This is a genomic window from Salmonella sp. 32082101201600294FB01SM01 (assembly GCF_017572865.1).
GTDB classification, from domain to species: domain Bacteria; phylum Pseudomonadota; class Gammaproteobacteria; order Enterobacterales; family Enterobacteriaceae; genus Salmonella; species Salmonella enterica.
Genome location: NZ_JAGESB010000001.1, coordinates 1,536,032 through 1,649,019, shown reverse-complemented (window position 1 = coordinate 1,649,019; position 112,988 = coordinate 1,536,032). Strand labels below are relative to the sequence as shown.

At 51.3% G+C, this 112,988-nt stretch carries 111 protein-coding genes, 15 pseudogenes and 1 riboswitch (1 of these 127 cut by a window edge); of the genes and pseudogenes, 74 read left to right on the top strand and 52 right to left on the bottom strand.

The features are described from left to right. From motA to J4645_RS08035, 13 genes and pseudogenes are all read left to right on the top strand, one after another. On the top strand, nucleotides 1-423 hold the 3' portion of the coding sequence (gene motA / locus J4645_RS08095) for a flagellar motor stator protein MotA (protein ID WP_000906312.1). The gene continues 465 nt to the left of window position 1, outside the view; 423 of the gene's 888 nt are visible here — the last part of the coding sequence; the start codon falls outside the window, past its left edge; it ends in the stop codon at nucleotides 421-423. Beyond that, nucleotides 420-1,349, top strand: coding sequence for a flagellar motor protein MotB (gene motB, locus J4645_RS08090; protein WP_000795653.1), 930 nt, complete (start codon nucleotides 420-422; stop codon nucleotides 1,347-1,349). Before motA ends, motB begins: the two co-directional genes overlap by 4 nt. A gap of 4 nt (nucleotides 1,350-1,353) precedes the next feature. Then, nucleotides 1,354-3,369, top strand: coding sequence for a chemotaxis protein CheA (gene cheA, locus J4645_RS08085; RefSeq protein WP_023137485.1), 2,016 nt, complete (start codon nucleotides 1,354-1,356; stop codon nucleotides 3,367-3,369). A gap of 20 nt (nucleotides 3,370-3,389) precedes the next feature. Then, the gene (cheW, locus tag J4645_RS08080) at nucleotides 3,390-3,893 is read left to right on the top strand and encodes a chemotaxis protein CheW (protein ID WP_000147295.1); all 504 of its coding nucleotides are present in this window, start codon (nucleotides 3,390-3,392) and stop codon (nucleotides 3,891-3,893) included. A 236-nt stretch (nucleotides 3,894-4,129) separates the two neighbouring features. Continuing rightward, nucleotides 4,130-5,791, top strand: coding sequence for a methyl-accepting chemotaxis protein II (gene tar / locus J4645_RS08075; protein ID WP_023214476.1), 1,662 nt, complete (start codon nucleotides 4,130-4,132; stop codon nucleotides 5,789-5,791). Nucleotides 5,792-5,951: 160 nt separating this feature from the next. Further along, the gene (gene cheR / locus J4645_RS08070; protein WP_000204362.1) at nucleotides 5,952-6,818 is read left to right on the top strand and encodes a protein-glutamate O-methyltransferase CheR; all 867 of its coding nucleotides are present in this window, start codon (nucleotides 5,952-5,954) and stop codon (nucleotides 6,816-6,818) included. Then, nucleotides 6,815-7,864: a protein-glutamate methylesterase/protein glutamine deamidase gene (cheB, locus tag J4645_RS08065; RefSeq protein WP_000036389.1), complete on the top strand. Its 1,050-nt coding sequence runs from the start codon at nucleotides 6,815-6,817 to the stop codon at nucleotides 7,862-7,864. The genes cheR and cheB overlap by 4 nt, the downstream gene beginning before the upstream one ends. A 17-nt stretch (nucleotides 7,865-7,881) precedes the next feature. Next, on the top strand, nucleotides 7,882-8,271 hold the full coding sequence (gene cheY, locus J4645_RS08060) for a chemotaxis response regulator CheY (RefSeq protein WP_000763861.1): 390 nt from the start codon (nucleotides 7,882-7,884) through the stop codon (nucleotides 8,269-8,271). A gap of 10 nt (nucleotides 8,272-8,281) precedes the next feature. Beyond that, complete coding sequence (gene cheZ / locus J4645_RS08055; RefSeq protein ID WP_000983586.1) at nucleotides 8,282-8,926, top strand: protein phosphatase CheZ; 645 nt, start codon at nucleotides 8,282-8,284, stop codon at nucleotides 8,924-8,926. 193 nt (nucleotides 8,927-9,119) lie between these two features. Beyond that, the gene (gene flhB, locus J4645_RS08050) at nucleotides 9,120-10,271 is read left to right on the top strand and encodes a flagellar biosynthesis protein FlhB (protein ID WP_000797084.1); all 1,152 of its coding nucleotides are present in this window, start codon (nucleotides 9,120-9,122) and stop codon (nucleotides 10,269-10,271) included. After that, entirely contained in the window at nucleotides 10,264-12,342 is a 2,079-nt protein-coding gene (flhA, locus tag J4645_RS08045) for a flagellar biosynthesis protein FlhA (protein WP_000002386.1), read from the top strand. The genes flhB and flhA overlap by 8 nt, the downstream gene beginning before the upstream one ends. Continuing rightward, on the top strand, nucleotides 12,342-12,734 hold the full coding sequence (gene flhe, locus J4645_RS08040; protein ID WP_001233619.1) for a flagellar protein FlhE: 393 nt from the start codon (nucleotides 12,342-12,344) through the stop codon (nucleotides 12,732-12,734). Before flhA ends, flhe begins: the two co-directional genes overlap by 1 nt. 236 nt (nucleotides 12,735-12,970) lie before the next feature. Beyond that, nucleotides 12,971-14,110 (top strand): annotated as a pseudogene (locus tag J4645_RS08035) (glycoside hydrolase family 105 protein). A 53-nt stretch (nucleotides 14,111-14,163) separates the two neighbouring features. Here J4645_RS08035 and mrdA read toward each other — a convergent pair. Together mrdA and argS are read right to left on the bottom strand one after the other, a co-directional pair. Further along, nucleotides 14,164-16,035: a penicillin-binding protein 2 gene (gene mrdA, locus J4645_RS08030; protein ID WP_023214473.1), complete on the bottom strand. Its 1,872-nt coding sequence runs from the start codon at nucleotides 16,033-16,035 to the stop codon at nucleotides 14,164-14,166. Between the two features lie 188 nt (nucleotides 16,036-16,223). Continuing rightward, nucleotides 16,224-17,957: an arginine--tRNA ligase gene (gene argS, locus J4645_RS08025; RefSeq protein ID WP_023137960.1), complete on the bottom strand. Its 1,734-nt coding sequence runs from the start codon at nucleotides 17,955-17,957 to the stop codon at nucleotides 16,224-16,226. Between the two features lie 236 nt (nucleotides 17,958-18,193). Here argS and J4645_RS08020 point away from each other — a divergent pair, with 236 nt between their 5' ends. After that, the gene (locus J4645_RS08020; RefSeq protein ID WP_000024794.1) at nucleotides 18,194-18,763 is read left to right on the top strand and encodes a VOC family protein; all 570 of its coding nucleotides are present in this window, start codon (nucleotides 18,194-18,196) and stop codon (nucleotides 18,761-18,763) included. Between the two features lie 19 nt (nucleotides 18,764-18,782). Beyond that, nucleotides 18,783-19,529, top strand: a complete 747-nt coding sequence (gene cutC / locus J4645_RS08015; protein ID WP_001185781.1) for a copper homeostasis protein CutC — start codon at nucleotides 18,783-18,785, stop codon at nucleotides 19,527-19,529. A 235-nt stretch (nucleotides 19,530-19,764) separates the two neighbouring features. On the opposite strand, the gene cmoB is transcribed toward cutC, so the two are convergent. From cmoB to J4645_RS07990, 5 genes are read right to left on the bottom strand one after another with little or no spacing between them, the layout of a single operon-like run. Then, the gene (gene cmoB, locus J4645_RS08010; RefSeq protein ID WP_000569026.1) at nucleotides 19,765-20,736 is read right to left on the bottom strand and encodes a tRNA 5-methoxyuridine(34)/uridine 5-oxyacetic acid(34) synthase CmoB; all 972 of its coding nucleotides are present in this window, start codon (nucleotides 20,734-20,736) and stop codon (nucleotides 19,765-19,767) included. Beyond that, entirely contained in the window at nucleotides 20,733-21,476 is a 744-nt protein-coding gene (gene cmoA, locus J4645_RS08005; RefSeq protein WP_000019609.1) for a carboxy-S-adenosyl-L-methionine synthase CmoA, read from the bottom strand. Before cmoA ends, cmoB begins: the two co-directional genes overlap by 4 nt. A 40-nt stretch (nucleotides 21,477-21,516) precedes the next feature. Then, entirely contained in the window at nucleotides 21,517-21,912 is a 396-nt protein-coding gene (locus J4645_RS08000) for an MAPEG family protein (RefSeq protein WP_000252975.1), read from the bottom strand. A 52-nt stretch (nucleotides 21,913-21,964) separates the two neighbouring features. Then, nucleotides 21,965-22,783 (bottom strand): DUF72 domain-containing protein, encoded by an 819-nt coding sequence (locus J4645_RS07995; RefSeq protein WP_000639235.1) that lies wholly within the window; start codon nucleotides 22,781-22,783, stop codon nucleotides 21,965-21,967. Then, on the bottom strand, nucleotides 22,780-23,346 hold the full coding sequence (locus tag J4645_RS07990) for a hydrolase (protein ID WP_000916145.1): 567 nt from the start codon (nucleotides 23,344-23,346) through the stop codon (nucleotides 22,780-22,782). Before J4645_RS07990 ends, J4645_RS07995 begins: the two co-directional genes overlap by 4 nt. Before the next feature lie 324 nt (nucleotides 23,347-23,670). Between J4645_RS07990 and aspS the strand changes: the two genes are divergently transcribed. From aspS to ruvC, 4 genes are all read left to right on the top strand, one after another. After that, nucleotides 23,671-25,443 (top strand): aspartate--tRNA ligase, encoded by a 1,773-nt coding sequence (gene aspS, locus J4645_RS07985; RefSeq protein WP_001258629.1) that lies wholly within the window; start codon nucleotides 23,671-23,673, stop codon nucleotides 25,441-25,443. A 102-nt stretch (nucleotides 25,444-25,545) separates the two neighbouring features. Continuing rightward, nucleotides 25,546-25,998 carry a dihydroneopterin triphosphate diphosphatase gene (gene nudB / locus J4645_RS07980; protein WP_000653693.1) on the top strand — a complete coding sequence of 151 codons (453 nt, stop codon included), beginning with the start codon at nucleotides 25,546-25,548 and terminating at the stop codon, nucleotides 25,996-25,998. Nucleotides 25,999-26,027: 29 nt separating this feature from the next. Further along, on the top strand, nucleotides 26,028-26,768 hold the full coding sequence (locus J4645_RS07975; RefSeq protein ID WP_000907242.1) for a YebC/PmpR family DNA-binding transcriptional regulator: 741 nt from the start codon (nucleotides 26,028-26,030) through the stop codon (nucleotides 26,766-26,768). Nucleotides 26,769-26,804: 36 nt separating this feature from the next. Continuing rightward, on the top strand, nucleotides 26,805-27,326 hold the full coding sequence (gene ruvC, locus J4645_RS07970) for a crossover junction endodeoxyribonuclease RuvC (protein WP_000022509.1): 522 nt from the start codon (nucleotides 26,805-26,807) through the stop codon (nucleotides 27,324-27,326). A gap of 1 nt (nucleotide 27,327) precedes the next feature. Here the strand turns inward: ruvC and J4645_RS07965 are convergent, their stop codons facing one another. Next, the gene (locus J4645_RS07965) at nucleotides 27,328-27,927 is read right to left on the bottom strand and encodes a YebB family permuted papain-like enzyme (protein WP_023214471.1); all 600 of its coding nucleotides are present in this window, start codon (nucleotides 27,925-27,927) and stop codon (nucleotides 27,328-27,330) included. Between the two features lie 208 nt (nucleotides 27,928-28,135). On the opposite strand from J4645_RS07965, the gene J4645_RS07960 reads away from it, so the two are divergent. From J4645_RS07960 to ruvB, 3 genes are all read left to right on the top strand, one after another. Beyond that, nucleotides 28,136-28,828 (top strand): hypothetical protein, encoded by a 693-nt coding sequence (locus J4645_RS07960; protein WP_023214470.1) that lies wholly within the window; start codon nucleotides 28,136-28,138, stop codon nucleotides 28,826-28,828. 359 nt (nucleotides 28,829-29,187) lie between these two features. Continuing rightward, the gene (gene ruvA, locus J4645_RS07955; protein ID WP_000580335.1) at nucleotides 29,188-29,799 is read left to right on the top strand and encodes a Holliday junction branch migration protein RuvA; all 612 of its coding nucleotides are present in this window, start codon (nucleotides 29,188-29,190) and stop codon (nucleotides 29,797-29,799) included. 8 nt (nucleotides 29,800-29,807) lie between these two features. After that, nucleotides 29,808-30,818, top strand: a complete 1,011-nt coding sequence (gene ruvB, locus J4645_RS07950) for a Holliday junction branch migration DNA helicase RuvB (RefSeq protein ID WP_000568508.1) — start codon at nucleotides 29,808-29,810, stop codon at nucleotides 30,816-30,818. A gap of 78 nt (nucleotides 30,819-30,896) precedes the next feature. Here the strand turns inward: ruvB and znuB are convergent, their stop codons facing one another. After that, nucleotides 30,897-31,682, bottom strand: coding sequence for a zinc ABC transporter permease subunit ZnuB (znuB, locus tag J4645_RS07945; protein ID WP_000571508.1), 786 nt, complete (start codon nucleotides 31,680-31,682; stop codon nucleotides 30,897-30,899). After that, nucleotides 31,679-32,434 carry a zinc ABC transporter ATP-binding protein ZnuC gene (gene znuC / locus J4645_RS07940; RefSeq protein WP_000203023.1) on the bottom strand — a complete coding sequence of 252 codons (756 nt, stop codon included), beginning with the start codon at nucleotides 32,432-32,434 and terminating at the stop codon, nucleotides 31,679-31,681. Before znuC ends, znuB begins: the two co-directional genes overlap by 4 nt. Before the next feature lie 78 nt (nucleotides 32,435-32,512). Here znuC and znuA point away from each other — a divergent pair, with 78 nt between their 5' ends. The 3 genes from znuA to lpxM all read left to right on the top strand — a co-directional run bounded on the left by znuA (nucleotide 32,513) and on the right by lpxM (nucleotide 35,880). Next, entirely contained in the window at nucleotides 32,513-33,457 is a 945-nt protein-coding gene (znuA, locus tag J4645_RS07935; protein ID WP_000939597.1) for a zinc ABC transporter substrate-binding protein ZnuA, read from the top strand. A 15-nt stretch (nucleotides 33,458-33,472) separates the two neighbouring features. Further along, a complete protein-coding gene (gene mepM, locus J4645_RS07930; protein WP_001184028.1) occupies nucleotides 33,473-34,792 on the top strand; it encodes a murein DD-endopeptidase MepM in 1,320 nt (439 codons plus the stop codon). Between the two features lie 116 nt (nucleotides 34,793-34,908). Then, nucleotides 34,909-35,880 carry a lauroyl-Kdo(2)-lipid IV(A) myristoyltransferase gene (lpxM, locus tag J4645_RS07925; RefSeq protein WP_023214469.1) on the top strand — a complete coding sequence of 324 codons (972 nt, stop codon included), beginning with the start codon at nucleotides 34,909-34,911 and terminating at the stop codon, nucleotides 35,878-35,880. 72 nt (nucleotides 35,881-35,952) lie between these two features. On the opposite strand, the gene pyk is transcribed toward lpxM, so the two are convergent. Together pyk and J4645_RS07915 are read right to left on the bottom strand one after the other, a co-directional pair. Next, the gene (pyk, locus tag J4645_RS07920; protein WP_000091156.1) at nucleotides 35,953-37,395 is read right to left on the bottom strand and encodes a pyruvate kinase; all 1,443 of its coding nucleotides are present in this window, start codon (nucleotides 37,393-37,395) and stop codon (nucleotides 35,953-35,955) included. Between the two features lie 123 nt (nucleotides 37,396-37,518). Next, nucleotides 37,519-38,388: a MurR/RpiR family transcriptional regulator gene (locus tag J4645_RS07915; RefSeq protein WP_001056719.1), complete on the bottom strand. Its 870-nt coding sequence runs from the start codon at nucleotides 38,386-38,388 to the stop codon at nucleotides 37,519-37,521. Nucleotides 38,389-38,729: 341 nt separating this feature from the next. Between J4645_RS07915 and zwf the strand changes: the two genes are divergently transcribed. From zwf to kdgA, 3 genes are all read left to right on the top strand, one after another. Continuing rightward, entirely contained in the window at nucleotides 38,730-40,205 is a 1,476-nt protein-coding gene (zwf, locus tag J4645_RS07910; protein ID WP_000301711.1) for a glucose-6-phosphate dehydrogenase, read from the top strand. A 234-nt stretch (nucleotides 40,206-40,439) separates the two neighbouring features. Further along, complete coding sequence (gene edd, locus J4645_RS07905) at nucleotides 40,440-42,251, top strand: phosphogluconate dehydratase (RefSeq protein ID WP_001069118.1); 1,812 nt, start codon at nucleotides 40,440-40,442, stop codon at nucleotides 42,249-42,251. A 37-nt stretch (nucleotides 42,252-42,288) separates the two neighbouring features. Beyond that, nucleotides 42,289-42,930: a bifunctional 4-hydroxy-2-oxoglutarate aldolase/2-dehydro-3-deoxy-phosphogluconate aldolase gene (kdgA, locus tag J4645_RS07900; protein ID WP_000800497.1), complete on the top strand. Its 642-nt coding sequence runs from the start codon at nucleotides 42,289-42,291 to the stop codon at nucleotides 42,928-42,930. 99 nt (nucleotides 42,931-43,029) lie between these two features. Here the strand turns inward: kdgA and purT are convergent, their stop codons facing one another. Then, complete coding sequence (purT, locus tag J4645_RS07895) at nucleotides 43,030-44,208, bottom strand: formate-dependent phosphoribosylglycinamide formyltransferase (RefSeq protein WP_000173430.1); 1,179 nt, start codon at nucleotides 44,206-44,208, stop codon at nucleotides 43,030-43,032. Between the two features lie 130 nt (nucleotides 44,209-44,338). On the opposite strand from purT, the gene yebG reads away from it, so the two are divergent. The 4 genes from yebG (at nucleotide 44,339) to ptrB (ending at nucleotide 48,067) form a co-directional block, all read left to right on the top strand. Then, nucleotides 44,339-44,629: a DNA damage-inducible protein YebG gene (yebG, locus tag J4645_RS07890; RefSeq protein ID WP_000257723.1), complete on the top strand. Its 291-nt coding sequence runs from the start codon at nucleotides 44,339-44,341 to the stop codon at nucleotides 44,627-44,629. 67 nt (nucleotides 44,630-44,696) lie between these two features. Then, a complete protein-coding gene (gene yebF, locus J4645_RS07885; RefSeq protein ID WP_001042123.1) occupies nucleotides 44,697-45,050 on the top strand; it encodes a protein YebF in 354 nt (117 codons plus the stop codon). Nucleotides 45,051-45,143: 93 nt separating this feature from the next. Next, nucleotides 45,144-45,803: a tellurite resistance TerB family protein gene (locus J4645_RS07880; protein WP_000024703.1), complete on the top strand. Its 660-nt coding sequence runs from the start codon at nucleotides 45,144-45,146 to the stop codon at nucleotides 45,801-45,803. Between the two features lie 212 nt (nucleotides 45,804-46,015). Then, nucleotides 46,016-48,067: an oligopeptidase B gene (gene ptrB, locus J4645_RS07875; protein ID WP_000936990.1), complete on the top strand. Its 2,052-nt coding sequence runs from the start codon at nucleotides 46,016-46,018 to the stop codon at nucleotides 48,065-48,067. A gap of 81 nt (nucleotides 48,068-48,148) precedes the next feature. Here the strand turns inward: ptrB and exoX are convergent, their stop codons facing one another. The 3 genes from exoX to J4645_RS07860 form a co-directional block, all read right to left on the bottom strand. Further along, entirely contained in the window at nucleotides 48,149-48,802 is a 654-nt protein-coding gene (gene exoX / locus J4645_RS07870) for an exodeoxyribonuclease X (RefSeq protein ID WP_023214468.1), read from the bottom strand. A gap of 23 nt (nucleotides 48,803-48,825) precedes the next feature. Beyond that, complete coding sequence (locus J4645_RS07865; protein ID WP_000100257.1) at nucleotides 48,826-49,482, bottom strand: carbon-nitrogen hydrolase family protein; 657 nt, start codon at nucleotides 49,480-49,482, stop codon at nucleotides 48,826-48,828. Nucleotides 49,483-49,588: 106 nt separating this feature from the next. After that, complete coding sequence (locus J4645_RS07860; RefSeq protein WP_000856225.1) at nucleotides 49,589-49,819, bottom strand: DNA polymerase III subunit theta; 231 nt, start codon at nucleotides 49,817-49,819, stop codon at nucleotides 49,589-49,591. Nucleotides 49,820-49,956: 137 nt separating this feature from the next. On the opposite strand from J4645_RS07860, the gene yobA reads away from it, so the two are divergent. The 3 genes from yobA to J4645_RS07845 are packed head-to-tail and all read left to right on the top strand — an operon-like array spanning nucleotide 49,957 to nucleotide 51,577. After that, nucleotides 49,957-50,331: a CopC domain-containing protein YobA gene (gene yobA, locus J4645_RS07855; protein WP_000168393.1), complete on the top strand. Its 375-nt coding sequence runs from the start codon at nucleotides 49,957-49,959 to the stop codon at nucleotides 50,329-50,331. Beyond that, nucleotides 50,332-51,207 (top strand): copper homeostasis membrane protein CopD, encoded by an 876-nt coding sequence (copD, locus tag J4645_RS07850; protein ID WP_023214467.1) that lies wholly within the window; start codon nucleotides 50,332-50,334, stop codon nucleotides 51,205-51,207. Between the two features lie 16 nt (nucleotides 51,208-51,223). Further along, nucleotides 51,224-51,577: a YebY family protein gene (locus J4645_RS07845; protein WP_000722368.1), complete on the top strand. Its 354-nt coding sequence runs from the start codon at nucleotides 51,224-51,226 to the stop codon at nucleotides 51,575-51,577. A gap of 373 nt (nucleotides 51,578-51,950) precedes the next feature. On the opposite strand, the pseudogene J4645_RS07840 reads toward J4645_RS07845, so the two are convergent. Then, nucleotides 51,951-52,792, bottom strand: a pseudogene (locus J4645_RS07840) (tyrosine-type recombinase/integrase); the annotation flags it as partial. A 78-nt stretch (nucleotides 52,793-52,870) separates the two neighbouring features. Here J4645_RS07840 and J4645_RS07835 point away from each other — a divergent pair. From J4645_RS07835 to J4645_RS07820, 4 genes and pseudogenes are all read left to right on the top strand, one after another. Continuing rightward, a pseudogene (locus J4645_RS07835) lies at nucleotides 52,871-53,206 on the top strand (hypothetical protein); the annotation flags it as partial. Further along, on the top strand, nucleotides 53,178-53,837 hold the full coding sequence (locus tag J4645_RS07830) for a DUF4376 domain-containing protein (RefSeq protein ID WP_223152472.1): 660 nt from the start codon (nucleotides 53,178-53,180) through the stop codon (nucleotides 53,835-53,837). The pseudogene J4645_RS07835 and the gene J4645_RS07830, both read left to right, overlap by 29 nt. 10 nt (nucleotides 53,838-53,847) lie before the next feature. Further along, on the top strand, nucleotides 53,848-54,225 hold the full coding sequence (locus tag J4645_RS07825; RefSeq protein WP_001277619.1) for a DUF1353 domain-containing protein: 378 nt from the start codon (nucleotides 53,848-53,850) through the stop codon (nucleotides 54,223-54,225). Nucleotides 54,226-54,228: 3 nt separating this feature from the next. After that, nucleotides 54,229-54,339, top strand: a pseudogene (locus J4645_RS07820) (tail fiber assembly protein); the annotation flags it as partial. 90 nt (nucleotides 54,340-54,429) lie between these two features. Here J4645_RS07820 and J4645_RS07815 read toward each other — a convergent pair. The 3 genes and pseudogenes from J4645_RS07815 to J4645_RS07805 all read right to left on the bottom strand — a co-directional run bounded on the left by J4645_RS07815 (nucleotide 54,430) and on the right by J4645_RS07805 (nucleotide 55,824). Next, on the bottom strand, nucleotides 54,430-54,615 hold the full coding sequence (locus J4645_RS07815; protein ID WP_071585801.1) for a PagK family vesicle-borne virulence factor: 186 nt from the start codon (nucleotides 54,613-54,615) through the stop codon (nucleotides 54,430-54,432). A 245-nt stretch (nucleotides 54,616-54,860) separates the two neighbouring features. Further along, nucleotides 54,861-55,034, bottom strand: a pseudogene (locus J4645_RS07810) (tail fiber assembly protein); the annotation flags it as partial. 19 nt (nucleotides 55,035-55,053) lie between these two features. After that, nucleotides 55,054-55,824: a transporter substrate-binding domain-containing protein gene (locus J4645_RS07805; protein WP_023214465.1), complete on the bottom strand. Its 771-nt coding sequence runs from the start codon at nucleotides 55,822-55,824 to the stop codon at nucleotides 55,054-55,056. A 63-nt stretch (nucleotides 55,825-55,887) separates the two neighbouring features. Between J4645_RS07805 and J4645_RS22405 the strand changes: the two are divergent. After that, nucleotides 55,888-55,992 (top strand): annotated as a pseudogene (locus J4645_RS22405) (DUF4113 domain-containing protein); the annotation flags it as partial. A 322-nt stretch (nucleotides 55,993-56,314) separates the two neighbouring features. Next, nucleotides 56,315-56,443, top strand: a pseudogene (locus J4645_RS07800) (helix-turn-helix domain-containing protein); the annotation flags it as partial. A gap of 28 nt (nucleotides 56,444-56,471) precedes the next feature. Here J4645_RS07800 and J4645_RS07795 read toward each other — a convergent pair. The 3 genes and pseudogenes from J4645_RS07795 to J4645_RS07785 all read right to left on the bottom strand — a co-directional run. After that, nucleotides 56,472-57,272: a hypothetical protein gene (locus J4645_RS07795; protein ID WP_001542520.1), complete on the bottom strand. Its 801-nt coding sequence runs from the start codon at nucleotides 57,270-57,272 to the stop codon at nucleotides 56,472-56,474. 952 nt (nucleotides 57,273-58,224) lie between these two features. Further along, nucleotides 58,225-58,532, bottom strand: a pseudogene (locus tag J4645_RS07790) (tyrosine-type recombinase/integrase); the annotation flags it as partial. Further along, nucleotides 58,531-58,895 (bottom strand): annotated as a pseudogene (locus J4645_RS07785) (recombinase RecT); the annotation flags it as partial. The pseudogenes J4645_RS07785 and J4645_RS07790, both read right to left, overlap by 2 nt. Here J4645_RS07785 and J4645_RS22200 point away from each other — a divergent pair. Both J4645_RS22200 and J4645_RS07780 read left to right on the top strand, forming a co-directional pair. Beyond that, nucleotides 58,892-59,002, top strand: a pseudogene (locus J4645_RS22200) (replication protein); the annotation flags it as partial. The pseudogenes J4645_RS07785 and J4645_RS22200 overlap by 4 nt on opposite strands. 12 nt (nucleotides 59,003-59,014) lie before the next feature. Next, nucleotides 59,015-59,410 (top strand): DUF977 family protein, encoded by a 396-nt coding sequence (locus tag J4645_RS07780; protein WP_000089423.1) that lies wholly within the window; start codon nucleotides 59,015-59,017, stop codon nucleotides 59,408-59,410. A gap of 286 nt (nucleotides 59,411-59,696) precedes the next feature. On the opposite strand, the gene J4645_RS07775 is transcribed toward J4645_RS07780, so the two are convergent. Beyond that, on the bottom strand, nucleotides 59,697-60,827 hold the full coding sequence (locus tag J4645_RS07775; RefSeq protein ID WP_000529514.1) for a GGDEF domain-containing protein: 1,131 nt from the start codon (nucleotides 60,825-60,827) through the stop codon (nucleotides 59,697-59,699). A 396-nt stretch (nucleotides 60,828-61,223) separates the two neighbouring features. On the opposite strand from J4645_RS07775, the pseudogene J4645_RS07770 reads away from it, so the two are divergent. The 3 pseudogenes from J4645_RS07770 to J4645_RS22400 all read left to right on the top strand — a co-directional run. Beyond that, a pseudogene (locus J4645_RS07770) lies at nucleotides 61,224-61,610 on the top strand (hydrolase); the annotation flags it as partial. A 68-nt stretch (nucleotides 61,611-61,678) separates the two neighbouring features. Further along, nucleotides 61,679-61,961, top strand: a pseudogene (locus J4645_RS07765) (transposase); the annotation flags it as partial. 127 nt (nucleotides 61,962-62,088) lie between these two features. Then, nucleotides 62,089-62,321 (top strand): annotated as a pseudogene (locus J4645_RS22400) (helix-turn-helix domain-containing protein); the annotation flags it as partial. Between the two features lie 326 nt (nucleotides 62,322-62,647). Here the strand turns inward: J4645_RS22400 and J4645_RS07750 are convergent. From J4645_RS07750 to J4645_RS07735, 4 genes and pseudogenes are all read right to left on the bottom strand, one after another. Continuing rightward, nucleotides 62,648-63,262: a disulfide bond formation protein B gene (locus tag J4645_RS07750; RefSeq protein WP_000848069.1), complete on the bottom strand. Its 615-nt coding sequence runs from the start codon at nucleotides 63,260-63,262 to the stop codon at nucleotides 62,648-62,650. Between the two features lie 9 nt (nucleotides 63,263-63,271). Next, nucleotides 63,272-63,430, bottom strand: a complete 159-nt coding sequence (locus J4645_RS07745; RefSeq protein WP_000480735.1) for a DUF5993 family protein — start codon at nucleotides 63,428-63,430, stop codon at nucleotides 63,272-63,274. Nucleotides 63,431-63,562: 132 nt separating this feature from the next. After that, a complete protein-coding gene (locus J4645_RS07740) occupies nucleotides 63,563-64,477 on the bottom strand; it encodes a DMT family transporter (protein WP_001233445.1) in 915 nt (304 codons plus the stop codon). Nucleotides 64,478-65,267: 790 nt separating this feature from the next. After that, nucleotides 65,268-65,831, bottom strand: a pseudogene (locus J4645_RS07735) (fimbrial protein); the annotation flags it as partial. A 151-nt stretch (nucleotides 65,832-65,982) separates the two neighbouring features. Here J4645_RS07735 and J4645_RS07730 point away from each other — a divergent pair. Then, nucleotides 65,983-66,335, top strand: a pseudogene (locus J4645_RS07730) (transposase); the annotation flags it as partial. Nucleotides 66,336-66,480: 145 nt separating this feature from the next. Here J4645_RS07730 and J4645_RS07725 read toward each other — a convergent pair. Together J4645_RS07725 and J4645_RS07720 are read right to left on the bottom strand one after the other, a co-directional pair. Then, nucleotides 66,481-66,621, bottom strand: coding sequence for a hypothetical protein (locus J4645_RS07725; RefSeq protein ID WP_001576018.1), 141 nt, complete (start codon nucleotides 66,619-66,621; stop codon nucleotides 66,481-66,483). A 165-nt stretch (nucleotides 66,622-66,786) separates the two neighbouring features. Beyond that, nucleotides 66,787-67,056: a hypothetical protein gene (locus J4645_RS07720; RefSeq protein WP_077909932.1), complete on the bottom strand. Its 270-nt coding sequence runs from the start codon at nucleotides 67,054-67,056 to the stop codon at nucleotides 66,787-66,789. A 368-nt stretch (nucleotides 67,057-67,424) separates the two neighbouring features. Between J4645_RS07720 and J4645_RS07715 the strand changes: the two genes are divergently transcribed. Next, nucleotides 67,425-67,844 (top strand): GNAT family N-acetyltransferase, encoded by a 420-nt coding sequence (locus J4645_RS07715; RefSeq protein WP_000354406.1) that lies wholly within the window; start codon nucleotides 67,425-67,427, stop codon nucleotides 67,842-67,844. Nucleotides 67,845-68,231: 387 nt separating this feature from the next. Here J4645_RS07715 and J4645_RS07710 read toward each other — a convergent pair whose 3' ends face one another. After that, nucleotides 68,232-68,708, bottom strand: a complete 477-nt coding sequence (locus tag J4645_RS07710; protein WP_023137470.1) for a hypothetical protein — start codon at nucleotides 68,706-68,708, stop codon at nucleotides 68,232-68,234. Nucleotides 68,709-69,036: 328 nt separating this feature from the next. Next, nucleotides 69,037-69,432: a DUF1398 domain-containing protein gene (locus J4645_RS07705; protein ID WP_000422881.1), complete on the bottom strand. Its 396-nt coding sequence runs from the start codon at nucleotides 69,430-69,432 to the stop codon at nucleotides 69,037-69,039. A 683-nt stretch (nucleotides 69,433-70,115) separates the two neighbouring features. Here J4645_RS07705 and sopE2 point away from each other — a divergent pair. The 4 genes from sopE2 to pphA all read left to right on the top strand — a co-directional run bounded on the left by sopE2 (nucleotide 70,116) and on the right by pphA (nucleotide 72,161). Continuing rightward, nucleotides 70,116-70,838: an SPI-1 type III secretion system guanine nucleotide exchange factor SopE2 gene (gene sopE2 / locus J4645_RS07700; protein WP_000182074.1), complete on the top strand. Its 723-nt coding sequence runs from the start codon at nucleotides 70,116-70,118 to the stop codon at nucleotides 70,836-70,838. 284 nt (nucleotides 70,839-71,122) lie between these two features. Next, nucleotides 71,123-71,287, top strand: a complete 165-nt coding sequence (locus J4645_RS07695; protein ID WP_001134857.1) for a hypothetical protein — start codon at nucleotides 71,123-71,125, stop codon at nucleotides 71,285-71,287. Further along, nucleotides 71,278-71,493 (top strand): hypothetical protein, encoded by a 216-nt coding sequence (locus J4645_RS22395; RefSeq protein ID WP_024143539.1) that lies wholly within the window; start codon nucleotides 71,278-71,280, stop codon nucleotides 71,491-71,493. Before J4645_RS07695 ends, J4645_RS22395 begins: the two co-directional genes overlap by 10 nt. 17 nt (nucleotides 71,494-71,510) lie before the next feature. Then, a complete protein-coding gene (gene pphA / locus J4645_RS07690) occupies nucleotides 71,511-72,161 on the top strand; it encodes a protein-serine/threonine phosphatase (protein WP_023214463.1) in 651 nt (216 codons plus the stop codon). Between the two features lie 18 nt (nucleotides 72,162-72,179). On the opposite strand, the gene J4645_RS07685 is transcribed toward pphA, so the two are convergent. The 5 genes from J4645_RS07685 to yebS form a co-directional block, all read right to left on the bottom strand. Continuing rightward, a complete protein-coding gene (locus tag J4645_RS07685) occupies nucleotides 72,180-72,371 on the bottom strand; it encodes a DUF1482 family protein (RefSeq protein WP_000457838.1) in 192 nt (63 codons plus the stop codon). A 110-nt stretch (nucleotides 72,372-72,481) separates the two neighbouring features. Beyond that, on the bottom strand, nucleotides 72,482-72,718 hold the full coding sequence (locus J4645_RS07680) for a YebV family protein (RefSeq protein WP_024131167.1): 237 nt from the start codon (nucleotides 72,716-72,718) through the stop codon (nucleotides 72,482-72,484). A gap of 116 nt (nucleotides 72,719-72,834) precedes the next feature. Next, complete coding sequence (rsmF, locus tag J4645_RS07675; protein WP_001530936.1) at nucleotides 72,835-74,274, bottom strand: 16S rRNA (cytosine(1407)-C(5))-methyltransferase RsmF; 1,440 nt, start codon at nucleotides 74,272-74,274, stop codon at nucleotides 72,835-72,837. A gap of 77 nt (nucleotides 74,275-74,351) precedes the next feature. Then, complete coding sequence (locus J4645_RS07670; protein WP_001529852.1) at nucleotides 74,352-76,985, bottom strand: PqiB family protein; 2,634 nt, start codon at nucleotides 76,983-76,985, stop codon at nucleotides 74,352-74,354. Further along, nucleotides 76,954-78,237, bottom strand: coding sequence for a membrane integrity lipid transport subunit YebS (gene yebS, locus J4645_RS07665; RefSeq protein ID WP_023214462.1), 1,284 nt, complete (start codon nucleotides 78,235-78,237; stop codon nucleotides 76,954-76,956). Before yebS ends, J4645_RS07670 begins: the two co-directional genes overlap by 32 nt. A gap of 128 nt (nucleotides 78,238-78,365) precedes the next feature. On the opposite strand from yebS, the gene J4645_RS07660 reads away from it, so the two are divergent. From J4645_RS07660 to htpX, 4 genes are all read left to right on the top strand, one after another. Then, nucleotides 78,366-78,863, top strand: coding sequence for a GAF domain-containing protein (locus tag J4645_RS07660; protein WP_001518229.1), 498 nt, complete (start codon nucleotides 78,366-78,368; stop codon nucleotides 78,861-78,863). Nucleotides 78,864-78,960: 97 nt separating this feature from the next. Further along, nucleotides 78,961-79,647 carry an RNA chaperone ProQ gene (gene proQ / locus J4645_RS07655; protein WP_000431401.1) on the top strand — a complete coding sequence of 229 codons (687 nt, stop codon included), beginning with the start codon at nucleotides 78,961-78,963 and terminating at the stop codon, nucleotides 79,645-79,647. A gap of 19 nt (nucleotides 79,648-79,666) precedes the next feature. Continuing rightward, entirely contained in the window at nucleotides 79,667-81,715 is a 2,049-nt protein-coding gene (prc, locus tag J4645_RS07650) for a carboxy terminal-processing peptidase (RefSeq protein ID WP_001091237.1), read from the top strand. A gap of 193 nt (nucleotides 81,716-81,908) precedes the next feature. After that, nucleotides 81,909-82,790 carry a protease HtpX gene (gene htpX, locus J4645_RS07645; protein ID WP_000984498.1) on the top strand — a complete coding sequence of 294 codons (882 nt, stop codon included), beginning with the start codon at nucleotides 81,909-81,911 and terminating at the stop codon, nucleotides 82,788-82,790. A 47-nt stretch (nucleotides 82,791-82,837) separates the two neighbouring features. Here the strand turns inward: htpX and J4645_RS07640 are convergent, their stop codons facing one another. Then, nucleotides 82,838-84,211, bottom strand: a complete 1,374-nt coding sequence (locus tag J4645_RS07640) for an MFS transporter (RefSeq protein WP_000416139.1) — start codon at nucleotides 84,209-84,211, stop codon at nucleotides 82,838-82,840. 175 nt (nucleotides 84,212-84,386) lie between these two features. Here J4645_RS07640 and kdgR point away from each other — a divergent pair, with 175 nt between their 5' ends. Beyond that, nucleotides 84,387-85,178, top strand: a complete 792-nt coding sequence (gene kdgR, locus J4645_RS07635) for a DNA-binding transcriptional regulator KdgR (protein ID WP_001262196.1) — start codon at nucleotides 84,387-84,389, stop codon at nucleotides 85,176-85,178. 211 nt (nucleotides 85,179-85,389) lie between these two features. Here the strand turns inward: kdgR and yobH are convergent, their stop codons facing one another. Next, on the bottom strand, nucleotides 85,390-85,629 hold the full coding sequence (yobH, locus tag J4645_RS07630) for an invasion protein YobH (protein ID WP_001236778.1): 240 nt from the start codon (nucleotides 85,627-85,629) through the stop codon (nucleotides 85,390-85,392). Between the two features lie 157 nt (nucleotides 85,630-85,786). Here yobH and mgrB point away from each other — a divergent pair, with 157 nt between their 5' ends. The 6 genes from mgrB to rlmA all read left to right on the top strand — a co-directional run bounded on the left by mgrB (nucleotide 85,787) and on the right by rlmA (nucleotide 90,142). Beyond that, nucleotides 85,787-85,930, top strand: coding sequence for a PhoP/PhoQ regulator MgrB (gene mgrB / locus J4645_RS07625; RefSeq protein WP_000714547.1), 144 nt, complete (start codon nucleotides 85,787-85,789; stop codon nucleotides 85,928-85,930). 70 nt (nucleotides 85,931-86,000) lie between these two features. Beyond that, on the top strand, nucleotides 86,001-86,288 hold the full coding sequence (locus tag J4645_RS07620; protein ID WP_001000660.1) for a YebO family protein: 288 nt from the start codon (nucleotides 86,001-86,003) through the stop codon (nucleotides 86,286-86,288). A gap of 648 nt (nucleotides 86,289-86,936) precedes the next feature. Beyond that, complete coding sequence (locus J4645_RS07615) at nucleotides 86,937-87,080, top strand: DUF2627 domain-containing protein (protein ID WP_001537930.1); 144 nt, start codon at nucleotides 86,937-86,939, stop codon at nucleotides 87,078-87,080. A gap of 12 nt (nucleotides 87,081-87,092) precedes the next feature. Continuing rightward, nucleotides 87,093-87,302, top strand: coding sequence for a transcription antiterminator/RNA stability regulator CspE (cspE, locus tag J4645_RS07610; protein WP_001062678.1), 210 nt, complete (start codon nucleotides 87,093-87,095; stop codon nucleotides 87,300-87,302). 219 nt (nucleotides 87,303-87,521) lie between these two features. After that, nucleotides 87,522-89,267: a peptidoglycan glycosyltransferase FtsI gene (gene ftsI / locus J4645_RS07605; RefSeq protein ID WP_000730318.1), complete on the top strand. Its 1,746-nt coding sequence runs from the start codon at nucleotides 87,522-87,524 to the stop codon at nucleotides 89,265-89,267. Nucleotides 89,268-89,332: 65 nt separating this feature from the next. After that, nucleotides 89,333-90,142 carry a 23S rRNA (guanine(745)-N(1))-methyltransferase gene (gene rlmA, locus J4645_RS07600; RefSeq protein ID WP_023214461.1) on the top strand — a complete coding sequence of 270 codons (810 nt, stop codon included), beginning with the start codon at nucleotides 89,333-89,335 and terminating at the stop codon, nucleotides 90,140-90,142. Here the strand turns inward: rlmA and mntP are convergent. The 5 genes from mntP to manX form a co-directional block, all read right to left on the bottom strand. Next, nucleotides 90,139-90,705, bottom strand: coding sequence for a manganese efflux pump MntP (mntP, locus tag J4645_RS07595; protein WP_001518359.1), 567 nt, complete (start codon nucleotides 90,703-90,705; stop codon nucleotides 90,139-90,141). The genes rlmA and mntP overlap by 4 nt on opposite strands. Nucleotides 90,706-90,816: 111 nt before the next feature. Next, nucleotides 90,817-90,918, bottom strand: a riboswitch (yybP-ykoY riboswitch). 196 nt (nucleotides 90,919-91,114) lie between these two features. After that, nucleotides 91,115-91,573: a DUF986 family protein gene (locus tag J4645_RS07590; protein WP_000156280.1), complete on the bottom strand. Its 459-nt coding sequence runs from the start codon at nucleotides 91,571-91,573 to the stop codon at nucleotides 91,115-91,117. A gap of 58 nt (nucleotides 91,574-91,631) precedes the next feature. After that, nucleotides 91,632-92,483, bottom strand: coding sequence for a PTS mannose transporter subunit IID (locus J4645_RS07585; RefSeq protein ID WP_001518647.1), 852 nt, complete (start codon nucleotides 92,481-92,483; stop codon nucleotides 91,632-91,634). 12 nt (nucleotides 92,484-92,495) lie between these two features. Beyond that, entirely contained in the window at nucleotides 92,496-93,296 is an 801-nt protein-coding gene (manY, locus tag J4645_RS07580) for a PTS mannose transporter subunit IIC (RefSeq protein WP_000406918.1), read from the bottom strand. 52 nt (nucleotides 93,297-93,348) lie between these two features. Further along, the gene (gene manX, locus J4645_RS07575) at nucleotides 93,349-94,317 is read right to left on the bottom strand and encodes a PTS mannose transporter subunit IIAB (RefSeq protein WP_000150523.1); all 969 of its coding nucleotides are present in this window, start codon (nucleotides 94,315-94,317) and stop codon (nucleotides 93,349-93,351) included. A 472-nt stretch (nucleotides 94,318-94,789) separates the two neighbouring features. On the opposite strand from manX, the gene yoaE reads away from it, so the two are divergent. Further along, on the top strand, nucleotides 94,790-96,349 hold the full coding sequence (gene yoaE, locus J4645_RS07570; RefSeq protein WP_000421815.1) for a CNNM family cation transport protein YoaE: 1,560 nt from the start codon (nucleotides 94,790-94,792) through the stop codon (nucleotides 96,347-96,349). A 21-nt stretch (nucleotides 96,350-96,370) separates the two neighbouring features. Here the strand turns inward: yoaE and J4645_RS07565 are convergent, their stop codons facing one another. The 4 genes from J4645_RS07565 to pabB form a co-directional block, all read right to left on the bottom strand. Beyond that, complete coding sequence (locus J4645_RS07565) at nucleotides 96,371-97,972, bottom strand: cyclic diguanylate phosphodiesterase (protein ID WP_001192516.1); 1,602 nt, start codon at nucleotides 97,970-97,972, stop codon at nucleotides 96,371-96,373. A 137-nt stretch (nucleotides 97,973-98,109) separates the two neighbouring features. Beyond that, entirely contained in the window at nucleotides 98,110-99,474 is a 1,365-nt protein-coding gene (gene sdaA, locus J4645_RS07560) for an L-serine ammonia-lyase (RefSeq protein WP_000624274.1), read from the bottom strand. 263 nt (nucleotides 99,475-99,737) lie between these two features. Further along, entirely contained in the window at nucleotides 99,738-100,316 is a 579-nt protein-coding gene (locus tag J4645_RS07555) for a CoA pyrophosphatase (protein WP_023196908.1), read from the bottom strand. Nucleotides 100,317-100,319: 3 nt separating this feature from the next. Continuing rightward, nucleotides 100,320-101,684, bottom strand: coding sequence for an aminodeoxychorismate synthase component 1 (pabB, locus tag J4645_RS07550; protein WP_072206315.1), 1,365 nt, complete (start codon nucleotides 101,682-101,684; stop codon nucleotides 100,320-100,322). 80 nt (nucleotides 101,685-101,764) lie between these two features. On the opposite strand from pabB, the gene J4645_RS07545 reads away from it, so the two are divergent. Then, nucleotides 101,765-101,944 carry a YoaH family protein gene (locus J4645_RS07545; protein WP_000457328.1) on the top strand — a complete coding sequence of 60 codons (180 nt, stop codon included), beginning with the start codon at nucleotides 101,765-101,767 and terminating at the stop codon, nucleotides 101,942-101,944. A 5-nt stretch (nucleotides 101,945-101,949) separates the two neighbouring features. On the opposite strand, the gene J4645_RS07540 is transcribed toward J4645_RS07545, so the two are convergent. Then, on the bottom strand, nucleotides 101,950-102,294 hold the full coding sequence (locus J4645_RS07540) for a RidA family protein (RefSeq protein WP_000029550.1): 345 nt from the start codon (nucleotides 102,292-102,294) through the stop codon (nucleotides 101,950-101,952). 131 nt (nucleotides 102,295-102,425) lie between these two features. Here J4645_RS07540 and J4645_RS07535 point away from each other — a divergent pair, with 131 nt between their 5' ends. The 5 genes from J4645_RS07535 (at nucleotide 102,426) to rnd (ending at nucleotide 108,832) form a co-directional block, all read left to right on the top strand. Next, complete coding sequence (locus tag J4645_RS07535; RefSeq protein ID WP_000128801.1) at nucleotides 102,426-104,336, top strand: ATP-dependent DNA helicase; 1,911 nt, start codon at nucleotides 102,426-102,428, stop codon at nucleotides 104,334-104,336. A gap of 57 nt (nucleotides 104,337-104,393) precedes the next feature. After that, nucleotides 104,394-105,089 carry a tRNA (adenosine(37)-N6)-threonylcarbamoyltransferase complex dimerization subunit type 1 TsaB gene (tsaB, locus tag J4645_RS07530; protein WP_001221017.1) on the top strand — a complete coding sequence of 232 codons (696 nt, stop codon included), beginning with the start codon at nucleotides 104,394-104,396 and terminating at the stop codon, nucleotides 105,087-105,089. A gap of 71 nt (nucleotides 105,090-105,160) precedes the next feature. Further along, on the top strand, nucleotides 105,161-105,742 hold the full coding sequence (locus tag J4645_RS07525) for a Slp family lipoprotein (RefSeq protein ID WP_000290594.1): 582 nt from the start codon (nucleotides 105,161-105,163) through the stop codon (nucleotides 105,740-105,742). Between the two features lie 204 nt (nucleotides 105,743-105,946). Then, nucleotides 105,947-107,632: a long-chain-fatty-acid--CoA ligase FadD gene (fadD, locus tag J4645_RS07520; protein WP_001532413.1), complete on the top strand. Its 1,686-nt coding sequence runs from the start codon at nucleotides 105,947-105,949 to the stop codon at nucleotides 107,630-107,632. A 72-nt stretch (nucleotides 107,633-107,704) separates the two neighbouring features. After that, entirely contained in the window at nucleotides 107,705-108,832 is a 1,128-nt protein-coding gene (gene rnd, locus J4645_RS07515; RefSeq protein WP_023214459.1) for a ribonuclease D, read from the top strand. 121 nt (nucleotides 108,833-108,953) lie between these two features. On the opposite strand, the gene minE is transcribed toward rnd, so the two are convergent. Genes minE through minC form a run of 3 tightly spaced genes read right to left on the bottom strand, consistent with a single transcriptional unit; the run spans nucleotide 108,954 to nucleotide 110,767 of the window. After that, on the bottom strand, nucleotides 108,954-109,220 hold the full coding sequence (gene minE / locus J4645_RS07510) for a cell division topological specificity factor MinE (RefSeq protein WP_001185666.1): 267 nt from the start codon (nucleotides 109,218-109,220) through the stop codon (nucleotides 108,954-108,956). A 3-nt stretch (nucleotides 109,221-109,223) separates the two neighbouring features. Continuing rightward, nucleotides 109,224-110,036, bottom strand: a complete 813-nt coding sequence (gene minD, locus J4645_RS07505; RefSeq protein ID WP_000101047.1) for a septum site-determining protein MinD — start codon at nucleotides 110,034-110,036, stop codon at nucleotides 109,224-109,226. A gap of 23 nt (nucleotides 110,037-110,059) precedes the next feature. After that, nucleotides 110,060-110,767, bottom strand: coding sequence for a septum site-determining protein MinC (minC, locus tag J4645_RS07500; protein ID WP_000072527.1), 708 nt, complete (start codon nucleotides 110,765-110,767; stop codon nucleotides 110,060-110,062). 125 nt (nucleotides 110,768-110,892) lie between these two features. On the opposite strand from minC, the gene J4645_RS07495 reads away from it, so the two are divergent. The 4 genes from J4645_RS07495 to J4645_RS07480 all read left to right on the top strand — a co-directional run bounded on the left by J4645_RS07495 (nucleotide 110,893) and on the right by J4645_RS07480 (nucleotide 112,923). Further along, nucleotides 110,893-111,186, top strand: a complete 294-nt coding sequence (locus J4645_RS07495; RefSeq protein WP_001537109.1) for a YcgL domain-containing protein — start codon at nucleotides 110,893-110,895, stop codon at nucleotides 111,184-111,186. A 49-nt stretch (nucleotides 111,187-111,235) separates the two neighbouring features. Beyond that, nucleotides 111,236-111,895 carry a fumarylacetoacetate hydrolase family protein gene (locus J4645_RS07490; RefSeq protein ID WP_023196939.1) on the top strand — a complete coding sequence of 220 codons (660 nt, stop codon included), beginning with the start codon at nucleotides 111,236-111,238 and terminating at the stop codon, nucleotides 111,893-111,895. A gap of 92 nt (nucleotides 111,896-111,987) precedes the next feature. Beyond that, on the top strand, nucleotides 111,988-112,434 hold the full coding sequence (locus tag J4645_RS07485) for a YcgN family cysteine cluster protein (protein ID WP_001285703.1): 447 nt from the start codon (nucleotides 111,988-111,990) through the stop codon (nucleotides 112,432-112,434). A gap of 351 nt (nucleotides 112,435-112,785) precedes the next feature. Continuing rightward, on the top strand, nucleotides 112,786-112,923 hold the full coding sequence (locus J4645_RS07480) for a hypothetical protein (protein ID WP_001519337.1): 138 nt from the start codon (nucleotides 112,786-112,788) through the stop codon (nucleotides 112,921-112,923). Nucleotides 112,924-112,988: the final 65 nt, after the last annotated feature.

Below are 112,988 nucleotides of genomic sequence, written 5' to 3'. Positions count from 1 at the left end.
AGCGAGGCGGAAGTCCCGGCCAACAGCCTGGCGATGGTGGGGGATTCGCTGCCTGCCTTTGGTATCGTCGCGGCGGTAATGGGGGTGGTTCACGCTCTGGCTTCAGCCGATCGTCCGGCAGCGGAGTTGGGGGCGCTGATTGCCCATGCCATGGTAGGTACGTTCCTCGGTATTTTACTGGCTTATGGATTCATTTCACCGTTAGCGACCGTTTTGCGCCAGAAGAGCGCCGAAACCACCAAGATGATGCAGTGCGTAAAAATTACACTGCTGTCTAATCTGAACGGCTATGCGCCGCCGATTGCCGTGGAATTTGGTCGTAAAACGCTTTATTCCAGTGAGCGTCCATCGTTTATTGAGTTGGAAGAACATGTTCGCGCAGTGAGAAACCCAAACCAGCAGCAGACGACTGAGGAAGCATGAAAAATCAGGCTCATCCCATTGTCGTCGTAAAACGCCGCAGGCACAAACCGCACGGCGGCGGGGCGCACGGTTCCTGGAAAATTGCCTACGCCGATTTTATGACGGCGATGATGGCTTTTTTTCTGGTGATGTGGCTGATTTCCATCTCCAGCCCTAAAGAATTAATTCAGATTGCCGAATATTTTCGTACGCCGTTGGCCACCGCGGTAACGGGGGGGAACCGGATTGCCAATAGCGAGAGCCCGATACCAGGCGGCGGCGATGATTACACCCAACAGCAGGGTGAAGTGGAAAAGCAGCCGAATATCGACGAGCTGAAAAAACGGATGGAGCAGAGTCGCTTAAACAAACTGCGCGGCGATCTGGATCAACTGATCGAATCCGATCCCAAACTGCGCGCGTTACGTCCGCATCTGAAAATTGATTTGGTTCAGGAGGGGTTGCGCATCCAGATTATCGACAGCCAGAACCGCCCGATGTTTAAAACCGGCAGCGCCGAAGTTGAGCCGTATATGCGCGATATCCTGCGTGCGATTGCGCCAGTGTTAAACGGTATACCTAATCGCATTAGCCTGGCCGGCCATACCGATGACTTTCCCTACGCGAACGGCGAAAAAGGCTATAGCAACTGGGAGTTATCCGCCGATCGCGCCAATGCCTCGCGTCGCGAACTGGTCGCTGGCGGGCTGGATAACGGAAAAGTATTACGGGTGGTTGGCATGGCCGCCACGATGCGGCTGAGCGATCGCGGTCCTGATGACGCCATCAACCGCCGTATAAGCCTGCTGGTGTTAAACAAACAGGCGGAACAGGCCATTTTGCATGAAAACGCTGAAAGCCAGAATGAGCCGGTAAGTGTATTACAACAGCCTGCGGCAGCCCCGCCGGCAAGCGTACCCACATCGCCAAAAGCGGAACCGAGGTGATAGCGTGAGCATGGATATTAGCGATTTTTATCAGACATTTTTTGATGAAGCTGACGAGCTGTTGGCTGATATGGAGCAGCATCTGCTGGATTTGGTGCCGGAATCCCCGGACGCTGAACAACTGAACGCCATTTTTCGCGCGGCGCACTCCATTAAAGGCGGCGCGGGCACATTCGGCTTCACTATTCTGCAGGAAACCACACATTTAATGGAAAACCTGCTGGATGAAGCCCGACGCGGTGAAATGCAGCTCAATACCGACATTATCAACCTGTTTTTGGAAACGAAAGATATTATGCAGGAACAGCTCGACGCCTATAAAAACTCCGAAGAGCCGGATGCCGCAAGCTTCGAATATATCTGCAATGCGCTACGCCAGTTGGCGCTGGAGGCGAAAGGCGAAACCACGCCGGCGGTCGTAGAAACCGCGGCACTAAGCGCGGCGATCCAGGAAGAGAGCGTAGCCGAAACCGAATCGCCTCGTGACGAGAGTAAACTGCGCATTGTACTTTCACGGTTGAAAGCCAATGAGGTCGATCTGCTTGAAGAAGAGTTGGGCAATCTGGCTACTCTGACGGATGTCGTTAAGGGAACGGATTCACTGTCGGCAACTCTGGATGGCAGCGTCGCGGAAGATGACATTGTCGCGGTGCTCTGTTTTGTCATCGAGGCCGATCAGATCGCTTTTGAAAAAGTGGTCGCCGCGCCCGTGGAAAAAGCGCAAGAGAAAACCGAGGTAGCACCGGTAGCGCCTCCGGCAGTCGTTGCGCCAGCCGCCAAAAGCGCGGCGCATGAACATCATGCAGGGCGTGAAAAACCTGCGCGTGAACGCGAGTCCACCAGTATTCGCGTGGCGGTAGAGAAAGTGGATCAGCTCATAAACCTGGTCGGCGAGTTAGTGATTACCCAGTCAATGTTGGCCCAGCGTTCTAACGAGCTGGACCCGGTAAACCACGGCGATCTCATTACCAGTATGGGGCAGTTACAACGTAACGCCCGCGACTTACAAGAGTCGGTGATGTCGATTCGCATGATGCCTATGGAGTATGTCTTCAGCCGTTTCCCGCGTCTGGTACGCGATTTAGCGGGCAAACTGGGCAAGCAGGTAGAGTTGACGCTGGTGGGGAGTTCCACTGAACTTGATAAAAGCCTGATCGAACGCATTATCGACCCGCTAACGCACCTGGTGCGCAACAGTCTCGACCACGGGATTGAAATGCCAGAAAAACGCCTTGAGGCGGGGAAAAATGTTGTCGGCAATCTGATCCTTTCCGCAGAACATCAGGGCGGGAATATTTGTATTGAAGTGACCGATGACGGCGCGGGGCTTAACCGTGAGCGTATCCTGGCGAAGGCCATGTCGCAGGGGATGGCGGTGAATGAAAACATGACCGACGATGAAGTAGGCATGTTGATCTTCGCGCCGGGATTCTCAACTGCGGAACAGGTCACGGATGTCTCCGGTCGCGGCGTTGGCATGGATGTGGTGAAACGTAACATTCAGGAGATGGGCGGTCACGTTGAGATCCAGTCAAAACAAGGCTCCGGCACCACGATTCGTATTCTGCTGCCGTTGACGCTGGCCATCCTCGATGGGATGTCGGTTCGCGTGGCGGGGGAAGTTTTTATCCTGCCGTTAAATGCGGTGATGGAGTCGCTGCAACCGCGTGAAGAGGATCTTCATCCGCTGGCGGGCGGCGAACGGGTTCTGGAAGTTCGCGGCGAGTATTTGCCGCTGGTCGAATTGTGGAAAGTGTTTGACGTGGACGGGGCGAAAACCGAAGCCACGCAGGGCATTGTTGTGATCCTGCAAAGCGCGGGACGCCGTTACGCGCTGCTGGTCGATCAGCTCATCGGTCAGCACCAGGTGGTGGTCAAAAATCTGGAAAGCAATTATCGCAAGGTACCGGGGATTTCCGCCGCGACGATCCTGGGCGACGGCAGCGTCGCGCTGATTGTTGATGTTTCCGCATTGCAGGGTTTAAACCGCGAACAACGTATGGCGATCACAGCCGCCTGATTGAGTGAGAAGGGAATAATATGACCGGTATGAGTAATGTAAGCAAACTGGCCGGCGAGCCGTCAGGTCAGGAATTCCTGGTGTTTACACTGGGAAATGAAGAGTACGGCATCGATATCCTGAAAGTGCAGGAGATCCGTGGCTATGACCAGGTGACGCGTATCGCCAATACACCGGCCTTTATAAAAGGGGTGACTAACCTGCGCGGTGTGATTGTACCCATTGTCGATCTGCGCGTGAAATTCTGTGAAGGCGACGTTGAGTATGATGACAATACGGTAGTGATCGTACTGAATCTGGGGCAACGCGTCGTCGGGATAGTGGTAGACGGCGTGTCTGACGTACTGTCGTTAACGGCGGAACAAATCCGTCCGGCGCCAGAATTTGCCGTGACCTTGTCAACAGAATATTTGACGGGATTGGGCGCGCTCGGCGAGCGTATGCTGATTCTGGTGAATATCGAAAAACTGCTTAACAGCGAAGAGATGGCGCTGCTGGATATCGCAGCATCACACGTCGCGTAATAACGTTGCCGGATGGCGTCGCGCCATCCGGCAATCCTAACCGTTATGCTTCCGCCAGCGGTGAGAGTTCCTCTTCATCGCCCGCGCCCAGCCCCTGCATTTTGCGCCGACATCGCCGCTGCGACGCTGTTATTGTCAATATCGTCTTCCGGAACAGCGTATTTCCTTTTTGCAAAAGTAAAGTTATCACCACAGGTGCCGATAACGTTGATAACTCGTTATCAGGAAGGTGCCTTATGTTTAACCGTATCCGCGTTGTCACAATGCTGATGATGGTGCTGGGGGTTTTCGCACTGCTACAGCTTGTTTCCGGTGGTTTGCTGTTTTCTTCATTACAGCATAACCAGCAAGGTTTTGTTATTTCTAACGAATTACGTCAGCAACAAAGCGAACTCACGTCGACATGGGACTTAATGCTGCAAACGCGCATTAACCTGAGCCGCTCCGCCGCACGCATGATGATGGACGCTTCTAACCAGCAGAGCAGCGGCAAAACGGATTTACTCCAGAATGCAAAAACGACCCTCGCACAGGCGGCGGCGCACTACGCCAATTTCAAAAACATGACGCCATTGCCAGCGATGGCGGAGGCCAGCGCGAACGTCGATGAAAAATATCAGCGCTATCAGGCCGCATTAACCGAACTTATTCAGTTTCTGGACAATGGCAATATGGATGCCTACTTCGCCCAGCCAACCCAGGGAATGCAAAACGCGTTGGGCGAGGCGCTGGGCAATTACGCCCGGGTGAGCGAAAACCTGTACCGCCAGACATTTGATCAAAGCGCTCATGACTACCGTTTTGCGCAATGGCAACTGGGGGTTCTTGCGGTCGTGCTGGTGCTGATTTTGATGGTGGTTTGGTTCGGCATTCGTCATGCCCTGCTTAACCCATTAGCGCGAGTGATTACTCATATCCGTGAAATTGCCAGCGGCGATCTGACGAAAACGCTCACCGTCTCAGGACGTAATGAAATTGGCGAACTGGCGGGAACGGTTGAACATATGCAACGCTCGCTGATTGACACCGTGACGCAGGTTCGTGAAGGTTCGGATGCGATTTATTCCGGCACCAGTGAAATTGCCGTCGGTAATACCGACCTCTCTTCCCGTACCGAACAGCAGGCCTCCGCTCTGGAGGAGACGGCGGCCAGCATGGAACAACTGACGGCCACCGTGAAGCAAAACGCCGATAACGCCCGTCAGGCTTCCCAACTGGCGCAAAGCGCCTCCGAGACCGCGCGTCATGGCGGCAAAGTGGTCGACGGCGTAGTAAACACTATGCACGAAATTGCCGACAGTTCGAAAAAAATCGCTGACATTATCAGCGTTATCGACGGTATTGCCTTCCAGACTAACATTCTGGCGCTGAACGCGGCGGTAGAAGCGGCGCGCGCGGGAGAGCAGGGGCGCGGTTTTGCGGTCGTGGCAGGCGAGGTGCGTAATCTGGCCAGCCGCAGCGCCCAGGCGGCGAAAGAAATAAAAGCGTTGATTGAAGATTCCGTCTCGCGTGTCGATACCGGTTCAGTGCTGGTGGAAAGCGCCGGGGAAACCATGACTGACATCGTCAATGCCGTTACGCGCGTCACGGATATCATGGGCGAAATCGCCTCCGCTTCGGATGAGCAAAGCCGGGGTATCGATCAGGTCGCTTTGGCCGTTTCCGAAATGGATCGCGTAACGCAACAGAACGCCTCGCTGGTTCAGGAGTCCGCAGCGGCCGCCGCCGCGCTGGAAGAGCAGGCCAGCCGTCTGACCCAGGCGGTATCGGCTTTCCGCCTGGCATCGCGACCGCTGGCGGTAAATAAACCTGAGATGCGTTTATCAGTGGACGCTCAGTCCGGCAATACGCCGCGGCCCTTAGCCGCCGGGGATGATGCGAACTGGGAAACCTTCTGATCGACGTGCGCTGTGTGCTGTCGGTTATCGATTAATTTGCGAACCCGCCGATCCCTTTCGTCTGGTTCGCATAGATAAAAGCAAAAAATGTGTAATACGGGAAGCATGGCGCTGCCGCAGGGCGCGCCCGTTGTACTTTGAATGTGATTAAGAAGGCGCTATGACATCATCTCTGCCCTCCGGGCAAACGTCAGTATTGTTACAGATGACACAGCGCCTCGCGCTGTCCGACGCGCATTTTCGTCGGATATGTCAATTAATCTACCAGCGCGCAGGGATCGTGCTGGCCGACCATAAGCGGGATATGGTTTATAACCGCCTGGTCCGTCGGCTGCGTGCCCTGGGACTGGATGATTTTGGCCGTTATCTCAGTATGCTGGAGGCTAATCAAAACAGCGCTGAGTGGCAGGCTTTTATCAACGCTCTGACTACCAACCTGACCGCTTTTTTTCGCGAGGCGCACCATTTTCCCATCCTTGCGGAACATGCGCGTCGCCGCCACGGCGAGTACCGCGTCTGGAGTGCGGCGGCATCGACAGGAGAAGAACCTTACAGTATCGCCATTACGCTGGCGGATGCGTTAGGGATGGCCCCCGGTCGCTGGAAAGTATTCGCCAGCGATATTGATACTGAAGTGCTGGAAAAAGCGAGAAGCGGTATTTATCGCCTCAGCGAACTGAAAACGTTATCGCCGCAGCAGCTACAACGTTACTTCATGCGCGGTACGGGGCCTCATGAAGGACTGGTGCGCGTGCGTCAGGAACTGGCCAATTATGTTGAATTTTCCTCCGTTAATTTGTTGGAAAAGCAGTACAACGTACCCGGTCCCTTTGACGCGATTTTTTGCCGTAACGTCATGATCTATTTTGATAAAACGACTCAGGAGGACATTCTGCGCCGTTTTGTTCCACTCCTTAAACCTGACGGACTGTTGTTTGCCGGTCACTCAGAAAACTTTAGCAACCTCGTGCGCGAGTTTAGCCTGCGCGGACAGACGGTGTATGCGCTAAGTAAGGATAAAGCATGAGTAAAATCAGGGTATTGTCAGTTGATGATTCCGCGTTAATGCGCCAAATCATGACTGAAATTATTAATAGCCATAGCGATATGGAGATGGTGGCGACTGCGCCGGACCCGTTGGTCGCCAGGGATCTCATCAAAAAATTTAATCCGGACGTATTGACCCTGGACGTTGAGATGCCGCGTATGGACGGCCTCGATTTTCTGGAAAAACTGATGCGCCTGCGACCGATGCCGGTGGTGATGGTCTCTTCGCTGACCGGGAAAGGTTCCGAAGTGACGCTACGGGCGCTGGAGTTGGGGGCCATCGATTTTGTCACCAAACCGCAGCTTGGCATTCGTGAAGGTATGCTGGCGTATAGCGAGATGATTGCCGAAAAAGTGCGTACCGCCGCGCGGGCCCGCATCGCCGCACATAAACCGATGGCGGCCCCGGCAACCTTAAAAGCCGGTCCGCTGCTCAGTTCGGAAAAACTGATTGCTATCGGCGCTTCAACGGGCGGTACTGAAGCTATCCGACATGTGCTGCAACCGCTGCCGCTTTCCAGTCCGGCAGTGATTATTACGCAGCATATGCCGCCTGGCTTTACCCGCTCGTTTGCCGAGCGCCTGAATAAACTCTGTCAAATCAGCGTGAAGGAGGCCGAGGACGGCGAACGCGTATTGCCAGGTCATGCCTACATTGCGCCCGGCGACAAGCATATGGAGCTGGCGCGTAGCGGGGCGAATTATCAAATCAAAATTCATGATGGCCCGCCGGTAAACCGGCATCGGCCTTCCGTGGATGTGCTGTTTCATTCGGTGGCGAAACACGCGGGGCGCAACGCCGTAGGCGTCATTCTTACGGGGATGGGCAACGATGGCGCCGCTGGAATGTTAGCGATGTACCAGGCTGGCGCCTGGACCATTGCGCAAAACGAAGCAAGTTGTGTGGTGTTCGGCATGCCGCGCGAGGCCATCAATATGGGTGGCGTAAGCGAAGTGGTCGATCTTAGCCAGGTAAGCCAGCAGATGTTGGCGAAAATCAGTGCCGGACAGGCGATACGTATTTGAACCAGGAGTAGTATTTTATGGCGGATAAAGAGCTTAAATTTTTGGTTGTGGATGACTTTTCGACCATGCGTCGTATCGTGCGCAACCTCTTAAAAGAGCTTGGATTTAACAATGTGGAAGAGGCCGAAGACGGCGTCGATGCGCTGAACAAGCTCCAGGCGGGCGGCTTTGGTTTTATTATCTCCGACTGGAACATGCCGAACATGGATGGCCTTGAGCTACTGAAAACCATTCGCGCCGATAGCGCCATGTCGGCGTTACCCGTGTTGATGGTCACGGCGGAAGCCAAGAAAGAGAATATTATCGCCGCCGCACAGGCTGGCGCCAGCGGTTATGTCGTAAAACCGTTCACCGCAGCGACTCTGGAAGAGAAGCTCAACAAAATCTTTGAGAAACTGGGCATGTGAGGATGCGATGATGATGCAACCATCTATCAAGCCTGCTGATGAAGGCTCAGCAGGAGACATCATTGCGCGCATCGGTAGTCTGACCCGAATGCTGCGCGACAGCCTGCGTGAACTGGGACTGGACCAGGCGATTGCCGAAGCGGCGGAGGCGATCCCTGATGCGCGCGACCGTCTGGATTACGTCGTCCAGATGACGGCGCAGGCGGCGGAACGCGCGCTAAACAGTGTCGAAGCCTCGCAGCCGCATCAGGATGCGATGGAAAAAGAGGCGAAAGCGCTAACCCAACGTTGGGACGAGTGGTTTGACAATCCGATCGAGCTTTCCGACGCCCGTGAACTGGTGACGGATACGCGCCAGTTTCTCAGGGATGTCCCGGGCCATACCAGCTTTACTAACGCGCAACTGCTGGACATCATGATGGCGCAGGATTTCCAGGATCTGACGGGTCAGGTGATCAAACGCATGATGGACGTGATTCAGGAGATTGAACGCCAGTTGTTAATGGTGCTGCTGGAAAACATCCCGGAACAGAGCGCGCGACCAAAACGCGAGAACGAAAGCTTACTCAACGGCCCGCAGGTGGATACCTCGAAAGCTGGCGTTGTCGCCAGTCAGGATCAGGTGGACGACCTGCTGGACAGTCTTGGCTTTTAAGCTTTTTTGACCTGATGGCGCTGCGCTTATCGGGTCCGAATCCGTCAACCAGGCCGGATACGAGACTTTCTTATCGTATCCGGCTATCTCTATTAACGCCATAAACCCCGCCTTTTTTACCGCTTACTCTGCCCATTGACGTAAAGCGGTTCTGGCATCATTCTCGCTTATCAATCTATCCAGGGTTTGCTGCGTGGCAGAAGAGAGCGACGACGACAAAACAGAAGCCCCCACACCCCACCGACTTGAAAAAGCGCGGGAAGAAGGGCAGATCCCCCGTTCCAGAGAACTGACCTCACTGCTGATATTGCTGGTGGGCGTTTGTATTATTTGGTTCGGCGGCGAGTCGTTAGCGCGGCAACTGGCGGGAATGCTCTCAGCAGGCCTGCACTTCGATCACCGTATGGTGAACGATCCTAACCTGATCCTGGGGCAGATAATTTTGCTGATTAAAGCGGCGATGATGGCACTGCTACCGCTCATCGCGGGCGTGGTGCTGGTGGCGCTTATCTCGCCGGTTATGCTTGGCGGCCTGATTTTTAGCGGTAAGTCGCTACAGCCAAAATTTTCTAAATTAAACCCGCTGCCGGGAATTAAGCGCATGTTTTCGGCGCAGACCGGCGCGGAACTGCTAAAAGCGGTGTTGAAATCCACGCTGGTCGGCTGCGTTACCGGCTTTTATCTCTGGCATAACTGGCCGCAAATGATGCGCCTGATGGCGGAGTCACCGATCGTCGCAATGGGGAATGCGCTGGATCTGGTTGGACTCTGCGCGTTACTGGTGGTACTGGGCGTGATTCCGATGGTGGGATTTGACGTGTTTTTCCAGATCTTTAGCCACCTGAAAAAATTACGCATGTCGCGGCAGGACATTCGTGACGAATTTAAAGAGAGCGAAGGCGATCCGCATGTTAAGGGCAAAATTCGCCAGATGCAACGCGCCGCCGCGCAGCGCCGCATGATGGAAGATGTGCCGAAAGCGGACGTCATTGTCACTAACCCGACACACTATTCCGTGGCGCTGCAGTATGACGAAAACAAAATGAGCGCGCCGAAAGTGGTCGCGAAGGGGGCTGGATTAATAGCGCTGCGCATTCGCGAGATCGGCGCTGAACATCGGGTTCCCACTTTAGAAGCGCCGCCGCTGGCGCGGGCATTATATCGCCACGCCGAAATCGGTCAGCAAATTCCCGGGCAGTTATATGCTGCCGTTGCGGAAGTGTTGGCCTGGGTCTGGCAGCTTAAACGCTGGCGGCTTGCGGGCGGGCAACGTCCTCCACAACCTGAGAACCTTCCGGTGCCAGAAGCGCTGGATTTTATGAACGAGAAGAATACTGATGGCTAATCTGGTCGCGATGCTGCGCCTGCCCAGCAACCTGAAATCGACGCAATGGCAAATTCTTGCCGGGCCGATCCTCATTCTGCTGATTTTGTCGATGATGGTGCTGCCGCTACCTGCTTTTATCCTCGACTTATTGTTTACCTTTAATATTGCGCTATCGATTATGGTGCTGCTGGTGGCGATGTTTACCCAGCGTACTCTGGATTTTGCCGCGTTTCCGACCATTCTGCTGTTTACCACGCTACTGCGTCTGGCGCTTAACGTAGCCTCAACGCGCATTATTTTGATGGAAGGGCATACCGGCGCGGCGGCGGCGGGAAAGGTGGTGGAGGCGTTTGGTCATTTCCTGGTCGGCGGTAACTTCGCGATCGGGATTGTGGTTTTTATCATCCTCGTCATTATCAACTTCATGGTCATCACCAAAGGCGCCGGACGTATTGCCGAAGTCGGCGCGCGCTTTGTGCTGGACGGTATGCCCGGCAAGCAAATGGCGATTGACGCCGATCTTAATGCCGGTCTGATTGGTGAAGACGAGGCCAAAAAACGGCGTTCGGAAGTCACTCAGGAAGCCGATTTCTACGGCTCGATGGACGGGGCAAGTAAATTTGTGCGCGGCGACGCCATCGCCGGTATTCTCATCATGGTCATTAACGTGGTAGGCGGGCTGCTGGTCGGCGTATTGCAGCACGGAATGAGCATAGGCAGCGCGGCGGAAAGCTACACCCTGCTGACCATTGGCGACGGCCTGGTCGCCCAGATCCCGGCGCTGGTTATCTCCACGGCGGCGGGCGTCATTGTGACCCGCGTCAGTACCGATCAGGATGTAGGCGAGCAGATGGTTGGCCAACTGTTCAGTAATCCAAGGGTGATGCTGCTGGCGGCGGCGGTGCTGGGGCTGCTTGGCATGGTGCCAGGAATGCCTAACCTGGTATTTTTACTCTTTACCGCCGCTTTGCTCGGCCTGGCATGGTGGCTGCGCGGGCGTGAAGAAAAAGCGCCGGAGGAGCCGCAGCCGGTAAAAATGCCGGAAAATAACTCGGTGGTCGAAGCCACCTGGAATGACGTACAGCTTGAGGATTCACTGGGCATGGAAGTGGGCTACCGCCTGATCCCGATGGTGGATTTTCAACAGGATGGCGAATTGCTCGGACGTATTCGCAGTATTCGTAAAAAATTCGCTCAGGATATGGGGTTCCTGCCGCCGGTTGTCCATATTCGCGACAATATGGATTTACAGCCTGCGCGCTACCGTATTTTGATGAAAGGGGTAGAGATTGGCAGCGGGGACGCCTATCCGGGACGCTGGCTGGCTATTAACCCTGGCACGGCGGCGGGAACGCTACCGGGCGAGAAAACCGTCGATCCAGCTTTTGGCCTTGATGCCATCTGGATTGAAAGCGCCCTGAAAGAGCAGGCGCAAATTCAGGGCTTTACCGTTGTTGAAGCCAGTACCGTTGTGGCGACGCACCTTAACCACTTGATTGGCCAATTCTCCGCCGAACTGTTTGGCCGCCAGGAAGCGCAGCAACTGTTGGATCGTGTCTCTCAGGAGATGCCTAAACTCACGGAAGATCTGGTCCCCGGCGTCGTGACCCTCACGACTTTACATAAAGTCCTGCAAAACTTACTGGCGGAAAAAGTCCCGATTCGCGATATGCGCACCATTCTGGAAACGCTGGCGGAACATGCGCCGTTACAAAGCGATCCGCATGAATTAACCGCCGTGGTACGCGTGGCATTAGGACGAGCGATTACGCAACAGTGGTTCCCCGGTAATGAAGAAGTGCAGGTGATTGGCCTGGATACCGCGCTGGAGCGTTTGCTGCTTCAGGCATTGCAGGGCGGCGGTGGACTTGAGCCGGGGTTGGCGGATCGCCTGCTGGCGCAGACGCAAGAGGCGCTTTCTCGCCAGGAAATGCTTGGCGCGCCGCCGGTATTGCTGGTTAACCATGCGCTACGTCCATTATTGTCCCGCTTTTTGCGGCGCAGTTTACCGCAGCTGGTGGTGTTGTCGAACCTTGAGCTTTCCGATAACCGTCATATCCGCATGACGGCGACCATTGGAGGAAAATAATGCGTAAATGGCTGGCGTTGTTGCTCTTTCCCCTGACGGTTCAGGCCGCAGGCGAAGGCGCGTGGCAGGATAGCGGTATGGGCGTAACCTTAAATTACCGGGGCGTTTCCGCATCGTCTTCGCCATTGTCGGCGCGTCAGCCGGTTTCCGGTGTGATGACGTTGGTCGCCTGGCGTTATGAACTGAATGGCCCGACCCCCGCGGGCTTACGGGTACGTTTATGTTCCCAGTCCCGTTGCGTAGAACTTGATGGTCAGAGTGGCACGACCCACGGTTTTGCTCATGTTCCCGCAGTCGAGCCGCTCCGCTTTGTCTGGGAAGTCCCCGGCGGCGGCCGACTTATCCCGGCGTTAAAAGTGCGGAGCAATCAGGTGATTGTGAACTACCGCTAACCGCCCCTTTCTTTGCCAGGTAGCAGACCTGACTCTCTTTTTGAATAAATAGAAACGCCGTTTTATAAAATGGTGAGGTAGATTGCCGGACTCTTTGCGTTTTTGCCATTTACGCTCTGGCAATGGCAGAAACAAAAAGGTTTCCGCCCAGCTTAGCTTTTACTGTAGCGAATCGACTGCGTCGGCGGTAAAACTGCACGCAGCACTGAATTCGACATTACACAGAGGTTAAGCAAATGATGGTTTATCCAGTCAAACACAGTCCGCTATTGCGTCAGCCTGAGCATTTTATCGCCAGAGATGAACTAAAAGCCCTGGTGCAAAAGGTGACGCATAACCTGGTCAATATTAAAGATGAGACAGGCGAATTTTTATTGCGACTGGACGACGGACGCGTGATCGATACTAAAGGCTGGGCCGGATGGGAGTGGACGCACGGCGTGGGCCTGTACGGAATGTATCACTATTACCAACAGACCGGCGACCAGACGATGCGTAAGATCATTGATGACTGGTTTGCCGATCGTTTTGCGGAAGGCGCGACGACGAAAAACGTTAATACGATGGCGCCATTTTTAACGCTGGCGTATCGCTATGAAGAGACGCGTAATCCAGCGTATTTACCGTGGCTGGAAACGTGGGCCGAATGGGCGATGAATTAAATGCCCCGTACCGATCACGGCGGAATGCAGCACATCACGCTGGCGGAGGAAAATCATCAGCAGATGTGGGACGACACGCTAATGATGACGGTGCTGCCGCTGGCGAAAATCGGTAAGCTGCTGAACCGGCCGGAATATGTGGAAGAGGCAACCTATCAGTTCCTGCTACACGTGCAGAATTTGATGGATAAAGAGACGGGGCTGTGGTTCCACGGCTGGAGCTATGACGGTCATCATAACTTCGCTAACGCTCGCTGGGCGCGCGGCAACAGTTGGCTGACCATTGTGATCCCGGATTTTCTTGAACTGCTGGACTTGCCGGAAAATAATGCCGTGCGCCGTTACCTGATCCAGGTACTGAATGCGCAGATCGCCGCGCTGGCGAAATGTCAGGATGAAAGCGGTTTGTGGCATACGCTGCTTGACGATCCGCACTCTTATCTTGAGGCGTCGGCGACGGCGGGTTTTGCCTACGGTATTCTTAAAGCGGTGCGCAAACGCTATGTCGAACGGCACTATGCGCAGGTGGCGGAACAAGCTATTCGGGGGATAGTGAAACATATCTCGCCGGAAGGCGAACTGCTGCAAACGTCATTTGGCACTGGCATGGGCCACGATCTCGATTTTTACCGTCACATTCCGTTGACCTCTATGCCTTACGGGCAGGCGATGGCAATGCTGTGTTTGACGGAATATCTGCGTAACTATTTCTGATGTATGCGGATATTCCGGGCGTATCCTTGTCTGATGGCGCTTTGCTTATTTGACTATGGCACCTGACCTGGCTGCGTGGTATCAGCCTGTGGATCAAACAGGTGGTCAAGGATTTTTCGCATGATGGGCGCGGCGGTAACGCCGTCGCTTCCGCCGTTTTCCAGAATCAAGGCAATAGCGACCTTAGGGTTTTTATACGGTGCAAAAGCGGTATAAAACACATGATCGCGCAGGCGAATGGGGATCATTTTCGCGTTGTAGGTCTGATTTTCTTTCAGGCTAAATACCTGCGACGTGCCGCTTTTGGCCGCAATGCCGTAGGGCGCTGTGTGAAAGAACTTATAGCCCGTTCCGTTGGGTGCATTCGCCATGCCATACATCGCCTGACGCACCAGTCCCCAGTATGGCGACGCCGGATCGGCTATCTGTGCCGGTGTTCCTGAAGGGCGATACGGAACCACCGTTTTGCCGCTCTCTTCATTGAGTAACAGGTGAGGGGCAATCACCTTACCGTTGTTGATGAGCGCCACCATCGCTTTTACCATCTGGATGGGGGTGGCAATCCAGTAACCCTGGCCGATGCCGACAGAGATGGTATCGCCCTGATACCAGGCTTTTTTATGGACCCGCTGTTTCCATGCGCGGCTGGGAAGCAGCCCGTCATACTCTTCATTTAGGTCGATGCCCGTCGGTTTGCCATAGCCGAACTGAGACAACATCGTGTCGATACGGTCAATACCCATCATATAAGCGACCTGATAGAAAAAGGTATCCGCAGATTCCTCAATCGCTTTAGTGACATCCAGCATACCGTGTCCGGTTTTTTTCCAGTCCCGGTAATGCCGCTGCGTGCCGGGAAGCGTCCAGGTTGGCGCGCCAAAGAAGGTGGTTTGCGGAGTAATAATCCCGCATAACAGCGCGGACATCGCCATATAGGGTTTAACCGTTGACGCCGGGGGATAAAGCCCTTGCGTCACGCGGTTGATCAGCGGCAGATTTTTATCGTGCAGCAGTTTGCCGTAATCCTGATAGCTAATGCCTTTTACAAAGGGGTTCGGGTCGTAGCTGGGCATAGATACCATCGCCAGCACTGAACCATCGTGCGGATCTTCAACCAGTACGGCAGCACGCTGCCCGGCCAGCAAACTTTCAATGTACTCTTGTAAATGGAGATCCAGCGTCAGGTGAATATTCTTACCCGCGATGGGAGGAACGTCTTTCAGCAGGCGGACAATACGCCCGTGATTATCCACCTCGACCTCCTGATAACCGGTTTTGCCATGAAGATCGTTTTCGTAGTAACGCTCAATCCCCTGTTTACCGATGTTATGGTCCGCCGCGTAATTCTCTGCCAGCCCTTTTTTATCCAGCGCTTTAAGGTCGTTATCGTTTATCTTTGACACGTAACCGAGAACATGCGCCAGCTCCGCGCCGTAAGGATACTGCCGATCCTGATAGCTATTGATCGTGACGCCGTTGAAATGAAACTGATTGACCGCAAAGCGTGCGATTTCAACATCCGTTAGCGCGTTTTTGAGCACCACCGGACGATAGCGGCTACTGGATTTTAGCGCATGGCGAAAGTCGGCGATATCATCGGGGGAGAGATCAACAATAGGGGTGAGCTGTTTTAGCAGCGCATCCATATCGGCAATTTTATAGGGCGTAACCGCGATATCATACCAGGTTACGTTACGCACCAGCGGAATGCCGTTGCGATCGTAAATAATGCCGCGCGTGGGCGCGACGGGTAGCATCTTGATATCGTTCTCATTCGAACGGGTGGTGTAGTAGTGGTGCTGACGGATTTGCAAGTTATAGAGGTTGAAGATCAGGATACCAAAGCAGACAACCACTACACCAAACGCCACAATCACACGTCTCAGGAAGAGTTTCTCTTCCGCATCAAAGTCTTTAAAAGTCATTACCTGTACCTGAACAATCCGCCGCCTAATGATACGGGGCGGTCAGCGCCAGCACAGGTAAAAGATGTTCCATCTCTCTATAGAAATGTGTCATTCCTTGTGATTTGTTACAGATATACCGCTGTGGCAATAAAAAGGCCTGAGTCCGTTACCCGGAGTCAGGCCTGATGATGTTAACGACGGCGCGTTTACATGCGTTCTACGGTTTCGATACCCAACGTATCCAGACCCAGTTTCAGCGTCTTCGCCGTCAGTTGCGCCAGTTTTAGGCGGCTATTGCGAACCGCGTCATTCTCGGCGCTGAGAATAGGGCAGTGCTCGTAGAAGCCGGAGAACAGCCCGGCGACGTCATACAGATACGCGCACATGACGTGCGGCGTACCTTCACGCGCGACCACCGTCAGGGTTTCTTCAAACTGCAGCAGACGGGCAGCGAGTTGCGCTTCGCGATCTTCGCTAATGATAACCGGCGCGCTCGCCAGCGCCTGCTCGTCGATGTCCGCTTTACGGAAAACAGACAGCACACGCGTATAGGCATACTGCATATAAGGAGCGGTATTGCCTTCGAAAGCCAACATATTATCCCAGTCGAAGATATAGTCAGTGGTGCGGTTTTTTGACAGATCGGCGTATTTCACCGCGCCAATACCGACGGCGTTAGCCAGTTTTTCCAGCTCGTCAGCCGGCATATTCGGGTTCTTCTCCGCCACCAGACGACGCGCGCGCTCCAGCGCCTCATCCAGCAGGTCCGCCAGTTTCACCGTACCGCCCGCGCGAGTTTTAAACGGTTTACCGTCTTTACCCAACATCATGCCGAACATGTGGTGTTCCAGCGGAACGGAATCCGGTACATAACCGGCTTTGCGCACAATAGTCCAGGCTTGCATCAGGTGCTGGTGCTGACGGGAGTCAATGTAGTAGAGCACGCGGTCGGCGTGCAGCGTTTCGTAACGGTATTTGGCGCAGGCGATATCGGTAGTGGTATACAAATAACCGCCATCTTTCTTCTGAATAATGACGCCCATCGGGTCGCCTTCCTTGTTTTTAAACTCATCAAGGAAAACCACCGTTGCGCCTTCGCTTTCAACCGCCAGGCCTTTGGCTTTCAGATCGGCGACGATGCCCGGCAGCATCGGATTATACAGACTTTCGCCCATCACATCGTCACGAGTCAAAGTGACGTTCAGACGATCATAAGTGATCTGGTTTTGCGTCATCGTGATATCAACCAGCTTACGCCACATCTCACGGAAATAGGCATCACCGCTCTGCAATTTGACGACGTAGTTACGCGCGCGCTCGGCAAACGCTTCATCTTCGTCATAATGCTTTTTCGCATCGCGGTAAAATCCTTCAAGATCCGCCAGCGCCATGTCGCCCGCGTTTTCCTGCTGCTGTTTTTCCAGCCAGGCGATCAGCATACCGAACTGGGTGCCCCAGTCGCCGACGTGGTTAGCGCGAATAACATGATGGCCCAGAAACTCCAGCGTGCGCACAGCCGCATCGCCGATAATCGTGGAGCGTAGATGACCAACGTGCATCTCTTTCGCGACGTTGGGCGCGGAGTAGTCAACGACAATCGTCTGGCGAGTCGGCTGAGAAACGCCCAGACGATCGGAGGCCAGCGCCTGCTGCACCTGTTCAGCGAGAAAAGCCGGTTCGAGGAAAATATTGATAAAGCCAGGGCCGGCGATTTCAACCTTGCTGGCGATGCCGCTGAGATCCAGATGAGTCAGCACCTGCTCTGCAAGTTGTCGGGGGGCCATACCCAGTTTTTTCGCAACTGCCATCATGCCGTTGGCCTGATAGTCGCCGAACTGAACTTTGGCTGACTGACGAACCTGGGGCTCGCAATCTGCAGGCGCGCCTGCAGCAATCATGGCCTGACTAACTTTTTCTGAGAGAAGAGCCTGAATATTCACCGGAATACCTTACGTTTATGAAGCGGACTGTATTGCCCGCGCCAGTTTAAGAATTAGGGCGGGAGTATACTGCAAATGCCCGTTGGCGTCAGCATTGCGCGCGCGGCGCGTCGCCTGAAATATACGCAACAATAATCTGCATAAGCATTCAATAAACGCCCAATCAAATCAAAGGTTGGTTGCCGGGGCGCAACAGCGTAAATTAGCGGTTTTCACAGCAAGAAGAGCGTCCTGATATGGCGAACTGGCAACACATTGATGAACTGCATGATATTTCCGCAGATTTACCGCGATTCACTCTGGCGTTCAGAGAACTTTCCACTCGCCTTGGTCTGCAGATTAGCGCCCTTGAGGCCGATCACATTTCATTGCGCTGTCACCAGAATACGACGGCGGAGCGTTGGCGTCGCGGTTTTGAACAATGCGGCGAGCTACTGTCGGAAAATATCATCAACGGCAGGCCGATTTGTCTGTTTAAACTGCATGAACCGGTATGTGTGGAACACTGGCGGTTTTCTGTTATTGAATTACCGTGGCCGGGAGAAAAACGCTATCCACACGAAGGGTGGGAGCATATTGAAATCGTGCTGCCCGGCGAGCCGGAGACCTTGAACGCGCGGGCGCTGGCGTTGTTGTCGGATGAGGGGCTTAGTCAGCCGGGGATCGTGGTTAAAACCAGTTCGCCACAGGGCGAGCATGAACGTTTGCCAAACCCTACGCTGGCCGTGACCGATGGCCGCATCACGGTAAAATTTCATCCATGGTCGATTGAAGCGATTGTCGCCAGCGAACAGGCGGCCCATTAACCTGCCGAGCGGAGTGAATATGGCGTTACTTGAGATCTGTTGTTACAGCATGGAATGCGCGCTCACCGCGCAGCGAAACGGCGCGGATCGTATCGAACTGTGCGCCGCGCCGAAAGAAGGCGGGCTTACGCCTTCGCTGGGCGTCTTACGCAGCGTGCGCGAGCATATTACGATTCCCGTACATCCGATTATTCGTCCTCGTGGCGGGGATTTTTACTACACTGACGGCGAATTTGCCGCCATGCTGGAAGATATCCGCCTCGTCAGAGAGTTGGGGTTTCCCGGGCTGGTTACTGGCGTGTTGACCGTTGATGGGGATGTCGATATGTCGCGAATGGAAAAAATAATGGCGGCGGCCGGACCGCTGGCAGTGACATTCCACCGCGCCTTCGATATGTGCGCTAATCCCTTCAATGCGCTAAAGAATCTGGCTGACGCAGGCGTATCAAGAGTACTGACTTCCGGGCAAAAAGCCGATGCGGCGCAAGGTTTATCAATAATTATGGAACTTATTGCCCAGGGGGATGCTCCAATCATTATGGCTGGTGCGGGGGTTCGTGCAAATAACCTGCAGAATTTCCTCGATGCCGGAGTACGGGAAGTACACAGTTCCGCCGGAGTCTTACTGCCTTCGCCGATGCGCTATCGCAACCAGGGGTTATCGATGTCTGCCGATATACAGGCGGACGAGTATTCTCGCTATAGGGTAGAGGGTGCGGCGGTCGCTGAAATGAAAGGAATCATTGTTCGCCATCAGGCCAAATGATTTTTACCGTTGCATCATGTCGCCCAATATGATGCTTGCTCGTACCAGGCCCCTGCCAATTCAACAGGGGCCTTTTTTTCTCCTTCATATTTCAAGCCGCAGCAGCGTTGGCCGCCTCGCGCACCCCGGTCACGTAGCTACCTACGTTCCCGGGGATTTGCTGCGTTGCCGCCTTGCTGCAACTTGAACTATTTTGGAGAAACGGTGCTATACGTAACGGTCATTCGGCAATCCATCACGGTTTACGCGCAATCAGCACCGCGCGCTGCGGGGCGGGATAGCCTTCCACCGTCTTGCTGCGATCGTTCGGGTCAAGGAAATCGGCCAGCGACTCGGTAACCATCCATTCGGTACGGCGTTGCTCTTCGGTGGTAGTGACGCAGACATCGGCGATACGCACGTCAATAAAGCCGCATTTTTCCAGCCATTTTTTTAATGCCGGCGCGGAAGGAATAAAATAGACGTTACGCATCTGCGCGTAGCGGTCACCCGGCACCAAAACGGTATTTTCGTCGCCGTCGACGACCAGCGTTTCCAGTACCAGTTCACCCTCGTTGACCAACTGATCTTTTAACTGCCACAGATGCTCCAGCGGCGAGCGACGGTGATAAAGCACCCCCATCGAGAAGACGGTATCAAATGCTTTCAGCGCCGGGAGTTGTTCAATGCCCAACGGCAGCAGATGCGCGCGCTGATCGTTACCTAACAGTTTACGCACCGCCTCAAACTGGCAGAGGAAAAGCTGCGTAGGATCGATGCCGACCGCCAGATGTGCGCCTGCGCCAATCATCCGCCACAGGTGATAGCCGCTGCCGCAGCCGACATCAAGGATCGTCCGGCCGGTTAAATCTGACAGATGCGGCAGTACGCGATCCCACTTCCAGTCGGAGCGCCATTCGGTATCAATATCTACGCCATAAAGCGAGAACGGGCCTTTACGCCACGGCATCAGATTACGCAGCAATGTATCAATACGCTTTAGCTGACCTTCGCTGAGCGGCGTTTCGCTTTCCGCCGTGACGCTGTGCAGTAAATCCAGCCGCCAGGGCGTAATTTCCGGTAAAAATTCTACCGCGTTCGACCACTGTTTAAACAAGCCATGCTGCTGCTCGCGTTGCCAGGCGGCAATCTGCGCGGGCAATGTTTCCAGCCAGTGGGAGAGGTGATTTTTAGCAATGAGCTGATAAAAGTTACCAAACTCGATCATGCGGCAACTCCGGCTTTTAACGCGACAAGCGACCCGAAATTAAAGCACTGGAACCACAGTTCGCTGTGTTCGAAACCCGCCTGACGCAGGCGCGCTTTATGTGTTTCCACCGAGTCGGTGAGCATCACGTTTTCCAGCATACTGCGCTTCTGGCTGATCTCCAGTTCGCTGTACCCATTAGCGCGTTTAAAATCGTGGTGCATGTTGAATAACAGCTCGCCCACTTTCGCGTCTTCAAAGCTAAATTTTTCCGACAGTACCAGCGCGCCGCCGGGATTCAACCCCAGGTAAATCTTATCCAGCAATGCCTGGCGTTCGGCAGGTTCAAGGAATTGCAGGGTAAAATTCAGCACCACCATCGAGGCGTTTTCAATAGTGATATCGCGGATATCGCCTTCAACAACTTCAACCGGCGTTGGCGCTTTATATGCATCAATATGGCGGCGGCAGCGTTCAATCATGGCCGGGGAGTTATCGACGGCGATAATGCGACAATGCTCATGGCGGATATTACGCCGAACAGACAGCGTCGCGGCGCCCAGCGAGCAGCCCAGATCGTAGACCTGCGTGTTCGGCTGCACAAAGCGTTCAGCCAACATGCCAATCATGGAGATGATGTTGGAGTAGCCTGGTACCGAACGCTGAATCATGTCGGGAAAAACTTCGGCTACTCGTTCATCAAAAGTCCAGTCGCCGAGACGGGCGATAGGCGCAGAAAAAAGCGTGTCGCGGTGAGACATAACGTATACATCCGGGAAAAATAAAGGCGCATATTGTGCGCTAATACAGGGAGAAAACCAACTCCCAGGGCATATACCACAGGTTTGCCAGCACCATCAGCAACAATGCGCACCAGGTCGCGCTCATCCCCGCCCGCCGCCAGCGGAACAGGCGGTGGTGAAAACCGTAATAATGCATCAGCCGACCGGCGATTAAAATGATGCCGCAGATATGCACCATCCACGTTTCGGCGCCGTTCATTTCCATAAACAGCAGTAGCACCAGCGCGACAGGAATATATTCCACCGCGTTGCCATGAATACGGATGGCGCTTTGCAATTCGCTAAAACCGCCGTCGCCATAGGCGACACGGTACTGCATTCGCAAGCGAACGACATTAAAAGAGAACTTCATTAATAATAACGCACCCAAAACGGCATACAGCGCGCTTACCATACAAACTCCCTTTTAAAATGGCTGATGGCACTGTCTATGATAGGGGGCATTTTCAGAAAAGAGAAGATTGCTGTGGAATGGACGGAGCAGTGCCGATTTCCGGTAAGACGCTGCGTAAATCATGCCAAAGCGTATTCACCAGTTCCGGCGCCTGCGCGATATCCGGAGTATGTAAAAACAGAAAAGGCGTGGTGGTCTGCCGCCACTGCGGGAGTTTCTGCAACCAGGCGGCGAAAAACTCACGGTTTTGCGCCATATTGTCGCTACCGATAAAACGTACCATCGGGTGGCTGGCCGTCACGACCGCATGTACCGGGACTTTGGGTTTTTTTCGCTGCGCGTCGCGGACGGCCTCGCTGTGGGGATGGGCGGCATGTACCGGACGACTATCCAGGATCACGCGGTTTACGCCGCGCGCGTGTAACCCGCGATTGAGCCGCTGTTCATCCTCACCTTTGTCAAAAAAACACGGATGACGAACTTCTACGCCATAGGTAAACGTGGCGGGGAGCGCATCAAGAAACTGCCATAAGGCGGGGAGATCGCGCGGTCCAAAGGCGGCGGGCAACTGCAGCCAGTATTGGCCAATACGCGTTTCTAGCGGCTCCAGCCGGGTAAAAAACGCCTGTACCAGATCGTCGCAATGGCGCAGCGCGGCCTGGTGAGAAATGGTGGCGGGAAATTTAAAGCAAAAACGGAAATCGTCCGTAGTTTGCGCATACCAGCGATCGACAATTTCCGCTTTCGGTAGCGCGTAAAGCGTGGTGTTGCCCTCCACGCAGTTAAAGTGGCGGGCATACTCTTCCAGACTGGTGATGCCGAGCCGCGCCCATTTCGGGTGCGACCATTGCGGCAAGCCAATGTAGATCATAAGGCGTTTAAAATATCCTCTACGCTGCTTACCCGGCTAATGCGCGGGAAAATATGCGTCATACTGCTCTGATGCTGCTCACTGCTGGCGGCGCTACAGGCATCTTCGGCAATAATAAGGTTAAATCCCAACTCCCAGGCGTTACGCGCTGTGGATTCGACGCCGATATTGGTTGAGATCCCGCACAATATGATGGTGTCGATACCCCGGCGGCGAAGCTGTAATTCCAGGTCGGTGCCGTAAAACGCGCCCCACTGGCGTTTAGTCACTTCCAGATCGCTGTCCTTTTTACCCAATGCCGTAGGCCAGGTCCACCAGTTTTCCGGCAATGCGTGCGCAGGCGTTGCGGCATCCACCGGCTGTTTTAACGCTTCGGCATAATCATCAGACCATCCGACGCGTACCATAACCACGGGTGAGCCGTTGGCGCGACACTTTTCCGCCAGCCGCGCGGCGCGGGCGACCACCTCATTTGCCGTATACGGGCCGCCGGCAAACGGAAGAATTCCTTCCTGTAAATCAATAACCACCAGGGCGGTTGTGGTCGCGTTGAGTTTCAGCATGATAATCACTCTCCTAAAAATAGCGGATTTCACTACACCTTAAGCGCGATTAAAGAGGAAAGCGGCGACAAATATTGTTAATTTTTGTGAGCATACGCAATACCCGCGTGAAAAACCCGGGTACAGTCAGTATGAACCAAGTGTCGATACCGCATGAAACGGGCAAGTTATCGCTCCCATGCTGGATTGACTCTTATCGTGCGGCAGAATTTCCAGTATAATAGCCGCCTTTTTTCATCCAGTTGTGACATACAGCTAAAGCTGCGACTTCGTCGCCTGCATGGCAGGCAACAATCCGCCTGCGGCTAAGTTAAGGGATATCTCATGCGTACAGAATATTGCGGACAGCTACGTCTGTCCCACGTGGGGCAGCAGGTGACTCTGTGTGGTTGGGTCAACCGTCGTCGTGATCTTGGCAGCCTGATCTTTATCGATATGCGCGACCGCGAAGGTATTGTGCAGGTGTTCTTCGATCCGGATCGTGCGGACGCGTTAAAGCTGGCCTCTGAACTGCGTAATGAGTTCTGCATTCAGGTTACGGGCACCGTGCGTGCGCGTGACGCGAAAAACGTCAATGCGGATATGGCGACCGGCGAAATTGAAGTGCTGGCGTCCTCTCTCACTATCATCAACCGCGCAGACTCACTGCCGCTTGACGCTAACCACGTTAATACCGAAGAGGCGCGTCTCAAGTACCGCTATCTGGATTTGCGTCGTCCGGAAATGGCGCAGCGCCTGAAAACCCGCGCCAAAATTACCAGCCTGGTGCGTCGTTTTATGGACGATCACGGTTTCCTTGATATTGAAACGCCGATGCTGACCAAAGCCACGCCGGAAGGCGCGCGCGACTATCTGGTGCCTTCGCGCGTGCACAAAGGTAAATTCTACGCGCTGCCGCAGTCGCCGCAGCTGTTCAAACAGCTCCTGATGATGTCCGGCTTCGACCGCTACTATCAGATCGTAAAATGCTTCCGTGATGAAGACTTACGTGCTGACCGTCAGCCGGAGTTTACTCAGATCGACGTCGAGACCTCCTTTATGACCGCGCCACAGGTGCGCGAAGTGATGGAAGCGCTGGTGCGCCATTTGTGGCTGGAAGTGAAAGGCGTGGATCTGGGGGATTTCCCGGTAATGACGTTTGCCGAAGCGGAACGTCGTTACGGTTCCGACAAACCAGACCTGCGTAACCCGATGGAACTGGTGGATGTCGCTGACCTGCTGAAATCGGTAGAGTTCGCGGTCTTCGCGGGCCCGGCTAACGATCCGAAAGGCCGCGTGGCAGCGCTGCGTGTGCCTGGCGGCGCACAGCTTAGCCGTAAGCAGATCGACGATTACGGTAACTTTGTTAAGATCTACGGCGCGAAAGGCCTGGCGTATATCAAAGTTAACGAGCGCGCGAAAGGTCTGGACGGGATTAACAGTCCGGTGGCCAAGTTCCTGACCGCCGACATCGTCGACGCTATCCTTGAACGTACCGGCGCGCAGGACGGCGACATGATCTTCTTCGGCGCAGATAACAAAAAAGTGGTTGCCGATGCGCTGGGCGCGCTGCGTCTGAAACTGGGCAAAGACCTGAGCCTGACCGACGAAGACAAATGGGCGCCGCTGTGGGTGATTGACTTCCCGATGTTCGAAGACGACGGCGAAGGCGGTCTGACCGCGATGCACCATCCGTTCACCGCCCCGCGTGACATGACGGCGTCTGAACTGAAAACTGCGCCGGAAGAAGCCGTCGCTAACGCTTACGATATGGTGATTAACGGCTATGAAGTGGGCGGCGGTTCGGTGCGTATTCACAACGGTGAAATGCAGCAAACCGTATTTGGTATTCTCGGTATCAATGAGCAGGAGCAGCGCGAAAAGTTCGGCTTCCTGTTGGATGCGTTGAAATACGGTACGCCGCCGCATGCGGGCCTGGCGTTTGGTCTGGACCGTCTGACCATGCTGTTGACCGGCACCGACAATATTCGTGATGTTATCGCCTTCCCGAAAACGACCGCCGCCGCGTGTCTGATGACCGAAGCGCCGAGTTTCGCCAACCAGGCAGCGTTGACGGAGTTAGGGATTCAGGTTGTGAAGAAAGCCGAGAATAACTGATATGAACAATGTACACGACATCATTCGCGTGATATCGCGGCGGCCCGCAAGGGGGAGTCTCATCAATGCGCGGCGTCACCCAACAGCCAACAACGAGGTCGCGTGAAGGATAAAGTGTACAAGCGCCCCGTTTCGGTCCTGGTGGTTATTTTCGCGCAGGATACGAAACGGGTGCTAATGTTGCAGCGACGCGATGACCCGGATTTTTGGCAGTCAGTGACTGGCAGCATAGAAGAAGGGGAGACCGCGTTGCAGGCCGCCGTACGTGAAGTCAAAGAAGAGGTCACGATTGATGTTGCGGCAGAGCAACTGACCTTAATCGACTGCCAACGTACGGTGGAGTTTGAAATTTTTTCACATTTACGTCATCGCTATGCGCCGGGCGTCATGCACAATACAGAATTCTGGTTCTGCCTTGCGTTACCGCATGAGCGGCAGGTGATATTCACTGAACATCTGACGTACCAGTGGCTTGATGCGCCTGACGCGGCGGCGCTTACCAAGTCCTGGAGTAACCGGCAAGCGATTGAAGAGTTTGTCATTAACGTCGCCTGAAAAGGCGCGCTTTTTTTGAGGAAATATTTATGGCAGGTCATAGTAAATGGGCCAACACCAGACATCGTAAAGCTGCGCAGGATGCCAAGCGCGGTAAAATCTTCACTAAAATTATTCGTGAACTGGTAACGGCAGCTAAATTGGGCGGCGGCGATCCGGATGCCAACCCGCGTCTGCGCGCGGCTGTAGATAAAGCGCTGGCCAACAACATGACCCGCGACACTCTGAACCGTGCCATCGCTCGCGGTGTGGGTGGTGATGAAGACTCGAACATGGAAACCATCATCTATGAAGGTTATGGTCCTGGCGGCACGGCCATTATGATTGAGTGTCTGAGTGACAACCGTAACCGTACCGTAGCGGAAGTGCGTCATGCTTTCAGCAAGTGCGGCGGTAATCTGGGTACCGATGGCTCAGTGGCGTACCTGTTCAGTAAGAAAGGGGTCATCTCCTTTGAGAAAGGCGATGAAGACACCATCATGGAAGCCGCTCTGGAAGCCGGCGCGGAAGATGTTGTGACCTATGATGATGGCGCGATTGATGTTTACACTGCCTGGGAAGAGATGGGCAAAGTGCGTGACGCGCTGGAAGCGGCGGGTCTGAAAGCAGACAGCGCCGAAGTGTCTATGATCCCGTCAACTAAAGCGGATATGGATGCGGAAACCGCGCCGAAACTGCTACGTCTGATCGATATGCTGGAAGACTGTGACGATGTTCAGGAAGTCTACCATAACGGTGAGATCTCTGATGAGGTGGCGGCGACCCTGTAATGGTGCTGTTAAACGCCGGCGGGCAGGGGGTATAGCGTGTCGATTATTCTCGGTATTGACCCCGGCTCGCGCATTACCGGTTATGGCGTTATCCGCCAGGTAGGCAGACAACTGACCTATCTGGGCAGCGGATGTATTCGCACCAAAGTCGATGATTTGCCGTCTCGTTTGAAGCTTATATACGCAGGCGTGACGGAAATCATCACGCAGTTCCAGCCGGACTATTTTGCTATCGAACAGGTGTTTATGGCGAAAAATGCCGACTCAGCCCTCAAGCTGGGACAGGCGCGCGGCGTCGCGATTGTCGCCGCGGTCAATCAGGAACTGCCCGTGTTTGAATACGCGGCGCGTCAGGTGAAGCAAACCGTCGTCGGTATTGGTAGCGCGGAGAAAAGTCAGGTTCAGCATATGGTGCGCACGTTGCTGAAGCTCCCCGCTAACCCGCAGGCCGATGCCGCGGATGCGCTGGCTATCGCCATTACGCATTGCCACGTTAGCCAGAACGCGATGCAAATGAGCGAGAGCCGACTCAATCTGGCGCGGGGAAGGTTGCGCTAAATCATTCTCCCTCAGCCTCGCGTTGAGGGGTTTCAATTCCACAGGCGCTAATTAATTCTAAATTGGGATGTTGCCACAGGCTGGCGGGCGTCACCGTCTTACGATCCCACGGGATTGAACCTAAAAACCAGAACTTCCAGAAGGCGAGTTTCGCATCAGGATTGCTGTGAAGTAATTCTTCGAATGTCTCAATATCGCCTACCGGAATACACAATGCTTCTTTATAGATATCAAACACAAATTTCGAGCAGAACTGGCGTGATGACTCATATTTAAACCCAGTGTGATAAAACTTATTCAGCCGGGCGGGAACCTGTTCCATGATGGCGAGTTTCTGTTCGACCGTCAGGCCGCCGCACAGGCGACGAACCGCGTAACGTTGTCCGGCTGAACGTTGTATAAACAGTGACAGCGTGGTGACGGTTGAGAGGGGGACGCGACTTTCCGCCACCAGATAGTCATCACCATTATGACCAATAATAATCCCAACATGGTTGCTCCAGCACTGTGAAGCGGTGGATATCTGGCCGAAAAGCGCGGCACCTATACAGGTAAAGACGATATCCCCGGTTTCATATTGGACAGGATAAGGTTTTTTCATCTCTGCATTCCATTATTTGAAATAAATTCCTTTTATTTATTCTACAGGGTAGTTAGCATTATACCAGATAAATGACAAGCCTTAGTGTCATCGAAATATGTATGGTGAATATTTCATTTATTGGAATTAATGTCGCAAATATATCTGAGGGGAATTAAGGTGGTAAATTTCTCATCATCTGATCTCTCATATTGACAGGGAGTATGACGTGGTTGATGATAGACCAATGAGAATAGGCTGGGTGTTTTATTTTCCTTATATTTTTGTTGCTATTATCCTTCATCTGTTTATTAGTTTTTGTTATTGTTTGAGTATTGATATGGCAGAGGCTAATACCGTTGTTTTTTTATTAAAGCCAGGGACGATTTCATTATTATTTTTACTTCTCCCTGCCAGGCGGTTCAGAACCAGACTGTTGGCAATATTGAGTTCAGTTTTCATTACTTTAGTATTTAACCAGTGGCGTTTGGTTGCCGGGAATAAAGAACTGGTTTTGTGCCTGCAGGCAGCGTGCTTTATGGCTTTCCTGGCTATGACATCGGTAAAAAAATCCGGGTGGATGATTAGCGCATCATTATTTTTGGTTTGTGCGGCCGGAACGATTCGCCAGTGCTGGCTGGAACAGTTGTTTAACGCTGCCGATATATATATTGTTGATGATGGGCGGGGCTGTGGCGCCAGCGGCCACTGCTTCCAGTATATTGCAGCAAAAGGCCGTGGGTTAGCAGCAAAACGACAGGCACTTTTTAGTAGCGAAGAGTATGTGAATATTTATTATAGTTATTCAGAAGGGATACCAGCCGTGAATTTCGATGGCATGAAAAATGACTTTGCACAATATTTATTGTGTCATGGTGAATTAAAATCTGTTGTGCGCGACGATAAAACAACATGCGATTAAATTCAGCGCTAGTAGTTAATATTATTACATCTATTCTCGGGTCTGTTTTTTTGGGGCCCCGATGTTCCGCTGTTGGCATTCGTACTGGATACATTATTAGTATTATCAGGATACTCATTATTGAAGACTACCGAACGTGCGCCACGGCATGTTGGCAAAAAGTTATTCGCGTAGGACGCAAAAAGTTGTCAATGAGTGTACGACTTATTTTGTACGCAGCGGGGAGCGTACCCGTCGTTAACCATCGCGGGTTGTCGGAGTAGAGAAATATCGGGATACGTGTTTTTCATCTGGATAAACATCCAGTCTTTTTTTATGATAGTGCATTATCTTTTCAGCCCTTTACGCAGGAGCGTCATGTGATAGGCAGACTCAGAGGCATTATTCTCGAAAAACAACCCCCGATCGTGCTGCTGGAGACAGGGGGCGTAGGCTATGAAGTACATATGCCTATGACCTGCTTTTACGAGCTGCCGGAGGCCGGGCAGGAGGCAATCGTCTTCACCCACTTTGTGGTGCGTGAAGATGCGCAGTTGCTGTACGGATTCAACAATAAGCAAGAGCGCACGCTGTTTAAAGAGCTAATTAAAACGAATGGCGTCGGGCCTAAGCTGGCGCTGGCGATTCTCTCCGGCATGTCGGCGCAGCAGTTTGTGAATGCGGTTGAGCGCGAAGAGCTTGGCGCACTGGTGAAGCTGCCGGGTATCGGCAAGAAAACCGCCGAAAGGCTGATTGTCGAAATGAAAGACCGCTTTAAAGGGCTACATGGCGATCTCTTTACGCCAGCGGTCGATCTGGTATTGACATCGCCGGCCAGCCCAACCTCGGAAGATGCAGAACAAGAAGCAGTTGCTGCGCTGGTGGCGCTGGGTTATAAACCGCAAGAAGCCAGTCGGATGGTAAGCAAGATCGCCCGTCCGGATGCAAGCAGTGAAACACTGATTCGCGACGCGTTACGCGCCGCGTTATGAGGTAAAGGATGATAGAAGCAGATCGCCTGATTTCAGCAGGCGCCACGATCGCAGAAGACGTCGCCGATCGCGCCATTCGCCCGAAGTTATTGGCGGAATATGTCGGCCAACCGCAGGTGCGCTCCCAGATGGAGATTTTTATTCAGGCGGCAAAACGGCGTGGCGACGCACTAGATCACTTGCTGATTTTCGGCCCGCCGGGGTTAGGTAAAACGACTCTGGCGAATATCGTTGCCAATGAAATGGGCGTCAATCTCCGAACCACGTCCGGCCCGGTGCTGGAAAAAGCAGGCGATCTGGCGGCTATGCTCACCAATCTTGAACCGCATGATGTGCTGTTTATTGATGAGATTCACCGGCTTTCACCGGTGGTGGAAGAGGTACTCTATCCGGCGATGGAAGATTACCAGTTGGATATTATGATTGGCGAAGGGCCTGCTGCACGTTCAATTAAAATCGATCTGCCGCCGTTTACGCTCATTGGCGCGACGACGCGCGCCGGGTCGTTAACGTCCCCGCTACGCGACCGTTTTGGTATTGTGCAGCGCCTGGAGTTCTACCAGGTGCCCGATCTGCAGCACATCGTCGGGCGCAGCGCAAGGCACATGGGGCTTGAGATGAGCGATGACGGCGCGCTGGAAGTGGCGCGTCGGGCGCGCGGTACGCCGCGTATAGCCAACCGCCTGCTCAGACGTGTGCGTGATTTCGCCGAGGTGAAGCATGACGGGGCTATTTCAGCGGAAATTGCCGCGCAGGCGCTGGATATGCTGAACGTCGATGCGGAAGGGTTTGACTATATGGATCGCAAGCTGCTGCTGGCGGTTATTGATAAATTCTTCGGTGGACCGGTCGGCCTGGATAACCTGGCGGCGGCGATTGGCGAAGAGCGTGAAACCATTGAGGATGTGCTGGAGCCGTATCTGATTCAGCAAGGCTTTTTGCAGCGCACGCCGCGTGGGCGTATGGCAACGGTGCGCGCCTGGAACCATTTCGGGATCACGCCGCCAGAGATGCCTTAGCGCCTGAAGTCGCTGCGTTTATCAGGCCTGGGCGATTTTGTAGGCCCGGTAAGCGCAGCGCCACCGGGCAACACACGCTTAGCTTGCCTGCTTTTTCATCATACTGAAGATAAACAGTAGCGCGGCACACAGCACTACGGATGGCCCTGCCGGGGTATCATAAAAGGCTGAGAAGGTCAGTCCACCTGTAACCGCTATCATACCTACACCAACGGCGACGCCCGCCATCTGCTCCGGCGTACGGGCAAAGCGACGCGCGGTTGCGGCGGGGATAATCAGCAGCGACGTAATGATCAGCGCTCCGACAAACTTCATCGCCACGCCAATGGTTAACGCCGTTACCAGCATCAATAGCAGCTTCACGCGCTGTAACTTCACGCCATCGACAAAGGCAAGATCCGGACTGATAGTCATTGACAGCAAGTTGCGCCACTGCCAGAAGAGAATGGCCAGCACAATAACGACCCCAATAGCGATCGAGATAAGATCTTCCGGCGTGACGGCCAGCAAATCGCCAAACAGATAAGCCATTAAATCAACGCGGACGTTGGACATCAGGCTGACCACGACCAGTCCTAAAGATAAGGCGCTGTGCGCCATAATGCCCAGTAAGGTATCAATCGCGAGGTGAGGGCGTTTCTCCAGCCATACCAGACCGGCGGCCAGCAGCAGCGTAACGGCGATTACCGCATAAAAGGGGTTAACGTCCAGCAACAGGCCAAACGCCACGCCCAGAAGCGACGCGTGAGCCAGCGTATCGCCAAAATAGGACATCCGACGCCAGACCACAAAAGAGCCCAAAGGACCAGCGGCGCAGGCCAGCATCATCCCGGCCAGCCAGCCGGGCAGTAATAATTCAATCATGAGTGACCATTTCCCCGGCGCAGTACAATACGACCCTGTAAATCGTGGCGATGATTATGATGATGGCGATAAATCCCTAATTGCTCCGCGCCTCGCGGGCCAAACATAGAGATAAATTCCGGATGCATAGACACCACTTCCGGCGCGCCGGAACAGCAAATATGATGGTTCAGGCATAACACTTCATCCGTCTTTGCCATGACCAGATGTAGGTCATGCGACACCATCAGCACGGCGCAATCGAGTTCTCGACGCAGCTGATCGATAAGGTCGTATAACGCGACCTGGCCGTTGACATCCACGCCTTGCGTCGGCTCATCAAGTACCAGCAACTGCGGCCTGTTAAGCAGAGCACGCGCCAGCAGTACGCGCTGTGTCTCACCGCCGGAGAGTTTTTGCATGGGCGCGTCAATCAAATGTCCGGCCTGAACGCGTTTAAGCGCCGGGAGAATATCCGTTTTTTGCGTGCCGGGACGTAAGCGTAAAAATCGGTTTACCGTCAGCGGAAGCGTGGTATCGAGATAGAGCTTTTGCGGGACATAGCCGATACGGAGTTGCCCGTTGCGCTTGATCACCCCTTCATCAGGGGCTACCAGTCCTAAAACCACGCGTACAAGCGTTGACTTCCCCGCGCCGTTAGGACCGAGAAGCGTTAAAATTTTTCCGGGGCTCAATTCAAGCGACACGTCAGAGAGGACGCGGCGTTGACCAAATGAGACCGAGACGTTTTCCAGTGAAACTAAACTTGTCATGTTAATTTTAGGCTTGCAGAAGTGATAGAATGTTATAATATCACATTTCACACATTCATTACGATGATTAGTCGCATTATGTTACAGAAAAATACGCTTCTTTTCGCAGCATTATCCGCCGCGCTTTGGGGGAGTGCAACCCAGGCTGCCGACGCCGCCGTTGTCGCTTCGCTTAAACCACTTGGGTTTATCGCTTCCGCCATTGCTGATGGCGTTACGGATACGCAAGTATTACTTCCGGATGGGGCATCCGAGCATGATTATTCATTGCGTCCATCAGACGTAAAACGCTTACAGGGCGCGGACTTAGTCGTCTGGGTTGGCCCGGAAATGGAAGCCTTTATGGAGAAGTCGGTCAGGAATATCCCTGATAATAAGCAGGTTACCATTGCGCAACTTGCCGATGTAAAACCGTTACTCATGAAGGGCGCGGATGATGATGAGGATGAACATGCGCATACGGGCGCCGATGAGGAAAAAGGTGACGTACATCACCATCACGGCGAATATAACATGCATCTTTGGCTCTCCCCAGAGATAGCGCGGGCTACAGCGGTTGCAATCCATGAAAAATTAGTGGAACTTATGCCGCAAAGTCGAGCCAAACTCGACGCCAACCTGAAGGATTTTGAGGCACAATTAGCCGCAACCGATAAACAGGTCGGTAACGAGCTCGCGCCGCTCAAGGGGAAAGGGTATTTCGTTTTTCATGACGCCTACGGTTACTACGAAAAACACTACGGACTCACCCCACTCGGTCACTTTACCGTGAACCCTGAGATACAACCTGGCGCGCAGCGTTTACATGAAATAAGAACACAGTTGGTTGAGCAAAAAGCAACCTGCGTTTTTGCTGAGCCACAATTCAGGCCAGCGGTCGTGGAAGCCGTGGCGAGAGGGACATCCGTTCGAATGGGAACACTGGACCCCCTCGGGACGAACATTAAACTGGGTAAAACAAGCTATTCAGCGTTTTTAAGCCAATTAGCCAACCAGTATGCGAGCTGCCTGAAAGGAGATTAACGAGGAAGTGAATACGTGCAACAGATAGCCCGCTCTGTCGCCCTGGCATTTAATAATCTGCCCCGACCCCACCGCGTTATGCTGGGGTCACTTACCGTTCTGACACTGGCCGTCGCCGTATGGCGGCCCTATGTTTACCACCCAGAATCCGCGCCAATCGTTAAAACTATTGAACTGGAGAAAAGCGAGATTCGTTCCCTCTTACCGGAGGCCAGCGAACCCATCGATCAGGCCGCGCAGGAAGATGAAGCTATTCCTCAGGATGAGCTGGACGATAAAACCGCAGGCGAAGTCGGCGTCCATGAATACGTCGTCTCCACAGGCGATACGTTAAGCAGCATTCTGAATCAGTACGGCATCGATATGAGCGATATTAGCCGACTTGCCGCTTCTGATAAGGAGCTGCGCAATCTGAAAATTGGCCAACAGCTTTCCTGGACACTGACCGCCGATGGCGATTTACAGCGTCTGACATGGGAAGTCTCCCGCCGTGAAACGCGTACCTACGATCGCACTGCCAACGGTTTTAAAATGAGCAGTGAAATGCAGCAGGGGGACTGGGTCAACAGTCTGCTGAAAGGCACGGTAGGGGGTAGCTTTGTCGCCAGCGCGAAAGAGGCCGGTTTAACCAGCAGCGAAATCAGCGCAGTGATAAAAGCAATGCAGTGGCAGATGGATTTTCGCAAGCTGAAAAAGGGCGATGAATTTTCGGTTCTGATGTCGCGCGAGATGCTGGATGGCAAGCGTGAACAGAGTCAGTTGTTGGGCGTGCGGATGCGTTCCGATGGTAAAGATTACTACGCCATTCGCGCCGCTGACGGTAAATTCTATGACCGTAACGGTGTTGGCCTGGCGAAAGGCTTTTTACGCTTCCCGACCGCAAAACAGTTCCGCATCTCCTCCAACTTCAATCCGCGTCGTCTGAACCCGGTTACCGGACGCGTTGCGCCGCATCGTGGCGTTGACTTTGCGATGCCGCAGGGTACGCCGGTGCTGTCGGTGGGGGATGGCGAGGTCGTGGTCGCTAAACGTAGCGGCGCTGCCGGTTACTACATTGCGATTCGTCATGGACGCACCTACACCACACGTTACATGCACTTGCGTAAGCTGCTGGTGAAACCGGGGCAAAAAGTGAAACGTGGCGATCGTATTGCGCTTTCTGGTAACACCGGGCGTTCCACAGGGCCGCATCTGCATTATGAGGTATGGATAAACCAGCAAGCCGTTAACCCTCTGACAGCAAAATTGCCGCGCACGGAAGGTCTGACGGGGTCAGATCGTCGTGAATACCTGGCACAGGTGAAAGAGGTTCTGCCACAACTGCGCTTCGATTAACAAATGCGCTGACAGAGCCGGTACGCGATGTGTGCCGGCTTTTTTGTTTTGTGTGAGACGCAGACGTCGCTACACTATTCACAATTCCTTTTCGCGTCAGCAGACCCTGGAAAAGCATGGAAACCAAAAAAAATAATAGTGAGTATATCCCTGAGTTCGAAAAATCCTTTCGCTATCCGCAGTATTGGGGCGCCTGGTTGGGCGCGGCGGCAATGGCGGGGATCGCATTAACACCGGCATCATTCCGCGACCCTTTGCTGGCAACGCTGGGGCGTTTTGCCGGACGGCTGGGGAAGAGTTCTCGTCGCCGGGCGCTAATTAATCTGTCATTGTGCTTTCCGCAGCGTAGCGAAGCTGAACGCGAAGCGATTGTCGATGAGATGTTCGCCACCGCGCCGCAGGCAATGGCGATGATGGCTGAGTTGGCGATGCGCGGTCCGAAAAAAATTCAACAGCGTGTTGACTGGGAAGGTCTGGAAGTCATTGAGGAGATGCGTCGTAACGACGAAAAAGTCATTTTTCTCGTACCGCATGGCTGGGGCGTCGACATTCCGGCCATGCTGATGGCCTCTCAGGGGCAAAAAATGGCGGCGATGTTTCATAATCAGGGTAATCCGGTTTTTGACTATATCTGGAACACCGTGCGTCGGCGTTTTGGCGGACGTTTGCATGCGCGAAATGACGGGATTAAACCCTTTATTCAGTCTGTTCGTCAGGGCTACTGGGGTTACTACCTGCCGGACCAGGATCACGGCCCGGAGCATAGTGAATTCGTTGATTTCTTTGCGACATACAAAGCAACGCTGCCTGCGATTGGTCGGCTGATGAAAGTGTGCCGCGCACGCGTGATACCGCTTTTCCCGGTGTATAATGGTAAAACGCATCGCCTGACTATCCAGATTCGCCCGCCAATGGACGATCTGCTCACGGCTGACGACCACACTATCGCCAGACGGATGAACGAAGAGGTCGAAATTTTTGTCGGCCCGCATCCGGAACAGTACACCTGGATCCTGAAGCTGCTCAAAACCCGCAAGCCAGGCGAGATTCAGCCGTATAAGCGTAAAGATCTTTATCCCATCAAATAAATAAAGCCTCTCGTAAGAGAGGCTTTATGCTGACAAACCCTGTACTACCTGATGAACAGGCGTGGGGGAGTTTTACTCAACGGTCAAAATACGCGTGGTATTGGTTGAGCCGACGGTGCTCATGACATCGCCCTGAGTCACGATCACCAGGTCGCCGGAAACCAGATACCCTTTATCGCGCAGCAGATTAACAGCTTCATGCGCCGCGACAACGCCATCAGCCGCGCTATCAAAATGCACCGGCGTTACTCCGCGGTAGAGCGCGGTCAGGTTCAGCGTGCGTTCATGGCGCGACATGGCGAAAATCGGCAGGCCGGAGCTGATACGGGAAGTCATTAGCGCGGTACGACCGGATTCCGTCATGGTGATGATCGCGGTAACGCCTTTCAGATGGTTTGCCGCATACATCGCAGACATGGCAATGGCTTCTTCAACGTTGTCGAACTGCACGTCGAGACGGTGTTTAGACACATTGATGCTGGGGATTTTTTCTGCGCCCAGGCAGACGCGCGCCATTGCGGCAACGGTTTCAGAAGGATACTGACCGGCTGCGGTTTCGGCAGACAGCATAACCGCATCCGTGCCATCCAGGACGGCGTTCGCCACGTCCATCACTTCCGCACGGGTCGGCATCGGGTTGGTGATCATCGACTCCATCATCTGCGTTGCGGTGATGACCGCGCGGTTTAGCTGACGCGCACGGCGAATCAGCGCCTTCTGGATACCAACCAGCTCCGGATCGCCGATTTCAACACCCAGGTCGCCACGTGCGACCATCACAACGTCAGAGGCCAGAATGATATCGTCCATGGCGTTTTGATCGCATACCGCTTCGGCGCGTTCGACCTTAGCCACAATTTTCGCGTCGCAGCCGGCGTCGCGCGCCAGGCGGCGTGCATAGTTCAGATCTTCGCCGCAGCGCGGGAAGGAGACGGCCAGATAGTCAACGCCTATCAGCGCAGCGGTTTGAATATCGGCTTTATCTTTTTCGGTCAGCGCTTCAGCAGAAAGCCCGCCGCCGAGCTTGTTAATGCCTTTATTGTTAGACAGCGGGCCGCCGACGGTGACCTCGGTAAAGACTTTCATGCCCTGGACTTCAAGCACTTTCAACTGCACTCGACCATCGTCAAGCAGCAGGATATCGCCAGGAACGACGTCTGCCGGCAACCCTTTGTAATCAATGCCGACTTTTTCTTTATCGCCTTCGCCTTTACCCAGGTTAGCGTCTAACAGAAATTTGTCCCCGATATTGAGGAACACTTTGCCTTCTTTAAAAGTGGAAACGCGAATTTTTGGCCCTTGCAGGTCGCCTAAAATAGCCACATGACGCCCCAGTTTGGCGGCAATCTCACGGACTTTATCAGCACGCATTTTATGATCTTCCGGCGAGCCGTGAGAGAAGTTCATACGTACTACGTTTGCGCCCGCGGCGATAACCTTCTCAAGGTTGTTATCGCGGTCAGTTGCCGGGCCTAACGTGGTAACGATTTTGGTTCTGCGAAGCCTTCTGGACATGTAATACTCCGTTGACTAAAACAACTTGGTGTTGCGTGAACATTGATCCGGTCGTTCTGAAACCTTAACGGTATAAAATGAACGTCCCCGGATGACGAAAAGGGTAGAACATTGTTATTGCTTTTAGCGGTCATCACTCCTGATGAGTAATTCTTTATCAAAACGCGATTCCTTGAGCGCTTCCTTGACACGCTTCAAGTTATCTCTGAATTTTGCCCCGCGACGCAAAGTAAATCCCGTTGCCAGCACATCTATCACGGTCAGCTGAGCAAGTCGAGAGACCATGGGCATATAAATGTCTGTATCTTCCGGTACGTCGAGGGTAATGGCCAGCGTGGCTTCGCGCGCCAGCGGCGTTCCAGCGGAGGTCAGGGCGATCACCATCGCATCGTTTTCCCGCGCCAACTGCGCCAGTTCCACCAGGCTCTTGGTTCTGCCAGTATGCGAAATGAGCACGACGACGTCATCATCGTTACAATTCATACAGCTCATCCGTTGCAGCACGATATCGTCGGAGTAAATCACCGGTACATTGAAGCGAAAAAACTTATTCATGGCGTCATGCGCGACTGCGGCGGAGGAACCAAGACCAAAAAAGGCGATTTTTTTTGCCTGGGTCAGTAAATCGACGGCGCGGTTGACGGCCGATTTATCCAGCGATTGGCGAACATGGTCGAGACTGGCCATGGCGGACTCGAAGATTTTTCCTGTATAGGCCTCAACGCTGTCATCTTCATCCACATTGCGATTAACATAGGGGGTGCCATTTGCCAGACTTTGCGCCAGATGCAGTTTAAAATCAGGAAAGCCGCGGGTATTCATGCTGCGACAGAAACGGTTCACCGTTGGCTCGCTAACGTTAGCTTCCTGGGCCAGCATGGCAATGCTTAAGTGAATCGATCTGCCTGGGGCGGCCAGAATAACATCGGCGACTTTTCGTTCAGATTTGCTTAAATGTTCCAGTTGAGACTGGACTTTTTCCAGCATATTCATGATTAGCAAGGCTCATGGGTATTAGCGATTTCAATGATGCGCGAAACCGAGCGCGTTTTGTTAGATATTACTCCTGGCGGCTGTCAAAGGGGGCAAAATGGCTAAAAAAGGTGTCGTTTTTTTTCATTACATGACCGACGTCGGATTTTAAGTTCCAGCTTGTGTGGAAAAGCGACAATTTTATTAGGCGTTTTGCCGATTATATTGCCAATCAAACGCCGGTTCACCCATGAAAAGGCGTTTACGGTTTCCGTAATCTCGTAAAAGCAGTACAGTGCTGTGTAATAAAATTACAACGATATCCTGGCTAAAGTACCAGGAGATTAACTGAGGAGAATGACATGGCGGTAACGCAAACAGCCCAGGCATGTGACCTGGTCATTTTCGGCGCGAAAGGCGACCTGGCGCGCCGGAAACTGCTGCCTTCCCTGTATCAGCTTGAGAAAGCCGGCCAGATCCATCCGGATACCCGGATCATTGGGGTGGGGCGCGCGGACTGGGATAAAGAAGCTTATACCCACGTCGTGCGTGAGGCGCTGGAAACCTTCATGAAGGAAAAAATTGATGAAGGCTTGTGGGATACGCTGAGCGGCCGTCTGGATTTTTGTAATCTTGACGTGAACGATACGCCTGCGTTCAGTCGCCTGGGCGATATGCTGGATCAAAAAAACCGCACCACCATTAACTATTTTGCGATGCCGCCCAGCACCTTTGGCGCTATTTGCAAAGGGTTAGGGGAGGCTAAACTCAACGCCAAACCGGCGCGCGTCGTGATGGAAAAACCGTTGGGTACTTCGCTGGCGACCTCGCGTGAGATTAACGATCGGGTCGGCGAATACTTTGAAGAGTGCCAGGTATATCGTATCGACCACTATCTGGGCAAAGAAACGGTTCTCAACCTGCTGGCGCTGCGTTTTGCCAACTCGTTATTCGTTAATAACTGGGATAACCGCACTATCGATCACGTTGAGATTACCGTAGCGGAAGAGGTGGGGATTGAAGGGCGCTGGGGATATTTTGACCAGGCCGGTCAGATGCGCGATATGATCCAGAACCACTTGCTGCAAATTCTCTGCATGATTGCCATGTCACCGCCGTCTGACCTGAGCGCCGACAGTATTCGCGATGAAAAAGTCAAAGTGTTGAAATCGCTGCGCCGTATTGATCGCTCCAACGTGCGTGAAAAAACGGTTCGTGGTCAATACACCGCTGGCTTTGCGCAGGGTCAAAAGGTGCCGGGCTATCTGGAAGAAGAGGGCGCGAATAAAAGCAGCAACACCGAAACTTTCGTCGCGATCCGCGTCGACATCGATAACTGGCGTTGGGCGGGCGTGCCATTCTATCTGCGCACCGGCAAGCGTCTGCCAACCAAGTGCTCTGAAGTCGTGGTTTATTTCAAGACGCCTGAACTGAACCTCTTTAAAGAGTCCTGGCAAGACCTGCCGCAGAACAAATTGACGATTCGCCTGCAGCCGGATGAAGGCGTAGATATTCAGGTGCTTAACAAAGTACCGGGGCTGGATCATAAGCATAATCTGCAGATCACGAAGCTTGATCTGAGCTACTCCGAGACCTTTAATCAGACGCACCTGGCGGATGCATATGAGCGCCTGCTGCTGGAAACGATGCGTGGCATTCAGGCGCTATTTGTCCGCCGTGACGAAGTGGAAGAAGCCTGGAAGTGGGTGGACTCCATTACCGAAGCATGGGCGATGGACAACGACGCGCCGAAGCCGTATCAGGCGGGCACCTGGGGACCGGTAGCGTCCGTGGCGATGATTACCCGTGACGGTCGTTCGTGGAATGAGTTTGAGTAAATTTGCCACTCACTCTTAGGTGGTATTTTACCGGTAACATGATCTAACACAGATTGTAGAATCATTTTTGCACTTTTAAGCCTCGTGTGGATTCACCTGCGAGGCTTTTTTTATTACACTGCCTGAAACGATTTTGCCCCATTATCCCCGGACATCATGTATTTCACTGTCTTTCCACATTGATGAAACGCATGGTAAACCCGGTAGCCGGACAGATAAATTTCAGGAGCCTCTATGAATCCTAATTTGTTACGCGTAACACAGCGCATTGTCGAACGCTCGCAGCAGACCCGAAAAGCCTATCTTGCCCGCATTGAGCAGGCGAAAACCGCCACGGTCCACCGATCTCAACTGGCCTGCGGCAACCTGGCGCATGGCTTCGCCGCCTGTCAGCCAGAGGACAAAGCCTCGCTGAAAAGTATGTTGCGCAATAATATCGCCATCATTACCTCCTACAATGACATGCTCTCTGCGCATCAACCGTATGAACATTATCCGGAAATTATTCGTCAGGCCCTGCATTCCGTGAATGCGGTAGGTCAGGTCGCAGGCGGCGTACCGGCAATGTGCGATGGCGTTACGCAAGGGCAGGATGGCATGGAGTTGTCATTACTCAGCCGCGAAGTGATAGCGATGTCGGCAGCAGTAGGCCTCTCTCACAATATGTTTGACGGCGCGTTATTCCTCGGCGTATGCGACAAAATCGTTCCGGGGCTGGCGATGGCCGCGCTCTCTTTTGGTCATTTACCCGCGATTTTTGTTCCGTCAGGCCCGATGGCGAGCGGCCTGCCGAATAAAGAAAAAGTCCGTATTCGTCAGCTATATGCGGAAGGAAAAGTAGACAGAATGGCGCTGCTGGAGTCAGAGGCCGCCTCTTACCATGCGCCGGGCACCTGTACATTTTACGGCACCGCCAACACCAACCAGATGGTGGTGGAGTTTATGGGAATGCAGTTGCCGGGTTCCTCGTTTGTGCATCCGGATGCGCCGCTGCGCGAGGCATTGACTGCCGCTGCCGCACGTCAGGTAACACGTCTTACCGGCAACGGCAATACGTGGATGCCGCTCGGTAAAATGATCGACGAAAAAGTTGTGGTGAACGGCATTGTCGCGCTGCTGGCTACCGGCGGCTCCACCAACCACACCATGCATCTGGTTGCAATGGCGCGCGCGGCGGGAATTCTGATCAACTGGGATGACTTCTCGGATTTGTCGGAAGTGGTTCCGTTGATGGCGCGTCTGTACCCGAACGGTCCGGCGGACATTAACCACTTCCAGGCGGCGGGCGGTGTACCGGTATTGATGCGTGAGCTGCTCAATGCCGGATTGTTGCACGAAGACGTTAACACTGTCGCAGGCTTCGGCCTGAAACGCTATACGCTGGAGCCCTGGCTCAACAACGGCGAGCTGGACTGGCGTGAAGGCGCGGAAAGGTCACTGGATAACGATGTCATTGCCTCTTTTGATAAGCCGTTCTCTCCTCACGGCGGTACTAAGGTGCTAAGCGGTAATCTGGGGCGCGCAGTAATGAAGACGTCTGCGGTACCGGTTGAAAACCAGATCATTGAAGCGCCTGCCATGGTATTTGAAAGTCAGCATGATGTGCTGCCTGCGTTTGACGCGGGCCTGCTTGACCGGGATTGTGTCGTTGTCGTGCGTCATCAGGGACCAAAAGCGAATGGAATGCCAGAATTACATAAACTCATGCCGCCACTTGGTGTATTATTGGACCGCCGTTTCAAAATCGCGTTAGTTACTGATGGACGACTTTCAGGCGCTTCGGGTAAAGTGCCTTCAGCTATCCACGTAACGCCGGAAGCCTACGATGGCGGCTTACTGGCAAAAGTGCGCGATGGCGACATCATTCGCGTGAATGGGCAGACAGGTGAGTTAACTCTGCTGGTCGACGAGGCGGAACTTGCCGCTCGTCAGCCTCATATTCCGGACCTGAGCGCGTCGCGCGTCGGAACGGGGCGTGAGTTGTTTGGCGCGCTGCGCGAAAAGCTGTCGGGTGCGGAGCAGGGCGCAACCTGTATCACTTTTTAAGATGACACACTAGTAATCAGGCGAGAGAAGAATTCCGATGAAAAACTGGAAAACAAGTGCAGAAGCAATCCTGACCACCGGCCCGGTTGTCCCGGTCATTGTAGTCAATAAACTGGAGCACGCGGTGCCGATGGCTAAAGCGCTGGTGGCCGGGGGCGTTCGCGTTCTGGAAGTGACTTTACGTACGGCCTGCGCGATGGATGCTATTCGCGCTATCGCTAAAGAAGTACCGGAAGCGATTGTCGGCGCCGGAACCGTTCTCAATCCGCAGCAGTTGGCGGAGGTGACGGAAGCGGGCGCGCAGTTTGCGATTAGCCCGGGGCTGACTGAGCCACTGCTGAAAGCCGCGACGGCAGGCACTATCCCATTGATTCCCGGTATTAGCACCGTTTCTGAGCTGATGTTGGGCATGGACTATGGTCTGAAAGAGTTCAAATTCTTCCCGGCGGAAGCGAATGGCGGCACTAAAGCGTTGCAGGCGATTGCCGGTCCGTTCTCTCAGGTGCGTTTCTGCCCAACTGGCGGCATCTCTCCGGCAAACTATCGTGACTATCTGGCGCTGAAAAGCGTATTGTGCATCGGCGGTTCCTGGCTGGTGCCGGCCGACGCGCTGGAAGCGGGTGATTACGATCGCATCACCAAACTGGCGCGCGAAGCGGTAGAAGGCGCGAAGCAGTAAGCCGTTAAATGCCCGATGGCGCTTGCTTATCGGGCTTACGAGTGGCGATCTGGCAGGCCTGATAAAAATGCGCTAACGTCGCCATCAGGCGATGGCGCATTAGCCTTTTACCGTCACGCGGCTGGCGGCCTTTTTCGCTCTTATCACCGCTTCTTCAACGTTTTCACCTGTCGCTAACGCTACACCAAGACGACGGGTGCCGTCGATCTCAGGCTTACCAAACAGCCGTACCTGCACTCCGGCCCCTACCGCCGCGTGAACATTATCAAACGTCACATTTTGACTGGTAAGCTGCGGCAGAATCACGGCCGAGGCAGCGGGACCATACTGGCGAATAGCGCCTACGGGCATTCCCAGAAAGGCGCGCACATGCAGCGCAAACTCAGAGAGATCCTGAGAAATCAACGTGACCATTCCGGTATCGTGCGGGCGAGGGGAGACTTCGCTGAAAATGACTTCATCGCCACAGACGAAGAGTTCAACGCCGAACAGGCCATGACCGCCTAACGCCAGTACCACATGACGGGCAATCTCTTGCGCCCGCTTCAGCGCCAGTTCGCTCATCTGCTGTGGCTGCCAGGATTCGCGATAGTCGCCATCTTGCTGACGATGACCGACCGGTGCGCAGAAATGCACGCCATCGACGGCGCTAACGGTGAGCAGCGTAATTTCAAAATCAAATTTAACCACGCCTTCCACAATCACGCGACCCGCGCCAGCGCGTCCGCCCTGTTGAGCATACTCCCATGCCTGCGCGAGCTGTTCGGCCGAGCGGATAAAGCTCTGGCCTTTGCCGGAAGAGCTCATGACCGGTTTGACGATGCAAGGAAAACCCACTGCGGCTACCGCATCATGAAAACTGGCCTCACTGTCGGCAAAGCGATACGTCGATGTCGGCAGTCCTAATTCTTCTGCGGCCAGGCGACGGATCCCTTCGCGGTTCATCGTGAGCTGCGTTGCACGAGCGCAAGGCACGACATTCAGTCCTTCGCCCTCCAGTTCACGCAGCGTATCGGTGGCGATCGCTTCTATTTCCGGCACGATATAATGCGGTTTTTCCTCTGTAATCACATGACGTAGCGCCTCGCCGTCCAGCATATTAATGACGTGTGAACGGTGAGCCACATGCATGGCGGGAGCATCAGGATAGCGATCGACGGCGATAACCTCGATCCCCAGGCGTTGGCATTCAATCGCCACCTCTTTTCCCAATTCACCTGCCCCTAATAACATCACCCGCGTTGCTGCCGGACGCAGCGCAGTGCCTAATAGCGTCATATTTCTGTCCCCTTATTTACCTGCGCGCAGTATATACGAAAACGTTTGCGCATGTCTTTTCGAATAGATTGCTTTTCTTGCTGCCTTGCAATATACTGTATATAAATACAGGTAAATAAGGGGCTGCAAAATGGCGGTTGAAGTTAAATACGTAGTCATTCGCGAGGGTGAGGAGAAGATGTCATTTACCAGTAAAAAGGAAGCCGACGCCTGGGACAAAATGCTCGATACTGCCGATCTTCTTGATACCTGGCTTGAGCAGTCGCCAGTCGTGCTGGAAGATGGGCAGCGCGAAGCGTTGTCGCTGTGGCTGGCGGAACATAAAGAGGTGTTAAGCACTATCCTCAAAACCGGTAAGTTGCCTTCTCCGCAGGCGGTTGAAAAGGACGCCGCGAGTAAAACGAAAAAGCAAGCCGCCTGAACCCACACTTGCGCTCCCGGCGTTTTGTACCATGCTTTTCCTGAATCATTGTGCTAAGGAGAAAAGTATGAATAAAAGAGGAGCGTTGTTGAGCCTGCTGTTGTTATCCGCCAGCGTATCGGCATTTGCGGCATCCACCGAGAGTAAATCGGTTAAGTTTCCGCAGTGCGAAGGGCTGGATGCCGCCGGGATTGCGGCAAGCGTGAAGCGCGACTACCAGCAAAATCGTATCGTGCGGTGGGCAGACGACCAAAAAAAGGTCGGGCAGGCTGACCCGGTCGCGTGGGTTAATGTGCAGGACGTTGTAGGTCAAAATGATAAATGGACAGTTCCGCTAACTGTTCGCGGTAAAAGTGCCGATATTCATTATCAGGTCATCGTTGATTGCAAAGCCGGCAAGGCGGAATATAAGCCCCGCTAGCAGCGTAATTTGCGCTTCTTTTGCCGGAACAGACAATTCCTGACATCCCCTCAGGTACGCTTGACCATTATTGGTCTGTATTTGAGGGGTACTATGGCTAACTGGTTGAACCAATTACAATCACTTCTTGGGCAAAAAGGCGCTTCCGCATCGCCTTCCGGTGAACATGGGTTAAATAAACTGCTGGTTCCCGGCGCGCTGGGCGGTCTGGCTGGACTGTTGGTCGCCAATAAGTCTTCGCGCAAATTATTAACCAAATACGGTACTGGCGCTTTGCTGGTGGGCGGCGGCGCGGTGGCGGGTTCCGTATTGTGGAATAAGTACAAAGATAAAGTACGCGCTGCGCATCAGGGGGAGCCGCAATTCGGCAGCCAAAGTACGCCGCTGGATGTTCGCACTGAGCGACTGATCCTGGCGCTGGTTTTTGCTGCAAAAAGCGATGGGCATATTGATGCCAAAGAACGCGCGGCGATTGAGCACCAACTGCGAGAATCAGGTGTAGAAGAGCAAGGGCGTGTGTTTATCGAGAAAGCTATTGAGCAGCCGCTTGATCCACAACGTCTGGCACAGGGTGTTCGCAATGAAGAAGAAGCCCTGGAAATCTACTTCCTGAGCTGCGCCGCCATTGATATTGACCACTTTATGGAACGTAGCTATCTGAATGCGTTAGGAGACGCGCTAAAAATTCCTCAGGAGGTTCGGGACGGTATCGAGCAGGACTTGCAGCAGCAAAAACAGGCGCTACCAGGCTGATAACCTGCCATTAAGTAACATGTTTCGCTTGCATCATGCGTGTCTTTTGCCACCCTTATAGGATGGATAGTTTACGTCATTCATGTTGCAGGATAGCGGCGAAGCAGTGACATCTCAGGCGCTTACCGAGGTGAGCGACCGGGACTACCATGCTACGCCGCTGTGTTTGCCGCGTGATATATAACAAATATTAACGCAAAAGAAAAAACGACATGTTGCCAAAAGCCAATCGAATTCCCTATGCCATGACCGTACATGGCGATACGCGCATTGATAATTATTACTGGCTGCGAGATGACACTCGCTCGCAGCCGGAAGTCCTTGATTACCTGCATCAGGAAAATGAGTATGGCCGGAAGGTCATGTCCTCTCAGCAGGCGTTACAGGACCGCATTCTAAAAGAAATTATCGATCGCATCCCGCCCAGAGAAGTTTCCGCTCCGTATGTGAAAAACGGCTATCGCTACCGTTATATCTATGAACCCGGCTGCGAATATGCCATCTATCAACGACAATCGGCGTTAAGCGAAGAGTGGGATGTGTGGGAAACCTTGCTCGATGCGAACCAGCGGGCCGCGCACAGCGAATTTTATACGCTCGGCGGACTTGCCATTACGCCGGATAATACCATCATGGCGCTGGCGGAAGATTATTTATCCCGTCGTCAGTATGGGTTGCGTTTTCGTAACCTCGAAAGCGGTAACTGGTATCCGGAACTGCTGGATAACGTTGCGCCTGAATTTGTCTGGGCCAATGATTCCCTGACCCTTTACTATGTGCGTAAGCATAAGAAGACGCTGCTGCCCTATCAGGTTTGGCGGCACACGATTGGCACTCCGTCATCGCAAGATGAACTGGTATATGAGGAGAAAGACGATACCTTTTATGTCAGCCTGCATAAAACCACTTCGCAGCATTATGTGGTGATTCATCTTGCCAGCGCCACCACTAGCGAAGTGCTGTTACTTGACGCGGAACTGGCCGATGCCGAGCCGTTTTCATTTTTACCGCGCCGCAAAGACCATGAATATAGTCTCGATCACTATCAACATAAGTTTTACCTGCGTTCTAACCGGAACGGTAAAAACTTTGGGTTGTACCGTACCCGCGTGCGCAATGAAAACGCCTGGGAAGAGCTGATCCCTCCGCGCGAGCATATTATGCTGGAAGGGTTTACCCTGTTTACCGACTGGTTAGTGGTCGAAGAGCGTCAACGGGGGCTTACCAGCCTGCGGCAAATTAACCGTAAAACCCGTGAAGTGATAGGCATTGCCTTTGACGATCCGGCTTACGTGACGTGGCTTGCCTATAATCCCGAACCTGAGACCTCCCGGCTGCGTTACGGCTATTCTTCAATGACGACGCCAGATACCTTGTTTGAACTGGATATGGATACCGGAGAACGACGGGTACTTAAACAGACGGAAGTGCCTGGGTTTGATTCTGGCTGTTATCAGAGCGAACACCTGTGGATCACCGCACGCGACGGCGTCGAAGTGCCGGTATCGCTGGTTTATCATCAGAAGTATTTTCGTAAAGGGCAAAATCCGCTTCTGGTTTACGGCTACGGATCTTACGGTTCCAGTATTGACGCCGACTTCAGCAGCAGCCGACTGAGCTTGCTGGATCGTGGCTTTGTTTACGCAATCGTACACGTTCGCGGCGGCGGTGAGCTGGGGCAGCAGTGGTATGAAGATGGCAAATTCCTCAAAAAGCGGAATACTTTTAATGATTATCTTGATGCCTGCGATGCCTTATTAAAACTGGGTTACGGTTCGCCGTCGCTGTGTTATGGGATGGGCGGGAGCGCGGGCGGAATGCTAATGGGCGTCGCTATCAACGAACGCCCCGAGCTTTTCCACGGCGTTATTGCCCAGGTACCCTTTGTTGATGTATTAACCACGATGCTGGATGAGTCGATCCCACTAACGACAGGAGAGTTTGAAGAGTGGGGGAACCCGCAGGATATTGAGTATTATGACTATATGAAAAGCTATAGTCCTTATGACAATGTCAAAGCGCAGGACTATCCGCACCTGCTGGTGACGACAGGATTGCACGATTCCCAGGTGCAATACTGGGAACCGGCGAAGTGGGTGGCAAAATTACGCGAGCTAAAAACGGATCAACGTCTGCTGCTGTTATGTACGGATATGGACTCCGGGCACGGTGGTAAGTCGGGGCGGTTTAAATCCTACGAAGGCGTCGCGCTGGAGTTCGCCTTTTTAATCGGCCTGGCGCAGGGAACCTTACATAGCGCATAGACGCGCGAGCTCGCAACGGCTTGTGAGCGTCGCGGGTTATTGTGGTGTTCCATTGCTGCGTTGCTCGTCAGCCTGAACATCTTACAGGTAGTGTTTAAGCGTCAGGCGAAGTTCCGGGCTCATATTATCAAGGTTATTAAAAAGCCAGCGTAAATAGCCCGGATCGCGTTTTGCGACTTCAGATACCGCCTTACCGCGGTATTTACCGAACGGGAAAGTGGTTAACAGCGCAGGACGGCCCGTGATATTGACCATCTCTTCCGCGGTCCAGCCAGTGGTTCGCATAATATCAATCAGCAAGGCGGCGGTGATATAGCAATCATAAAGCGCCCGGTGATGATGCAGCCCCGGCGGCGTTTGTACGCTTAGTTTGCGCGATTTATAGAGCGCCATATTGCTGTATTTTATTCCCGGCCACAGGCGTCGCGACAACTTCATGGTACAGATCCACTCACCCGGCAATTCAGGTAATACGCGTCTGTCGAAACTGGCATTGTGAGCGACATACCACTCACTACCGTAATAAAGCGGTATGACATCTTCAATCCACGGCTTATCGGCGACCATGGCTTCGGTAATACGGTGTATCGCCATCGCCTGCGGCGTAATAGGGCGATCGGGGCGTATCAGGTGACTCATGGGATTGACAATGTTGCCATCAATGACATCAACAGAGGCTATCTCTACGATCCCGCCCTGCAGCCCGCAGGTTTCCGTGTCTATAATCCGCAACATGATTCATTCCTCACCGAAAGACCTTAGCGTAATGGAATGATATCGCCTTGCCAACCCTCGGTTGTGCGCAGACCCGTCAGTAATAGCGAACCGCAATCGGCACGAACAATAAGTTGCCCGCTTTCATCCCACAGCGCGCTACTGCCACAGGCATTGGCCATCAGTACGGCCAGCGCATATTTATGCGAAAAACGTTGTAAGCGTGAGGTAGAAGCATGTAGTTCAGGTTCGTTAAGACATTGACTGGTTGTGAATAACGTAAATGAGGGATCTATATCACCACCTTCTGGCTGCTCATCCACCACGTTGATAGCGCTTCGCTGCCTGGCTATACAGGCGCCATGACTTTTGTGAAACATGAGCGGCGACGTTAGCCATGGGGCAAAAATAGCGATGCCTTTTACGAAGCGGCAGTTATGCTCAACAGGCATACCCACAATGATAGTCATATGGTGAGTATCGGCCGCATGAGTGAGCGGCTGTAAAAGCGCCTCGTCAGGTGGGGCGGGCAACGATTTATTTCTTTCGTCGCAGCCTAATAGCGACAGTGACGGAAAGACCAGCAGTTCGCACTGTTGACGAGCCGCAAGCTCAATATATTCCAGATGATGGGCGACATGCTCCGCCGGCGAGGCGTTCAGGGGCGCATACTGCGCAGCAGCAATTTTCCAGGAGGACATAATGACTTCCTTTTCATAGTCTCTACAGCCATTCTAAAAAGCATAGGTTAAGAATCGCCTTATAATGTAGTCGTCTGCATGTAAGGAAGTGTAACGTTATATAATTTTATTTAACTTTGGGTTCGTAAGGGAGTCGGGATAGTGATACGGAAGCCAGACGATGGGCAATCAGCCGCTCGCGAAACCAGGCGCGTAGATGCTCTGGCTGCTCACGTTCGACCACCTCCGCGACAACTGGCATATTGTAGCGCTCTTTAAATGCCACCCCGGCTGCCGCCAGGTCCACATTGACTTTATCCATTTCCGCTTGTTCAAGCTGAGCCAGATTCGTTTTCATACGCGTCTCCTTTTTTGTTGCCGCCAGAAGGTACTAAGAGTCCGCGGTAATGGCAAGATGGAAATGATGATCCTCGACTCATTGATTGTTGAAGGTTATTCTTTGTAACGTAGGTATAACAAAAAGGAATAGTGAATATGGCTTCTTCTGCACCATCGCGACGTTTAGCTTTACTGCTGTTGGCATCGACATTTGCGACGCCAGCGGCCTGGGCACATGCGCACCTGACGCATCAGTATCCAGCGGCGAATGCTGCCGTTACGGCCTCGCCACAGGCGCTGACCCTGAATTTTTCTGAAGGGATTGAGCCAGGATTCAGCGGCGCAACCATTACAGGCCCTCAGCAAGAGCTCATCAAAACGCGCCCGGCAAAGCGAAATGAACAGGATAAAACGCAGTTGATTATCCCGCTTGAGCAGCCGTTAAAATCTGGCGCTTACACGGTAGACTGGCACGTTGTGTCGGTGGATGGGCATAAAACAAAAGGGAAATACACCTTCAGCGTGAAATAAATGATGCTGACATTCGTCTGGATAACTCTCCGATTTATTCATTTTGCTAGTTTGATGCTGGTCTACGGCTGCGCGCTTTACGGCGCCTGGCTGGCACCCGCACCAATTCGTCGTTTAATGACGCGTCGATTTTTACATCTGCAACGACATGCTGCCGCCTGGAGCGTTATCAGCGCGGCTTTTATGCTGGCGATTCAGGGCGGACTGATGGGCGGCGGCTGGCCCGATGTTTTTTCCGTCTCGGTGTGGGGCGCGGTACTGCAAACCCGCTTTGGCGCGGTCTGGATATGGCAAATTATCCTCGCGCTGGTCACGCTGGTGGTGGTAGTCATTGCGCCGGTAAAAATGCAACGACGGCTTCTTATTCTAACCGTTGCTCAGTTTATCCTGCTGGCAGGCGTTGGACATGCGACGATGCGCGACGGTGTAGCGGGAACATTACAGCAGATTAACCATGCTCTGCATTTACTCTGTGCCGCAGCCTGGTTTGGTGGGCTGTTGCCAGTGGTTTATTGTATGCGCATGGCTCAGGGACGCTGGCGTCAACATGCTATTAGCGCCATGATGCGTTTTTCTCGTTATGGTCACTTTTTTGTGGCGGGCGTATTGCTCACAGGCATTGGCAACACGCTATTTATCACGGGATTTACCGCTATCTGGCAGACCACCTATGGACAGTTGCTTTTGTTAAAATGTGCGCTGGTGGTGCTTATGGTAGCAATTGCGCTGACGAATCGGTATGTTCTCGTACCACGTATGCGACAGGAAAATCCCCGGACTGACCTATGGTTTGTCAGGATGACGCAAATTGAATGGGGAGTTGGAGGCATAGTTCTGGCGATCGTCAGCCTGTTTGCAACCCTCGAACCTTTCTGATGGACTGGCATAACGAATGAAAAAAATACTCCTTCCGGCGCTTCTGCTGGCCACTTCGGGCGTAGCGTTGGCGGCGCCGCAGGTGATTACCGTAAGTCGTTTTGAAGTAGGAAAAGACAAGTGGGCGTTTAATCGGGAAGAGGTCATGTTGACCTGTCGACCTGGCCAGGCGCTCTATGTGATCAACCCCAGTACGCTGGTGCAGTATCCCTTGAATGCCATTGCCGAACAGCAAGTAGCGGAGGGTAAAACGCGCGCTCAGCCTATCGCCGTCATTCAAATCGATAACCCGGCGAAGCCCGGTGAGAAAATGAGTCTGGCGCCGTTTATCGAACGTGCGCAAAAGCTTTGTGATCCATCCAATAGCTGACTGATTTTTAATAAAAAACCGTAAACCTTCACGAAAAGGCTTACGGTTTTTTTATCTCTGATGACAGACAAAACGCCAGGTTTTTTCAATCACCTTCGTCACAAACTGGAAAACCTGGCGTCGTCATCTATTCTTAAAGGGCAAGGCGATTTAGCCTGCATTAATGCCAACTTTTAGCGCACGGCTCTCTCCCAAGAGCCATTTCCCTGGACCGAATACAGGAATCGTATTCGGTCTCTTTTTATTTCGATTATAAATCAATGGGTTATGTGTATCCCCTCGAAATTCCTCGAAATTTCCTCGAATTTCTGTATTCCGGTCTTTTTGTTTATATCACATCCAAATCCAGTTTAACATTTCTTTTACAACAAAATCAGAGCATCACGTAAGCTTTATTATCGCGTTCATCGAGATAGAGTTTCGTGGTGTTCTCTGAGGTGTGGCCCAGTAGTTTTTGAGCGAACTCCTCGCCGCGTTCGTCTTTGTACAGCCGACCAGCCAGGCTACGGATCTCGTGAAATGTCGGTGGGTTATCACTAAATTTAGCGCCTGAAATTTTTCTGGCTTTTACAAATTTCTTTGTCAGCCCATCCGGGTGAATATTCCCGGTTGGGCTATTTTTCCTGATTCCTGCACTGATCATGAAATCAGTTCGGCTTACCAGCCGGCAGCGATCGATTACCGTTCCCAGACGTAACCCCGTTGCCTGAAGTGTCAGGGAGAGGGGAATGGCTATTTTCATTCCGGTTTTAATCTGAGTTACGTATAAGCGGTTGTCAAAATCATCACTAAATTTCATATTTACGATATCCTCCCTACGTTGACCAGTAACGAGCGCTAAATCCATCGTGAGAGGGAACCATGCAGGCATATGCTCTGCTGCCGCTCGTGTGGCGTTATACGTTTCCAGTTGCAAGCGTTCCCTGGCCGCCTTAATCTCTGGTAACCGGGTTGCTTCCACCGGATTCGTTGTTATTCTCCCTTCCACAATTGCCTCACGAAAAATGTCAGATAGTACAGACCTCATCGCCCCCGCCATCGTGTTTTTACCTTCCGCGATCCATGACTCCGGATACTCAGCAATATGCCGCGTGGTCACCTCTGCCAATATCATTTCCCCATTTTTTCGCGCACGGTCGCTAACTGATTGCCGCGAATTTTGTATGTGTTGGCCGCTAAATCCCGTCGTTTTAGTAACACGTCATAGCGGTCTATCCCGTTTTCTCCGGCAGAGGGGCCAGCACCGTCGGTGCGTTCTGTTTCATCTGATTTAACAGCAGAAGCTGCGCCGGGGATAGCCAGACCGGGCAGCAGCCAGGGATGAGCGAACAGATATCAACCTCATTCATCGGTAACCGTAAACCGGATGAGTTGCTAAATGCTGTGGAGCGGTATTTCAGGGAGAAGGCCATCACAGCCAGTGTTAACGACCAGAACACAGGGATTATCGCCGGTACCGGGGATGATCCGGAACTGAGTTCGTTGTATCTGGACTGTTCACTGTTACCGCAGACACAAAATATCCAGGAGCATTACCGTATCGTCGCGCAGGTCTGGAGTGCCGGTGAAGGCAGTAATGTTTCGGTAATGGTGACAGGCACTGCCGGACTGGATATTGCCGACGGTAGCGCCACATACCAGATTACCGTCAAACTGTACCGATATTGCCCCTCCTGATATTCCGGCCAGTCATATTGCTGTATTTGACTCTGAAACCGAAACGTGGAGTCTGAACGAAGACCATCGCGGCGAAACAGTGTGCGACACGCAAACCGGCAACCCGATTTATATTTCAAAACCCGGCCCGTTACCGGAGAACACTACCACACAGGCCCCCACATCACCAATAGATAAATTTGAAAACGGTCAGTGGGTGGCTGACCTTGCGACCGTACTCGGTCAGAAATACGCTGAGATTAATGCGTGGCGTAATGCGCAGGAAAACGGTAACTACCCGTTCACACTGAATGATCACCACTGGGGCTGCGGTAAAGCGTCGCAGGACCGACTGTCGCCAGTAACGGCGGTGGCAAAACAGGGAGCGCTACCGCCAGGATTCTTCTGGACGGATGCAGATAACATCGATGTGCCAATGAGCGCAGACGAACTGATTAAACTCGAAGCCGCTATGCAACAAAACATGGTACTGGTGGGTTTTAAAATACACGAACGCCAGCGGCAGATGAAGGACGAAGTGAACAGTCTCACCAACGCACAGGCTGTACTGGATTACGTGGTTGGCTGGCCGGAAAACCGTTAAGGAATGTATTATGAGCTGCTTCACAACCCCGGCCATTCTTGAAATGCCTGGCCACTACCTTTGGCGTGTACATGAACCTTTTGAATTTTACCTCAGCGACGACAACAGCGACGTAATCAGCGTACCAGCCGGATTTGTAACTGATCTCGCCACCGTTCCACGCATCTTCTGGTCAGTCATGCCGCCAGACGGCAAATACGCTAAAGCGGCAATAATCCACGACTACCTTTACGACAATGCGCCGCGCACGAAAAAAGAAGCCGATTTGATATTCCTTGATGGAATGACCGTGCCTGGCGTGCCGAAGTGGAAACGGATTGTGATGTATCTGGCGGTCAGGTGGTTTGGCAGGGGAATGTATGGGAAAGAACGTAAATACTGTGAATGATTTGCCACAGATGACGAGATTAAACGGCTGGAGGCATGGGAACTCTACAGCGTAATGGTAAACAGGGTGGATATATCTGCCCCCTCCTGGCCGGATAAACCAGCCAGTCTGTAGTCGTTACTGTGGTACTTTAATTATCCATATATCACAAATTACTTGTTTACACGGTAATTAATCACCCAGGTTAATAAAAGGTTGTTTCGTTTACCAGCATATTTTACCCTCTGGTAGTTCTGGGATTGATATACCTGCCGGCCAGATTTTACACCACGGAAACGAAATGCCCGGGAATCCTTTGTTACCGCTTTCAGTGGCCATTGCAGATGAAGAAAATGTTATGGCTGATATAGCAAAAACCAGCGCTAACAATACACTGTTAAATTTATTCATAATATTATCCACATAGTTGAGAGTTATGCTTCCTTCTTAATTTTTACCGCAATCCTTTTACCAGGATAAAGCAGAGGCGAAAATTTTTCTTGTCTGTCTACTGATTGTTAAGCAAGTATTTACTTTTAAAATGGAATAATAAGTATGGTAACTTTCATTCTCTACAGAAAATTTACTTGTATCTGAATGAACTCGTGTAGATACCAGAACCAAATTAACGCCTAAAAAACTGCAAGTTAGTAGTATTACTGTGGTAATGCAGACCATCTGATTACTGTGAAGGTGGCCTCATCTGAAACGCCTGTTAAATCCAGCGTTTTAAGCTTCCTGATATAAGCCATCCATTTAGCCTGGCTGGCTTTATCGTCGTCACTGCTTTCACCCCGCGCCAGTTCTGTTCGTCAGTCGGCAATGGTGCTTGTCAAAACTTTGTGGCAGCTACTCTGGATTTATCTGCCACTTTCTGGCAAGTATGATTCTGTTTTCATCAGATAACCAGCTATTTACAGCGTCAAGAAGATACTGATTATCCTTCGCCATCATATAGACTTTATTGTTGGCAGTGTCGGGGAGGATACTCTTGGTTGATACGCAGAAGACACCTGGCTCTTTGTTCTGGTAATAAGTACCTTCGAGCAAGTCGGTAAACATGACATCAGCGCTGCGTTCACGAATCCTCTGCAGAGTGGCATCATTATCTCTTTCGTGAATAACATCTGCATACCTGATATGCTTGTCAACATAGTCCTGATTTGTACCACCTGGATTAACAACAATCCGCACGCCCTTACGGTCAATATCTCCAAGAGATTTGAAGTCATTAATCCTGTTACATTGCGTCAGCGCTATTTTCCCATTTTTAAGTACCGGAGAAGAAAGTGCGAACTGTTTTCTTCTGCCGGGAGTTTCTGTAACCCCTCCCATTGCAATATCAAATTTGTCTGCAGCCAGGTCAGCTGACAGCGTAGACCAACTGCTAGGTACAAACAGGATATTCAGGTGCAGAGCTTTGCCCAGTGAATATGCCATATCAATATCAAAACCGATTAATTTATTTTGTCTGTTGTGAAATGCGAGGGGAGCATAGTCACCAGGCACCCCCACACGTAACTCTTTGCTTTCTTTAATCTCCTGCCAGGGTTTTGCCATCGCGGAATAAATACTTGAAAGTGACAACAAGATAAAAAACATAAAATATACTTTTTTCATTACTCTTACCCTAATGTTTGATCAGTAGACTACAGATGAGATTGTCTTCTCTCCATTGCGCCTGTAACCTTTACTGGGCAGGGAATCCAATAATAGTGGTATATTAAACGGGAGATCCTCTCGCCACGATATACCATCCGCTATGAAGACCTGCTTCGGGTTAAGTGACAGCTTCAATTAAATTTTCACCCTGATTTTTCACATTTCTGATGTGATGGATTACCGCAGTTACGTTGTTTGCAAGAGCGTGCCTTGGTAGGCTGCCTGCTGTTTAGTCAGAACTGACTGTAATCGTGTTTATAGGTCGTACAGTTCACTATTGTGATGTAACGTCGTATGTTGATCAGCAGATCGTATGCTGACGATTTCAAAAGTACATAATTAAGTACATTTTTATATGTCACTTTTGTTTAATTCTATTTAATTCAGTTAGTTGAGTTTTTGCTTTCGTAATCGTTATTAAATAATAATCACAGGAACAATGGGAGCAGCCGGGCGCCTCATTAGGGCCGGAGTACCGTGACAGCAGGTAGCGATTATTTATGATGTTGGCGTTTCGACGTTGTACAGAAAATTTCCGGCGAGTAACATGCCTTTGATGCCATTCATGGGAAAATAACACTCCTTTAATCATCCATAAGAGTTAATTATATAAACTTAAATGGATTGGTTAATTGAATTTCATCAAGATTAACTCTATATAAAAGATTTATTGTCTTTGTTATGGCGTCTATATATTCTGCGCTATTCATTATAGCAGTGTATTTATCGTATGCTTCGAAGCAATGATTTTCATTAATATATTCACTGCTATTGTTTTTATAAATTTCATATGACTCTTCCTTTTTGAAAATGCGCGCATCTAGCCAAGGGTCAAGTATATATTCCGATATTCCTTTTGAATCAGTAAAAGTCAAAAAAACGACCACATGATTCCCTCCTGACGCGCTATTATACATAAGGGATGTGCTTATTCTGGCATCAAATACACTATTTTTCGAAAATCCTATTCCGGTTAGTCTTTGTGGTATATATTTTGCAATAATCGCACCTAAAATTAGCGACATATCAGCACAGTTCCCTGTGTTATATTTTATTGAATCAATGGAAGAATATATTAGACTCAGAGATATTGGGTTTTCTGGTCTTTCAGCCATAGCTCTGTCAAAAGAGTTTGCTTTTATAGCTTGCAGAAATTTCTTGTGATGTTCTCTTTGTAAATTAAGAGCGTCGTATTTTTCCTGCGTATCAATTTTAAGCCTGTCAATTTGCATAGCATCATAACTGTCCGATTTCTTTATTATTGTTCTGACAAAAACGGTACATTCTGAAGCAGCATTAATAATACAGGAGGATAAATCAACTGAAGTACTCTGTTGGTTGTTACAGGCGCTCACTCCAGTTGTGTCGAATTTTTCTGTAGCTACATGTCCAACATTTATAATCAATTATATTTCCCTATATTCAAAATTAAGCGATATTCTTATGTCACGACAACCTAACAGGGACTGACTACAAAGATCTTTAAATAAACGTTCATTATTGTATCTATTGATGAACTCCCTTCAGATTTAGAGGTTGTGCCCATGGTCGAAAAGCTCCTATACGCTCATATACTTAACTTATCGGGGACATGGTAGGTTAGGATGTGAAAACACAGGGACAGTTACTGTCACTGCGAAGGCAGCAATAAGGAAGCCTATCCTGTACGAACTGTGGAAAACTATATCTTGTTCACGATCACCTGCATCGTTGACGATGCGCGATCCCGGAGGTTTGACGACTGCCCGGTATGATCGGTGCCGCAGCCACATCGTATGCAAGAACGAGCTGCGGCAAGCTGGCGATCGTTCGATAGTGCGAGTATTGAATGGTTGCCAGTTGCGGCGGATTTTACTTGTTCAGGATGACTAACCAATGTGTTTAATCTGAAACTAGCCACCTGTTCAACTTTTCGCGATCGCTTTTGTTGGCATCACTATTAAGCCTTCGTCTACATGGGTATTTGGCATCGGGAGTCCCCCAGTGGAAGAGGTCGAGTGATATATGGGCAGTGAGTTTGTTTGGTCGGAGGATTTATACGCAAAATGGTTCGAAATATGTCCGAATTAAAACATAAAAAGTGATAACTAATTGAATCTATTAGAATAAAAAATAACGTATTCTAATCGTTAAAATCACTTAGTTAATATGTAATGTTATGAATTTAAAGAGAAAAATCAATTGTTGCCGTAAACAGGAATCGTATTCGATCTATTTTTATTTCGATTATAAATCAATGGGTTATGTGTTTCCCCTCGAAATTCCTCGAAATTTCCTCGAATTTCTGTATTCCGGTCTTTTTGGTTATATCACAATCAAATTAAATTTAACATTTATTTCACAACGAAAATTGGAGTATTAGAGCATCATATAAGCTTTATCATCACGCTCATCGAGATAGCGTTTCGTGGTGTTCTCTGAGGGGTGGCCCAGTAGTTTTTGGGCGAACACCTCGCCGTGCTCGTTTTTGTACAACCGCCCGGCCAGACTTCGGATCTCGTGAAATGTCGGTGGATTATTGCTGAAGTTAACGCCGGAGGCTTTTCTTGCTTTTACAAATGTCTTTGTCAATCCATCCGGATGAATATTCCCGGTCGGGCTATTTTCCTGATTCCGGCACTGCTCATGAAATCAGTCCGGCTTACCAGTCGGCAGCGATCGATTAAGGCGGGCAACGGCATAGACATGAGTAACCTGTGCATCTTCGTTCTCACCCGGACAGTGTACCAGCTTCTCTTCCAGACCAAACTCGAAGCTGAAATCGTCACCTTCACGGACAACGCGCGCGGAAAGGCTGGCAATCTGTCCGGAACGGCGGGCAAGGTCGATCATTCCCCGGTAGCCAATAATTAACTGAACGTTTTTTTGCCTGACTTTTCGTTTTTGTTTCCGAACGGCAGCAGATAGGCATGACCGAGCGCGCCGCCGGGTTCCAGCCCAAGCTGGGAACACTGAATGATGGCGCTGACAAAACTCATGGTGTCACAGTCACACAGCGCCGGAACTTTTCGGATTTCCGTTGTGGCTACCGCCGGTACGCCGTCAACTGGCAGAGCCGCGTCATCCGGCAGGGCCAACCCCGGCACAACTGATGATGGAAGAATTTAGACGGCGTAAGGCGGCGGGAAGGCTTTAACAGGGGGGACTTATGAGCAGAAATTACACACCGGCGCAGAAAGCTGAAATACAGAAGCGCCTGACGGAACTGGTACGAACACACGGTCGGATGACGTTTGGAGAGCTGCGGAAGATAACAAGGTTAACCATTTTTACAGCCCGCCACTACCTGGAAAAGGCGGAAAGTTGTGGGGATCTGTATCAGGCCGGGAGAAGCGGTATTTTTCCTTCGGAACAGGCTTTCCTGCTTTGGAAGCAGAAACGTGAAGATGCCAGGATTACCCGCTTTCTGAAAACGCCGGAAGGTGTCGTGAGTTCCTACGACCGGACCAGAAACGTTATCTGTACGGAGTGCCGGAACAGCGTGACGATGCAAAGGGTACTGGCATTTTATCCGGGACATTACCGGGAGGCGAAATCTGCATGAAAATCGAATAATATAACTTTGCAGAGGTAGTGAATATCGTAATCACCCGTTCGGCATTTGAATTCCGTGAGCACAGTCGTGTTGTGAATGTCGCCTTGTTCACAACACCAGGAATATTCCACTGTCAACTGGTTGTCTGCGGCTGGACATAATTTTATCTGATATTCAGGCTGTACCAGCGCAAAGGTTCCGTGAGTCCGACTGTCTTTTTTGCTTCCAAATATTCAGTTTTAATTATCTGAGTATGGCAAGGTGATCATCTGTATCAAACACCGGGCAACTGGTTTTACTTTACCCAACGATTACGTCCCTGTTGTTTAGCCCGATAAAGGGCCTCGTCCGCTCTGGCAATAATGCCGGTAACAGTGTCACCGGCTGTGGAAAGGGTGATGCCCATGCTGACGGTGACCGTTTCGCTAACCGCAGATGCTGCATGCGGCAGTGCGGTTTCACGCAGGTTTGTCTGAATACGTTGAGCAACCAGTGCTGCTTCATTCAGCGACGAAGAAGGCAGCACAACGACAAACTCCTCGCCCCCGTAACGTGCCACCAGGTCTGCCGGAGTACGAATCGACCTCTTCACTACACAGGCCACCTTTGCCAGACAGGCATCGCCAGCCTGGTGACCATAATGGTCGTTATAGTTTTTGAAATAGTCCACATCGAGCATGATCAGTGCAAACGGCTCCGTCTGGCGGAGAGCATCCCCAAGAAAACTTTCCATTGAACGTCGATTAGCGGTCCCGGTCAGTGCATCCTGGTGAGCCATAACGTCGAGACGCGCGATAAGCATCCGGTTTTCCTGGTAACGCAACCAGGCTTCATCAAACCAGCGCTGCAGGATAAAGCGACCATAAATGAGTATGGCGGTAAGAGTAAGCCAGACTAATAAAAACCGGATATTCACATACTGGTTAAGCTGCACACTGGCCAGTAGGGCGGTCAGCCATAACGGGACGATGAAAAGTAGCAACGCTAGCAGATGATAATAAAGCGCAGCCAGCGCGGTAAGCATAAGGATGACACTGAGAGGCCAGGCAAAAGGCAGCTGCCACCAGACAATAAAACAGTAGCTACAATAGCTCCACATCAGACTGAGAATCAGCAGCATCACCAGACAAAGAGGAGTAAATCTGGTCGGAAGGCGGTAAATGAAAAGGAGTATCAGGAACGAAAAAACAATAATACTGCCCATAATATCGTCTATTAAAGGCAGTATTCCAGTCTGTGCACTGATCGACTTGTCAAAGTCACTGATGAGTATGTGGCGAAATAAAATGATAAGCGCAAAGCTGATATTCACAAATGTGAACCACGGAATACTTACACGTAGCGCTTGCCTGACCATATCTTTATGATCCTGCCATACCCTTCCAGCACTGGAGGTACGGCGCCTGTCGTCCGAATCCTGCCCCATCCTTAATCGCCTCATATAATGAATAATTACTATCCAGTGTAGTGCGGAGATACTTCACGGTGAAAAATGGAAAAGCTATCAGGCCAGGCTGCATTTTTGGCTGATGAGATGATTTTTTGCTCCACAGTGACGAACTTATAGTCACAATTCCTGTAGTAGGGGGGAGAATTATAGTGTCTCCCGGAAACTGGAAGCGAGTTTACCCCACTTACTAAAAGAGGATGTAACTGGCAGACGTAAAATACGATTTATTTGTATCCATAAATAGTGAAATGTAACGTTTTGATTATATTTAAAAGAGCGAAAATGGCCAGGAATAACTTTAATTGTTTGAATTAACAGATAATTAATCGATCAGACTGAGTGATACAGAACATTTTTACATGAGGGGTACAAATGAGACTTAAGTTGATCGTTAAAAGTTTTGCGCTGGCGGGGCTACTCTCTTCCACTGCGCTGACACCTTTATTTGCACAGGAAGCCCCAAAAGGTGCCACTGCTTCAACCAAGCAAGCTAACGATGCGCTTTATAACCAACTTCCTTTCTCTGATAACACCGATTTCACGAATGCCCATAAAGGCTTTATCGCTGGTTTACCTGAAGAGGTGATTAAGGGAGAGCAAGGGAATGTCATCTGGAATCCACAGCAGTACGCTTTCATAAAAGAAGGAGAAAAATCTCCTGACACTGTTAACCCTGGTCTGTGGCTTCAGTCCCAACTAATCAATATCAGTGGCTTGTTTGAAGTAACAGACGGCGTCTACCAGATTCGTAACCTTGATTTTGATCTTACCCAGTAATAGTGGACACGCGACTAAGTGAGTAAACTCTCAAGTAAGAGGTGACTTATATGACAAAACCAGCATCAACCACCAAAAAGCCACGCAAGCAGCACACGCCTGAATTTCGTCAGGAAGCCCTGAAACTGGCTGAACGCATTGGGGTGGCCGCTGCCGCCCGCGAACTTAACCTGTATGAATCACAGCTCTACAACTGGCGAAGCAAACCGCAAAATCAGCTCTCTTCCTTCTGAACGCGAGCAGGAGATGTCCGCTGAGATCGCCCGTCTGAAACGTCAACTGGCAGAACGGGATGAGGAACTGGCCATTCTCCAGAATGGCCGCGACATCATATTTAAACTATCGTAATGGAACAAAGAGTTACTTTAAAGAGCTCTTTGTTCCTTTAACCTTGATGAAGATGGTCAACGTCTGGTTTTACAAATCCGATACAGACAGGATAGCTGCTATGTTTGTTATCCATCTGGAAGGTTATCTGGCTGATAGCATCAAGCGCCAGTTGCGGCCATTGCTTCAGTACCCAGTGTGCCACTACAGTGCCACTACATTGGTGGCCGTAGGCCAAAACTGACGCCGGAGCAATGGGCGCAGGCAGGGTGCCTCATTAGGGCAGGAGTACCGCGACAGCAGGTAGCGATTATTTATGATGTGGGGCTGCCGACGCTGTACAGAAAATTCCCTGTGTTAGGGTAATGCAGTATTTCCACGGTGCGTGCCGCCCAAATACGTGCTGTGGATGCTTTATAGGGTGTGCCATTTTTGTGTCAAACATGGTGAAGCGTTATTCTATTTCTAACATCATGTGCCATTGAGTTGAGCAATGTGAATGCGGAAACGTGTATTTGAAACAGCTAGTTAAATGTGATTCTACTAATTCGTAATGCGAAGGTTGTAAGTTTGATTCCTATTATTGCACCATTTCAACGTTACTGTAACTTCCGTGTTAGCCCATAACCATTCCAATTTCTACAAGACAGGTGCTTGCTATATATTTACCAATCAGTCATTTTAAAAGTGCGTCATAACCGGAGAACTGTCCTCGTCAGGAGGCCTGTTTTCAGAAAGGCAATATCCTGTTTCGACAGTAGCTTATATGTGACCGGGTTAGCAGCACATTCCCCTCCGCCACATTCCAGTACAGTTGAAATAAGGTTGGCAGTAATCAGTAACAGAAATACCCAACCGACAATACTGAACAGGTCCGGATTAATATTCAATGAACGAAATGCAACATTCATGCTACTGATTGCCAGAATTACCGCAACAGCAATAATAATCAGAATTGACGTAATCAGAGTCCAGGTATAAAAGTGTAATCCAAAAAATGCAGAACCATATCCTGTGTCACCGGGCATGATATGCAAACATATTTGCCGGGATGCCATAACTCCGGTCAGGATACTGCCAATAATTACCATCCCGTAATGTATACCTCGTAGACCAAAGCAGAGGTTAAATAAAAAGCCAAAACCGGCGATGATGAGGCCAGCCCGCTGTAATAAGCAAATTGGACAAGGCAGCTCATGCCTGACGAGTTGATAATAAAAGGCTACAACCAGAGCAACGCATATCCCAAGGAGTCCCACCTGATTAATCAGATGAACAAATGTTGTTGGATGATGATGCGTTTTCATACACACTCCTTAAAATGACAAAGTCAGCGAATTGGTCATATGATGAATGAATGATAAAATAGTGACGATGAGTAAAACGGCCCACAGAATGTAGCTGACTTTATCCTTTCTGTTTATGGCCCCCATTGCCACGCTCAGTGCAAGCAAGAATGGCAGAAACATGAACATAAAAAACTCCTTTATTACATTACTTGTTAATATAATCGCTGTGTATTACCGGGTCTGTATTCCAGCTTATCCACCCCGCATTAGCCGGAGCTCAGTAAGGCATCAGGAATTATTTGCGTTATTATAAATCGATTATTTCTGTGATGAGTTATCCCGGCATCGGCTGGTTACAGGGATATTTCTGGCGACAAGAGTAAGAAATATCCCGATAACTAATGGTATAATAAGCAGCATTGAGTGTGTTGAAATAGCATATCCATAAATATAGTCTTCCAGACTTACCGCAATCAGCGGAAAGATAAGAAATACAAGCGAAGCCTGGAAGGCATTAGCCTTTTGCTGAAGTGCAAAGTAGCACAGGATACCAAAAACTCCGGCAAAAGCCCCGAGATACAGGGTAGCTAATATTGAGTGTACTGAGAAGGTTGATACTTGTGGTCTTTCAAAAAACCATCCTGTCGCAGAAAGTATCAACCCAGCTAAAAGGCACGGGAGCGCATTAAATGTGATAACAGAGACAGTACAACTTCTTTTCTTACATTGTGTATATATTATGGCATGGATTAACACAGCAGAAATAAGCGCAGTGATACCCTGCCAGTGACTCTCTGTACTTGTATTCGTTTCTTCAAGAAGTATCCCCGTCAATGCAGTGATTGCGATAGTTAAGCCCGCGATCTGCATTAGTTTCGCTTTTTCATTTAGAAACAAAACCGATGCTATCAAAACGGCCACAGGCATATTCGCAAAGATAATGGCGGCAAGCCCAGAGTTGACATAGGTTTCACCATAAATCATTAGTGAGAAAGGAATGCAAAAATAAAAGATGCATATCACAAACTGGAATAATCGTTGTCCGGGAGGAAACAACAGTGTTTTTTTTCTTAACCATGCAATGATGATTAAAAAAGGTGCTGCAAACATAAACCTCATTCCGGTTGCAAACACTGGAGGGATAGTTTCAACGGCAATTCGCATGGCCAACCATGTAGTCCCCCAAGTCAGTGAAACTAGCATGAATAATATAGATATCGACACCTTGCGCATAAGATCCTCTCCGTAAAAAAATTAATTTAGCTTTTTAGCTAGAAAAAAGTAGCGTTTTCTTCACTGTGTTTTTTATATGTTTAGATAAAAATTTCTCTATCAGAAGACGCAGTTATGCTGAATGAGAAAAATAATAAATGACTCAGGCTGTTACCACACGATTGTCCACTGCGCCTGTAAGACCTGGCAGCAGTTGTCGATTTAATGTCTATTCTTGCTGGAAGGCATAAAACGCCTTGAAGATGAAGAGCTCATCATTAGTCGGGTCCCTTGTTGAGCCAGGACAGGTTTAACTTATCGCTTTCAACCCTTACGATGATAAATGATCTTATCCACCCATAATGGACATACGGCTAAATGAGTAAATTCTCAAGTAAGAGGTAGGATCTGTATCAACCAGTAAGAAGCCCCAGAAACAGCACCGGCTGAATTCCGTCAGGAAGCTCTGAAACTCGCTGAATGTACGTTGCCCGCGAACGATTGTTAATCAGCGCCATAGCAAGAATAATTGTTTGTTTCACAAGGAGATAGAAAAAACTATAGCTTTGCGCCGGGGCGGAGGCAGGAGGAGATAACTCGTTGTAATAGAATGTTTTTATATGGCGACCTTAATACTGGCGCCATTTGGGATAAAATCTAATCAATTAACAAAATTGTGATCCGCTTCTAAATTACTTCTCCTGGCCGTACGGCTACCTGGAAGAATTTGTTCTGAGTCAGATTCATCACCAGAGCTTGTAAAACCCATTACGTAGCCGCAGAACATAATGGGTTACCAGAGCAAAACAGTTTATAACGTAATATAGATGCCAGACACACTACGACGCGATGCCTGTAATTGCGCATTAACGCTTCCTGCTGTTACTGTTTGTCCGCCGATCGCCTCAAGTGAGGCAGTAAAATCACCGCTGTAGGTTTCTACTGAACCGGATGATACCCGTGTGGTTAAATCTTTATAGCCATACCAGCCTCGGGCGTTGCCGATGCCCGTCCTGATACGATCGGGCAACAGATTAATCGGCGTACCGGCATCGTTATAGATGCGAATTCCCACTCCGGAAGCTACGCCGGGGTCGCCATAATGGGCGTCCAGTAGCCACGACAGACCGCCTGCGGATGCGGTTATCCCCAGGCGACGAGCCACCGCCACGGCGGTGGGTTGATTAACGACAAACCCCATTGCGACATTGGCGGCACTAATGGTTGGACGGGGGCTGGATACGGCGCCGGACTCACATTCGAGGCTGACGTGGAAAGGTACCTGGCTACTCCCCCCGGCGGCTAATACGCCGACGGCGACAGGGGGAATTTTCACGATCGCAGGATAATCTGTGATTTTACATAACGCGCCGCGCGCCGGTAGTGCGAAGTTGATGGAAGCACTGGACCATCTTAACGCAAAAGACGGGAAGGGAAAGTGATAGCTAATTGAATCTATTAGAATCAAAAATAACGTATTCTAATCGTTAAAATCACTTAATTAATATGTAACAGCGGCCTCAGGCCCGACCGAAGAGGCGGCTCTGATGGCGCTAGATACGTTCGCGAAAGTCCGGGACGATAAATATCCGCAAATCAGCAAAAGCTGGCGTGCGCACCGGGAAAACCTCAATACGCTCTTCAGTTATCCGCCGGATATCCGCAAGGCCATCTACAAGACAAACGCAATCGAATCCCTGAACAGCGTGATCCGTGCCGCGATTAAGAAACGCAAGGTGTTCCCGACGGATGACTCGGTACGAAAGGTTATTTATCTGGCGATCAAGGATGCGTCGAAAAAATGGAGTATGCCGATCCAGAACTGGTAGTGAGTCGTTTTATTCTCAAGTTAGGTGACCACCTGAGCGATCACCTTTAATAACTGGGCAGTTACACAGAATTACTGACAGGCTCATTCTTTTGTGTTGCGCATCTCTGTTTCTATTGTTTTAGATAGCCATAAGAGCTCCGTTGCTGAGAGTTTTAGTCGTGGGGTTCTTTCTTCTGTACCGGGTGGTCGCATTTCAAAACTGCAGGAACATCTGCTGAATACTGTATACTCCTGTATTTTGCATGTTGTTGAGATCAGTGTGCAATTCCTCGGTACTGGCTTGTTCTGTATAGGTCTGGAGATTTCTGGGTAGTGTCCTTGTGGACCTGAACATATGTTTTTGATTGAAAATGGCATCGTGTTTTATCCTTTACGCTGTGAAATGTTGTTTTGTGCTCTTCTGTTGTGATTGGTGATGTGACGAGATCGTCCATGCACCCTTCCTTTTATTGACGGCGTATCAGTCCATTGATGCCATGCTCGCTTAATTTGTCCAGCATCAGCAAGCCGTCGTTTTCTTTCTGCTGCAATTCAAGCAACTTAAACCGTATTTCGTTAAGTAAAGGTTTAATAACTCCGCGCTTGCGAACCACCTTTTTGATAACGTCTTTTTCGAAGTATAAACGGCAGAAGTGATTTTCATAATTCGCCTACACTCTTCACCCAGCGCTGGCAAATTTTCAACGCTGAAAGGCTGGGGAGAAGGGCGTCCAGTTGCTGAACGGAGAGCGTACCAAACGCCCTGATTCCACGTGTTATCAAACTTCATACCGTGGTTATCATCCAGACAAGGCGCTTGAGGTTGCTCATATGTTTTGGGGAAAGAGGTTCGGTGGTGGGTACTGGATATCCTGGATCGGGAAGTGGGTTCCACTGGTGCCAAATACAGGGTGCTGGTAAACCGGTGGATACCTCAAATCCTGACAGGCCAGAGCATCAGCCTGATAAAATCGTATTACTGATTTCTAACCAGTGGCACATTAATTGTACCAGCTCAGACTCCAACTGACAGTCTGCTTGAAGCGAGTAGCGGACGTGACCTGCCCCCAGAAGTAAAAATAAACTTTCTATTGATACATTTAATTAACTTACTTATAACGTTATATTCCAAATGCAAACTTGTTCAATTGGATATGTATGGACATTCAAATTACACATCAAGTTACTGAATTTGATAAAGAAGAACTATTAACCGGATTAAGACGCTACAATGCTCAGTTCGTCGATTTTAGTAAAAATGGGCAGCTTGGGGTCTACTGCAGAAACGAAAGCGGCGAAATGGTAGGCGGATTAATTGCTGACAGAAAAGGTCCGTGGCTCTGCATCGACTATCTTTGGGTAAGTGAATCTGCAAGGAGCAACGGTCTGGGGAGCAAACTTATGGAGATGGCCGAAAAAGAAGGTTTGCGGAAAGGCTGTGTTCATGGACTTGTAGATACCTTTAGCTTCCAGGCTCTCCCTTTTTATGAAAAACAGGGTTATATACTTCAAATGTCGCTACCGGACTTTCCTAAAGTAGGTTCGCAAAGGCATTATTTAATTAAGCCTGGTTTATAGCTTTGCTGCATTTGAATACCCATAGTTTTATGAAAGCTGCAATCAGGTGGCTTTATAATATATCGTACTGGTGGCCTGTACACACTATGATCAGCGTCCGCTTCTGGCACAGGGCGGACAGTCAGATTAGGTTTGGCACTGTGCCATAGATATGTCAGCTCACATTTGAGCTAATACCCCCTGGCACGGCTAGAGGTACTCAGACAGCCGCTTGTAGGCGGCATGGTCCGGATACAAAAACATATTGCGCTGTTATATAAACTGTAAACTGGGCTGTGCGTATAATACGAATCTTTCACTCAGAGAAACCTGCTGACAGCGTTAGTACTCCATTAATTAATTTTATACTAAATCTCTGTGGTATGGCACAGGCGTTTAGAAGACAGGTCAATTGCGATCTGCTGGCTGGGATTTCGTCGCGCCACTCAAAAATGCGCAGAGTTTTTCACCCGCCGTCAATGGCTCAATGGGCGTTTTTCCGAGAGCGGTCTCAGTCATGACGATGGCAGGACCAATAAGCATGGACCATACTTCGCTCGCGTCTTGCTCAAGCGATGTGAAGGCAAGGAACAGTGTCTTATCTGAAGGAAAGCGGTGCTGAGTATTAAAAAGTTTCAGCCAGGCGCGGGACTGCCGGTCGGCCTGTGCTGATCGCGTACCGAAGCGGAGTACTCTTTTTAGTATGGTGATACCCACAATGCCTGGCCCCAGAATAAAGGGACTCCCGACGTTTATGGTGACGCCGACCCCGAGAAAAACGAGGGCAAATGACAGCACGTTATCTACTCTTCTGGTAAGGGTACTGTATAGCTTTTCCAGATAGTACCGGTAAAGAATTTGATAACTGATTTCATCCGTGCTCATACATCTCCAGATGGTTTTTCGATTACGCTCCGGTATGCTCCCGGAATCCTGACAGATTCTGCAATTATGCCACACTTCCTGGAGGGTATTAATTAGATAGAATATAAATAGCAGGCAAATATTTTGAGCTTTTAGTCGATATCGCTTTGAAAATCATTTCTCCTGCACCAGGAGATGCTGTTGTCGGGAATCGTGTCAAACGTTGCTGCGCCGGTCGGACTGCACAGGGTAACTCTCGTAGTCAGACTCTCATTATGGTCTCTAAATGGATAATCCGCAGTCGTAACACGCCGAATGTCACGACTGACGCTATTATTACCCTGGCTTGTTAAAGCGGCATGACCACATTTTCTATATATAATAATTGGTTGTCTTTCGACCAGTATTGTCGAGTTTTTTGGTTTAATTCAACAATCCATTTAAAAACGCCTGCTGTTGCCAGATCGGTACAGTATTTTTCATAGGAATGTTCCCCCGAAAAGTGTTTGGCTGAAGTCAATTTTATTAATTTCGTATTTGGTGTTGAATTGACTTTAATCAGCTTTCTATTGCTTTTAATAGAAATGAAGTGGCCTGCATGAGTGATAATTTTCACATTACCGGTAGCAACAAAATAGATGTAATAAGCGATATTATTATATTCCAGATCGATTAGAAATGCGTTGAAATTTGCATCCTTTCTGACGCGCTCGAAAAAGTGGTTAAGCATAAGCTGTAATTCCATTTGTTAACCTATTGTAAGTTATAATGTTATATGTTGTGTTAGAGTATTGTTGCTTAAAAGCAGCCATACAAAGATGTTACCTAAAAGCAATAATAATCGCTCGGTATCATATAGTTTACGTTATGATTGGAATAGTGTTGCAATTGTTACTGATTATTTCTCGTAGCGCGTTTTTTTGACCACTAATAGATGCGTCAATCCATTTCATTTGTAGTTTTTCTGAACGCCATGAAAAGTCATAATATATAAAAATCAGTTAATTAATTGATGTTTAGATAAGGATTACAGTGGCGGAGAGGTTTGGCGTGGCGACTTTATAGGTTTTGAAAAAGCGGCTAACTCGCTGGCAGGATAATTGGTAGCCAGCCTGCGAATGGGGGCAAAATCGTAACAACATCAGCATAAATAATAATATTCATGAATGTTTTATGTGACGCAGTAGTTGAATTGAAGTGATGTTTTACCTGTTCAGGATTGTCCCGATAAAAATGTTCCTCGATAAAAGTCGAACACCTTGCGCCGAAAAAAAACAGGCTAAGTGACAGAAGAACAAAATCCATCAGGAAAATAAAATTTATAAATATCAATGAGTAAAAATGGTTGTGGAGAAGGTGGCTATTTTTTGAAAGCAAGAAATATAAACAAAGTGTAGCTATGCATAGTTATCTAAAAGGAGAACTACCGTGACTAACATAACACTATCCACCCAGCACTACAGAATCCATAGAAGTGACGTTGAACCAGTAAAAGAAAAAACAACGGAGAAGGACATTTTTGCGAAAAGTATTACTGCCGTTAGAAATAGCTTTATCAGCCTGTCGACGAGTCTGTCAGATCGTTTTAGCCTGCATCAACAAACAGACATACCGACTACCCATTTTCATCGTGGGAGCGCCTCTGAGGGTAGGGCAGTATTAACCAGTAAAACTGTTAAAGATTTTATGCTGCAAAAGCTCAATAGCCTGGATATCAAAGGTAATGCGAGTAAAGATCCGGCCTATGCTCGTCAGACATGCGAAGCCATATTATCAGCCGTGTACAGTAATAATAAAGATCACTGTTGTAAATTACTCATCAGTAAAGGGGTCAGTATTACCCCCTTTCTGAAAGAGATAGGAGAGGCTGCGCAGAATGCGGGGCTACCTGGGGAGATAAAAAATGGTGTATTTACTCCAGGTGGGGCAGGGGCGAATCCTTTTGTCGTCCCCCTCATTGCTGCAGCGAGCATTAAATATCCGCATATGTTTATAAATCATAATCAGCAGGTGTCTTTTAAAGCGTATGCTGAGAAAATCGTTATGAAAGAGGTTACGCCGCTGTTTAATAAGGGGACGATGCCGACGCCACAACAATTTCAGTTAACTATAGAAAATATTGCGAATAAGCATCTTCAGAATGCCTCCTGAAGATAGCAAACACAATACCGCTATTAACCGTATGAATTAATAGCAGATTTTCTGAAACTATATATTCATTTTTATGGCGACGTTTTTAACAAAACGTCGTCATATTTATTTTAATATAAAAATCAAATGGATACACTTAAAACTTAAAATAATTGTTATTACTCTAAATGCCGGTATAACCAGACAGCTTTTTTTGAAACGCTGCGTGTTGTTAAGTCTATGATACCCGCGCACGGATGATGTCTCGATAAGGATTAATGGTCTGTTAACTGTCAGGAGAGGTTATGCCACCTTTAAAAAAAATTGTGCTGCGCCTGTTTGTGGGGGCGATGGTCGCCACGGTAACGACACCTGCATTGGCGCTGGTTTGCCTTGAGGATCACTCCGCTAAAGAGTGTGCTATATCGTGTGCTGAGGTGATGTGGTTTATGTTTCCGATATGCTTTTAAGGAGGAAGAATATTGAACGTGAACAGGCGATAGTGAGTAGCTCGCTGCGCCAGGGGATAATACTCCCCTGGCGCAGCCAGTTATATTTTAGTGCGGTGATAACAAAGCATTTACTCACTACTGATGAAATTCGCTATTTACAACAGAGCACGCTTACTAAGCAAAAAAATCTGCACACGCTATCTTTTTATATCTGTCCTGGGTAATGAATGACAGGAAAAACATGATGCGGCCTGAAGAGATTTATCAGCAAATAGAGGCAAAGAATTGGCGGCATGTCTGGGTGGTTGGCGATATTCACGGCTGTTTTTCAATGTTAATGAAAAGGTTACGTGAGTGTCGATTTGATCCGCAACAAGACTTGTTAGTTTCTGTGGGCGATCTCATTGATAGAGGCCCGGACAGCCTGGGCTGCCTGGCTTTACTGCGTGAGTCCTGGATGACGGCGGTTCGCGGCAATCATGAACAAATGGCGCTGGATGCGCGGGCCTCATCGCAGTCGACGCTGTGGTTGATGAATGGTGGCGACTGGTTTACCCGCCTGACCGCTGAACACGCTGCGCAAGCTGAAGCGCTTTTTATCCTTTGTCAGCGACTGCCCTGGATACTGGAAGTTCGCTGCCGCCATAGCACGCATGTGATCGCTCATGCTGATTATCCAGCGTCAACCTATCAATGGCAAAAAAAGGTCGACTTACATCAGGTTCTCTGGAGCCGCGAACGGCTCATAAATAAGCGCGGTGGGATTAGCGGAGCCGATCATTTTTGGTTTGGCCATACGCCGTTGCGTCGGCGCATGGATTTTGCCAATGTACACTATATTGATACGGGCGCGGTATTTGGCGGGCAATTGACGTTAGCGCGGATACAATAGCGGCATCAGCGACCAGGGTTAAAAATCGCTATATTGCTGCGCAGGTCGCCAGAAGCCGTCGATAAAATCCTCTACCGGAAAACAGCCGCCATGGCGAATCCGTTGATCGTCCATCGAATAAAGACATTGCTGCTCGGTATCGTAGATGTCCACGACAATATCCTCGCATCCTCCATCCAGGTAACATACAAAAAGTACCAGCGCGAACATTACATCCTCAATGTTAACTACTTTACACGATAGTGTAGGAGAGGTTAGCGCAGGGGGGAAATGAGAAAAGGAAGAATAAATAACCCGCCTGGCGACGGGTTCTTTTTGAGTCAGGCAAGACGCATGACCCAGGCATCAGATTTAGGATCGTAATGATTACGGAACAAAACGGAATGTTCCCCGTTGAGAATGGCGGGAACGCTGGTTTCGGCATCCCAGGCGTCCAGTTGCATACATAAATCCGGATCGGATTTACAGGGGATTGTTAACGTTCGCTCCCCCGGCGATTCGCCATGTAATTCGGCATCGTCGATTTCAAAAGCGCCAATGCGCACACTGGTTTTCATCATCGTGCTCTCCGTTAATACGCTAATTGTGGTACGACCAGTTTAGCCGTCCATTTTTCAGCGTAGTCAACGTACGCAAAAGCGCCAGTCAAAAAGTGCGGTTTTTTTGTGCGCTTTTAGCTATTACCAGTAAAGAGTTTGCCATCACGTACCAGTTCACGCGGGTAACTGTTCTTTATTCTGGCGCCGATACGTTTTGCCAGACCAAGCGGCTGATGCTGGAATGTCACCAGGACATCATCAGCGGCAGGGGGTGTTTGCGGATAAATATCCCGACCGCGATACCACTCCTCCGCCTCTTGCGCAGAAAGCTCGAACGCGTGAGCATGAGTCGGGCAGGCAAGGGCTATCGTCGCCTCATGCTGCCAGCGATAGCCTTTATTATGACTTTCAGCCAGCTTAATACCGAGCCGGGAAAAACGGACTTTTCCGATCAGTGATTCAATCTCTGCCGGGAACAGCCAGACCTCTTTATCACGCTGCCAAAGATGGAGATTTTCATCCCACAGCAGTCCGACGGCGTTGGCCGCCTGGGTAACGTGTAATGCTTCGCGGCCTTTGAGGGGGGTAAAAGGAAATGCCCCCACTTTATACCCCGGCGCGGGCATGGCTGGAAGGGATGACATTTTACGCAGACGTGCGACAAAGAATCCTTCGCAGTCGTAAATTTGCGGGAAGACGTGCAGGAAGCCTTCCGGGGTGAGGGCGCGGTCAGCGTCAGGAAACAGATCACCCAGCGGCAAAAATTCAACGGCGTCGGCGTAGGTCTCTTTCAGCCAGAGGCAGACCGCTTCGTTTTCCTGGCGATTTAACGTGCAGGTGGAGTAGACCAGCGTGCCGCCGGGTCGTAAAGCATGAAAAGCGCTGTCGAGCAGTTCCCGCTGTGTCGCCGCGATATCCAGATTGCTTTCTGGCGACCAGTTTTTTAGCGCATCAGGATCTTTACGTACTACGCCTTCGCCAGAGCAGGGCGCATCCAGCAGGATAGCGTCAAACATCTCCGGTAACGCAGCGCCAAATACGCGGCCATCGAAATGCGTCAGTGCGGTATTGGCGATTCCACATCGGCTGATATTAGCGTGCAGAACTTTGACGCGGCTGGCCGAAAATTCGTTGGCCAGAATGGCGCCGCGGTTCCCCATGCGGGCAGCGATCTGCGTGGTTTTGGAGCCAGGCGCCGCTGCCATATCCATGACCCGCTGCGGATGATTATCATCGGCGAACAGGGCCGCGACCGGCAGCATCGAACTGGCCTCCTGAATGTAAAACAGGCCGCTTAAATGCTCAGCGGTACTGCCAAGCGGCAATGCCTCTTCATCATCGCGCTCGATCCAGAATCCTTCATGACACCACGGAATTGGCGTGAGCGACCAGCCGTAGGGCGCGATTAGGGCAAGGAAATCAGCCACGGATATTTTAAGCGTATTGATGCGTATACTACGGCGCAACGGGCGTTGGCAGGCCGAAATAAATTCATCAAAAGAGAGCGTGGAAGGCATTGCTTCACGCATTTGCGTCAGAAAAGCGTCAGGAAAATAGACAGCGTGTTGAGCCACAGGTGTATCGCCGGCAAAAAAACAGGCGCGCAGTGTAGCATAAAACGCTCCGGCGCGAGTACGCCGGAGCCTGGTGTTTAACGTGGCAGAGCGGTGCCCCATTCACGCCACTCTTTCGGTTCGCTCTCTTGTAACAGGAAATGCTTACCGGCTTGCGCTTTTGGCGCCAGCGGCGTACCTGGTGGAGTAGCGAAGGCGATACCGCCACGGATGAACTGATTAAATGTCCCCGTTTTCACCACGCCGCCGGTCAGACCAAAGTCGAGACTATAGCCGGAGGCGAGCCAGAATACGGAGTTATTACGCACCAGATATTGGTAACGCTTACTGATGCGCAAGGTGATCATCACGCGATCGGAGAGCGACCCCAGGGACATTCCGGTGACGGTTCCCACTTCGATACCGCGGAACAGGACGGGGGTGCCAATATTAAGCGAGCCTGCTTCTGGCGCCTCCACGACGATGCTTAACCCATCCAGATAGCGTGAGTCGGTAATCGTGGCTTCCTGCAGTTCAAAGTCGCGCCGTGCCGCGCCGCGTCCTGGCTCAACGTTAATATAGGGCTGGAGAATCGTATCCAGATGCTCGACGCCCGCCGCGGAAATTTGTGGCGTAATAACGGAAAAACGTGTCCCGGCGCGGGCAAATGTCTGTACATACTCCGGATAAAGTACGGCTTTTGCCTGAACTTCATTACGTGCGGTGATCAATTCCAGCGTCTGGATCTGGCCGATATCAATACCGAGGTAACGAATGGGCATCCCTTCCGCCAGTTTTCCGGCGTCGAACGCGTGCAGCGTAATTTGTCCGCCTACCGCGCGAGCGGAAGTTTCTGAAGCATAAAGAATGCGTTTATCGCCTTTGCGCCGACTGGCGCTGGCGCCGCTCAGGTTATCAAAACTAATGGCCCCTTTCAGCGCGCGGGAGAGTGGCGAGGCCTGTACCGTTAGGCCGCTGCCGTTAAGTTGCACCTTCGCGCCGCCTTCCGCCCAGAACACGCTATTGCTGGTTAACAGGTGGCGATACTCCGGCTTAATATGCAGGTCGATGTCAAAGGTATTGGCGCGTGGGCGAACGGTGATGACTTCGCCTACTTCAAATTTTCGATACAGCACGACGGAACCTGCCTGGACATCCGGCAACGTTTCGGCCGTCAGCGTTAAGGTGGTAGTCGGTAAGTCACTGAGGCTATTTTCCAGCGCTTTTTCCAGGTTAGCATAGAGCGGGTAGGTGGATTTCATCTTCCCGCTCGTACCGGGTAAAATACGAATTCCGCCGTCAATCCACTCGCTGGCGCTGGCGCCGAGGAACTCTACGCCGTCAAGGCCGACTTTGACATCCACCCGGCTGTTGACCACGAATTTACTGTCGCCCTGTACCAAATCCCGATGCTGCGGTTCAATCGCGACGGTGAATGACACGCCTTTACTGGATAAGTTGCGCTCGATGACCTGGCCAATTTTTACACCATGTAAAATTAACGGCTGGCCCGGTTCGATGCCGTAACTTTCCGGGGCTGTCAGCGTCAGGGTTAAGGCATTCGCTTCATGCAGCAGGGCTTTTTCACCCGGCACCACCACAAATTCACTGCGCGGTTCGCCGTCGCCCGGCACCAGCTCGAAGGTTTTTCCGGTTAACAACGAACTGATATTCGCGTCACTTAGCGACAGTTTGGGATTGCGTAACTCAATACGCGTATTTTCCCGCATCAGCGGAACAACGCTGGGATCGACGGTCATCTCTCCGGTGACTTTACCGCCAGGGTTGAGCGTCAGTTTAGAAAGCTCACCCACCTCCAGTCCCTGGTACATGAGCGGCGTAGATTCCGCCTTCAGACCGTCTCCGCTGGGCAGCTCAAGTTTAACGATTACCCCTCGTTGGCTGTGGGCTAAATCTTTATATAAGCCGAACGTGTCATCCTGGGCGGCGGGTTTGGAATTGTCCGGCGAGTCAAACGCAATCGCGCCATTGACCAGGGCCGCGAGGCTCTCCAGTTTCACCTTCGCGCCGCTCAGGCTTAGATCGGCGTCAATGCCGGAGACATTCCAGAAACGGCTGCCTTTTTTCACCAGATCGGTAAACCGTCGCTCAATTAGAACGTCAATCGTCACGCCTTGTTTGTTAGGGTTAATCGAATAGTCATACACCCGTCCGACAGGGATTTTACGGAAATAGACCAGTGAACCGCTATTAAGCGAACCGAGATCCGGCGCATTGAGATGAATCATCAGATCGCCGTTGCTAAGCCGGTATTTAGGCTGTGTATCCAGGGCGACGAAATGATCTCTGGGCTTGCCTTTACCTGGCATCATACCGATGTAATTCCCGCCGACCAACGCATCCAGGCCGGAAACGCCCGCCAGCGAGGCTTTGGGCGTCACCAGCCAGAATTGCGTCTCTTCGCGCAACGCATCTTCCATATCTGATTTGATACTGACGCGAACTTCAATTTTGCGCAGATCTTTGCTCAGGCTGACATCTTCCACGGTGCCGACTTCTACTCCCTGATAGCGAACGGGAGTACGGCCTGGTACGATACCGTCCGCCGACATAAAATCGATAGTCACGCTATTGCCGCGATCCTGGTAGCTATCCCATACTAGCCACCCTGCGATCATTAGCGCGATAAGCGGTAGCAGCCAGAAAGGTGAAATACGGCGTTTGGTTTTAATTTGCGCTTCAGTCTTCGAAGCGGGCGTTTCCTGACTCATGTGCATCCCAAAGTAAGCGGCTATCCAGCCATTCCACTGCAAGAATAGTCAAAATTACCGCTGCGCCGAAATAAAACGCAGCCGGTCCCATAGTAAAAGCCAGAATCTGATCGCGATTAATCAGAGACATGGTTAACGAGATAACGAAAAGATCCAGCATCGACCAACGGCCTATCCATGTCACCAGACGCAGCAACAGAATTCGCGCCCGCAGTCCCTGTTCGCATTTAAAATGGATACTCAACAGTAGCGTAAACATCACAATGACTTTGGTAAACGGCACCAAAATACTGGCGATAAAAACGACGGCGGCGACGGCGATATTGCTGCTGGCAAGCGACATGATGCCCGACAGGATAGTATCTTCCTGACGCCCGCCATTAATGTAGATTACCGAGATAGGCAGCAGGTTTGCCGGCAGCAAAAAAACAATAGACGCCAGCAAGGCCGCCCAACACTTCTGTATGCTCTGTTTTCTGCGTAACCGTAGCGGAATATGACAACGCGGGCAGCGTCCTTTCGCATCCGGATAGCCGCTAAAGTGGCAGCCAAGACAGACGCGCAATCTTTCGTCCGCACGTTGAGCAGGGCGCTGCGGATAAAATCGTTCCCATAGTTGCTCCACATTCAGATGAATCATAGTCAGAATGCTAAGAACCACCAACGAGACGAATGCTAAAAGCCCGATGCCCGGCTGCAGAAAGGCATAGTCCTGCACTTTGATAGAGGCAACGCCAATACCGACCAGATAGATGTCCAGCATCACCCACTCTTTCAGTTTTTCCAGCATCAGCAGGACTGGACGCAGATTCATGCCGAGGAGGCTGCCAAACCACAGATAAGCAATTGAAAAAACCAGAATAAGCGGCGCGCCCACCACGCAAAAGAGCACCATTGCGGCGGTTAACGGATCGCCCTGCTGCGTCATTTGCCAGATGCCGTGCATCACATTGGCATCAATGCGTACGCCCAACAGGTAGATATGGAGTAGCGGTTCACTCCAGGCAAACGGCATCAATAGCAGCATGGTTACTGCCATCGCGGTCAGCCGCGTCAGCGACCAGTCGCGCCCATCGCGAATTTTGGCCTGGCAACGAGGACAATAAGCGCTTTGATGAGCGCTCATCTCCGGCAAGCTGAACAGCATGTCGCATTCAGGGCAGCGCTGATAGTGGCTGCGCGGCAGCGCTTCGCTAATTGACCTGATCGTTAGCTTTTTTGTTGGCGTGACGTGTGAGGTGTTCAGAGCCATGTATCGTGAATCAAAGTGTTAGAATAATGTAATCTTAACTCATGACAGGAATAATCTTGAGCAAGAACGCATTTAATGCTTATTTTAATAGCCTGTGTTTAGGAGTAAGACCACGAAGTGATTATATAATGAGCAAAACAGAACTATACGCGGCGTTAAACCGCGATTTTCAGTCGTTAATGGCAGGTGAAACCAGCTTTCTGGCCACGCTGGCGAATACCAGCGCGTTACTGTTCGAACGTCTTACCGAGGTGAACTGGGCAGGATTTTATCTCCTCGAAGGCGATACGCTGGTGTTGGGGCCGTTTCAGGGGCGAATCGCCTGTGTGCGGATTCCGGTTGGTCGCGGCGTGTGCGGCGCAGCGGTAGCGCAGAATAAGGTTCAACGTATTGATGATGTTCATGCGTTTGACGGCCATATTGCCTGTGATGCCGCCAGCAACGCCGAAATTGTGCTGCCTGTCACGGTTGGTGAACGGATTATCGGTGTGCTGGATATAGATAGCACGGCGTTTGGCCGTTTTACCGAAGAAGATGAACACGGCCTGCGTACACTGGTCGCACAGCTTGAAACCGTGCTTGCAACGACGGATTACAAAAAATTCTTTGCGAGCGTCGCAGGATAATCAACGGATAACGTAGCAATTACTGATGGCGTCATTATAATGACGCCTGTTCATGCCTGCTGCTTGTTGGCTACGTCCGTTGTAATCAGGAAATTTCATGGAAAATCAACCTAAGTTGAATAGCAGTAAAGAAGTTATCGCGTTTCTGGCCGAGCGTTTTCCTCACTGTTTTAGTGCGGAAGGCGAAGCTCGCCCGCTGAAAATTGGTATTTTTCAGGATCTGGTAGAGCGAGTTGGGGGCGAAATGAACCTCAGCAAAACGCAACTTCGTTCCGCTTTACGTCTTTATACTTCAAGCTGGCGTTACCTGTACGGCGTTAAGCCGGGCGCAACGCGCGTCGACCTTGATGGCAATCCGTGCGGCGAGCTGGAAGAACAGCATGTCGAACATGCGCGTAAGCAGCTTGAAGAAGCCAAAGCCCGTGTTCAGGCGCAGCGCGCAGAGCAGCAAGCGAAAAAACGCGAAGCTGCCGCGGCGGCTGGCGAAAAAGAAGACGCGCCGCGACGCGAGCGTAAACCTCGCCCGGTAGCGCGTCGTAAAGAAGGCGCTGAACGTAAACCTCGCGCTGATAAACCGACGACGAAAGCGCCGCGTGCGCCTCGCGAAGAGAAGCACACGCCGGTTTCTGATATTTCAGTATTGACCGTAGGGCAGTCCCTCAAGGTGAAAGCGGGTAATAATGCGATGGATGCCACCGTATTAGAAATCACCAAAGATGGTGTCCGTGTACAGCTGAATTCGGGTATGTCTTTGATTGTACGCGCAGAACACCTGGTGTTCTGAAACGGAGGCCAGGCCTGGCATGAACACTTTTTTTAGGCTTACCGCGTTAGCTGGCCTGCTTGCATTAGCAGGCCAGTCCTTCGCCGTGGAAGATATTACGCGTGCCGATCAAATTCCCGTACTAAAGGAAGAGACGCAACATGCGACGGTGAGCGAGCGAGTAACGTCGCGTTTTACCCGCTCCCACTATCGCCAGTTCGATCTGGATGAGGCATTTTCGGCAAAGATTTTTGATCGCTATCTGAATCTTCTCGACTATAGCCACAACGTTTTGTTGGCGAGCGATGTCGAGCAGTTTGCGAAAAAGAAAACCGTGTTGGGCGATGAGCTGCGCACGGGTAAGCTGGATGTTTTTTACGATCTTTATAACCTGGCGCAAAAGCGCCGGTTTGAACGTTACCAGTACGCGCTAAAAGTGCTGGAGCGGCCAATGGATTTCACCGGAAACGATACGTTTAACCTGGACCGCAGTAAAGCGCCCTGGCCGAAAGATGAGGCTGAGCTAAATGCGCTGTGGGATGGTAAAGTGAAATTCGATGAGCTCAGTCTGAAACTCACCGGCAAGAGCGACAAAGAAATTCGCGAAACGCTGACGCGTCGCTACAAATTCGCTATTCGTCGCCTGGCGCAGACCAACAGTGAAGATGTGTTCTCGCTGGCGATGACCGCTTTTGCGCGTGAAATCGACCCGCATACGAATTATCTTTCTCCCCGCAATACCGAGCAGTTTAATACCGAAATGAGCCTGTCTCTGGAAGGTATCGGCGCGGTGCTGCAAATGGATGACGATTATACTGTCATTAACTCATTGGTCGCCGGCGGCCCGGCAGCGAAGAGTAAGTCAATTAGCGTCGGCGATCGTATCGTTGGCGTAGGGCAGGCCGGAAAACCGATGGTCGACGTCATTGGCTGGCGTCTTGACGATGTGGTGGCGCTGATCAAAGGGCCAAAAGGCAGCAAGGTCCGACTGGAAATACTGCCGGCTGGTAAAGGGACGAAAACGCGTATTATCACGCTGACGCGTGAACGGATTCGTCTTGAAGATCGCGCGGTTAAAATGTCGGTGAAAACCGTCGGCAAGGAAAAAGTTGGCGTACTGGATATTCCAGGCTTCTATGTTGGCTTGACCGATGATGTCAAAGTTCAGCTTCAGAAGCTGGAAAAACAGAACGTTAATAGCATCGTTATCGATCTGCGTTCAAACGGCGGCGGGGCGCTGACGGAAGCCGTTTCGCTTTCCGGTCTGTTTATCCCTTCTGGTCCGATAGTTCAGGTGCGCGACAATAACGGCAAAGTGCGTGAGGATAGCGACACCGACGGCGTGGTCTACTACAAAGGCCCGCTGGTGGTGCTGGTCGATCGTTTCAGTGCCTCGGCATCGGAAATCTTTGCTGCCGCGATGCAGGATTATGGGCGCGCGCTGATTGTCGGTGAGCCGACCTTCGGTAAAGGGACGGTACAACAATATCGTTCGCTAAACCGAATTTACGATCAGATGCTTCGCCCGGAATGGCCTGCGCTGGGTTCGGTGCAGTACACCATTCAGAAGTTTTACCGTGTCAACGGCGGTAGTACGCAGCGTAAAGGGGTCACGCCGGATATCATCATGCCGACTGGCAATGAAGAGACGGAAACCGGAGAAAAATTTGAAGATAACGCCTTGCCGTGGGATAGCATTGATGCGGCGAAGTACGTGAAATCGGATGATTTGGCCCCGTTTGGCCCGGAATTATTGAAAGAACACAACGCGCGTATCGCCAAAGATCCTGAGTTCCAGTACATCATGAAGGATATCGCACGTTTCAATGCCATGAAGGATAAGCGCAACATTGTCTCTCTGAATTATGCGCAGCGTGAGAAAGAGAACAATGAAGAAGACGCTCTGCGTCTGGCGCGTATTAACGATCGGTTTAAACGCGAGGGTAAACCGTTGCTGAAGAAACTGGACGATCTGCCAAAGGATTACCAGGAGCCGGACCCATACCTTGATGAAACGGTGAAGATTGCTCTGGACCTGGCGCATCTTGAAAAAGAAAAACCAGCGGAGCAGGCGGCAGCCAATAAGTAACGCTAAACAGGCACAAAAAATTGTGCCTGTTTTTTTTTAACAAGCGCAGAAGTCGTCAGGATAATGCTACAAAATGTAAAGTTGTGTTTTTCTCGTGACTTACCGCCTGGTGATGCTTGAAAATAGCCATAAGACCCATACGATGTGGGTAATCGCATAGTGCGCTTTGTTAAATTGAGGTTAAAAGAAAATTATGATGCGAATCGCGCTCTTCCTGCTGACGAACCTGGCCGTGATGGTCGTTTTCGGGCTGGTTCTGAGCCTGACAGGGATACAGTCGAGCAGCGTGCAAGGCTTGTTGATCATGGCGCTGCTGTTTGGTTTTGGCGGTTCTTTTATTTCATTGCTGATGTCCAAATGGATGGCGTTAAAATCCGTAGGAGGGGAAGTTATTGAACAGCCTCGCAATGAAAGAGAACGCTGGTTGATGAACACCGTAGCAACGCAAGCGCGCCAGGCCGGTATCGCCATGCCGCAGGTTGCTATCTACCATGCGCCGGACATTAACGCGTTTGCGACGGGCGCACGCCGTGACGCCTCATTGGTCGCTGTGAGCACCGGTTTGTTGCAAAACATGAGCCCTGACGAAGCGGAAGCCGTCATTGCGCATGAAATCAGCCATATTGCCAATGGCGATATGGTGACGATGACGTTGATTCAGGGGGTGGTTAACACCTTCGTTATCTTTATTTCGCGCATTATCGCGCAAATTGCTGCTGGTTTTCTGGGCGGCAACCGTGATGAAGGCGAAGGAAGTAACGGTAATCCGCTAATCTATTTCGCCGTTGCGACGGTGCTGGAACTGGTCTTCGGTATTCTGGCAAGCATTATCACCATGTGGTTCTCCCGTTACCGTGAGTTTCATGCCGATGCGGGATCGGCGAAGCTGGTTGGCCGTGAAAAAATGATTGCCGCGTTGCAGCGCCTGAAAACCAGCTACGAGCCGCAAGAAGCGACCAGCATGATGGCGTTTTGTATTAACGGTAAATCGAAATCGTTAAGCGAGCTGTTTATGACGCACCCACCGCTGGATAAACGCATTGAAGCGCTGCGTAGCGGCGAGTACCTGAAATAATAAGCCCACTGGCAAGTATGAAAAGCGCGTCGAATGACGCGCTTTTTTTACGCCTGAACGCGTGGTTGCGTAATACGTAAACCGCTCACTACCGCCGCGAGAGTAGCCAGGATCGCCGCCGCGAGCAGCGAAAGATGCGTACCGCTATCGCCAAACTGGTTCAACATCAGCGCTACCAGCGCGGCGCCAGTACTTTGGCCTAACAGTCGCGCCGTGCCCAGCATCCCGCTGGCGCCACCGCTGCGCTCACGCGGCGCGGAAGTGATAATGGTGTGATTATTCGGCGACTGGAACAGGCCAAACCCTGCGCCGCAAAGGATCATCGGCCAGATAATATTCAGATCGGAGGGGGAGGCTGGCAACATGACCAGCGCAAACAACCCGGCTGCCATTATCACCATTCCCAGCGCCCCCAGCAAACCGGCATGAAGACGTTCTATCAGGTATCCCGCCAGCGGCGCCATCACCATCGTTGCCAGTGGCCAGGGCGTCAATAACAGGCCGGTTTCTACTTCGCTACGGCCCAGCACGGTTTGCAGATAAAAAGGTAGCGAGACCATGGCTAACATTTGCGCGCAGAACGAGCAAATTGACGTGCCGATCGAGAGTGAAAAAAGCGGAATGCGTAACAAGTCGATGGGTAACAAGGGGACGGGCAAAGAAAGCTGGCGGCGCACGAAGAAAAACCCGACCACGACCAGAACGAGCAGCTCTGCGCCAATCAACGTTAGCGACTGTCCCTGGGCAAAGCCGCTCAATGCGGTAATCAGCAGGCCAAATGTGAGCGCATTCATTACCGCGCTCGGTAAGTCAAAGCGCGGCTTAGTGTCATGGGCGATGTTTGCTGGTAAAAAGCGTATGGCCAGAATTAACGCGATGATACCTAACGGGACATTAATCAGAAACAGCCATTTCCATGATGAGATGGACAAAATCGCCGCGGCGATCGTCGGACCCGCGGCGGAAGAGACTGCGACGATAAAAGAGTTAATTCCCATGCCTCGTCCCAGATGACGCTGGGGGTAGATAAGACGAATCAGCGCCGTGTTTACGCTCATTAGCGCCGCGCCGCCAAATCCCTGCGCGATGCGCGCCAGCGTCAGCATCTGCAGCGAGTCTGAAAGCGCGCAAAACAATGATGAAAGCAGAAATACCACTAAACCACATTTATAGATCCGGCGATAACCAAACATGTCGCCTAAAAAAGACAGGGAAAGTAGTGAGACGACAATGGCGATTTGGTACGCATTGACAATCCAGATAGAGCTGGCAGGGGAGGCATGTAAATCAGTCGCAATGGTTGGCAGCGCGACATTAGCGATTGCGCCATCCAGAACCGCCATCGAAATACCGATAATAATCGTCAGGATAGCGCCGTATCTCTGCGGGAGGGGCAGGCCATCGGCCCGTGTTTTTTCCATAAGTATTTTGTAATAAGGGGAATTATGAGCTGAATAATAATGTTAGCATTAATACTGAGTTGTTATGTCGCAGATTTGTAACGAAGTAAGCAAAGATGGATTGCGGGCGACCTGGCGTGAAATTATAATAAAAACTCGTTCTGAATTTTATAAAACGCTCGTAATGAGGTGATAAATGGCAAACGCAGATCTGGATAAGCAGCCTGATTCTGTATCTTCTGTGCTGAAAGTTTTCGGCATTCTGCAGGCGCTGGGTGAAGAGCGTGAAATAGGGATTACCGAGCTATCGCAGCGCGTCATGATGTCGAAAAGCACCGTTTATCGCTTTTTGCAAACCATGAAAACGCTGGGCTACGTGGCTCAGGAGGGGGAGTCTGAAAAATACTCTCTGACGCTAAAGCTGTTTGAGCTGGGCGCGCGAGCGTTGCAAAATGTTGATCTCATCCGCAGTGCGGACATTCAGATGCGCGAACTGTCTCGTCTGACAAAAGAAACTATCCATCTTGGCGCGCTGGATGAAGACAGCATTGTCTATATCCATAAAATTGACTCTATGTACAATCTGCGGATGTACTCACGTATTGGGCGTCGCAATCCGCTGTACAGTACGGCCATCGGTAAAGTGCTTCTGGCCTGGCGCGACCGTGATGAGGTTAAGCAGATTCTCGACGGCGTAGAGTATAAGCAAAGCACTGGACGCACGATTACCAGCACTGAAGCGTTGCTGCCGCTGTTGGATGAGGTGCGTGCGCAAGGCTACGGTGAAGATAACGAAGAACAGGAAGAAGGGTTACGTTGTATCGGCGTACCGGTATTTGACCGTTTTGGCGTAGTCATCGCAGGGTTAAGCATTTCGTTCCCGACGCTGCGCTTTTCAGAAGAACGCCTGCAGGAATATGTGGCTATGTTACACACCGCCGCGCGTAAAATTTCTGAACAAATGGGTTACAACGATTATCCCTTCTAAGCAAAGTTATTAGCATGACGTTAAAAAAAAGCAGCTGCGAAAAATGTAGCTGCTTTTTTTATAACATCGGGTGGGATGAAATCGTAAAAGAAGATAATGTCTGTCGGCTTATTTAACGGTTATTAAAATATTATTTAACAGTACTTATGAACAACAGCCAATATAGCGGAATTATTGGTGATAGTTTCACTGTGAAATTATTTATTGCCGCTTAGCCATTATCCACCACGGTGGCGCTTTTTCTAAAAATGGGACAGTCGGAAAAGCCAATAATGCCGCTGTTGGTATGGAGATATTGCGCCGTGCTGGTGCCGCGTGCGGTCAGGTAATGGCACTGTAAACCCAGCCCCGCAGCGTTCACTTTACTTCCCACCAGGATGCCATAGCCGCTCATCAGTAGGCCTATCCACACTAGGGCAAACAATACAATTGCGCGAATGATCAAACGCATTACTACCTCTTTTCTTTTTTAGTTAGAATAAGAGTAGCGTGTACATTGATTGAAACAAGTGAATCATTCCTAAAAACATATAATGCCGCTACAGTTACTCCTGGTTTAAGTAACTCATGATAATTTAGCGACATAAGATGTAAGATCGGAGAGTGGAGTGAAAAAATTTCGATGGGTCGTCCTCGGCATCGTGGTGGTAGTATGCCTGTTGCTGTGGGCGCAGGTGTTTAATATCATGTGCGATCAGGATGTACAATTTTTCAGCGGTATTTGCGCCATCAATAAATTTATTCCCTGGTAAACGTTTTACACCAGAGATTTCCTTCCCGTGTAGCAGTGGTAGAATGACGTCTCTACATCGAGGTGGTGAAATGAACGACGTTTTAAACTCTGGTGCGTTTTCTCTTGCATCTTTAATAGTATCAATGGTGGTTCTGGTGGTGGGGCTGGCGCTCTGGTTCTTTGTCAACCGGGCAAGTTCCCGTGCCAACGAGCAGATAGAATTGCTCGAAGCGTTATTGGATCAACAGAAGCGGCAAAACGCGTTGTTACGCCGTCTTTGCGAAGCAAACGAACCAGAAAAAGAAGCGGAACCCGCAACAGCGGCAAGCGAACCAAAAGAGGATGAGGACATCATTCGTCTGGTTGCTGAACGATAATGCTTACCGGGGCGCAAATGGCGCCAGTGCCATACGCCCCATTTCCCCGTCGGATCACTCCGCGTTGCCGTTTGCAACTGATACTACGGCATCAACGCCTTACATAATGTATGGCTTTATATGCAACATAGTTTTATATGTATAACAAATGGACATATGGCATTTTTGTGATACCGCTCATTCTCTATTAAAAGCGAAACGTTTCTCTCTCTTTATGGATTGTCATTGTTTGTTCATTATTTTAAGGCATTCTGTAAAGACGCAGAACATCACAAAAAGCGGTGTCGAAAATCGCTTTTCTTTTCTATTATTTTGATTAAAAGGTGTTTTTTATCATTGTGACAATTTATGCATAACTCAGCATAAAAAGTGATATGAAAAATACAGCTTTTAAATGTGATTTGATGCACTGGAAGAAGCGAAGTTATTGAGCTATGGTAGAAAAATGGCTTTTCAGCAGTGGCGTTGTCAGGAGTCCGTCAGCGCGTGAGGATATATCTTTCGCAACTTTGTTGCATAAACGTGCTGTCAATTTGTGAAGGTTCTCGTAATTTGTGCGACGGATCGAGACACGTTTAAAAATGGCTTGCCATAATTAACGTTGTATGTGATAACAGGCTTTGGGTTAAACGAGGTACAGTTCTGTTTATGTGTGGCATTTTCAGTAAAGAAGTCCTGAGTAAACACGTTGACGTTGAATACCGCTTCTCTGCCGAACCTTATATTAGTGCCTCAAGCAGTAATGTCTCAGTTTTATCTATGTTATGCCTACGGGCAAAGAAAACACTCTAAGGAATTTTGCAAATGGCAAAGATTAAAGGTCAAGTTAAGTGGTTCAACGAATCCAAAGGTTTTGGCTTCATTACTCCGGCTGACGGCAGCAAAGATGTGTTCGTACACTTCTCCGCTATCCAGGGCAATGGTTTCAAAACTCTGGCTGAAGGCCAGAACGTTGAGTTCGAAATTCAGGACGGCCAGAAAGGTCCGGCTGCTGTTAACGTAACAGCTATCTGATCGACACCACTGATTTGATGCGTTTGTCGCGTCAGCCTCAGATATAAAGCCTCGCTAAAAGCGGGGCTTTTTAATTCAATATCCTTCAAAATGTGTCTGGATGCGCTCTCGTTAGCGATTTGTTGCAAAGGCGCGATGTTATTAGCATTGTTTTTTCTGGTTTTTCCGGCCGTTTCCCGTTAAATCAATCACCTGAAAAATGATTCGGCTGGAGATCAGGTGAAAAAGAAAAGCGACGGCGATACCCGTAATTTTACGCCCATACGTTTTGCACTACTTTGCACTGCCATTCTGCTCAGTATGGCATTGTTGTTAGGGCGGGTGGCATGGTTGCAAATTGTTACGCCGTCGAAACTGGTGAAACAAGAAGATATGCGCTCGCTTCGTGAAGTGACCACAGCCTCTCCACGCGGCATGATCACTGACAGAGAAGGGCGACCCTTAGCGGTGAGCGTTCCGGTTAATGCTGTCTGGGCCGATCCGAAGACTATCATAAGCAAAGGCGGCGTTGGCTACAATGAGCGCTGGCAGGCGCTGGCCAGCGCCTTACATCTGTCTCTCAGTACGCTTGCGGAACGGGTAAACAGTAACCCGGCAGGCCGTTTTATCTACCTTGCGCGCCAGGTTTCACCCCAGCAAGCCGAATGGATAGATAAACTGAATCTACCGGGTATTAACCTGCGGGAAGAGTCGCGCCGTTTTTACCCTGCCGGACACGTAGCGGCCAATTTGATCGGCTTTACCAATATCGACGGGCAGGGAATAGAAGGTATTGAAAAGAGCTTTAACGCGCAACTGACGGGAAAACCGGGCTCCCGGCTGGTGCGTAAAGATAAATTTGGTCACGTTATTGAGAACATTACGGAAGTGAATCCGGTTCCTGCTCATGAACTTCAGCTTAGCATTGATGAACGTCTGCAAACGGTTACCGAAGATGCGCTGGATAACGCCGTCATCTGGAACAAAGCGGAATCCGGCGCTGCCGTATTGATTAACATCCCAACGGGTGAGATTCTCTCGATGGCGAGCTATCCGGATTTCAACCCGAACAACCGTGAAGGCGCGCAGTTGGACGATTTTCGTAACCGCGCGATTAGCGATACTTTCGAACCCGGTTCTACTGTGAAGCCATTGGTCATTATGACTGCGTTACAGCAGGGCATCGTGCAGCCGGACAGCGTTATCGATACCCATCCTTTTACTCTCGATGGACACCGTATCCGCGACGTCGGTTACTATCCGGAACTGACATTAACCGGCATTTTGCAAAAATCCAGCGATACCGGCGTTTCTCACCTTTCTCTGGCGATGCCGGTGCAGAAATTAATAGATACTTATAAAAGCTTTGGTTTCGGCGTGCCTACCGGACTGGGTCTCACCGGAGAGAGCAGCGGGTTATTACCGAAACGCCGTTACTGGAGTGATTTAGATCGCGCTACCTTCGCTTTTGGCTATGGATTAATGGTGACGCCGCTGCAACTGGCGCATGTTTATGCCACGATTGGCAGCTTTGGTATCTACCGTCCGTTATCGATCACCAAAGTTGATCCGCCCGTGATCGGCACGCGGGTAATGCCGGAAGAACTGGTGCACGAGGTGGAACATATGATGGAGAGCGTCGCGTTGCCTGGCGGCGGCGGAACAAAAGCCGCAGTAAGAGACTACCGTATTGCGGTCAAAACCGGGACGGCGAAAAAAATTGGCGATGATGGTAAATACGTCGATAAGTATGTGGCATATACCGCAGGCGTCGCGCCGGCAAGTAACCCCAGGTTTGCGCTGGTGGTGGTGATTAATAATCCGCAAAACGGGGCTTATTATGGCGGCGCGGTATCTGCGCCCGTATTCAGCCAGATCATGGGCGATGTGCTGCGGCTGGAAAATGTTGAGCCAGACGGTATGCCAGCCGATTCAGATCACCTTCTGGTGATGCATGGCAGCCACGTTGCGGTTCCAGGCTCGTAAAGGATTTTCCCGGGGCGCAATTCGCGTTACACTTGCGCCCTTTAGCGCCCCAGTCCGGAGTTGTCATGTCGTTTACCTGTCCGCTTTGCCATCAGCCGCTTACGCAGATTAATAACAGCGTTATATGCCCACAGCGCCATCAGTTTGATGTGGCGAAAGAGGGCTACATCAATCTGCTGCCGGTACAGCATAAACGTTCGCGCGATCCGGGCGACAGCGCCGAAATGATGCAGGCGAGGAGAGCGTTTCTTGATGCGGGCCATTATCAGCCGCTGCGCGATGCCGTGATTAACCTGTTGCGCGAGCGGCTGGATCAGTCGGCCACGGCGATTCTGGATATTGGCTGCGGCGAGGGGTATTACACTCACGCTTTTGCCGAGGCGTTGCCGGAAGTCACCACGTTTGGACTGGACGTTGCTAAAACGGCGATCAAAGCGGCGGCGAAACGCTATTCGCAGGTGAAGTTTTGTGTGGCGTCAAGCCATCGACTGCCCTTTGCCGATGCGTCAATGGATGCGGTGATCAGAATCTACGCCCCGTGTAAGGCGCAGGAATTGGCGCGTGTGGTGAAACCTGGTGGTTGGGTCGTTACCGCCACGCCGGGGCCGCATCATCTGATGGAACTAAAAGGGCTCATTTATGATGAGGTGCGTTTACATGCGCCGTATACCGAGCAGCTCGACGGATTCACATTGCAGCAGAGTACCCGCCTTGCTTATCACATGCAGCTCACCGCCGAAGCGGCTGTAGCACTGTTGCAAATGACGCCATTTGCCTGGCGCGCCAGGCCAGAAGTGTGGGAACAACTGGCCGCCAGCGCCGGACTTAGCTGCCAGACGGATTTCAACCTTCATCTCTGGCAGCGTAACCGTTAACCGTGAAAATGCGTCCAGAGGATCTGGACGCCAATTCCTATCAGTACGACCCCGCCGAGAATTTCAGCACGCTTACCCAGCATTGGGCCGATAAAGCGACCGATCATCATTCCGAGGGTGGACATGATAAGCGTGGCGCAACCGATAGCTAATGCGGTTGCGATGATGTTTACCTGCAAAAACGCCAGACCGACGCCAACCGCCATCGCATCAAGGCTGGTCGCGATAGCCGTCGTGACTAATAGCCAAAAGCTGTGGCGACGTAACGGTGTTTCATCTTCATCACTACCGCCGCGGATACCTTCGATGATCATGCGTCCGCCCAGAAAGATCAGCAGAACAAAGGCTATCCAGTGGTTCCATTCCAGAACGAATTTACTCGCCAATATCCCCAGCCCCCAGCCGATTAACGGGGTCAGCGTTTCAACCGCGCCAAAGATAAGGCCGGTACGCAACGCTTCTGAGAATTTGGGTTTATGTAGGGTGGCGCCTTTGCCAATTGATGCCGCGAAAGCATCCATCGACATGCCGAAAGCGAGAAGAACAGTAGCAGTAAAGTGCATGACAACGTCCTGACCGGGGTATCCATTAAACACATCACTGCCCCCAGCAAACATGCATGTCGCCATTCTGTGACGAAATACACAGCAGTTGATGCGCCTATGGTCTCGCCTGACCAGCGGCGGCTGGTCCGTACGCGCCACGTTTTGCAACGAGTATGTTGACGCGTACATTTCCGGAGTCTGGAAATCGGCTACTCCCCAATTGACGGCGCAACATTAACATATTTTTAGAATATAAAACAACAGCGATAAAATATTATTTGTCTTCTAATTGAAAACGATTTTCATTTAGATTTATTCATCAATAAAACGTTAAATTAAATAACAATTGGTCAATAGAAAATATAGCCTTAGCTATATTATGATTCGAAATAAAATTCGAAAAACATAGTTGAGGCTATATCTTAGGTTATTGATTTTCAATAAGAAGCTTATATATTTTTTCCAGATCGTCGATATTGCGTACACGGATAAGCAAGCGTCGTTGTTCTAATTGCATCACCAGTACGCCGTCCTCCGATAAATTCATCTCTTTAATACGGTTATATTCTATCCAGACATTGGCGAAGAAAAAGCCACGTTGTTTAAAGATGATCCGTGGCGTGCGGATCCAGAATATATAAAACCCCATTAACGCCAGCGCACTTAATAACCATGTGGTCATCTGCGCTCCGTGGCTGGTTACGTTGTTATAAATAAGGATGGCGACCAGCCCAACGAAGATAACGCTGTCTACGCGACCACGGCGAAGCAGGGCTATAGAAAGCAGAGTGGGGCCATTGCGACGGGGCATGATGAACTGATCGTAGAGAGCGTAAGCCAATAATGCGGCAATAAAGAGAATCAGCACCAGGTCCGTGATAGTCATTTATCCTCCAGAGAAATAAAAAAACGGGGCCGTTTGGCCCCGGTAGTGTACAACAGCCTTATTGGCCCAGCAGTCCTACGGAGTAGCCGGCGATACCGATGACGAAGAAGCCCACGATAATCCACAGCGGGTTAACTTTCTTACGCAGCAGCCACATACAGGCAAAGGTCAACAGTAGCGGAACCAGCCCCGGCATCAGCTGGTCGAGAATGGTTTGCACGGTGGTAACGCGTGTCTGACCATCCTGACCGGTGATGGTGGAGACCACCAGCGGGATATTCACATGCGTCCACTTGTTAACCAATGCCCCCATGACAAACAGGCCGAGGATTGACGCCCCCTCAGTCAGTTTTTGCAGGAAGCCGCCGCCCATATCTTTAACGATATCGACGCCTTTGCGGTAGCCATAAGCCACGCCATAATAACGGGTCGCCAGACGCACCAGGTTAAACAGGATGAAAAACAGCAGCGGACCAAGCAGGCTGCCGCTCATCGCAATACCTGCGCCCAGCGCCGCGAATACCGGACGGACGGTACCCCAGAAGATAGGGTCGCCGACGCCTGCCAGCGGTCCCATCAGACCGACTTTGATACCGTTGATAGCGCCATCGTCAATCTCTGCGCCGTTCGCACGCTTTTCTTCCATTGCCAGGGTCACGCCCAGTACCGGCGCCGCAACGTAAGGATGAGTGTTAAAGAACTCCAGGTGACGTTTAATCGCCTGTTTACGCGCGTCATTATTCTCCGGATACAGGCGACGAATCGCCGGCACCATAGAGAAGCAGAAGCCCAGCGCTTGCATACGTTCGAAGTTCCATGACCCCTGGAACAGGTTAGAACGAAGAAATACGCCGCGAATATCGCTCGGAGTGAGTTTTTTCTCGGTGGTAGTTTTAGTCATATCAACCATTTCGCTCACCTGTTAGTCCAGTTCGTTGTCGAGATCGTTATTGCCAGCAGCCGCTGCAGGCGCGCCCGCTACACGGTTGTATTTCGGGCTCAGCTGGATGTAAAGAATAGCCATCACTGCGCCGATGACACCCAGTGCGACCAGGTTGAAGTTTGTGAAAGCCGCGGTGACGAAACCGAGGTAGAAGAACGGCATCAGGTAGCCTGCGCGCATCATGTTGATAACCATCGCATAACCAACCACGACGATCATGCCGCCAGCGATGTTCAGACCGCCTGTGACGACTTCAGGAATCGCATTCAGCATTCCCTGTACTTCGCTGGTGCCTACGGAGATGGCAACGATAACCGCCGGGATAGCGATACGCATTGCCTGCAGGAACAGAGAAGAAACGTGCAGCCAGGAGAGCGCCGTCAGGTTGCCGTTTTCAGCCGCCTTGTCCGCCGCGTGCTGGAATGCCACGGTGATGGTACGAACGATAATGGTCAGTACCTGGCCTGCCGCCGCCAGCGGAATCGCCAGCGCGATACCGGCGCCAATGCTTTGATGCCCGGCGATGACCAGAACGGTAGAGATGATGGACGCCAGTGCGGCATCAGGCGCAACGGCAGCACCGATGTTCATCCAGCCCAGAGCGATCATTTCCAGAGTACCGCCGATGATAATACCGGTTTTCATGTCCCCCAGAACGGCGCCGATTAAGGTACAGGCGATCAGCGGACGGTGGAACTGAAATTCATCAAGTACCGACTCCATACCTGCGATACATGCGACGATGAACACCAGCACAATCTGAAGAGTGGTAATCTCCATTGTACTTCTCCTATTGCTATCTTAAGTGTGAAAGCTAATTAAATGCCGGCGGTTATTTCGCCACTTTGGCAATTAAATCCATCATTTTCAGTTTCGGATCGGTGGAAACTTTACGCACCTCAAGCTCGATGCCGCGCTCGTTGAGCTTTTTAAAGGCTTCGATATCCTTTTCATCGACGGAAACGGCGTTGTTCACCTGCGTTTTACCTTGACGATAGGCCATACCGCCAATGTTCACGGAAGTGACTTTCACGCCGCCCTCAACGATGCGCTCGACGTCGGTAGGATTGGTAAACAGAAGCATCACGCGTTCACCGGCGTATTTCGGGTTATTGTAGACGCGAATCATCTTCGCGACGTCAACCACATGCGCCGTAACGCCCGGCGGCGCAACTTGCGTCAGCAGCGTTTTACGTACGGTATCCGCCGCGACTTCATCGCTCACAACAATAATACGGCTGACATTGGTCTCTTTGGTCCAACGGGTAGCGACCTGACCGTGAATGAGGCGGTCATCAATACGGGCAAGCCCGATAACCATATAATCATTCGGGCCCATCGGTTTTGCCGGCGTGGCCGCTTTTGGCGCGGCGGCGACTGGCGCTGGCGCGGCTTTTTCTACCGGTTTCGCTTTCAGCGCTTTTACGCCTTCACGACCGGTTTCTACCGCCAGTGCGACCAGCTCATCAAAGCTCGGATCGTCGTCACGAGCCATAAACGTTTCGACCAGCATCGGGATGTTGACGCCGGCAATAACTTCATAGCGCTCTTTATCGACGACAATGCGGCTGGCAGCATTAAACGGGCTGCCTCCCCATGTATCAACGAGAAATAGCACGCCTTTACTGGTATCGAGTTTAGCCAACTGAGCGTTGTACTTTTCGATCAGCGTTTCGGCATTTTCGCCTGGAACGAAATCGATCCAGCCGACGTTTTCCTGCTCGCCTAACAGCATTTCGGCTGTTTTAAGTAACTGCTCTGCAGCCCAACCATGTGTGCCTATAACAATAGCAATGGTCACTTGCTACCTCCTTTATTATTGTCAACACATCAACTTGACAGATGTATTTTTTGAATCGCCGTCCGCAAGCGAATCGATTCAGATGAGGGTTACAACGAAAAACGCATGATTTTCGTGAATTATTTTAGATATCGAAAAAAATATTTTGTGTGATGGAGATCCGTAATTTTGTTTTCGATAATGAGAAATTTCGAAGTGTAAAATATCCTGGTTACATCTCTTTGCAAAGGAAGGTAAATCTTTGCCAAAAACCAGTTGTCTCTGTTATGTTTAGCTTCCGTTTAATTAGAATGGGGTATAGGGCAGCAGCCCGTTGTATGGATCGTCACCGACGTCATTTCACTCTTTGGCCGTTTTGCGCCTGTCAATCTGGCATATTTTGCCATAGCCTTACTTTGTTTATTGCGTTACCGCCTGCATCCTTTGAGATGTTGTGGGCGCCGTTTAGTCATTCCTTAAGCAGGAGCTTGTCATGGAATTATTAATGGATCCCTCAATTTGGGTGGGTTTACTCACGCTCGTCGTCCTGGAAATTGTCCTGGGTATCGATAACCTGGTCTTTATCGCGATCCTCGCCGATAAATTGCCGCCAAAGCAGCGTGACAAAGCGCGTCTTATCGGGCTCTCGCTGGCGCTGATTATGCGTCTGGCGCTGCTGTCCATTATTTCGTGGCTGGTGACCTTAACAAAGCCGCTCTTTACCGTCTGGGATTTTACCTTCTCCGGCCGCGATTTAATTATGCTGCTGGGCGGTATATTTCTGCTGTTTAAAGCGACCACCGAGCTGCATGAACGTCTGGAAAACCGCGAGCATGACACCGGACACGGTAAAGGCTATGCGAGCTTCTGGGTGGTAGTCACGCAGATTGTCATCCTGGATGCGGTCTTCTCGCTGGACGCCGTGATTACGGCGGTAGGTATGGTAAACCATCTGCCGGTTATGATGGCGGCGGTGGTGATTGCGATGGCGGTGATGCTACTGGCGTCAAAACCGCTGACCCGTTTTGTCAACCAGCATCCGACGGTGGTGGTGCTCTGTCTGAGTTTCCTGCTGATGATCGGCTTGAGCCTGGTGGCGGAAGGGTTTGGTTTCCATATTCCGAAAGGCTACCTGTACGCGGCAATTGGTTTCTCGATCGTTATCGAGGTGTTTAACCAGATTGCGCGCCGCAACTTTATTCGTCATCAGTCCACGTTGCCGCTGCGCGCGCGTACTGCGGACGCTATCCTGCGTCTGATGGGCGGTAAACGTCAGGCGAGTACACAACATGAGACGGATAGCCCGGCCGCGATATCGGTGTCGGAAGGCGCCTTCGCCGAAGAAGAACGCTACATGATTAACGGCGTACTGACTCTGGCGTCGCGCTCCCTGCGCGGCATTATGACGCCGCGAGGCGAAATTAGTTGGGTGGATGCGAATCTCAGCGTAGCTGAAATCCGTCAGCAGTTACTCTCTTCTCCGCATAGCCTGTTCCCGGTATGTCGGGGCGAGCTGGATGAAATTATCGGTATCGTTCGCGCGAAAGAGTTGCTGGTGGCGCTGGAAGAGGGCGCGGACGTTGCGGCTATCGCCGCGTCTTCCCCGGCGATAGTGGTGCCGGAAACGCTTGATCCTATCAATCTGTTAGGCGTTTTGCGTCGTGCGCGCGGCAGTTTCGTTATCGTCACTAACGAGTTCGGCGTGGTGCAGGGGCTGGTTACGCCGCTGGATGTGCTGGAAGCGATTGCCGGTGAGTTCCCGGATGCCGATGAAACGCCGGAAATCGTTGCCGATGCCGAGGGCTGGATAGTGAAGGGCGGCACCGATCTCCATGCGCTACAGCAGGCGCTGGAAGTTGACCATCTGGTGAACGAAGAGGGCGATATTGCGACGGTCGCGGGGTTAGTGATCGCCGCTAATGGCCATATTCCTCGTGTTGGCGATGTCATTGATGTTCCGCCCCTGCGGATCACCATTGTCGAGGCCAACGACTATCGTGTCGATCTGGTTCGGATTGTTAAAGAACAGCCTGCCCACGACGAAGAGGAATAACGTCACACGCAGGAACCAAGTCTATAGATGCGGCATCGCGGACATAATCTGTCCGTTATGCCGGGCGGGCGGCGGCGCGCTGCCCGCCAGCCACTGTGGAAATTCGCTAATGGGCATCGGCTTCGCATAGAGATAGCCCTGTAACATTTGCACGCCATGCTGGCGCAAATGCTGTGCCTGCGTCTGGTTTTCGACCCCTTCCGCCACCAGTTCAATATTCAGTCTCTGCCCTAGCGCGATAATAATATCGGTCACCGTTGAATTGACCGCATCGGTACCGATGGCCGCGGTGAAGGATTTATCGATTTTCAAAATATCCGGCCGCAGTTTTTCCAGCCAGGAGAGCGAGCTGTTTCCTGTGCCAAAATCATCGATGGCTAACTTCACGCCTTTACGATGCAGTTCGCGCATCAGGCGGTAATCAACGTCAAGCAACGCGTCGCGTTCCGTGAGCTCCAGCACCAGTTGCTGAACAGGTTCCGCACTAAACCAGTACTGATTAAGATCTTTGAGAAGCACGCCGTGTCGGAAATGGCTTGCCGCCACATTGATGCCGATATGAAACTGATGGTTGATGGGGAAGTAGTGCCGCTGCCGAATGGTTTCCGCAATCACATAGCGGGTCAGCGGCGCTATCAGGTTATGCTCCTCGGCGATAGGAATAAAAACATCCGGTGAGATCCAGCCCTGGCGCGGGTTATTCCAGCGTAACAGGATCTCAACGCCGGTACACTGCTGCGTGCGGGCATTAAGCAACGGCTGACAAAATAGCTCAAACTCCCGTTCGGCAAGGGCCAGATTAATCTCCCAGGAAAAGCTCATTCTGCTGGCCGTCGCCAGCCAGGCGATATAACCGATCAACAGGCTAAGCAATACGGCCAGGGGTAACTGTGTCGGGAGATGTTTGAACGCCAGTACGCCTGCCGACGGCCCGCTGACGCTGATAGTAAAAGGGAAATGCCGCGATGAAAGCTGGTAACGCTCTTCATCTTTTTTTAATTCTGGAAGAGTATCGACCACGCCCCGACCATATAACAGGTGCCGTTTGCCGACCGTCAGGCTGGCGCTGGTAATTTGCGGCTGCTGTGGCTCAAGTAGCATGGTCGTCAGCAAGCCAATATTCACAATTTCCATCACGCCATCCTGTCCATCGGCAGAGGCGGGATACCACTGAATGAGGATCGGGCTTCCCTTGAGTAACGAGTGATCCGTGGAAAGTAGCAGCAGATCGCCAGCTGCGGGAAGATCGGGCTGAAGCTGGCGTATGGGAGTATTACGGGCGCCAAAAATGCTTGAGCAGTAGAGAATTCCCTCTTTTACCAGCCCGATAGAACGAATGGTTTGCAGGCGGGCGGCTTGCTTACGCAACGGCAAATGCGCGGTCGCGCACGGAAGCTCAAGTAAGGGTAGCAATATGTTTCGTCCGACCAGGAGAGGATGCAGCACATTATCCAGCGCATCAACGGCATGATTCGCGAATGCAACCGTGCGATGGTGATTTAAGTTCCGCTCCGAAATAAATCGGATGCTCAGCGTAAGAATGAGCGTGACCAGTGCACAAATCGTGCAAACAATGAAACGATTACGGCGATAATGATTGATGATCCGTTGTGCTGTTTGCATGCGGGCCGCCCAATAAGCGTTGGCGACAAAAGCCAACCGCGACACAGCAAGTGTAGTGGGGAAACGTGGAGTCGACGAGGAAGAGATAAAAATTTCGCCCATCCGTAGCAGATGGGCGAAGGGAGGGGAAATGGCGTTTAATCACACTGGACTTTAATGGCCAACCCGCCGCGCGACGTTTCGCGGTATTTGGCGTTCATGTCTTTTCCGGTCTCGTACATCGTTTCGATGACTTTATCCAGCGAGACGCGCGGCGCGCTGGTTCGACGCATGGCCATACGCGCAGCGTTGATCGCTTTAACCGAAGCAATGGCGTTACGCTCGATACACGGCACCTGCACCTGACCGGCAACCGGGTCGCAGGTCAGCCCCAGGTTATGCTCCATGCCGATTTCAGCGGCAACGCAAACCTGTTCCGGGCTGGCGCCCAACAGTTCAGCAAGGCCTGCCGCCGCCATCGAACAGGCGACCCCGACTTCACCCTGACAGCCGACTTCCGCGCCGGAAATAGACGCGTTCATCTTATACAGCGCGCCAATAGCGCCTGCCGCCAGGAAGTAGCGGGTGTAAATATCCGGGCTGACAGACTCAATAAAATGGTCGTAGTAAGCCAGTACCGCAGGAACGATGCCGCACGCGCCGTTGGTTGGCGCCGTCACGACGCGACCGCCTGCGGCGTTCTCTTCGTTCACCGCCAGAGCAAACATGTTCACCCAGTCAATGACGTTCATCGGATCGCTGGAAAGCTTATCGCTGGAAACCAGCATACGACGCAGCGCGGAGGCGCGACGCGGTACGCGCAGCGGCCCCGGCAGCACGCCTTCGGTATTCATACCGCGATCAATACAGGCCTGCATGGTCTGCCAGACGTGACCGAAATACTCTTCAATCTCTTTCTTGCTATGCAACGCCAGTTCGTTTTGCATCACCATGCCGGAGAGTGAAAGGCCGGTACTGTTGCAATACTCCAGCATTTCTTTCGCCGATTTAAACGGATAAGGTACAGTAACCTCATTCGTCGCTTCCTGGCCGAAATGCGCTTCATCAACGATAAAGCCGCCGCCGATGGAATAGTACGTCTTGCTATAAATGACCGTGTCGTCATGCCAGGCGTGGATCTGCATCCCGTTTTCATGCAGCGGCAAATTGCCGTTGTGAAAACGCATTCCGTCATCTTTCGGGAAGTCGACTTCGTGACGTCCCTGGGCCAGTAACAGACGCTCGCGCGTTTCGACGTCGCGAATAAAACCTGGGATACTATCAATATCCACGGTAGCGGGTTCATTACCCGCCAGACCCATAATAATGGCGATATCGGTATGGTGACCTTTCCCCGTCAGCGACAGCGAGCCGTAGACATCGACAGCGACGCGGGTAACGTTATCCAGTAATCCTTTTTCGACCAGGTCATCGACGAACTGTTTACCGGCCTTCATCGGGCCAACAGTGTGGGAAGAGGAGGGACCAATCCCTACCTTAAACATGTCGAATAGGCTAATCACGATAATACTCCTGACAGGGCAACCGGGGCTTCCGGTTACGATGTTATAACTGCGCATAGTGTAAGAGGGAACGCTGGCATCAGCTTAACTATTCACATGAATTAAACTAATGAATAACCGCGTTTTTACTAATATTGCGACAGTAATCTCAAGTCGTGTCTTGTGCGCGTAAAGTTAAGTATATACACGTTGCCCTTCAGGCTGCCTCTTTGGGGGAGGCGATTGTTACCGCCTTGAGGCAACGTGAATGGCGTTGTGTACAGTCAGGGCTTTACGCCGATTTGCAGCGCCAGCTCACGAAGAATGTTTGCGGTCATGCCCCAGACGAAATAATGCTCATACCAGGAGAGCCATACGCGGTGCGAATTGCCGCGACGGTAAATATCAAGCGGATGATATCGACCCAGTTGCAACGCTTGCGCCAGCGGCATTTCAAACACCGCAGACACTTCGTCTTCACTGGCGCGCCAGGGGAGGTTTGGCGGAATAATGCCGACCACCGGGGTGACCTGAAAACCGGTCACGCTGTCTACCGGCGGTAAAACGCCAATCACTTCCACGGCTTGTGGCGGGATGGCGACTTCCTCCTGAGCTTCGCGAAGCGCTGCGGCGATAAGCGAAGCATCGGTACTGTCCACGGCCCCGCCGGGAAAGGCGACCTGTCCGGCGTGTTTGCGCAAATGAATAGCCCGCTGGGTCAACAGCAGCCCCGGCTTGGGGCGGCGAACCACAGGGATCAGTACGGCGGCCTGACGTTGATTTAACGTTTCATGAGTCATCTGCGGGCGCAAAAGCTGAAAGCGCGATAAGAAATGATCGAGCGTCAGTCGGCTGGTATCCACGTATTAGTTCTCCAGTGGGTGCAGGATACGATTAACTTTATCAAAAGTTTCCTGATATTCCGCTTCTTCGTTGCTATCGGCCACGATACCGCCGCCGGCTGAGCAATAGAGTTGGCCCTGCGTTGCCGTGACGGTGCGGATAGTAATACTGGTATCCATCTTGCCGCAGAAACTCAGATAACCGATGCTACCGCACCAGGCGTTGCGTCGCTGCGGCTCCAGTTCGTCGATAATTTCCATCGCCCGCACTTTAGGCGCGCCGGTAATGGAGCCGCCGGGGAAAGCCGCGCGCAGCAGGTCGGTAGCATGAAGCGAGTCCGGTAAACGGGCGGTAATGGTGCTAACCAGATGGTGAACGGCAGGAAATGGTTCAACGACGAACAGTTCCGGCACTTTCACCGAACCCGGCACGGCGACCCGGCCAATGTCGTTACGCATCAAATCGACGATCATCAAATTTTCAGCGCGATCTTTCATTGAGTTGGCCAGTTTCTGCGCCTGCTGACGATCCGCCTGCGGATCGTTAAGCCGTGGAAGCGTACCTTTGATCGGGCGCGTCTGAATATGACCGTTCTCCAGTTGGATAAAACGCTCGGGAGAAAGGCTCAATATGGCGCCGTCATGTAAACGAAGAAAGGCGCTAAACGGGGCGCGATTGGCGCGGTTAAGGCGTTCGAAAGCCTGCCACTCATCACCCTCGTAGCTCGCCTGAAAACGCTGGGAAAGATTGACCTGATAGCAGTCCCCGCTGTGCAGCCAGGCCTGCACCTGACGAAACTTTTCGCCATACTCACAACGCGTCATATTGGATTGCCAGGCCGAGGTAAGCCTGAAGGGCGTTCGGGTCGGCGCGCGCTGGCTGGTGAGCCAGCGATATCGGGCGTCTGCATCGTGATAGCTTATCAGCGACACCACCTGTTTTTGGTGATCGACAATCAGCGCCCAGTCGTAAAGGCCAATCGCCATATCGGGTAAAACGATATCGCGCGCGGCAGTATCGGGCAGAATTTCGAAACGCCGCCCTAAATCATAACCAAACAGACCCAGCGCGCCGCCCTGAAAGGGTAAGTCAGGGTCAGGCTGAGGATGAAAAGGCAGCGCCTCCAGTTGAGTCTGCAAAACGTGTAACGGATCGTCGAGAGTGACGGTGGACGTGCGCGCAGTACATACCGTGGTTTCCTGCGCGCGCGTGGTCAGTGTGGTGACAGGATCGGCGACCAGAATATCAAAGCGGTTATAGGGATGAATAGCATCACCTGAATGCAGCAGCATCGCCCAGGGCAAATGGTTTACGGGCGCAAAATAGTGTTCAGCGGCGTCCGGACGCCAGGGTAAGGTGATAACAGTGGGAGATAACGTCTTCATCATTCCTGACTCGTTACAACACTACTGGCTTACCGCCGGGTAGCGTGAAATAATTAGCGCTAACAATTTAGCAGGAGTTAATCATGTTTGCAGGTTTACCTTCACTCAGTCATGAACAACAGCAAAAAGCCGTAGAACGTATCCAGGAATTGATGTCGCAAGGTATGAGCAGCGGAGAAGCGATTGCCCAGGTGGCGGGCGAACTTCGCGCCAACCATACCGGCGAACGGATAGTGGCGCGTTTTGAGGATGAAGACGAATAACCGGCTTATACCGCCGCGACAATCTTAATCTCAACTTTATATTTCGGGTTCATCAACCCGGCCTGTACGGTACAGCGTACCGGCGCATGGCCTGCGACGACCCACGCATCCCACGCCTTATTCATGGCGGCAAAATCCGCTTTATCACTCAGGAAAATAGTGGCATCCAGAATACGTGACTTACTGGAGCCCTGTTTTTCCAGCACCGCATCAATTTGCGCCAGAGTATTCGCCGTTTGCTCAAAAGCATCGGCGTCGAGGTTTTCCGGCACGCCGGTATACCACAGCGTATTATTGTAGATCACCACATCAGACCAACGATCTTCGGCATCAATACGCACGATAGACATTACTTATTCCTCATTATGCTTTCCATTTGAATGGCTCAAGACTGCCACAATGTGGCGCCGCCGTCACCTCTGTAACTGGCGTAAGCCTTTCTACCCTGACATAATCCCTGTGTAAATTAACAGGGGGCAGTGTGACGGACGATTTTGCAGCAGATGGCCAACTGGCCAAAGCGATAACCGGCTTTAAACCGCGCGAACCACAGCGACAAATGGCGGTTGCCGTAACACAAGCGATTGAAAATGCGCAGCCTCTGGTTGTTGAAGCCGGCACCGGAACCGGGAAGACCTATGCTTACCTCGCTCCGGCGTTGCGTGCCGGGAAAAAAGTCATTATTTCAACCGGGTCGAAAGCGTTGCAGGATCAACTCTACAGCCGCGATCTGCCGACGGTAGCAAAAGCGTTGGCGTTTACCGGTAAGACGGCCCTGTTGAAAGGACGTTCAAACTACCTCTGCCTGGAGCGGCTGGAACAACAAGCGCTGGCGGGCGGCGATTTACCGGTACAAACGTTAAGCGACGTGATATTGCTGCGCTCCTGGTCAAATCAGACGCGGGATGGCGATATCAGCACCTGCGTCAGCGTGGCGGAGGATTCCCAGGCCTGGCCGCTGGTCACCAGTACCAACGACAACTGCCTTGGCAGCGATTGCCCGCTCTACAAAGAGTGCTTTGTGGTGAAAGCGCGTAAAAAGGCGATGGACGCGGATGTGGTGATTGTAAACCACCACCTTTTTCTTGCGGATATGGTAGTTAAAGAGAGCGGATTTGGCGAACTTATCCCTCAGGCTGAAGTAATGATCTTCGATGAAGCCCACCAACTGCCTGACATCGCCAGCCAGTATTTCGGACAATCGCTCTCCAGCCGTCAGTTGCTGGATTTAGCAAAAGACATCACCATCGCCTACCGGACGGAACTGAAAGACACTCAACAGTTGCAAAAATGCGCCGATCGCCTTGCCCAGAGCGCCCAGGATTTTCGTCTGCAACTGGGGGAGCCCGGCTACCGGGGAAATTTGCGTGAACTGTTAGCCGACCCACGTATCCAACGGGCATTTTTACTGCTGGATGATACGCTGGAGCTTTGTTACGACGTGGCGAAGCTGTCGCTGGGCCGTTCGGCGCTGCTGGATGCGGCTTTTGAACGCGCCACGCTATACCGCTCACGGCTGAAACGCTTAAAAGAGATCAATCAGCCGGGATACAGCTACTGGTATGAGTGCACCTCGCGCCATTTCACCCTGGCGCTGACGCCGCTCACCGTGGCGGACAAATTCAAAGAGGTGATGGAACAGAAGCCCGGTAGCTGGATTTTTACCTCGGCCACGTTGTCGGTAAATGATGATCTTCACCACTTTACCGCCCGTCTGGGAATTGAACAGGCAGAATCCATGCTGCTGCCCAGCCCATTCGACTATACGCGCCAGGCGTTACTCTGCGTACCGCGTAACCTACCGCAAACCAACCAGCCCGGCGCGGCGCGACAGTTGGCGGCTATGCTCAGGCCGATTATCGAAGCCAATAACGGGCGATGTTTTATGCTGTGCACCTCACACGCCATGATGCGCGATCTGGCGGAGCAGTTTCGCGCCACCATGACGCTGCCGGTATTGTTGCAAGGGGAAACCAGTAAAGGCCAACTGTTACAGCAATTTGTTAGCGCCGGCAACGCGCTGCTCGTCGCCACCAGCAGCTTCTGGGAAGGGGTGGACGTGCGCGGTGATACGTTATCTTTGGTGATTATCGACAAATTGCCGTTTACCTCCCCGGACGACCCGCTGTTAAAAGCGCGAATGGAAGACTGTCGTTTGCGCGGCGGCGATCCGTTTGATGAGGTTCAACTGCCCGACGCGGTGATTACGCTGAAGCAGGGCGTAGGGCGGCTGATTCGCGATGCGGACGATCGCGGGGTGTTAGTGATTTGTGATAACCGGCTGGTGATGCGGCCCTATGGCGCCACGTTTCTCGCCAGCCTGCCTCCTGCGCCGCGCACGCGTGATATCGCCCGTGCCGTTCGCTTTCTTGCGATTCCATCCGCCGAGTAATTTGTTACGGAGTATGGTAAGATGCGCGCTATTTTATTGATCTAAGCACGAAACCTCATGCGAATTCTGGCTATCGATACCGCCACAGAGGCCTGTTCTGTCGCCCTGTGGAACAACGGTACTATCAATGCTCACTTTGAGCTTTGTCCACGAGAACACACTCAACGTATCCTGCCCATGGTGCAGGAGATTCTGGCCGCCAGCGGCGTCTCGCTCAATGAGATAGATGCGCTGGCGTTTGGGCGCGGTCCGGGCAGCTTTACCGGCGTGCGTATCGGCATTGGTATTGCGCAAGGGCTGGCGTTAGGGGCAAATCTGCCGATGATCGGTGTTTCGACGCTTGCCACGATGGCGCAGGGCGCATGGCGTAAAACCGGCGCAACCCGCGTACTCGCCGCGATTGACGCGCGGATGGGCGAAGTGTACTGGGCGGAATACCAGCGTGATGCGCAGGGCGTCTGGCAGGGCGAAGAGACAGAAGCGGTGCTGAAACCGGAACGGGTCGGCGAGCGGTTGAAACAGCTTTCCGGCGAGTGGGCGACCGTAGGAACGGGTTGGTCCGCCTGGCCCGATCTGGCGAAGGAGTGCGGCCTGACGCTTCATGATGGGGAGGTGTCGCTCCCGGCAGCGGAAGATATGTTGCCCATCGCCAGTCAAAAGCTGGCGGCGGGAGAGACCGTTGCCGTGGAACATGCCGAGCCGGTTTATTTGCGTAACGAAGTGGCGTGGAAGAAACTTCCCGGCAAAGAATGACTCTCACTACTATTACCCCCCATACTTTATGCTGTGGGGTGGAATAGAGGTCGAGAAAAAGGAGTCGCATCATGGCGGTTCAAAAACGGTTAATAAAAGGGGCGCTGGCGTGCGCTTTTGCGCTTATGCTGAGCGGTTGCGTGACTATCCCGGATGCCATTAAAGGTTCGAGTCCGACGCCGCAGCAGGATTTGGTGCGGGTGATGAATGCGCCGCAGCTCTATATCGGGCAAGAGGCGCGTTTTGGCGGCAAAGTTGTGGCGGTACAAAATCAGCAGGGAAAAACCCGGCTTGAAATCGCGACCGTACCGCTCGACAGCGGCGCGCGTCCTGTTCTGGGCGAAGCCTCGCGCGGCAGAATTTTTGCCGATGTGAACGGTTTTCTGGACCCGGTGGACTTCCGTGGCCAGTTAGTTACCGTTGTCGGCCCGATAACTGGCACGGTTGACGGTAAAATCGGCAATACGCCGTATAAATTTATGCTGATGCAGGCTACCGGCTATAAACGCTGGCATCTTGTTCAGCAGGTCGTCATGCCTCCACAGCCGATCGATCCGTGGTTTTACGGCGGACGCGCCTGGCCTTATGGCTATGGCGGTTGGGGGTGGTATAACCCTGGACCCGCAGAGGTTCAGACGATAGTAACAGAGTAACTCTTTGTTTTATCAATAAAAGAAACAGCGGCTGGTCCGCTGTTTCTGCATTCATAGAGACATAATAAAAATAAATAGTGACGCGCTTCGCAACCTTTCAGTTGCGTAATTAATAAACTGGTACGCTGAGTTAATATAATGTTAACGACTTGTTTATTAACTGGGGTTGTGATGACGACGAACACTCATTTTAGAGGTGATGCATTGAAGAAGGTTTGGCTTAACCGTTATCCTGCTGATGTTCCGGCGGAGATCAACCCTGACCGTTATCAATCCCTGGTTGAACTGTTTGAACATGCGGCGACGCGCTATGCCGATCAGCCTGCGTTCGTCAATATGGGGGAGGTAATGACCTTCCGTAAATTAGAAGAACGTAGTCGGGCATTTGCGGCTTATTTACAACAAGGGCTGGGACTCAAAAAAGGCGACCGTGTGGCGCTGATGATGCCAAACCTGTTGCAGTATCCTGTCGCGCTATTTGGTATTTTACGCGCCGGCATGATTGTGGTGAACGTTAACCCGCTGTACACGCCGCGCGAACTTGAGCATCAGCTTAACGATAGCGGCGCGGCGGCAATCATTATTGTTTCTAACTTTGCCCATACGCTGGAAAAAGTGGTCGAGAAAACGTCGGTACAGCACGTTATTCTGACGCGGATGGGCGACCAGCTTTCTACCGCCAAAGGTACGGTTGTTAACTTTGTCGTGAAATACATCAAGCGTCTGGTGCCAAAATACCACTTGCCAGATGCGATCTCGTTTCGCAGCGCGCTACAGCATGGCTACCGTATGCAGTATGTCAAACCCGAGGTTGTCGCTGAAGATCTGGCTTTCCTGCAATATACCGGCGGTACGACGGGCGTGGCGAAAGGCGCGATGTTGACCCACCGCAATATGCTGGCGAATCTGGAGCAGGTGAAAGCGACCTATGGGCCGCTGCTGCACCCGGGGAAAGAGCTGGTAGTGACCGCGCTGCCGCTGTATCACATTTTTGCCTTAACCATGAACTGTCTGCTTTTTATCGAGCTGGGTGGGCAAAACCTGCTGATTACCAATCCGCGTGATATCCCCGGCCTGGTCAAGGAGCTGGCGAAATATCCATTTACGGCGATGACTGGCGTTAATACGCTATTCAACGCCCTGCTCAATAATAAAGAGTTTCAACAGCTGGATTTTTCTTCGCTGCATCTGTCAGCCGGCGGCGGGATGCCGGTGCAAAACGTCGTTGCGGAACGTTGGGTAAAGCTGACCGGGCAATACCTGCTGGAAGGCTACGGGCTGACCGAGTGCGCCCCGCTGGTGAGCGTCAACCCGCATGATATTGATTATCACAGCGGCAGTATCGGCCTGCCTGTACCGTCAACAGAAGCCAAACTGGTGGATGACGATGATAACGAAGTTGCGCCGGGTGAGGCTGGAGAGCTTTGCGTGAAAGGCCCGCAGGTTATGCTGGGATACTGGCAGCGTCCTGACGCGACGGATGAAATCATTAAAGATGGTTGGCTGCATACGGGCGATATTGCGGTTATGGATGAAGAGGGCTTTCTGCGGATTGTCGATCGTAAGAAAGATATGATTCTGGTTTCTGGTTTCAACGTTTATCCAAACGAAATTGAAGATGTGGTGATGCAGCATTCTGGCGTGCAGGAAGTTGCGGCGGTTGGCGTGCCTTCCGGTAGTAGTGGCGAAGCGGTGAAGCTTTTTGTGGTTAAGAAAGATCCGGCATTGACTGACGATGCGTTGATCACCTTCTGCCGTCGCCATCTGACCGGATATAAGGTGCCCAAACAGGTCGAGTTTCGCGAGGAATTACCAAAATCTAACGTTGGGAAAATTTTACGACGAGAACTGCGTGACGAAGCCCGTGGCAAAGTAGACAATAAAGCCTGAGCGTTAAGTCAGCTAACGAGAGACGCCGGTTAAGCCGGCGTTTTTTTTGGCGCGAACCAAAGAGAACACGATTTGAATTACCAAATGATTGAAACGGACGATGCGCTGGCGAGCCTGTGTGAGGCTGTCCGCGCATGTCCGGCTATTGCTTTAGATACGGAATTTGTCCGTACCCGCACCTATTACCCGCAGTTAGGATTGATCCAGTTATTTGACGGGGCAAATGTCGCCCTGATCGATCCGCTCGGCATCAGCGACTGGTCGCCGTTAAAAGCGGTGTTGCGCGATACGGGAATCACCAAATTTCTGCACGCGGGTAGCGAAGATCTGGAAGTATTTCTGAATGCGTTTGGCGAACTGCCGGAACCCCTGATTGATACGCAAATCCTGGCGGCGTTTTGCGGGCGCCCGCTGTCGTGGGGGTTTGCGGCGATGGTAGAAGAGTATACGGGCGTGGCGCTGGATAAAAGCGAGTCTCGTACCGACTGGTTAGCCCGGCCTTTAAGCGAACGTCAGTGTGAATACGCGGCGGCGGATGTCTGGTATCTGTTACCGATCGCCAAAAAGCTGATGATTGAAACTGAAGCCGCAGGATGGCTGCCTGCCGCGCTTGATGAATGCCGATTGATGCAGCAGCGTCGTCAGGAGATTCAGGCACCGGAAGAAGCATGGCGGGATATCACTAATGCCTGGCAACTGCGTACCCGCCAGTTAGCCTGTCTGCAACTTTTAGCTGACTGGCGGCTACGTAAGGCGCGTGAGCGCGATATGGCGGTGAACTTTGTTGTGCGTGAAGAAAACCTGTGGGCGGTCGCGCGTTATATGCCGGGCAGTCTCGGTGAGCTGGATAGTCTGGGGCTTTCCGGCAGCGAGATTCGTTTTCACGGCAAGACGTTGATATCGCTGGTGGCGAAAGCACAGGCGTTACCGGAAGAGGCATTGCCGGAACCCCTGTTGAATCTGATGGACATGCCGGGCTATCGCAAAGCGTTTAAGGCCATCAAAGCGCTGGTGGCGGAGGTGAGCGCGTCGCATCACGTCAGCGGCGAGCTACTGGCATCGCGTCGGCAGATTAATCAGTTGCTTAACTGGCACTGGAAATTAAAACCGCAAAATGGGCAACCAGAATTGATTTCCGGCTGGCGCGCCGAACTGATGGCGGAGAAGTTAACTCTGCTGTTGCAGGGGTATCCGCGTTAACGGCGGTAATTGCCGGGAAAACGGCCAGTGAAATAAATGTCCGTATTCGGAATAATGTAAAAAAATAAAAAAGGCAGATTCTTCTGCCTTTTTTAATCCAGGAATTTTCCCATAAAAGAGCTTATTTTGACTCTTCGGCTTCCGGCAGCGTTACGTTAAGTTCAAGGATGGAGATATCACCATCTTTTTGCTCAAGCTGGACGGTAACCATTTCCGGATCGATTTGTACGTATTTACAAATGACCTCAAGAATATCTTTACGTAACTGCGGTAAATAATGCGGTTCGGCATCGCTACGGCGACGTTCCGCGACAATGATTTGCAACCGCTCTTTTGCAATATTAGCGGTACTCTTTTTCCGCGAGAGAAAAAAATCCAGTAATGCCATAATTTATCCTCCGAACAGGCGTTTGAGGAAACCTTTCTTCTCTTCTTCAATGAAGCGGAAAGGACGTTCTTCTCCCAACAGACGATCTACGGTATCTGCATAGGCTTTACCCGCATCCGCAGTGGCGTCAAGAATCACCGGTTCGCCCTGGTTAGATGCGCGCAGTACGGATTGATCTTCCGGGATCACCCCGACGAGTTTAATACGCAGAATCTCCAGTACATCTTCCATGCTGAGCATGTCGCCTTTATTTACGCGGCCTGGATTGTAGCGCGTCAACAGAAGATGTTCTTTAATCGGTTCTTCGCCATTTTCTGCGCGACGAGATTTCGATGCCAGAATACCCAGAATACGGTCCGAGTCACGGACAGAAGAGACTTCCGGGTTAGTCGTGATGATCGCTTCATCGGCAAAATAGAGCGCCATCAGCGCCCCGGTTTCGATACCCGCCGGCGAGTCGCAAACGATGAACTCAAAGTCCATCGCTTTCAGTGAGTCCAGTACCTTAGCGACGCCTTCGCGCGTTAGCGCGTCTTTATCCCGGGTCTGCGACGCCGGAAGAATGAAGAGATTTTCAGTACGCTTATCTTTGATCAGCGCCTGATTCAGTGTCGCATCGCCCTGAATGACGTTTACAAAATCGTAAACGACACGACGTTCGCACCCCATAATCAGATCGAGGTTACGCAGTCCGATATCAAAATCAATGACGACAGTTTTCTTTCCCTTCTGGGCCAAACCTGTAGCGATGGCCGCGCTGGAGGTGGTCTTGCCAACGCCCCCTTTACCCGAAGTAACAACAATAATGCGTGCCATAAAAATTCCTTGTTAAAAAGGGATCAATTCAACGGTTGAACTGTCAAAGCGTTGTCTGCTAAACGCAGGCGCGCCGCTTTGCCATAAAATTCTGCCGGGATTTTATCACTCAGCCAGTAAACACCTGCGATAGAGACCAGTTCTGCCGTCAGATGGGTACAAAAAATTTGCGCTTCCCGATCGCCGCTCGCTCCTGCCAGCGCGCGACCTCTCATCATGCCATAGACATGGATATTGCCGTCAGCGATAAGCTCTGCGCCAGCGCTGACGTGACTTGTAACAATCAGATCACATTGTGGAGCATAAATGCGCTGACCGGAACGAACCGGAACATCAATTAATCGCGTTTTTGTGATGGGATTAGCGTTTTGCGGCGGTTCGCTGGGCGTTGCCGGCTCAACGGGCGCAGGCCGAACCGCTTTCTCTTTACCTTCAGTCAGTAAAGGAAGACCCATCCGATCGATTTCTACTTTCAGGCTGGCGTCTTTACAGCCGCTCACGCCGATAATGCGTAAGCCGGTTGAGGTCACGATCTTATGCAGTTCCGGCCAGTTTACCGGGCTTTCAAGACCGCTAACGTTAATAACGACAGGGGCGTGTTTTAAAAACGCAGGAGCCTGCGCTATTTTGTCTTCTAACGCCTGACGAATAACCTCTGGTTCCGCTTCATGCAAATGAACCACTGATAAGGTGAAGCTACTGCCTTTAAGCTCGATTGGCGTGTTTGACATCCTGGCCTTACTCAATTTGCTATTTATCATCTCCGATACGGAGTGATATTCCGAAGTCCAGAAGGCATGTTATAGTCAGTATTATATTGAGGCAAGTCACCATCCCGTTAATTCAGAGTAAAAGTATGTTTTGTGTGATCTATAGAAGTAGCAAGCGCGATCAAACCTATTTGTATGTCGAAAAAAAAGACGATTTTTCGCGGGTGCCTGAAGCGTTGATGAAAGGATTCGGTCAGCCGCAGTTAGCGATGATGCTGCCGCTTGATGGACGTAAAAAATTAGTCAATGCCGAGCTCGAAAAAGTAAAACAGGCGTTAAGCGAGCAGGGCTATTATTTACAATTGCCGCCGCCGCCGGAAGATTTGCTGAAACAACATCTTTCTTCGGTGGGACAAAATACGTCGCACGCTGACCGTTAAACGGTATTCGGCGCCGCGCCTGAATTCCATCATGATCTTAGGGGAAAATATGTATCAACATCGTAACTGGCAAGGTGCCTTGCTTGATTACCCGGTAAGTAAAGTGGTCTGCGTGGGCAGTAATTACGCAAATCACATCAAGGAGATGGGCAGCGCGACGCCGGAAGAACCCGTGCTTTTTATCAAGCCGGAAACCGCATTGTGTGATATTCGCCAGCCGCTGGCGATTCCGGCGGATATGGGCGCTGTTCATCATGAAGTTGAGCTTGCTGTGCTGATTGGCGCAACGCTCCGCCAGGCGACCGAAGATCATGTACGTAAAGCGATAGCTGGTTATGGCGTGGCGCTTGATTTAACCCTGCGCGATATTCAAGGGAAAATGAAAAAGGCCGGACAGCCCTGGGAAAAAGCCAAAGGTTTTGATAACGCATGTCCGATTTCAGGCTTCATCCCTGTCGCGGCCTTCTGCGGCGATCCGCAAAATACGCTTATCGGACTTAACGTTAATGGCGAGGTTCGCCAGCAAGGGTCGACCGCGGATATGATTCATCCTATTGTGCCCCTTATCGCCTATATGAGCCGCTATTTTACGCTCAAAGCCGGGGACGTGGTGCTAACCGGCACGCCGGCAGGCGTGGGGCCATTATTAAGCGGCGATGAGCTGGACATTCGTTTTAATGGCGAAACGTTGTCTACCCGCGTTCTGTAAAATCTGCTTGCCGCCTTCAGCGGCGGTAAAACTTGCATCTGCAGGCCAGACTGGTTATAAGGTGCAGCTTTAGTGCAATGGCGGATACTTTAATGAGCGATACACCTTTCTGGCAACGTAAAACCCTGGATGAAATGACCGATGCCGAGTGGGAGTCGCTGTGCGATGGCTGCGGTCAATGCTGCCTGCATAAGCTGATGGATGAAGATACAGATGAAATCTACTTCACCAACGTGGCGTGCAGGCAATTAAATATCAAAACGTGCCAGTGCCGTCATTATGAACGCCGTTTTGAATTTGAACCCGACTGTATCAAACTCACTCGCGAAAACTTGCCAGACTTTGAATGGTTGCCGATGACCTGCGCCTACCGTTTGTTGGCGGAAGGTAAGCCCTTGCCGACGTGGCATCCGCTGCTGACTGGATCGAAAGCCGCTATGCATGGCGAGCGAATTTCTGTCCGTCATATCGCGGTTAAAGAATCCGAAGTACGGGACTGGCAGGATCATATTTTAAATAAACCGTCGTGGGCAGAATAAGTCTTCGGCAAAACGGCTGATTGTTTACAATTCTTTAATTTACGCCGGGCGGCCCCTGAAATCAGGAATTGCGTGCAAATTCCGTCACCTGGCGTTATCACTGCCTTCTATTCTTCCCTGACGCGCCTTGTCGCTGCGCTCGCGCACGTATGGCGGCGACTCTATACTTTCAAAGCAGTATATCGCTGCCTATCCTGAGGAGTTACTCCATGAATAACCAACCGTTGCGCGTTTCAAAGGATCAGCCCAGGAAGCCTGATAAGACACCCGAAGACGAAGGAAAAAATCCAAAGAAAAACCAAAAGTAGTGCTGTAGGGTATCTTTAATAACTATGGTTCGTTGGAGGCTTTATGTCTGAACGTCCTGATTTAGTCGATCCATTACCAGAGGATGAGCCGCTTCCTGGTGAAAATATTCCGGATACACCAGAGGGAGACGATCCTCTCGACCCGGATACCCAGAATGAGGTTGAAGATCCTCGTAGATAGCGTCTTGTGCTATTAACCAACCGCCTGATGCACCGTCTGTGCCAGGCGGTTTTTTGCATCTTCTA

Excerpts from the sequence above, each read along its gene's own strand:
- J4645_RS07750 (WP_000848069.1), bottom strand. The coding sequence starts at position 63,262 with ATGAAAACGCATCATCATCCAACAACATTTGTTCATCTGATTAATCAG.
- znuC (WP_000203023.1), bottom strand. The coding sequence starts at position 32,434 with ATGACAAGTTTAGTTTCACTGGAAAACGTCTCGGTCTCATTTGGTCAA.
- J4645_RS07485 (WP_001285703.1), top strand. The coding sequence starts at position 111,988 with ATGAGCGATACACCTTTCTGGCAACGTAAAACCCTGGATGAAATGACC.
- J4645_RS08020 (WP_000024794.1), top strand. The coding sequence starts at position 18,194 with ATGGCGAACTGGCAACACATTGATGAACTGCATGATATTTCCGCAGAT.
- J4645_RS07680 (WP_024131167.1), bottom strand. The coding sequence starts at position 72,718 with ATGAAAACCAGTGTGCGCATTGGCGCTTTTGAAATCGACGATGCCGAA.
- J4645_RS22395 (WP_024143539.1), top strand. The coding sequence starts at position 71,278 with ATGCTTTTAAGGAGGAAGAATATTGAACGTGAACAGGCGATAGTGAGT.
- tar (WP_023214476.1), top strand. The coding sequence starts at position 4,130 with ATGTTTAACCGTATCCGCGTTGTCACAATGCTGATGATGGTGCTGGGG.
- J4645_RS08000 (WP_000252975.1), bottom strand. The coding sequence starts at position 21,912 with ATGGTAAGCGCGCTGTATGCCGTTTTGGGTGCGTTATTATTAATGAAG.
- J4645_RS07780 (WP_000089423.1), top strand. The coding sequence starts at position 59,015 with ATGAGCAGAAATTACACACCGGCGCAGAAAGCTGAAATACAGAAGCGC.
- J4645_RS07705 (WP_000422881.1), bottom strand. The coding sequence starts at position 69,432 with ATGGAATTACAGCTTATGCTTAACCACTTTTTCGAGCGCGTCAGAAAG.
- yebS (WP_023214462.1), bottom strand. The coding sequence starts at position 78,237 with ATGGCTCTGAACACCTCACACGTCACGCCAACAAAAAAGCTAACGATC.
- pphA (WP_023214463.1), top strand. The coding sequence starts at position 71,511 with ATGATGCGGCCTGAAGAGATTTATCAGCAAATAGAGGCAAAGAATTGG.
- J4645_RS07775 (WP_000529514.1), bottom strand. The coding sequence starts at position 60,827 with ATGGGGCAGGATTCGGACGACAGGCGCCGTACCTCCAGTGCTGGAAGG.
- J4645_RS07495 (WP_001537109.1), top strand. The coding sequence starts at position 110,893 with ATGTTTTGTGTGATCTATAGAAGTAGCAAGCGCGATCAAACCTATTTG.
- purT (WP_000173430.1), bottom strand. The coding sequence starts at position 44,208 with ATGACGCTATTAGGCACTGCGCTGCGTCCGGCAGCAACGCGGGTGATG.
- edd (WP_001069118.1), top strand. The coding sequence starts at position 40,440 with ATGAATCCTAATTTGTTACGCGTAACACAGCGCATTGTCGAACGCTCG.
- J4645_RS07720 (WP_077909932.1), bottom strand. The coding sequence starts at position 67,056 with ATGAAGTTTGATAACACGTGGAATCAGGGCGTTTGGTACGCTCTCCGT.
- J4645_RS07640 (WP_000416139.1), bottom strand. The coding sequence starts at position 84,211 with ATGGAAAAAACACGGGCCGATGGCCTGCCCCTCCCGCAGAGATACGGC.
- zwf (WP_000301711.1), top strand. The coding sequence starts at position 38,730 with ATGGCGGTAACGCAAACAGCCCAGGCATGTGACCTGGTCATTTTCGGC.
- minD (WP_000101047.1), bottom strand. The coding sequence starts at position 110,036 with ATGGCACGCATTATTGTTGTTACTTCGGGTAAAGGGGGCGTTGGCAAG.
- cmoB (WP_000569026.1), bottom strand. The coding sequence starts at position 20,736 with ATGATCGAGTTTGGTAACTTTTATCAGCTCATTGCTAAAAATCACCTC.
- J4645_RS07990 (WP_000916145.1), bottom strand. The coding sequence starts at position 23,346 with ATGCTGAAACTCAACGCGACCACAACCGCCCTGGTGGTTATTGATTTA.
- J4645_RS07845 (WP_000722368.1), top strand. The coding sequence starts at position 51,224 with ATGAAAAAAATACTCCTTCCGGCGCTTCTGCTGGCCACTTCGGGCGTA.
- znuB (WP_000571508.1), bottom strand. The coding sequence starts at position 31,682 with ATGATTGAATTATTACTGCCCGGCTGGCTGGCCGGGATGATGCTGGCC.
- mrdA (WP_023214473.1), bottom strand. The coding sequence starts at position 16,035 with ATGACTTTTAAAGACTTTGATGCGGAAGAGAAACTCTTCCTGAGACGT.
- rlmA (WP_023214461.1), top strand. The coding sequence starts at position 89,333 with ATGTCGTTTACCTGTCCGCTTTGCCATCAGCCGCTTACGCAGATTAAT.
- aspS (WP_001258629.1), top strand. The coding sequence starts at position 23,671 with ATGCGTACAGAATATTGCGGACAGCTACGTCTGTCCCACGTGGGGCAG.
- J4645_RS07805 (WP_023214465.1), bottom strand. The coding sequence starts at position 55,824 with ATGAAAAAAGTATATTTTATGTTTTTTATCTTGTTGTCACTTTCAAGT.
- J4645_RS07615 (WP_001537930.1), top strand. The coding sequence starts at position 86,937 with ATGTGTGGCATTTTCAGTAAAGAAGTCCTGAGTAAACACGTTGACGTT.
- J4645_RS07740 (WP_001233445.1), bottom strand. The coding sequence starts at position 64,477 with ATGCGCAAGGTGTCGATATCTATATTATTCATGCTAGTTTCACTGACT.
- J4645_RS07975 (WP_000907242.1), top strand. The coding sequence starts at position 26,028 with ATGGCAGGTCATAGTAAATGGGCCAACACCAGACATCGTAAAGCTGCG.
- J4645_RS07865 (WP_000100257.1), bottom strand. The coding sequence starts at position 49,482 with ATGTCCTCCTGGAAAATTGCTGCTGCGCAGTATGCGCCCCTGAACGCC.
- yoaE (WP_000421815.1), top strand. The coding sequence starts at position 94,790 with ATGGAATTATTAATGGATCCCTCAATTTGGGTGGGTTTACTCACGCTC.
- J4645_RS07710 (WP_023137470.1), bottom strand. The coding sequence starts at position 68,708 with ATGAGCACGGATGAAATCAGTTATCAAATTCTTTACCGGTACTATCTG.
- cheW (WP_000147295.1), top strand. The coding sequence starts at position 3,390 with ATGACCGGTATGAGTAATGTAAGCAAACTGGCCGGCGAGCCGTCAGGT.
- lpxM (WP_023214469.1), top strand. The coding sequence starts at position 34,909 with ATGGAAACCAAAAAAAATAATAGTGAGTATATCCCTGAGTTCGAAAAA.
- htpX (WP_000984498.1), top strand. The coding sequence starts at position 81,909 with ATGATGCGAATCGCGCTCTTCCTGCTGACGAACCTGGCCGTGATGGTC.
- J4645_RS07695 (WP_001134857.1), top strand. The coding sequence starts at position 71,123 with ATGCCACCTTTAAAAAAAATTGTGCTGCGCCTGTTTGTGGGGGCGATG.
- yebG (WP_000257723.1), top strand. The coding sequence starts at position 44,339 with ATGGCGGTTGAAGTTAAATACGTAGTCATTCGCGAGGGTGAGGAGAAG.
- J4645_RS07660 (WP_001518229.1), top strand. The coding sequence starts at position 78,366 with ATGAGCAAAACAGAACTATACGCGGCGTTAAACCGCGATTTTCAGTCG.
- cspE (WP_001062678.1), top strand. The coding sequence starts at position 87,093 with ATGGCAAAGATTAAAGGTCAAGTTAAGTGGTTCAACGAATCCAAAGGT.
- J4645_RS07490 (WP_023196939.1), top strand. The coding sequence starts at position 111,236 with ATGTATCAACATCGTAACTGGCAAGGTGCCTTGCTTGATTACCCGGTA.
- J4645_RS07620 (WP_001000660.1), top strand. The coding sequence starts at position 86,001 with ATGAACGACGTTTTAAACTCTGGTGCGTTTTCTCTTGCATCTTTAATA.
- minC (WP_000072527.1), bottom strand. The coding sequence starts at position 110,767 with ATGTCAAACACGCCAATCGAGCTTAAAGGCAGTAGCTTCACCTTATCA.
- manY (WP_000406918.1), bottom strand. The coding sequence starts at position 93,296 with ATGGAGATTACCACTCTTCAGATTGTGCTGGTGTTCATCGTCGCATGT.
- copD (WP_023214467.1), top strand. The coding sequence starts at position 50,332 with ATGATGCTGACATTCGTCTGGATAACTCTCCGATTTATTCATTTTGCT.
- ptrB (WP_000936990.1), top strand. The coding sequence starts at position 46,016 with ATGTTGCCAAAAGCCAATCGAATTCCCTATGCCATGACCGTACATGGC.
- J4645_RS07995 (WP_000639235.1), bottom strand. The coding sequence starts at position 22,783 with ATGATCTACATTGGCTTGCCGCAATGGTCGCACCCGAAATGGGCGCGG.
- flhe (WP_001233619.1), top strand. The coding sequence starts at position 12,342 with ATGCGTAAATGGCTGGCGTTGTTGCTCTTTCCCCTGACGGTTCAGGCC.
- J4645_RS07880 (WP_000024703.1), top strand. The coding sequence starts at position 45,144 with ATGGCTAACTGGTTGAACCAATTACAATCACTTCTTGGGCAAAAAGGC.
- cheZ (WP_000983586.1), top strand. The coding sequence starts at position 8,282 with ATGATGCAACCATCTATCAAGCCTGCTGATGAAGGCTCAGCAGGAGAC.
- cutC (WP_001185781.1), top strand. The coding sequence starts at position 18,783 with ATGGCGTTACTTGAGATCTGTTGTTACAGCATGGAATGCGCGCTCACC.
- J4645_RS07815 (WP_071585801.1), bottom strand. The coding sequence starts at position 54,615 with ATGAATAAATTTAACAGTGTATTGTTAGCGCTGGTTTTTGCTATATCA.
- kdgA (WP_000800497.1), top strand. The coding sequence starts at position 42,289 with ATGAAAAACTGGAAAACAAGTGCAGAAGCAATCCTGACCACCGGCCCG.
- J4645_RS07670 (WP_001529852.1), bottom strand. The coding sequence starts at position 76,985 with ATGAGTCAGGAAACGCCCGCTTCGAAGACTGAAGCGCAAATTAAAACC.
- minE (WP_001185666.1), bottom strand. The coding sequence starts at position 109,220 with ATGGCATTACTGGATTTTTTTCTCTCGCGGAAAAAGAGTACCGCTAAT.
- yobH (WP_001236778.1), bottom strand. The coding sequence starts at position 85,629 with ATGCGTTTGATCATTCGCGCAATTGTATTGTTTGCCCTAGTGTGGATA.
- mntP (WP_001518359.1), bottom strand. The coding sequence starts at position 90,705 with ATGCACTTTACTGCTACTGTTCTTCTCGCTTTCGGCATGTCGATGGAT.
- J4645_RS07915 (WP_001056719.1), bottom strand. The coding sequence starts at position 38,388 with ATGAATATGCTGGAAAAAGTCCAGTCTCAACTGGAACATTTAAGCAAA.
- kdgR (WP_001262196.1), top strand. The coding sequence starts at position 84,387 with ATGGCAAACGCAGATCTGGATAAGCAGCCTGATTCTGTATCTTCTGTG.
- J4645_RS07540 (WP_000029550.1), bottom strand. The coding sequence starts at position 102,294 with ATGTCTATCGTGCGTATTGATGCCGAAGATCGTTGGTCTGATGTGGTG.
- motB (WP_000795653.1), top strand. The coding sequence starts at position 420 with ATGAAAAATCAGGCTCATCCCATTGTCGTCGTAAAACGCCGCAGGCAC.
- cmoA (WP_000019609.1), bottom strand. The coding sequence starts at position 21,476 with ATGTCTCACCGCGACACGCTTTTTTCTGCGCCTATCGCCCGTCTCGGC.
- znuA (WP_000939597.1), top strand. The coding sequence starts at position 32,513 with ATGTTACAGAAAAATACGCTTCTTTTCGCAGCATTATCCGCCGCGCTT.
- J4645_RS07565 (WP_001192516.1), bottom strand. The coding sequence starts at position 97,972 with ATGCAAACAGCACAACGGATCATCAATCATTATCGCCGTAATCGTTTC.
- tsaB (WP_001221017.1), top strand. The coding sequence starts at position 104,394 with ATGCGAATTCTGGCTATCGATACCGCCACAGAGGCCTGTTCTGTCGCC.
- proQ (WP_000431401.1), top strand. The coding sequence starts at position 78,961 with ATGGAAAATCAACCTAAGTTGAATAGCAGTAAAGAAGTTATCGCGTTT.
- pyk (WP_000091156.1), bottom strand. The coding sequence starts at position 37,395 with ATGTCCAGAAGGCTTCGCAGAACCAAAATCGTTACCACGTTAGGCCCG.
- cheY (WP_000763861.1), top strand. The coding sequence starts at position 7,882 with ATGGCGGATAAAGAGCTTAAATTTTTGGTTGTGGATGACTTTTCGACC.
- J4645_RS07480 (WP_001519337.1), top strand. The coding sequence starts at position 112,786 with ATGTCTGAACGTCCTGATTTAGTCGATCCATTACCAGAGGATGAGCCG.
- yobA (WP_000168393.1), top strand. The coding sequence starts at position 49,957 with ATGGCTTCTTCTGCACCATCGCGACGTTTAGCTTTACTGCTGTTGGCA.
- J4645_RS07965 (WP_023214471.1), bottom strand. The coding sequence starts at position 27,927 with ATGAAAAAACCTTATCCTGTCCAATATGAAACCGGGGATATCGTCTTT.
- cheR (WP_000204362.1), top strand. The coding sequence starts at position 5,952 with ATGACATCATCTCTGCCCTCCGGGCAAACGTCAGTATTGTTACAGATG.
- ruvB (WP_000568508.1), top strand. The coding sequence starts at position 29,808 with ATGATAGAAGCAGATCGCCTGATTTCAGCAGGCGCCACGATCGCAGAA.
- J4645_RS07715 (WP_000354406.1), top strand. The coding sequence starts at position 67,425 with ATGGACATTCAAATTACACATCAAGTTACTGAATTTGATAAAGAAGAA.
- J4645_RS07745 (WP_000480735.1), bottom strand. The coding sequence starts at position 63,430 with ATGTTCATGTTTCTGCCATTCTTGCTTGCACTGAGCGTGGCAATGGGG.
- yebF (WP_001042123.1), top strand. The coding sequence starts at position 44,697 with ATGAATAAAAGAGGAGCGTTGTTGAGCCTGCTGTTGTTATCCGCCAGC.
- exoX (WP_023214468.1), bottom strand. The coding sequence starts at position 48,802 with ATGTTGCGGATTATAGACACGGAAACCTGCGGGCTGCAGGGCGGGATC.
- J4645_RS07685 (WP_000457838.1), bottom strand. The coding sequence starts at position 72,371 with ATGTTCGCGCTGGTACTTTTTGTATGTTACCTGGATGGAGGATGCGAG.
- J4645_RS07860 (WP_000856225.1), bottom strand. The coding sequence starts at position 49,819 with ATGAAAACGAATCTGGCTCAGCTTGAACAAGCGGAAATGGATAAAGTC.
- J4645_RS07590 (WP_000156280.1), bottom strand. The coding sequence starts at position 91,573 with ATGACTATCACGGACCTGGTGCTGATTCTCTTTATTGCCGCATTATTG.
- J4645_RS07545 (WP_000457328.1), top strand. The coding sequence starts at position 101,765 with ATGTTTGCAGGTTTACCTTCACTCAGTCATGAACAACAGCAAAAAGCC.
- cheB (WP_000036389.1), top strand. The coding sequence starts at position 6,815 with ATGAGTAAAATCAGGGTATTGTCAGTTGATGATTCCGCGTTAATGCGC.
- J4645_RS07585 (WP_001518647.1), bottom strand. The coding sequence starts at position 92,483 with ATGGTTGATATGACTAAAACTACCACCGAGAAAAAACTCACTCCGAGC.
- flhA (WP_000002386.1), top strand. The coding sequence starts at position 10,264 with ATGGCTAATCTGGTCGCGATGCTGCGCCTGCCCAGCAACCTGAAATCG.
- pabB (WP_072206315.1), bottom strand. The coding sequence starts at position 101,684 with ATGATGAAGACGTTATCTCCCACTGTTATCACCTTACCCTGGCGTCCG.
- J4645_RS07525 (WP_000290594.1), top strand. The coding sequence starts at position 105,161 with ATGGCGGTTCAAAAACGGTTAATAAAAGGGGCGCTGGCGTGCGCTTTT.
- prc (WP_001091237.1), top strand. The coding sequence starts at position 79,667 with ATGAACACTTTTTTTAGGCTTACCGCGTTAGCTGGCCTGCTTGCATTA.
- J4645_RS07825 (WP_001277619.1), top strand. The coding sequence starts at position 53,848 with ATGAGCTGCTTCACAACCCCGGCCATTCTTGAAATGCCTGGCCACTAC.
- J4645_RS07725 (WP_001576018.1), bottom strand. The coding sequence starts at position 66,621 with ATGTTCAGGTCCACAAGGACACTACCCAGAAATCTCCAGACCTATACA.